107 protein-coding genes (2 of these 107 running past the window's edge) are annotated in these 111,206 nt (G+C 71.2%); 76 read left to right on the top strand and 31 right to left on the bottom strand.

The genetic code is table 11. From position 1 onward, the window contains the following. The 12 genes from B9O00_RS14360 to B9O00_RS14305 all read left to right on the top strand — a co-directional run. Positions 1 to 98: the end of a hydantoinase/oxoprolinase family protein gene (locus tag B9O00_RS14360; protein ID WP_235017129.1), read on the top strand. The gene continues 1,996 nt to the left of window position 1, outside the view; only the last 98 of its 2,094 coding nucleotides appear in the window; the start codon falls outside the window, past its left edge; its stop codon occupies positions 96 to 98. A 5-nt stretch (positions 99 to 103) separates the two neighbouring features. Then, entirely contained in the window at positions 104 to 2,092 is a 1,989-nt protein-coding gene (locus B9O00_RS14355) for a hydantoinase B/oxoprolinase family protein (protein WP_085123368.1), read from the top strand. Further along, positions 2,089 to 2,412, top strand: coding sequence for a (2Fe-2S)-binding protein (locus tag B9O00_RS14350; protein WP_085123367.1), 324 nt, complete (start codon positions 2,089 to 2,091; stop codon positions 2,410 to 2,412). Before B9O00_RS14355 ends, B9O00_RS14350 begins: the two co-directional genes overlap by 4 nt. Beyond that, positions 2,409 to 3,794, top strand: coding sequence for an FAD/NAD(P)-dependent oxidoreductase (locus B9O00_RS14345; RefSeq protein ID WP_085123366.1), 1,386 nt, complete (start codon positions 2,409 to 2,411; stop codon positions 3,792 to 3,794). Before B9O00_RS14350 ends, B9O00_RS14345 begins: the two co-directional genes overlap by 4 nt. A 35-nt stretch (positions 3,795 to 3,829) precedes the next feature. Further along, positions 3,830 to 5,215, top strand: a complete 1,386-nt coding sequence (locus tag B9O00_RS14340; RefSeq protein WP_085123365.1) for an MmgE/PrpD family protein — start codon at positions 3,830 to 3,832, stop codon at positions 5,213 to 5,215. 379 nt (positions 5,216 to 5,594) lie between these two features. Then, positions 5,595 to 7,205: an ABC transporter substrate-binding protein gene (locus tag B9O00_RS14335; RefSeq protein ID WP_200808510.1), complete on the top strand. Its 1,611-nt coding sequence runs from the start codon at positions 5,595 to 5,597 to the stop codon at positions 7,203 to 7,205. Between the two features lie 89 nt (positions 7,206 to 7,294). Continuing rightward, positions 7,295 to 8,272 carry an ABC transporter permease gene (locus tag B9O00_RS14330; protein ID WP_085123364.1) on the top strand — a complete coding sequence of 326 codons (978 nt, stop codon included), beginning with the start codon at positions 7,295 to 7,297 and terminating at the stop codon, positions 8,270 to 8,272. Continuing rightward, the gene (locus B9O00_RS14325; protein ID WP_085123363.1) at positions 8,269 to 9,171 is read left to right on the top strand and encodes an ABC transporter permease; all 903 of its coding nucleotides are present in this window, start codon (positions 8,269 to 8,271) and stop codon (positions 9,169 to 9,171) included. Before B9O00_RS14330 ends, B9O00_RS14325 begins: the two co-directional genes overlap by 4 nt. Continuing rightward, a complete protein-coding gene (locus B9O00_RS14320) occupies positions 9,168 to 10,151 on the top strand; it encodes an ABC transporter ATP-binding protein (protein ID WP_085123362.1) in 984 nt (327 codons plus the stop codon). The genes B9O00_RS14325 and B9O00_RS14320 overlap by 4 nt, the downstream gene beginning before the upstream one ends. Beyond that, positions 10,148 to 11,179 (top strand): ABC transporter ATP-binding protein, encoded by a 1,032-nt coding sequence (locus B9O00_RS14315; protein WP_085123361.1) that lies wholly within the window; start codon positions 10,148 to 10,150, stop codon positions 11,177 to 11,179. The genes B9O00_RS14320 and B9O00_RS14315 overlap by 4 nt, the downstream gene beginning before the upstream one ends. A gap of 74 nt (positions 11,180 to 11,253) precedes the next feature. After that, positions 11,254 to 13,290, top strand: coding sequence for a hydantoinase/oxoprolinase family protein (locus B9O00_RS14310; RefSeq protein ID WP_085123360.1), 2,037 nt, complete (start codon positions 11,254 to 11,256; stop codon positions 13,288 to 13,290). A 2-nt stretch (positions 13,291 to 13,292) separates the two neighbouring features. Then, positions 13,293 to 15,284: a hydantoinase B/oxoprolinase family protein gene (locus tag B9O00_RS14305; RefSeq protein WP_085123359.1), complete on the top strand. Its 1,992-nt coding sequence runs from the start codon at positions 13,293 to 13,295 to the stop codon at positions 15,282 to 15,284. Positions 15,285 to 15,299: 15 nt separating this feature from the next. Here B9O00_RS14305 and B9O00_RS14300 read toward each other — a convergent pair whose 3' ends face one another. From B9O00_RS14300 to B9O00_RS14285, 4 genes are all read right to left on the bottom strand, one after another. Further along, positions 15,300 to 16,268, bottom strand: a complete 969-nt coding sequence (locus B9O00_RS14300; RefSeq protein ID WP_322111226.1) for a LysR family transcriptional regulator — start codon at positions 16,266 to 16,268, stop codon at positions 15,300 to 15,302. A 193-nt stretch (positions 16,269 to 16,461) separates the two neighbouring features. Then, positions 16,462 to 16,674: a hypothetical protein gene (locus tag B9O00_RS14295; protein WP_085123357.1), complete on the bottom strand. Its 213-nt coding sequence runs from the start codon at positions 16,672 to 16,674 to the stop codon at positions 16,462 to 16,464. Positions 16,675 to 16,863: 189 nt separating this feature from the next. Next, a complete protein-coding gene (locus B9O00_RS14290; protein WP_085123356.1) occupies positions 16,864 to 18,141 on the bottom strand; it encodes an NAD(P)/FAD-dependent oxidoreductase in 1,278 nt (425 codons plus the stop codon). Positions 18,142 to 18,154: 13 nt separating this feature from the next. Beyond that, positions 18,155 to 18,820, bottom strand: coding sequence for a haloacid dehalogenase type II (locus B9O00_RS14285; protein WP_085123355.1), 666 nt, complete (start codon positions 18,818 to 18,820; stop codon positions 18,155 to 18,157). Positions 18,821 to 19,156: 336 nt separating this feature from the next. On the opposite strand from B9O00_RS14285, the gene B9O00_RS14280 reads away from it, so the two are divergent. The 7 genes from B9O00_RS14280 (at position 19,157) to B9O00_RS14250 (ending at position 27,107) form a co-directional block, all read left to right on the top strand. Continuing rightward, complete coding sequence (locus B9O00_RS14280) at positions 19,157 to 20,002, top strand: GNAT family N-acetyltransferase (RefSeq protein ID WP_085123354.1); 846 nt, start codon at positions 19,157 to 19,159, stop codon at positions 20,000 to 20,002. Positions 20,003 to 20,025: 23 nt separating this feature from the next. After that, positions 20,026 to 20,943 carry a 2-hydroxyacid dehydrogenase gene (locus B9O00_RS14275; RefSeq protein WP_085123353.1) on the top strand — a complete coding sequence of 306 codons (918 nt, stop codon included), beginning with the start codon at positions 20,026 to 20,028 and terminating at the stop codon, positions 20,941 to 20,943. A gap of 243 nt (positions 20,944 to 21,186) precedes the next feature. Continuing rightward, positions 21,187 to 21,993, top strand: coding sequence for an HAD-IA family hydrolase (locus B9O00_RS14270; RefSeq protein ID WP_322111227.1), 807 nt, complete (start codon positions 21,187 to 21,189; stop codon positions 21,991 to 21,993). Then, entirely contained in the window at positions 21,990 to 23,603 is a 1,614-nt protein-coding gene (locus B9O00_RS14265; protein ID WP_085123352.1) for an ABC transporter substrate-binding protein, read from the top strand. Before B9O00_RS14270 ends, B9O00_RS14265 begins: the two co-directional genes overlap by 4 nt. A gap of 73 nt (positions 23,604 to 23,676) precedes the next feature. Continuing rightward, positions 23,677 to 24,630, top strand: coding sequence for an ABC transporter permease (locus B9O00_RS14260; protein WP_085123351.1), 954 nt, complete (start codon positions 23,677 to 23,679; stop codon positions 24,628 to 24,630). Continuing rightward, positions 24,630 to 25,472, top strand: a complete 843-nt coding sequence (locus B9O00_RS14255; RefSeq protein WP_089229839.1) for an ABC transporter permease — start codon at positions 24,630 to 24,632, stop codon at positions 25,470 to 25,472. Before B9O00_RS14260 ends, B9O00_RS14255 begins: the two co-directional genes overlap by 1 nt. Beyond that, positions 25,473 to 27,107 carry an ABC transporter ATP-binding protein gene (locus tag B9O00_RS14250; protein WP_085123350.1) on the top strand — a complete coding sequence of 545 codons (1,635 nt, stop codon included), beginning with the start codon at positions 25,473 to 25,475 and terminating at the stop codon, positions 27,105 to 27,107. 7 nt (positions 27,108 to 27,114) lie between these two features. On the opposite strand, the gene B9O00_RS14245 is transcribed toward B9O00_RS14250, so the two are convergent. Then, complete coding sequence (locus B9O00_RS14245; protein WP_085123349.1) at positions 27,115 to 27,591, bottom strand: Lrp/AsnC family transcriptional regulator; 477 nt, start codon at positions 27,589 to 27,591, stop codon at positions 27,115 to 27,117. 209 nt (positions 27,592 to 27,800) lie between these two features. On the opposite strand from B9O00_RS14245, the gene B9O00_RS14240 reads away from it, so the two are divergent. After that, positions 27,801 to 29,120 carry an NAD(P)/FAD-dependent oxidoreductase gene (locus B9O00_RS14240; protein WP_085123348.1) on the top strand — a complete coding sequence of 440 codons (1,320 nt, stop codon included), beginning with the start codon at positions 27,801 to 27,803 and terminating at the stop codon, positions 29,118 to 29,120. Positions 29,121 to 29,138: 18 nt separating this feature from the next. Here the strand turns inward: B9O00_RS14240 and B9O00_RS14235 are convergent, their stop codons facing one another. Next, positions 29,139 to 30,002 (bottom strand): GNAT family N-acetyltransferase, encoded by an 864-nt coding sequence (locus B9O00_RS14235; RefSeq protein WP_089229840.1) that lies wholly within the window; start codon positions 30,000 to 30,002, stop codon positions 29,139 to 29,141. A 422-nt stretch (positions 30,003 to 30,424) separates the two neighbouring features. Here B9O00_RS14235 and B9O00_RS14230 point away from each other — a divergent pair, with 422 nt between their 5' ends. The 26 genes from B9O00_RS14230 to B9O00_RS14105 all read left to right on the top strand — a co-directional run bounded on the left by B9O00_RS14230 (position 30,425) and on the right by B9O00_RS14105 (position 51,335). Continuing rightward, a complete protein-coding gene (locus B9O00_RS14230) occupies positions 30,425 to 31,867 on the top strand; it encodes a sigma-54 dependent transcriptional regulator (RefSeq protein WP_085123347.1) in 1,443 nt (480 codons plus the stop codon). A 25-nt stretch (positions 31,868 to 31,892) separates the two neighbouring features. After that, the gene (locus B9O00_RS14225) at positions 31,893 to 32,114 is read left to right on the top strand and encodes a hypothetical protein (RefSeq protein WP_200808509.1); all 222 of its coding nucleotides are present in this window, start codon (positions 31,893 to 31,895) and stop codon (positions 32,112 to 32,114) included. Positions 32,115 to 32,365: 251 nt separating this feature from the next. After that, entirely contained in the window at positions 32,366 to 33,328 is a 963-nt protein-coding gene (locus B9O00_RS14220; protein WP_085123345.1) for an NADH-quinone oxidoreductase subunit B family protein, read from the top strand. A 26-nt stretch (positions 33,329 to 33,354) separates the two neighbouring features. Then, a complete protein-coding gene (locus B9O00_RS14215) occupies positions 33,355 to 34,953 on the top strand; it encodes a nickel-dependent hydrogenase large subunit (RefSeq protein WP_085123344.1) in 1,599 nt (532 codons plus the stop codon). Positions 34,954 to 35,027: 74 nt separating this feature from the next. Beyond that, entirely contained in the window at positions 35,028 to 35,414 is a 387-nt protein-coding gene (locus B9O00_RS14210) for a hypothetical protein (RefSeq protein ID WP_200808508.1), read from the top strand. A gap of 10 nt (positions 35,415 to 35,424) precedes the next feature. Next, entirely contained in the window at positions 35,425 to 35,766 is a 342-nt protein-coding gene (locus tag B9O00_RS14205) for a hypothetical protein (RefSeq protein WP_085123343.1), read from the top strand. After that, positions 35,763 to 36,248 carry a hydrogenase maturation protease gene (locus B9O00_RS14200; RefSeq protein WP_089229841.1) on the top strand — a complete coding sequence of 162 codons (486 nt, stop codon included), beginning with the start codon at positions 35,763 to 35,765 and terminating at the stop codon, positions 36,246 to 36,248. The genes B9O00_RS14205 and B9O00_RS14200 overlap by 4 nt, the downstream gene beginning before the upstream one ends. Beyond that, positions 36,245 to 36,562 (top strand): hypothetical protein, encoded by a 318-nt coding sequence (locus tag B9O00_RS14195; RefSeq protein ID WP_085123342.1) that lies wholly within the window; start codon positions 36,245 to 36,247, stop codon positions 36,560 to 36,562. The genes B9O00_RS14200 and B9O00_RS14195 overlap by 4 nt, the downstream gene beginning before the upstream one ends. Before the next feature lie 107 nt (positions 36,563 to 36,669). Continuing rightward, positions 36,670 to 37,668, top strand: coding sequence for a tetratricopeptide repeat protein (locus tag B9O00_RS14190; RefSeq protein ID WP_085123341.1), 999 nt, complete (start codon positions 36,670 to 36,672; stop codon positions 37,666 to 37,668). A 50-nt stretch (positions 37,669 to 37,718) separates the two neighbouring features. Continuing rightward, complete coding sequence (locus tag B9O00_RS14185) at positions 37,719 to 37,925, top strand: hypothetical protein (RefSeq protein WP_085123340.1); 207 nt, start codon at positions 37,719 to 37,721, stop codon at positions 37,923 to 37,925. Continuing rightward, a complete protein-coding gene (locus B9O00_RS14180; RefSeq protein ID WP_085123339.1) occupies positions 37,925 to 38,146 on the top strand; it encodes a hypothetical protein in 222 nt (73 codons plus the stop codon). Before B9O00_RS14185 ends, B9O00_RS14180 begins: the two co-directional genes overlap by 1 nt. Before the next feature lie 5 nt (positions 38,147 to 38,151). Further along, complete coding sequence (locus tag B9O00_RS14175; protein WP_085123381.1) at positions 38,152 to 39,033, top strand: NifU family protein; 882 nt, start codon at positions 38,152 to 38,154, stop codon at positions 39,031 to 39,033. 3 nt (positions 39,034 to 39,036) lie between these two features. Next, positions 39,037 to 40,224 (top strand): NHL repeat-containing protein, encoded by a 1,188-nt coding sequence (locus tag B9O00_RS14170; protein WP_085123338.1) that lies wholly within the window; start codon positions 39,037 to 39,039, stop codon positions 40,222 to 40,224. After that, positions 40,221 to 42,626, top strand: a complete 2,406-nt coding sequence (gene hypF, locus B9O00_RS14165) for a carbamoyltransferase HypF (RefSeq protein WP_085123337.1) — start codon at positions 40,221 to 40,223, stop codon at positions 42,624 to 42,626. The genes B9O00_RS14170 and hypF overlap by 4 nt, the downstream gene beginning before the upstream one ends. Then, positions 42,617 to 42,904 carry a HypC/HybG/HupF family hydrogenase formation chaperone gene (locus tag B9O00_RS14160; RefSeq protein ID WP_085123336.1) on the top strand — a complete coding sequence of 96 codons (288 nt, stop codon included), beginning with the start codon at positions 42,617 to 42,619 and terminating at the stop codon, positions 42,902 to 42,904. Before hypF ends, B9O00_RS14160 begins: the two co-directional genes overlap by 10 nt. Continuing rightward, positions 42,901 to 43,614, top strand: a complete 714-nt coding sequence (locus B9O00_RS14155) for a D-sedoheptulose-7-phosphate isomerase (protein WP_085123335.1) — start codon at positions 42,901 to 42,903, stop codon at positions 43,612 to 43,614. Before B9O00_RS14160 ends, B9O00_RS14155 begins: the two co-directional genes overlap by 4 nt. After that, entirely contained in the window at positions 43,611 to 44,792 is a 1,182-nt protein-coding gene (gene hypD / locus B9O00_RS14150) for a hydrogenase formation protein HypD (protein WP_085123334.1), read from the top strand. Before B9O00_RS14155 ends, hypD begins: the two co-directional genes overlap by 4 nt. Before the next feature lie 5 nt (positions 44,793 to 44,797). Continuing rightward, the gene (gene hypE / locus B9O00_RS14145) at positions 44,798 to 45,841 is read left to right on the top strand and encodes a hydrogenase expression/formation protein HypE (RefSeq protein WP_089229843.1); all 1,044 of its coding nucleotides are present in this window, start codon (positions 44,798 to 44,800) and stop codon (positions 45,839 to 45,841) included. A gap of 14 nt (positions 45,842 to 45,855) precedes the next feature. Then, positions 45,856 to 46,575: an urease accessory protein gene (locus B9O00_RS14140; protein WP_235017128.1), complete on the top strand. Its 720-nt coding sequence runs from the start codon at positions 45,856 to 45,858 to the stop codon at positions 46,573 to 46,575. Beyond that, entirely contained in the window at positions 46,575 to 46,817 is a 243-nt protein-coding gene (locus B9O00_RS14135; RefSeq protein WP_085123332.1) for a hydrogenase maturation nickel metallochaperone HypA, read from the top strand. The genes B9O00_RS14140 and B9O00_RS14135 overlap by 1 nt, the downstream gene beginning before the upstream one ends. Further along, positions 46,817 to 47,698: a hydrogenase nickel incorporation protein HypB gene (hypB, locus tag B9O00_RS14130; protein WP_085123331.1), complete on the top strand. Its 882-nt coding sequence runs from the start codon at positions 46,817 to 46,819 to the stop codon at positions 47,696 to 47,698. Before B9O00_RS14135 ends, hypB begins: the two co-directional genes overlap by 1 nt. Positions 47,699 to 48,104: 406 nt before the next feature. Beyond that, complete coding sequence (locus B9O00_RS14125; protein WP_085123330.1) at positions 48,105 to 48,497, top strand: GFA family protein; 393 nt, start codon at positions 48,105 to 48,107, stop codon at positions 48,495 to 48,497. 490 nt (positions 48,498 to 48,987) lie between these two features. Continuing rightward, entirely contained in the window at positions 48,988 to 49,620 is a 633-nt protein-coding gene (locus B9O00_RS14120) for a glutathione S-transferase (RefSeq protein WP_159460218.1), read from the top strand. 88 nt (positions 49,621 to 49,708) lie between these two features. After that, a complete protein-coding gene (locus B9O00_RS14115; protein WP_085123379.1) occupies positions 49,709 to 50,563 on the top strand; it encodes an IclR family transcriptional regulator in 855 nt (284 codons plus the stop codon). Next, on the top strand, positions 50,560 to 50,976 hold the full coding sequence (locus B9O00_RS14110; protein ID WP_085123328.1) for a hypothetical protein: 417 nt from the start codon (positions 50,560 to 50,562) through the stop codon (positions 50,974 to 50,976). Before B9O00_RS14115 ends, B9O00_RS14110 begins: the two co-directional genes overlap by 4 nt. Beyond that, on the top strand, positions 50,964 to 51,335 hold the full coding sequence (locus B9O00_RS14105) for a MaoC family dehydratase (RefSeq protein WP_085123327.1): 372 nt from the start codon (positions 50,964 to 50,966) through the stop codon (positions 51,333 to 51,335). The genes B9O00_RS14110 and B9O00_RS14105 overlap by 13 nt, the downstream gene beginning before the upstream one ends. A 15-nt stretch (positions 51,336 to 51,350) precedes the next feature. On the opposite strand, the gene B9O00_RS14100 is transcribed toward B9O00_RS14105, so the two are convergent. From B9O00_RS14100 to B9O00_RS14085, 4 genes are all read right to left on the bottom strand, one after another. Next, the gene (locus B9O00_RS14100; RefSeq protein WP_085123326.1) at positions 51,351 to 51,698 is read right to left on the bottom strand and encodes a Zn-ribbon domain-containing OB-fold protein; all 348 of its coding nucleotides are present in this window, start codon (positions 51,696 to 51,698) and stop codon (positions 51,351 to 51,353) included. Further along, entirely contained in the window at positions 51,695 to 52,840 is a 1,146-nt protein-coding gene (locus tag B9O00_RS14095) for a thiolase family protein (RefSeq protein ID WP_085123325.1), read from the bottom strand. The genes B9O00_RS14100 and B9O00_RS14095 overlap by 4 nt, the downstream gene beginning before the upstream one ends. Positions 52,841 to 52,912: 72 nt before the next feature. Continuing rightward, on the bottom strand, positions 52,913 to 54,037 hold the full coding sequence (locus tag B9O00_RS14090; protein WP_085123324.1) for a C4-dicarboxylate TRAP transporter substrate-binding protein: 1,125 nt from the start codon (positions 54,035 to 54,037) through the stop codon (positions 52,913 to 52,915). A 137-nt stretch (positions 54,038 to 54,174) separates the two neighbouring features. Continuing rightward, positions 54,175 to 54,654, bottom strand: coding sequence for a PaaI family thioesterase (locus tag B9O00_RS14085; RefSeq protein ID WP_085123323.1), 480 nt, complete (start codon positions 54,652 to 54,654; stop codon positions 54,175 to 54,177). 128 nt (positions 54,655 to 54,782) lie between these two features. Between B9O00_RS14085 and B9O00_RS14080 the strand changes: the two genes are divergently transcribed. Next, complete coding sequence (locus tag B9O00_RS14080; protein WP_085123322.1) at positions 54,783 to 55,934, top strand: acyl-CoA dehydrogenase family protein; 1,152 nt, start codon at positions 54,783 to 54,785, stop codon at positions 55,932 to 55,934. Between the two features lie 41 nt (positions 55,935 to 55,975). Here B9O00_RS14080 and B9O00_RS14075 read toward each other — a convergent pair whose 3' ends face one another. Continuing rightward, complete coding sequence (locus tag B9O00_RS14075) at positions 55,976 to 56,758, bottom strand: enoyl-CoA hydratase-related protein (protein ID WP_085123321.1); 783 nt, start codon at positions 56,756 to 56,758, stop codon at positions 55,976 to 55,978. Between the two features lie 146 nt (positions 56,759 to 56,904). On the opposite strand from B9O00_RS14075, the gene B9O00_RS14070 reads away from it, so the two are divergent. The 8 genes from B9O00_RS14070 to B9O00_RS14035 all read left to right on the top strand — a co-directional run bounded on the left by B9O00_RS14070 (position 56,905) and on the right by B9O00_RS14035 (position 67,360). Further along, a complete protein-coding gene (locus B9O00_RS14070; RefSeq protein WP_085123320.1) occupies positions 56,905 to 58,416 on the top strand; it encodes a 3-hydroxyacyl-CoA dehydrogenase in 1,512 nt (503 codons plus the stop codon). Positions 58,417 to 58,563: 147 nt separating this feature from the next. Next, positions 58,564 to 59,724, top strand: coding sequence for an ABC transporter substrate-binding protein (locus B9O00_RS14065; RefSeq protein ID WP_200808506.1), 1,161 nt, complete (start codon positions 58,564 to 58,566; stop codon positions 59,722 to 59,724). A gap of 87 nt (positions 59,725 to 59,811) precedes the next feature. After that, positions 59,812 to 60,678 carry a branched-chain amino acid ABC transporter permease gene (locus B9O00_RS14060; protein WP_085123319.1) on the top strand — a complete coding sequence of 289 codons (867 nt, stop codon included), beginning with the start codon at positions 59,812 to 59,814 and terminating at the stop codon, positions 60,676 to 60,678. A 17-nt stretch (positions 60,679 to 60,695) separates the two neighbouring features. Further along, positions 60,696 to 62,399: a branched-chain amino acid ABC transporter ATP-binding protein/permease gene (locus B9O00_RS14055; RefSeq protein WP_085123318.1), complete on the top strand. Its 1,704-nt coding sequence runs from the start codon at positions 60,696 to 60,698 to the stop codon at positions 62,397 to 62,399. Further along, the gene (locus tag B9O00_RS14050; protein ID WP_085123317.1) at positions 62,396 to 63,151 is read left to right on the top strand and encodes an ABC transporter ATP-binding protein; all 756 of its coding nucleotides are present in this window, start codon (positions 62,396 to 62,398) and stop codon (positions 63,149 to 63,151) included. Before B9O00_RS14055 ends, B9O00_RS14050 begins: the two co-directional genes overlap by 4 nt. Before the next feature lie 46 nt (positions 63,152 to 63,197). Then, positions 63,198 to 64,229 (top strand): cyclase family protein, encoded by a 1,032-nt coding sequence (locus tag B9O00_RS14045; protein ID WP_085123377.1) that lies wholly within the window; start codon positions 63,198 to 63,200, stop codon positions 64,227 to 64,229. A 12-nt stretch (positions 64,230 to 64,241) separates the two neighbouring features. Continuing rightward, positions 64,242 to 66,359, top strand: a complete 2,118-nt coding sequence (locus tag B9O00_RS14040; RefSeq protein WP_085123316.1) for an acetate--CoA ligase family protein — start codon at positions 64,242 to 64,244, stop codon at positions 66,357 to 66,359. 5 nt (positions 66,360 to 66,364) lie between these two features. Further along, a complete protein-coding gene (locus tag B9O00_RS14035; RefSeq protein ID WP_218822907.1) occupies positions 66,365 to 67,360 on the top strand; it encodes an NAD(P)H-dependent flavin oxidoreductase in 996 nt (331 codons plus the stop codon). Here the strand turns inward: B9O00_RS14035 and B9O00_RS14030 are convergent. The 6 genes from B9O00_RS14030 to B9O00_RS14005 all read right to left on the bottom strand — a co-directional run bounded on the left by B9O00_RS14030 (position 67,357) and on the right by B9O00_RS14005 (position 72,803). After that, positions 67,357 to 68,625: a CaiB/BaiF CoA transferase family protein gene (locus tag B9O00_RS14030; RefSeq protein ID WP_085123314.1), complete on the bottom strand. Its 1,269-nt coding sequence runs from the start codon at positions 68,623 to 68,625 to the stop codon at positions 67,357 to 67,359. The two genes, B9O00_RS14035 and B9O00_RS14030, sit on opposite strands and share 4 nt — an antisense overlap. 78 nt (positions 68,626 to 68,703) lie before the next feature. Beyond that, a complete protein-coding gene (locus B9O00_RS14025; RefSeq protein WP_085123313.1) occupies positions 68,704 to 69,447 on the bottom strand; it encodes a CoA-transferase in 744 nt (247 codons plus the stop codon). After that, positions 69,444 to 70,295, bottom strand: a complete 852-nt coding sequence (locus tag B9O00_RS14020) for a CoA transferase subunit A (RefSeq protein WP_322111212.1) — start codon at positions 70,293 to 70,295, stop codon at positions 69,444 to 69,446. The genes B9O00_RS14025 and B9O00_RS14020 overlap by 4 nt, the downstream gene beginning before the upstream one ends. A gap of 29 nt (positions 70,296 to 70,324) precedes the next feature. Further along, on the bottom strand, positions 70,325 to 71,197 hold the full coding sequence (locus tag B9O00_RS14015) for a MaoC family dehydratase (RefSeq protein WP_085123312.1): 873 nt from the start codon (positions 71,195 to 71,197) through the stop codon (positions 70,325 to 70,327). Positions 71,198 to 71,202: 5 nt separating this feature from the next. Next, the gene (locus tag B9O00_RS14010) at positions 71,203 to 72,354 is read right to left on the bottom strand and encodes a thiolase family protein (protein ID WP_085123311.1); all 1,152 of its coding nucleotides are present in this window, start codon (positions 72,352 to 72,354) and stop codon (positions 71,203 to 71,205) included. Positions 72,355 to 72,419: 65 nt separating this feature from the next. After that, positions 72,420 to 72,803: a Zn-ribbon domain-containing OB-fold protein gene (locus B9O00_RS14005; RefSeq protein WP_179243977.1), complete on the bottom strand. Its 384-nt coding sequence runs from the start codon at positions 72,801 to 72,803 to the stop codon at positions 72,420 to 72,422. A 190-nt stretch (positions 72,804 to 72,993) separates the two neighbouring features. Between B9O00_RS14005 and B9O00_RS14000 the strand changes: the two genes are divergently transcribed. The 5 genes from B9O00_RS14000 to B9O00_RS13980 are packed head-to-tail and all read left to right on the top strand — an operon-like array spanning position 72,994 to position 79,362. Next, positions 72,994 to 74,655 (top strand): AMP-binding protein, encoded by a 1,662-nt coding sequence (locus B9O00_RS14000; protein WP_143596235.1) that lies wholly within the window; start codon positions 72,994 to 72,996, stop codon positions 74,653 to 74,655. A 1-nt stretch (position 74,656) separates the two neighbouring features. Next, positions 74,657 to 75,202 (top strand): TRAP transporter small permease, encoded by a 546-nt coding sequence (locus B9O00_RS13995; RefSeq protein WP_085123308.1) that lies wholly within the window; start codon positions 74,657 to 74,659, stop codon positions 75,200 to 75,202. After that, positions 75,202 to 76,518: a TRAP transporter large permease gene (locus B9O00_RS13990; protein ID WP_085123307.1), complete on the top strand. Its 1,317-nt coding sequence runs from the start codon at positions 75,202 to 75,204 to the stop codon at positions 76,516 to 76,518. Before B9O00_RS13995 ends, B9O00_RS13990 begins: the two co-directional genes overlap by 1 nt. 34 nt (positions 76,519 to 76,552) lie before the next feature. Next, positions 76,553 to 77,329: an enoyl-CoA hydratase/isomerase family protein gene (locus B9O00_RS13985; RefSeq protein WP_085123306.1), complete on the top strand. Its 777-nt coding sequence runs from the start codon at positions 76,553 to 76,555 to the stop codon at positions 77,327 to 77,329. Beyond that, the gene (locus tag B9O00_RS13980) at positions 77,326 to 79,362 is read left to right on the top strand and encodes an oxidoreductase (RefSeq protein WP_200808505.1); all 2,037 of its coding nucleotides are present in this window, start codon (positions 77,326 to 77,328) and stop codon (positions 79,360 to 79,362) included. The genes B9O00_RS13985 and B9O00_RS13980 overlap by 4 nt, the downstream gene beginning before the upstream one ends. A 17-nt stretch (positions 79,363 to 79,379) precedes the next feature. Here B9O00_RS13980 and B9O00_RS13975 read toward each other — a convergent pair whose 3' ends face one another. Further along, positions 79,380 to 80,543, bottom strand: a complete 1,164-nt coding sequence (locus tag B9O00_RS13975; protein ID WP_085123305.1) for an acyl-CoA dehydrogenase family protein — start codon at positions 80,541 to 80,543, stop codon at positions 79,380 to 79,382. 229 nt (positions 80,544 to 80,772) lie between these two features. On the opposite strand from B9O00_RS13975, the gene B9O00_RS13970 reads away from it, so the two are divergent. From B9O00_RS13970 to B9O00_RS13950, 5 genes are all read left to right on the top strand, one after another. Continuing rightward, positions 80,773 to 81,975 carry an acyl-CoA dehydrogenase family protein gene (locus B9O00_RS13970; RefSeq protein ID WP_085123304.1) on the top strand — a complete coding sequence of 401 codons (1,203 nt, stop codon included), beginning with the start codon at positions 80,773 to 80,775 and terminating at the stop codon, positions 81,973 to 81,975. Between the two features lie 7 nt (positions 81,976 to 81,982). After that, positions 81,983 to 82,669: a TetR/AcrR family transcriptional regulator gene (locus B9O00_RS13965; protein WP_085123303.1), complete on the top strand. Its 687-nt coding sequence runs from the start codon at positions 81,983 to 81,985 to the stop codon at positions 82,667 to 82,669. Next, positions 82,659 to 84,008 carry a phenylacetate--CoA ligase family protein gene (locus B9O00_RS13960; protein ID WP_085123302.1) on the top strand — a complete coding sequence of 450 codons (1,350 nt, stop codon included), beginning with the start codon at positions 82,659 to 82,661 and terminating at the stop codon, positions 84,006 to 84,008. Before B9O00_RS13965 ends, B9O00_RS13960 begins: the two co-directional genes overlap by 11 nt. A 14-nt stretch (positions 84,009 to 84,022) precedes the next feature. Beyond that, positions 84,023 to 85,054, top strand: a complete 1,032-nt coding sequence (locus B9O00_RS13955; RefSeq protein ID WP_218822908.1) for an MBL fold metallo-hydrolase — start codon at positions 84,023 to 84,025, stop codon at positions 85,052 to 85,054. 89 nt (positions 85,055 to 85,143) lie between these two features. Next, positions 85,144 to 86,043 (top strand): nitrilase-related carbon-nitrogen hydrolase, encoded by a 900-nt coding sequence (locus B9O00_RS13950; protein WP_085123301.1) that lies wholly within the window; start codon positions 85,144 to 85,146, stop codon positions 86,041 to 86,043. 76 nt (positions 86,044 to 86,119) lie between these two features. On the opposite strand, the gene B9O00_RS34370 is transcribed toward B9O00_RS13950, so the two are convergent. The 4 genes from B9O00_RS34370 to B9O00_RS13930 form a co-directional block, all read right to left on the bottom strand. Next, the gene (locus B9O00_RS34370) at positions 86,120 to 86,239 is read right to left on the bottom strand and encodes a GIY-YIG nuclease family protein (RefSeq protein ID WP_496196058.1); all 120 of its coding nucleotides are present in this window, start codon (positions 86,237 to 86,239) and stop codon (positions 86,120 to 86,122) included. A gap of 72 nt (positions 86,240 to 86,311) precedes the next feature. Further along, entirely contained in the window at positions 86,312 to 86,524 is a 213-nt protein-coding gene (locus B9O00_RS13940) for a GIY-YIG nuclease family protein (RefSeq protein WP_085123300.1), read from the bottom strand. Between the two features lie 437 nt (positions 86,525 to 86,961). After that, positions 86,962 to 88,272, bottom strand: a complete 1,311-nt coding sequence (locus tag B9O00_RS13935; protein ID WP_085123299.1) for a methyl-accepting chemotaxis protein — start codon at positions 88,270 to 88,272, stop codon at positions 86,962 to 86,964. Further along, complete coding sequence (locus B9O00_RS13930) at positions 88,247 to 88,819, bottom strand: PAS domain-containing protein (protein ID WP_085123298.1); 573 nt, start codon at positions 88,817 to 88,819, stop codon at positions 88,247 to 88,249. The genes B9O00_RS13935 and B9O00_RS13930 overlap by 26 nt, the downstream gene beginning before the upstream one ends. A 368-nt stretch (positions 88,820 to 89,187) precedes the next feature. On the opposite strand from B9O00_RS13930, the gene B9O00_RS13925 reads away from it, so the two are divergent. Continuing rightward, positions 89,188 to 90,096, top strand: coding sequence for a universal stress protein (locus tag B9O00_RS13925; protein WP_085123297.1), 909 nt, complete (start codon positions 89,188 to 89,190; stop codon positions 90,094 to 90,096). A 258-nt stretch (positions 90,097 to 90,354) separates the two neighbouring features. Here B9O00_RS13925 and B9O00_RS13920 read toward each other — a convergent pair whose 3' ends face one another. Next, entirely contained in the window at positions 90,355 to 91,089 is a 735-nt protein-coding gene (locus B9O00_RS13920) for an oxygen-binding di-iron domain-containing protein (RefSeq protein ID WP_085123296.1), read from the bottom strand. 134 nt (positions 91,090 to 91,223) lie between these two features. Between B9O00_RS13920 and B9O00_RS13915 the strand changes: the two genes are divergently transcribed. The 3 genes from B9O00_RS13915 to B9O00_RS13905 all read left to right on the top strand — a co-directional run bounded on the left by B9O00_RS13915 (position 91,224) and on the right by B9O00_RS13905 (position 92,233). After that, on the top strand, positions 91,224 to 91,478 hold the full coding sequence (locus B9O00_RS13915) for a type II toxin-antitoxin system Phd/YefM family antitoxin (protein WP_085123295.1): 255 nt from the start codon (positions 91,224 to 91,226) through the stop codon (positions 91,476 to 91,478). Between the two features lie 172 nt (positions 91,479 to 91,650). After that, positions 91,651 to 91,935 (top strand): hypothetical protein, encoded by a 285-nt coding sequence (locus B9O00_RS13910; protein WP_085123294.1) that lies wholly within the window; start codon positions 91,651 to 91,653, stop codon positions 91,933 to 91,935. Positions 91,936 to 92,014: 79 nt separating this feature from the next. Then, positions 92,015 to 92,233 (top strand): universal stress protein, encoded by a 219-nt coding sequence (locus tag B9O00_RS13905; RefSeq protein ID WP_085123293.1) that lies wholly within the window; start codon positions 92,015 to 92,017, stop codon positions 92,231 to 92,233. Between the two features lie 552 nt (positions 92,234 to 92,785). Here the strand turns inward: B9O00_RS13905 and B9O00_RS32505 are convergent. From B9O00_RS32505 to B9O00_RS13885, 4 genes are all read right to left on the bottom strand, one after another. Next, positions 92,786 to 93,418, bottom strand: a complete 633-nt coding sequence (locus B9O00_RS32505; protein ID WP_143596234.1) for a hypothetical protein — start codon at positions 93,416 to 93,418, stop codon at positions 92,786 to 92,788. Beyond that, positions 93,411 to 94,373: a patatin-like phospholipase family protein gene (locus B9O00_RS13895; RefSeq protein ID WP_085123291.1), complete on the bottom strand. Its 963-nt coding sequence runs from the start codon at positions 94,371 to 94,373 to the stop codon at positions 93,411 to 93,413. The genes B9O00_RS32505 and B9O00_RS13895 overlap by 8 nt, the downstream gene beginning before the upstream one ends. Further along, positions 94,354 to 96,237, bottom strand: a complete 1,884-nt coding sequence (locus B9O00_RS13890) for a caspase family protein (protein WP_159460217.1) — start codon at positions 96,235 to 96,237, stop codon at positions 94,354 to 94,356. The genes B9O00_RS13895 and B9O00_RS13890 overlap by 20 nt, the downstream gene beginning before the upstream one ends. 448 nt (positions 96,238 to 96,685) lie before the next feature. Further along, positions 96,686 to 97,381 carry a TetR/AcrR family transcriptional regulator gene (locus B9O00_RS13885; RefSeq protein WP_085123289.1) on the bottom strand — a complete coding sequence of 232 codons (696 nt, stop codon included), beginning with the start codon at positions 97,379 to 97,381 and terminating at the stop codon, positions 96,686 to 96,688. Between the two features lie 180 nt (positions 97,382 to 97,561). Here B9O00_RS13885 and B9O00_RS13880 point away from each other — a divergent pair, with 180 nt between their 5' ends. The 7 genes from B9O00_RS13880 to B9O00_RS13850 all read left to right on the top strand — a co-directional run bounded on the left by B9O00_RS13880 (position 97,562) and on the right by B9O00_RS13850 (position 105,949). Then, on the top strand, positions 97,562 to 98,908 hold the full coding sequence (locus tag B9O00_RS13880; protein WP_085123288.1) for an NAD(P)-dependent oxidoreductase: 1,347 nt from the start codon (positions 97,562 to 97,564) through the stop codon (positions 98,906 to 98,908). Positions 98,909 to 99,274: 366 nt separating this feature from the next. Beyond that, a complete protein-coding gene (gene preA, locus B9O00_RS13875) occupies positions 99,275 to 100,561 on the top strand; it encodes an NAD-dependent dihydropyrimidine dehydrogenase subunit PreA (protein ID WP_085123287.1) in 1,287 nt (428 codons plus the stop codon). Between the two features lie 46 nt (positions 100,562 to 100,607). After that, positions 100,608 to 101,852, top strand: coding sequence for a Zn-dependent hydrolase (locus tag B9O00_RS13870; protein WP_085123286.1), 1,245 nt, complete (start codon positions 100,608 to 100,610; stop codon positions 101,850 to 101,852). A 138-nt stretch (positions 101,853 to 101,990) separates the two neighbouring features. Further along, positions 101,991 to 102,752, top strand: a complete 762-nt coding sequence (locus tag B9O00_RS13865; RefSeq protein WP_235017130.1) for an ABC transporter ATP-binding protein — start codon at positions 101,991 to 101,993, stop codon at positions 102,750 to 102,752. Beyond that, positions 102,745 to 103,683: an ABC transporter permease gene (locus tag B9O00_RS13860; protein WP_085123284.1), complete on the top strand. Its 939-nt coding sequence runs from the start codon at positions 102,745 to 102,747 to the stop codon at positions 103,681 to 103,683. Before B9O00_RS13865 ends, B9O00_RS13860 begins: the two co-directional genes overlap by 8 nt. Further along, positions 103,680 to 104,864: an ABC transporter permease gene (locus B9O00_RS13855; protein ID WP_085123283.1), complete on the top strand. Its 1,185-nt coding sequence runs from the start codon at positions 103,680 to 103,682 to the stop codon at positions 104,862 to 104,864. The genes B9O00_RS13860 and B9O00_RS13855 overlap by 4 nt, the downstream gene beginning before the upstream one ends. Before the next feature lie 77 nt (positions 104,865 to 104,941). Further along, positions 104,942 to 105,949, top strand: coding sequence for an ABC transporter substrate-binding protein (locus B9O00_RS13850; RefSeq protein ID WP_085123282.1), 1,008 nt, complete (start codon positions 104,942 to 104,944; stop codon positions 105,947 to 105,949). A 294-nt stretch (positions 105,950 to 106,243) separates the two neighbouring features. Here the strand turns inward: B9O00_RS13850 and hydA are convergent, their stop codons facing one another. The 4 genes from hydA to glgC form a co-directional block, all read right to left on the bottom strand. Next, the gene (gene hydA, locus B9O00_RS13845) at positions 106,244 to 107,698 is read right to left on the bottom strand and encodes a dihydropyrimidinase (RefSeq protein WP_085123281.1); all 1,455 of its coding nucleotides are present in this window, start codon (positions 107,696 to 107,698) and stop codon (positions 106,244 to 106,246) included. Positions 107,699 to 107,835: 137 nt separating this feature from the next. Next, positions 107,836 to 109,467 (bottom strand): alpha-D-glucose phosphate-specific phosphoglucomutase, encoded by a 1,632-nt coding sequence (locus B9O00_RS13840; RefSeq protein ID WP_085123280.1) that lies wholly within the window; start codon positions 109,465 to 109,467, stop codon positions 107,836 to 107,838. After that, entirely contained in the window at positions 109,464 to 110,936 is a 1,473-nt protein-coding gene (gene glgA, locus B9O00_RS13835) for a glycogen synthase GlgA (RefSeq protein ID WP_085123279.1), read from the bottom strand. The genes B9O00_RS13840 and glgA overlap by 4 nt, the downstream gene beginning before the upstream one ends. A 25-nt stretch (positions 110,937 to 110,961) precedes the next feature. Beyond that, on the bottom strand, positions 110,962 to 111,206 hold the end of the coding sequence (glgC, locus tag B9O00_RS13830) for a glucose-1-phosphate adenylyltransferase (protein WP_085123278.1). 1,018 nt of this gene lie beyond the right edge of the window; 245 of the gene's 1,263 nt are visible here — the last part of the coding sequence; the start codon falls outside the window, past its right edge; the stop codon is at positions 110,962 to 110,964.

The following is a 111,206-nucleotide window of genomic DNA, read 5'->3' as shown; positions in this document are numbered from 1 at the left end:
AGGAGGACACGACCTTCGCGATCCCGCCTGCGGCCGAGGCGCACGTCGACCGCCACCTGAACCTGCACCTGACCCTGCACCTGACCCTGGGCGAGTGAGACCGATGTTCGACCGGATGAATCTCCAGGTTCTCGCCAATCACGCCCGTGCGGCGGCCGAGAACATGGCCTACACGCTGCAGCGGACGGCCCACTCGGCCTTCGTGAAGGAGACCGAGGACTTCACGGTCATGCTGATCAACCGCAGGGGCGAGACCTTCGCGGTGCCGATGGACCTCGGGGCGACCTGGTACGCCGGGCTGACCTTCGGGCGCGGGATCGCGATGATCGATGGCTACAAGCCGGGCGACGTCGCCTTCACCAACGACACCTATTCCTGCTTCGTCGCCACCCACACGCCGGACACGGTCCTCTGGAGGCCGGTCTTCTACGAGGGCGAAATCATCGCCTTCACCGGCGGGCACATCCACAACACCGACATGGGCGGCGCGGTGCCGGCCTCGCTGTCGCGGGCGCTGACCGAGATCCATCAGGAAGGGATCCGCTTCCCGCCGATGAAGATCGTCAACGAGGGGGTCTTCGACGAGAAGATCCTGAAGATCATGGCGGCCAACGTGCGCAAGCCGGACCTCAACACCGGCGACATCAAGGCGCTGGTCGGCGCGCTGACCACCGGCGAGCGCAAGGTCCTCGGGATGGTCGAGAAGTTCGGCAAGGAGGCCTTCCTCGCCGGCGCCGAGGCGCTCCTCGACCACGCCGAGGCGCAGGCCCGCGACGTGCTGCGCTCGATCCCGGACGGCACCTGGGAGTTCGTCGACTACGCGGACGAGGACTCGGTCGAGGCCAACCCCTGCCGGCTGAAGCTGACGCTGACCATCCGGGGCGACGAGGCGATCCTCGACTTCACCGGCTCCGACCCGCAGCTCGGCTCGTCGCTGAACGTGCCGACCGGCGGCGACCCGCGCCACTCGGTCCTGCTGGTCGCGATCTACTACATCCTCTACACGCTGAATCCGAAGATCCTGCTCAACACCGGGGTCACGCGGCCGTTCACCTGCATCGCGCCGAAGGGCTCGGTGCTCAATCCGGTCGAGCCGGCCGCGGTCGGCATGCGGTCGCTGACCTGTGCCCGGCTCCGCTCCGTGGTGTTCGGCGGGTTCTGCCAGGCGGTGCCGGAGCGGCTGCCCGCGGCGCCAGCCGGCAACAACAGCATCGTCAACGTCATGACCGTCGACGAGCGGACCGGCCGCAGCGTGATCGCCGCGGTCAACCCGGTGGTGGGCGGCGGCGGCGGCATGCCGCATCGCGACGGCACGAACGGCTCGGGCGCCGATGCGGCCTACCTGAAGAACACGCCGATCGAGCTCACCGAGACCGAGACCCCGGTCGAGTTCGTCAAGTACGGCCTGGCGAAGGACAGCGGCGGTGCCGGGCGCTGGCGCGGCGGCCTCGCCACCGAGATGGCGTTCCGGGTCTTCGCGCCCGACAGCCGGATCACCGCCCGAAACCGGGACCGCGGCTTCTTCCGCCCCTGGGGCGTGCTCGGCGGACGGGCGGCGGGCCTGTCCGACATGGTGGTCAACCCCGGCACGCCGGAGATGCGGCGGCTCGGGAACATCGACACCGCGGTGCTGCAGCCGGGCGACGTGCTCGAGATCCGCTCGGCGGGTGGTGGTGGGCGGGGCGATCCCTTCGAGCGCGAGCCCTGGCGTGTCCTGCGCGACGTCGAACGCGGCTACGTCTCCTCCGAGGCGGCCGAGCGGGACTACGGCGTCGTGATCCGTGACGGAGCGGTCGACGAGGCCGCGACCGAGGCGCGGCGTGCCGCGCGCCCGGCGCCGGAGGGCCATTTCGACTACGGCCCCGAGCGCGCAGGCTACGAGGCCCAATGGACGCCGGCGGCCTACGACCTGCTCATCGAGATCCTCGACGGTCTGCCGATCCACTGGCGCTTCTTCACCAAGACGGAGATCTTCCGCCGGATGAAGGGACGCTCGGGTGCCGAGGGCGTGGCCCAGGCCTTCGCCCAGGTGCGCGCCCGCTTCCCGGAGATGCCCGCGCCTGCCGGGACTGGCCGCGAGGCGGCGGAATGATCGGCGCAGGGAAGGACGCGCCCGGCGCAGGCCGGGTGGTCCGCCTCGCGGAGCAGGGGCGGGCACCCGTGCGCTTCCGGCTCGACGGCGCGGACTGCGCGGCAATGGAGGGAGACACGGTACTGACCGCGGTCCTCGCCTCGGTGCCGGCGCTGCGCCGTTCGGAATTCGGCCCGGAGGGGCGTGCGGGCTTCTGCCTGATGGGCGCCTGTCAGGATTGCTGGGTCTGGCAGGAAGTCGGGCCGCGGCTGCGTGCCTGCTCCACGCCCATCGCCGAGGGGATGAAGCTCCTGACAGAGGCGCCGGGAGACTGGACTTGAGTGGGCGCGGGGCGCCGGTCGTCGTCGTCGGTGCCGGGCCGGCCGGGATCCGGGCCGCCGAGACGCTGGCGGCCGCGGGCGTGCGGCCCGTGGTGATCGACGAAGGCCGGCGCGCCGGAGGCCAGATCTATCGCCGTCCGCCCGAGGGTTTCTCCCGGACGCCGCAGACGCTCTACGGACCCGAGGCGTCGAAGGCGGTCGCGCTGCACGCGGTCTTCGACGCGGCTGCGGCGTCCGGCCGGGTCGATCATCGCCCCGAGAGTTCGGTCCTCGCCCTGGGCGACGGGGCGCTGCAGGTGCTCGGGCCGGAGGGGCGCAGCAGCATCGCCTACGACAGGCTGATCCTCGCGACCGGCGCCACCGACCGGCTGGCACCGGTACCGGGTTGGCAGAGTCCCGGGGTCTACGGTCTGGGGGGGACGCAGATCGCGCTGAAGGCTCAGGGCCTGACGTTCGGGCGCCGGATCGTGCTCGCCGGCTCGGGGCCGCTCCTCACCCTGGTGGCGGTGCAGCTCCTGAAGGCCGGGGCGGCGGTCGCGGCGGTCCTCGACACCGCGCCGCTCGGCCGGCAGATCGCGGCCTTGCCGGAGCTGCTGGCCCGCCCGGTCTTCGCCCTGCGGGGCGTCGCCATGCGGGCGGCGCTCGGCGGGCGGTACCACGCGGGCATATCCCTCGATCGCATCGAGGTCGACGGTCGCGGACCGGTCGCGGTCGCCTGGCACGACGCCGGCGGCCGGGTGCGGCGAACGGACTGCGACATGGTCGGCCTCGGCTGGCATCTGCAGGCCGAGACCCATCTCGCCGACCTCGCGGGCTGCGCTTTCGACTACGACGAGACCTGGGCGCAGTGGCTGCCCCGGACCGATCGGATGGGGCGGGCGGGCGATGGCGTCTACCTCGCCGGCGACGGGCTGCGCATCCTCGGTGCCGACGGGGCCGAGGTCGCGGGGCGGCTCGCCGCGGCGGCTTGCCTCGCCGACATGGGCCTGCCCGCGCCGGACGCCGCCGCCGATCTGCGCAAGCTCGACCGGCTCGACCGCTTCGCTCGTGGCATCGCCCACGCCTTTCCCTGGCCCGCCGAAATGATTCGGGCGCTGCCCGACGAGACCGTGGTCTGCCGCTGCGAAGGGGTTACCGCCGGCGAGCTGCGCAAGACCGTGGACTACGGTGGCGCCGAGGCCAACCGCGTGAAGTCTCTGGGGCGGGTCGGCATGGGGCGGTGCCAGGGGCGCTTCTGCCGGCTCGCCGGCGTCGAGCTGATCGCTGCCCGTGCGGGGACGGGTGCGGACTCGGTCGGGCGCCTGCGCGGTCAGGCGCCGGTGCGCCCGGCCCCGGTCGAGGCCTGGATGGATCGAGGTTGCGGGGCGGCGGGCTCCGGGTAGAGGGCTGTTCGCGTGATCGGGCTCTAGGAGGCGGAATGACGGACCGGCAGAGCCCGACGGGGATTCTGGGCGCCTGGATCGCCGATGCCCCGTCCGACTGGTCGGCGGCGAGCCGTTCGGTCGCCACCGCCGCCTTCGTCGACTGCTTCGCCTGCATGATCGCCGGCAGCCGGGAGGAGGTGACCCGTCGCACCCTCTCGGCGGTCCGCTCCTGGGGGCAGGGGGCGGCGGGCGTCGTCGGCCAGGGCCTCGGGCTGCCCGCGCCCTGGGCGGCCCTGGTCAACGGCACGGCTGCCCATGCGCTCGACTACGACGACATCCTCGACCCGTCCCTGTCCCATCCGAGCGCGGTGCTGGTCCCGGCGATCCTTGCGCTGGCGGAGGAGGAGGGCTCGGTCTCCGGAGAGCGCTGCGTCGACGCCTGGCTGGTCGGTCTCGAGGTGATGGCCAGGCTGGGCGAGGCCTTCAACGTCTCGCACTACGCCCTCGGCTGGCACACGACCCTGTCGCTGGGCGCGCCGTCGGCGGCGGCGGCCTGCGCCCGGCTGCTGGGTCTGGACGCCGTGGCTGCGGCTCATGCGATCGGTCTGTCGGCCAGCATGAGCGGCGGATCGAAGCGGCAGTTCGGCTCGATGGCGAAGCCGCTCCACGCGGGGCTCGCGGCCAAGAGCGGGGTCGTCGCGGCCTGCCTAGCCCGGACGGGCGTGGAAGCCTCCGCCGACGTCTTCGACGGGCGCTGGGGCTTGCTCGAGATGACCGCCGGGCCGGAAGCGGCCGGGTTCGCCGCGCTCGCCGCGCGCCTGGGTGGGCCGCCGGCCGCGGAGCAGTACGGGATCTGGCTGAAGGCCTGGCCGTCCTGCGGCGCCACGCACCGGCCGATCGAAGCGGCGCTCGCGCTTCGCCGCCAAGGGGGCTGGAAACCGGAGGACATCGTCTCGATCGAGGCCTTCGTCTCGCTCTCCGCGCAGGGCAACCTGCGCTTCATCCATCCGATGAATGGCGCAGAGGCCAGGTTCTGCCTGCCCTTCTGCGTCGGCTCGGCGCTGATCGACGGCAGGCTCGACCTCGCCAGCTTCCGGGCCGAGTCCATCGGGCGCGCCGATATCCGCAACCTGACCGCGCGGTTCCGCATGAGCCTCGATCCGGACCTCTGCGATCGCGGCTTCGGGTGTGCGCTGGCCGAGCGCGGCAGGGTCGAGATCGTCCTGCTCTCCGGGCAGCGCCTCGCTGCCGCCTGCGAGCACCCGCCCGGACATCCGGGCAATCCGATGAGCGAGGCTGCGCTTCGGGGCAAGTTCACCGACTGCGCCGGCGCACGAGGGCTCGGCGAAGCGGCGGCGGCCGAGCTGTGGAGCGCGGCCGCCGACCTGCCCGAACGCGCCGCGGGCAGGCCGCTCATGCCCTGGCGGCCGGCGATCTAGCCGGAGCCACCGCAAAGGATCGGCGCGCGCAGCCGGTCGCGCCGGGATCCCGTCGCCGCCCGGGCGGCGAAGGGTGCAGCTCGCCCTCGTCCCGGAGCAACTGCCCAGTACGACGGAGAGGCCCGTAAGACATTGAATACAGGGATAAAATGAAGGGGATGGCGAGGCCGATCCAGCCACAGGACATCGCAGGTCGAGTCTGCTCATAAGGCAGACTTAACGTCGGGTGATGAAATCAAATGGTCGTTTTCTTGACGGCCTGCTTCGCCCCCCGACACAGTTTCCTTCAAGACCAAAACAGATGAACAGGCGCTGTTGCGAGCGGATCACGCGGGCACGTTCCGCGGCATGCCGTTCGATCCGGCAGCGAAAAGAGAGGATGGACATGACATTTATCAAGGTGATCGGTGCCGTCGCATTGAGCCTGGTGCTCCTCGGTACGGCCGGCACGGTCGGGGCGCAGACGCTGACGGTCGGCGTCCGCGGGGGACCGGAGTCGATGGACCCGGACTACTCGGCCCTCGGCACCCATGCCGAGGTGGCCAAGCATATCTTCGACACGCTGGTCAGGGCCGACGAGAACCTGCAGATCAAGCCGGGTCTCGCCACCTCCTGGAAGCCGATCGACGCCGAAACCTGGGAATTCAAGCTGCGCAAGGGCGTGAAGTTCCACGACGGCTCGGACTTCACTGCCGAGGACGTGAAGTTCTCGATCGCCCGCGTGCCGATCGTCACGGGCCCGACCTCGACCGCGGTATACGTGCGCCGCGTGAAGAGCGTCGAGATCGTCGATCCCTACACCGTGCGCATCCACACCGACGGCCCGGCGCCGGCGCTGCCCTATGATTTCGTCCGCCTGTTCATCGTGAGCGCCAAGGCGGCCAAGGACTACTCGACGCCCGAGACCGCCGCGGAGGGCTTCAACAGCGGCAAGGCCACGATCGGCACCGGCCCGTTCAAGTTCGTGAGCTGGGAGCCGAAGGGCGACCTCGTGCTCGAGCGGTTCGACGGCTACTGGGGCGGAGCGGCGCCCTGGAAGAGGGTGATCCGCAAGGAGATTCCGAACGACGCCTCGCGGCTCGCGGCGCTGAAGGCCGGTCAGGTCGACCTGGTGAACGACGTCTCCTCGGCCGACTACCTGCAGCTCGCCAAGGATCCGCAGGTCGACACCTTCGTCGGCGACAGCATCTACATCATGAACCTGCTGCTCGACCAGCGGCCGGACGTGATGCCGGACGTGATGCCGGGCGTGCGCGCCAAGGACGGCTCGCCGCTTCCGAAGAATCCGCTGACCGATCGGCGCGTGCGCCAGGCCTTCAGCATGGCCATCGACCGGAAGACCATGGTCGACGTGGTTCTCGAGGGGCTCGGCAAGCCCGCGAAGGAAGGCATGCCCGCCGGCTTCTTCGGCTTCGACAGCGCCGTGCCCGATCCGGTCTACGACCCTGCCAAGGCCAAGGCGCTGCTGGCCAAGGCGGGCTATCCCGACGGCTTCCAGATCGACCTCTACTGCACCTCCGACCGGCTGCCGGGCGACGCGGCGATCTGCCAGGGCCTCGGCCAGATGCTGAGCGTCATCGGCATCGACGTGAATGTCCGCGCGACGTCGAAGACGGTGTATTTCCCGGCACAGTCCCGGGGGGAATACAGCGTCTCGATGAACGGCTGGGGCACCCTGACGGGCGAGGCGTCCTATACGCTCTCCTCGCAGATGCACACCAAGGACCCCGGCAAGGGTCTCGGCGCCTACAACCGCATCCACTACTCCAATCCCGACCTCGACGCGCTGATCGAGAGGGGGTCCGTCGAGCTCGACGAGAACAAGCGCCGGGCGATCTTCGAGAAAGCCATGGCCATGGCGACCGCCGACCGGGTGCTGATCCCGATCGTGCAGCTGCAGACCGTCTGGGCGGCGAGGAAGGGCATGCTCACCTTCACGCCGCGCACCGACCAGGACACGCTGGCCTACTACATCAAGCCCAAGGGATGACCGCGGACATCGCCTGACACCGCTCTCCCGCAGCGGCCGGCCGAACCCCGGCCGGCCGCTGTGCCCCCTACCCGGAGGCTCCCGGCAGGATGCTCGGCTTCGTCGTTCAACGCGCCTTCCAGGCGTTCGTGGTCATGGTTGTCATGTCCATGATCGTGTTCGTCGGCGTGTATGCGGTCGGCAACCCGGTCGACATCGTCATCCCGCCGGACGCCACACAGGCGATGCGCGCGGAGGCGATCCATCGGCTCGGATTGGACCTGCCGCTCTGGCAGCAGTACGGCGTCTTCGTCTGGCGTCTGCTGCACGGCGATTTCGGACGGTCCTTTGTCTACAACATGCCGGTCCTGGATCTGATCGGCGGCCGCCTGCCGGCGACGCTCGAGCTGGTGCTGATCTCCATTCTCTTCGCCACCGGCGTCGGCGTGTCGCTCGGTGTCTATGCCGGCGTCCGGCCGTCCGGCCTGGTCGCGAAGTCGATCATGGGGCTCTCGATCCTCGGCTTCTCGGTGCCGTCCTTCTGGGTCGGGCTGATCCTCATCCTGACCTTCGCCGTCTCCCTCGGTTGGCTGCCGGCCGGCGGTCGCGGCGAGACCGTGGAGGTGTTTGGCGTGCCCTGGAGCTTCCTGACGCTGGACGGGCTGGGCCACATCGTCCTGCCGGCGCTCAACCTCGCGCTGTTCAAGATGGCGATGATGATCCGCCTCGCCCGCGCCGGGACACGCGAGGCGATGCTGTCGGACACGGTCAAGTTCGCCCGGGCGGCTGGCATCTCCGAGGGCACGATCCTGCGGCGCCACGTGCTCAAGCTGATCTCGATTCCGATCATCACGGTCTTCGGCCTCGAGCTCGGGTCGACCGTCGCCTTCGCGGTGGTGACCGAGACCATCTTCTCCTGGCCCGGGATCGGCAAGCTGATCATCGACTCGATCGGTGTGCTCGATCGGCCGGTGATGGTGGCCTACCTGGTGCTCACGGCCCTCCTGTTCGTGATGATCAACTTCACCGTCGATCTCGTCTTCGCGGCGATCGACCCCAGAGTTCGCAGCGGGAAGACGCGCACATGACCGAGATCCTTTCCGCGGCCCCGGCGCCCGCGTCGCCGCTCCGGCTCTTCTGGCGGGAGTTCCGGCGGAACCGGCTGGCGACGGCCGCGCTCGCGGTGACGGTCGCCTTGGCGCTGCTCGCCGCCTTCGCGCCGCTCGTCGCACCGCAGAACCCCTACGATCTGGCACACCTGTCGCTGGCGGACGCGCGTCGGCCGCCCGGGTACCTCGGCACAGGCGGATACGTCTACCTCCTCGGCACCGACCCGCAGGGGCGGGATCTGCTGTCGGCGATCCTCTACGGCCTCCGCGTCTCGGTCGAGATCGGTCTCGCCGCGGGCTGCATCGCGCTCACCATCGGAGCGACGTTCGGCGTGCTCGCGGCCTATGCCGGCGGCTGGATCGAGACGCTGATCATGCGCGCGGTCGACCTGCAGCTCTCCTTCCCCGCCATCCTCCTGGCCCTGGTGCTCGCGGCCCTGCTGGGCCAGGGCAAGGCGCAGCTCGTGACTGCGCTGGTGGCGGCGCAGTACGCCTATTTCGCTCGCACGGCCTACGGCGCGGCCGCCGCCGAGCGGCGCAAGGACTACATCGAGGCGGCGATGGCGACGCCGCTCGGTGCCGGGCGGGTCGTCTTCCGCCACCTGCTGCCGAACTGTGCGCCCCCGCTGATCGTCGTCGCGACCGTGCAGATCGCCAGCTCGATCTCGCTGGAGGCCACGCTGTCCTTCCTCGGTCTCGGCCTGCCGGTGACCGAGCCCTCGCTCGGCATGCTGATCTCGAACGGCTTTCCCTACATGATGAGCGGCCGCTATTGGATCTCGGTCTATCCGGGGCTGATGCTGATCCTGCTCATCATGGCGATCAACATCGTCGGCGATCAGGTCCGCGACCAGCTCAACCCGAGGCTCCGGCGGTGAGCGCGGTCCTGGAGGTTCGTGGCCTGCGGACGGAGTTCCTCACCGCGGCCGGCATCCTGCGCGCGGTCGACGACATCTCCTTCAGCCTTTCGGCGGGCGAGATCATCGGGTTGGTCGGCGAGTCCGGCTCGGGCAAGAGCGTCACCGGCTTCTCGCTGCTCGGCCTGATCGACCCACCGGGCAGGATCGCCGGCGGCTCGGTGCGGCTGAACGGGGCCGAGCTGGTCGGCATGACGCCGGGCGAGCTGCGCCGCCGGCGGGGGCGCGAGATCGCGATGATCTTCCAGGACCCGATCGCGACGCTGAACCCGCTGCTGACCGTCGGCCAGCAGATGGCGATGGCGCTCGCCGCGCATGAGCGGGTATCGACGAAGGCCGCCGCGGATCGCTGTACGGAGGCCCTGGCGCGCGTCGGCATCCCGTCCCCCCGCGCGCGGCTCTCGGCCTATCCGCACGAGTTCTCGGGCGGGATGCGTCAGCGCGTGGCGATCGCCATCGCACTGCTCCATCGTCCGGCGGTGATCGTCGCCGACGAGCCCACCACGGCGCTCGACGTGTCGATCCAGGCGCAGATCGTGGCAGAGATGCGGTCGCTTGCCCGGGAGTTCGGCGTGGCGATGATCTGGATCAGCCACGACCTGGCGGTCGTCTCCGGTCTCGCCTCCCGGATTCTCGTGATGTACGCGGGGCGGATCGTGGAGGAGGGGCCTGCCGCCCGGGTGCTGCGGGACCCGAGACATCCCTACACCTGCGGGCTGTTGGACTCGCTGCCGGCGGCGACCGCACCCGGCGTGCCGCTCCGGCAGATCCCCGGCGCCATGCCGTCGCTGCTCGCGCTGCCGCCGGGGTGTGCCTTCCAGCCGCGCTGCGCGTGCGCGACACCGGACTGTGCCGTCGCGCCGGAGATGACGGTGGAGCGGGACAGGAGCTGGCGCTGCTTCCATCCCGCCGGAGTGGCTTCGGAGCGCGTCGCCTCATGAGCAGGCGCTACGAAGGTTACCTGACGGTCGACGGTGTCTCGAAGGTGTTCGGGGCTCGGCTCTCCGCGGGCGATCGTTTCGTTCGCTTTCTCCGCCGCGCCGGCCCCGCGCCGTCCTTGCGCGCGGTCTCGGACGTCAGCCTGTCCCTCCCGAAGGGGCAGACCCTCGGCCTCGTCGGCGAGTCCGGTTGCGGCAAGAGCACGCTCGGCCGGATCATCGCCGGCATCTATCCGCCGAGCAGCGGCACGGTGACCCTCGACGGCGAGGCGGTGATGGAGGAGGGGCGCAAGGTCACCACCGACGTGCAGACGGTGTTCCAGGATCCCTTCGCCTCCCTCGACCCGCGGATGAAAGTGGGCGATGCGGTCGCCGAAGGGCCGGTGGCCCACGGCGTGGTGTCGCGGGCCGGCGCGCGGGAGCACGTCTCCCGCTGGTTCGCGCGGGTCGGGCTCGATCCCTCGCTCGCCGGGCGATATCCGCACCAGTTCTCGGGCGGACAGCGGCAGCGGATCGCCATCGCCCGGGCCCTGGCGATGAACCCGAAGCTGCTGATCTGCGACGAGCCGGTGGCTTCGCTGGACGTCTCGATCCAGGCTCAGGTCCTCAACCTTTTCCTCGAGCTGCGGCGCGAGCTCGACCTGACCTGCGTGTTCATCAGTCACGACCTCTCGGTCGTGCGGCACGTGAGCGATCGCGTGGCGGTCATGTATCTTGGCCGGATCGTCGAGCTCGGCGAGACCGAGCGGCTGTTTCGCCGCCCAGCCCATCCCTACACGGCAGCGCTGCTCGACAGCGTGCCGAGGATCGTCGCGGACGGCGAGGCGCTGGTCGAGATGAAGCCGATCGAGGGGGAGATCCCCTCGCCGCTGGACCCGCCGCCGGGTTGCCATTTCGCGCCGCGCTGTCCGCGCGCGGTGGCGGAGTGCTCGGTGCGCGCACCGCTCCTGCGCGAGCCCGGGCCCGGCCGGAGCGCGTCCTGCCATTTCGCCGAAGCACAGCTCGCCCTGCCCGAGCGAGCGATCGTCTGACCCCTTCTCCGGCGGCGTCCGGCGCCGCCGCCACCCTGAGGCGGGGGCGCCCGCCGTAGCAACTCGGAGACGACATGGCCTATCGCGTCGGCGTCGACATCGGCGGCTCCTTCACCGATTTCGCCTTCCTCGACGAGGAGACGGGCGAACTGAAGAGCCTCAAGGTCTTCTCGCGCCCCGACGAGCCGGGTGCGGAGGTGACCCGCGGCGTGGCCCGGGCCGCCGAGCTCTACGGCATCACGCCGCAGGAGATCGGCTACTTCACCCACGGCACCACCGTCGGCATCAACACCGTGATCACCCGAAAGGGACTCCGCCTGGCGCTGATGACCACCGAGGGGTTTCGCGACGTGCTCGAGCTCGAGCGCCTGAAGATCCCCGACATGTACAATCTTCTGTCGAGGCGGCCGGAACCGCTGATCACGCGGGACATGGTCTGGGGCGTGCCCGGCCGGCTGAATGCCCGGGGCGAGGAAGTGAGCGCGGTCGACGTCGAGGCGGTCCGCGCCGCCGCGCGGGCCGCCTGGACGGCGGGGGCCGAAGGCATCGTCGTGGCGCTCCTGCATTCCTACCGCAATCCGGCACACGAGGAGCTGGTCGGGCGGATCGCCACGGAGGAGACCGGTCTGCCGATCTTCCTGTCCTCGGCGACCCGGCCGATCATCCGGGAGTACGAGCGCACGATCACCGCCGTGATCGGCGCCTATGTCCAGCCGCGGGTGGCGAACTACCTGACGCAGCTCCAGGTGGCGCTGAAGCGCGCCGGCGTGGCGCCGGAGCCACGCCTCACCAAGTCGAACGGCGGCCTCATGACCGCCGAGGAGGGCAAGTCCCGCTGCGTCGACATGATCCTCTCCGGTACGGCTTCGGGGGTGATCGGTGCCGCTTTCGTCGCCGGGATGACCGGGCTCGACAACTGCCTCAGCCTCGACATCGGCGGCACCAGCGCCGACGTGGCGGTCATCGCGAGCGGCAAGCCGGCCTTCGGCACCGGCGAGCAGATCGGCGACTTCCGAATCTACATCCCCTCCGTCTCGGTCTCCTCGATCGGCGAGGGCGGCGGCTCCATCGCCTGGGTCGACCGCCAGAACGCGCTGCGGGTCGGCCCCGAGAGCGCCGGCTCGATCCCTGGTCCGGCCTGCTACGGCAAGGGCGGGGACAGGCCGACGATCACGGATGCGTTCGTGACGCTCGGCCTCGTCGGGCATGCGGGGCTCGGCTACGACACGGTTTCGGTGGACGCAGGGCGCGCCCGCGCGGCCATCGTGCCGCTGGCGGAGCAGACCGGTCAGAGCGTGGAGGAGGTTGCCGAATCGATCATCGAGATAGCCGTCTCCGGCATGTTTGCCGGCGTCTCCGGGCTGATCTCCCGCTTCGGCGTGGACCCGCGCGAGTTCTCGCTGCTGGCCTTCGGCGGCGCCGGGCCGATGCTGGCCTGCTTCCTCGCCCGCGAGCTGCACATGCGCGAGGTCGTGGTGCCGACGACCCCCGGCGTGCTGAGCGCGCTGGGCGGCCTGATCGCCGACATGAAGAACGACTTCGTCCAGACGATCTACGCCGATCTGTCGGCGGAGCTGCTGCCCGATCTCGCGGCACGCTACGCCGAGATGCGGCAGGACGCGATCCGCTGGTTGCAGGTGGACCAGGGCCATCGCGGCGACCATGTCCTGGCCTTCTCGGCGGAGATGCGCTATCGCGGCCAGAGCTTCGAAATCGACACCCCCGTCGACCTCGCGATGCTGGAGGGCGACGGCAGCGCGCTCGCTGCGGCTTTCCATGCCGAGCACGAGCGGCTCTACGGCCACTGCGACCCCGGTGCCGCCATCCAGGTCATCACCCTGCGCCTGGTGATCGCCGGCTCGACGGGCAAGCCCAAGGTCCGCGTCGAGGAGGAGGTTCCGGCCCGGGCCGAGCCGCACCGTACCGCGGCGATCCGCATCGACGGCCAGACCCGCGAGGTCGGGCTCCACCGCCGCGCCGACCTCGCGCCCGGCCGGTATTTCGAAGGGCCGGCGGTGATCCTCCAGGACGACGCCACCACCGTGGTGCCGCCGGGCTTCAGCGTCCGCGTCGACCGCCTGTCCAATCTGCGCATCACCGAGGGGGAGTGAGCATGTCGCGACCGTCGAGCCCGAAGATCCAGGTCCTCGCCAACTTCTGCGCCGCTGCCGCCGAGAGCATGGGCTACACGCTGATGCGCGCCGCCCATTCGACCTTCGTGAAGGAGACCGAGGACTTCTCCTGCCAGGTGCTCTCGGCCGAGGGATTGACCGTCGCGTCGCCGACGACGCTCGGCGCCACCTGGTACACCGGGCTCGACTATTCCCGCGTCATCGGACGGTTCGACTACCGCGACGGCGACATCTGTGTCGTCTCGGACCCCTATTCCGGCTACGTCGCCACCCATGCGCCGGACCTGCACATGTGGCGGCCGGTGTTCCACGGGGGCGAGCTGGTCTGCTTCGTCGGCAACCACATCCACAACACCGACGTCGGCGGTGCGGTGCCCGCCTCCCTGTCGCGCACGCTGACCGAGGTCCATCAGGAGGGATTGCGCATTCCGCCGATGCGGCTGATGCGCGACGGCAGGCTCAACGAGGACCTGCTGGCGCTGATCGAGACGAACGTCCGGCTGCCCGAGCAGAATCACGGCGATCTGCTGGCGCAGATCGCCTGCACGGAAGTCGGCGTGCGCAAGGTCCAGGACATCGTCTCGCGGTTCGGCGTCGAAGGCTTCAGGGCGGGCCTGGGCGACCTGCTCGACTACGCCGAGCGGCAGGCACGGGCGATCATCGCCGAGCTGCCCGACGGCGAGTACTTCTTCGCCGACTACGCCGACGAGGACCAGACCGGCGGCTATCCGGTGCGCATCTGCGTGACCCTGCGGGTGAAGGGCGACGAGCTGGAGGTCGACTACACCGGATCGGATCCGCAGCTCGTCTCGTCGCTGAACATGCCGACGGGCGGCAATCCGCGCCATTCGCTGGCGATGGTCGGCGTGGTCTACGCGCTCTACTGCCTCGACCCCACGGTGATGCTGAACTTTGGGCTGGTGCGGCCGGTGCACGCGGTCCTGCCCGAGGGCAGTGTGGTCAACGCGGTGAAGCCGGCCGCGGTCGGCATGCGCAGCCTGCTCTCGAACCTCGCCCAGACGGCGGTGATCGGCGCCTTCGCCCAGATCGTGCCCGAGCGGATGCCGGCCTCGCCCGGCAATGGACTGACGATCCTCAACGTCCGCACCTCGACCCGGGACGGCCGCATGATCATGGCCTCGATCGGCCCGGTCGGCGGCGGTGCCGGCGGCGGCCCGGCGGCGGACGGTACGGAAGGCTGCGGCGCCAACATGTCCTTCCTCAAGAACACCCCGGTGGAGATCAACGAGGCGGAAGTGCCGGTCGACATCCTCCGCTACGGGCTCGTGCCGGACACGGGCGGGGCGGGGCGGTGGCGCGGCGGCTCCGCACTGGAGATGGAGTTCCGGCTCTCGGCACCGCAGTCCATGGTGACGGCGCGCAACCGCGACCGTTCCCGGTTCGGAGCGTGGGGGCTGGCGGGCGGCAAGGCGGGGGCCTGGTCCACCTTCACCCGCAATCCCGACGGGCCGGGGCCGGAGGAGCTGGGATCGATCGATATCGTCCCCTGTGAGCCGGGCGACGTGATCCGGCTGCGCGGCCCGGGCGGCGGCGGCTACGGCGATCCGCTGACCCGGCCCGTGCCGGAGGTGATCTCCGATCTCCGCCGCGGCTTCGTCACGCGGCCGCACGCCTACGAGCACTACGGCGTGGTGTTGGACGGAGCCGGCGAGCCGGATATCGCCGCGACCGAGGCACGCCGAGCGGAGATCGCGGCGGGCCGCACGGGCGAGGAGACGGGCCGCTGCACCTCGCGGCTGGCCTACGAGACGGTCTGGACGCGGGGGCGCTACGATGCCCTGACCCGCATCCTCGCCTCGATCCCGGTCAATTGGCGCTACTTCGTGAAGCACGCGATCTTCCGGGAGATCGGCGAGAGCCGGCCGCAGGATCCCGGCGACGTCTCGGCGGTCGTCGCGGCCTTCGAGGGGCTGCGCGCGCGGTTCCCGGAACTGCCCGAGGCCGCCCTCTGACGGTCGATCCGGGAGTCAGCTCCGCTCGCGCCGGCCCCGCTCGAGCGTCGCGCAGACCTCGCGGATACAGTCACGCATGATCTGGTGGCTGCCGGAGAGCTGCGTGTCCGACCGGGTCAGGATGGCGATGGGGACCGTCGTGTAAGGGCGCAGCGGCCGGCTGACGACCCCCGGGAACTGCTGCCAGGGCAGAAGTCCGTCGACGAGTGCCACCCCCAGGCCGTCGTGCACGAAGGGCATGGCCGTGATCGAGATGTCGATCTCGATCGCCGGGGCGTACTGGAAGTTCTCCGCCTCGGCGGCACCGGCCAGCAGACGGGCGGGCAGCGTGTCGGCCCGGTAGGAGATCATCGGCTCGTCGACCAGATCGGCGAAGCCGACGGACTTCAGTGCGGTCAGCCGATGACCTTCCGGCATGAGGCAAACCAGCTCGGCATGGCCGACGGTCTCGACGTCGATGTCGTGGTGCGGCAGGTTGTTCATCACCACGCCGAGGGAGACGTCGCCGTTCCTCAGCATGTCGATGATGTTCAGCATCGGCGCGATCAGCGAGCGCACGACGACGTCGGAATGTGCCTCCCGGAACGCGACCAGGGCCTTCGGGACGATCGTCATGCCCGGCGGTGCGGAGGCGGCGATGCGGACCAGGCCGGTGCGGCCGTGGCGCATGTCGACCGTGCGCCGTCGCAGCGCCCCGAGCTCGGAGAAGATGCGTTCCGCCTCCGGGTAGAGTTCTTCGGCCTCCTGCGTTGGGATCAAGCGGCCACGCACGCGGTTGAAGAGCTTGAAGCCGAGTTGGTCCTCGGCGTGCAGCAGGATCTGGCTCAGTGCCGGCTGCGAGATGTTGAGCATGGCCGCGGCGCTGGTCACCGTGCCGCACCGCATGAGCATGCAGAAGACTTCGAGTTGTCGAGCGCGCATCGGGGCTTCCGGTGGTGCGCGGCGTACGGGGTGGCGGTTCGTCACGGCCACGAGGTCTGCCACGATCCCGCCGGCATACCGCGCAGGACACAGCCGTGCAACGTCGAAGGACCACAAGGGGGTGGGAAGGACGAATCGCCGCCTCTCGGGCGGCGGCCGGTCCAGCCGTCATTCTCACCGCTCCCCAGCCGGCCGATCGCAGCGCCTCGGGTGGCGCCGCGACGGCTGTTCGCACGGCCGGGATGATCACGCAGGGTCAGTACACCTGTGCGGAGCGTCGGCACAGCTCGGCCTGGACGAGGCCCTTCAAGAGATCGATCTCGGTGCGCTTCACGCCGAGATAGCTCTCCAGAAGCTGTGGCGGAAACCAGCCGCAGACCGCCGCGTCAGCCTCCAGGGCCGCCAGCGCCTCGGCCAGGGAGCCGGGCAACCTCTCCAGGCCGAGGGCGGCGCGCTCGGCAACCGGCAAGGCTGGCCGGATCGGCCTCGACCAGCGGTGGGGCCGGCAGGCGGGCACGCAGGCCCTCGAGGCCGGCGCGGGCGAGGATGGTCTGTCCAAGACCGCGACAGGGGCAGGACCCGGGCCGCGAGGCCTGCCACGCCAACCGCCGTTCCAAGGGCGTGCCGATCGACCTGTGAGGCGATTGCGGCCGGCCGTTCAGCTCAGGCGATCCTTCATCCGGTACCAGGCGCCGACGAGCGGCAGGAACCAGGGCTTGCCGAAATGCCCGGGCACGACGGGCCAGGGCAGCCCCGCCCAGGGATTGCGGACGGCGCGCCGCGTCATCAGGTCCGCCATGACCTCGCCCATGTGGGTCGCGATCTGCGCGCCGTGACCGGAGTAGCCCATGGCGAAATGGAGCCCCTCGGCCTCGCCGGCGCGGGGCAGCCGGTCGCGGGTCATGTCGACGAGCCCGCCCCAGCAGTAGTCCACCTCGATCCCGGCCAGGGCGGGAAAGATCCGGGCCAGGCTGTCCTGCATGATCGCCCCGCTCCTGGCGTCCGAGCTCTGGTCGGAGCTCGCCGAGAAGCGTGCCCGCCCGCCGAAGATCAGGCGCCGGTCCGGCGACAGACGGAAGTAGTTGCCGACGTTGAGCGAGGTCACGCAGGTCCGGTCGCCCGGCAGCGTCGCGGCGACCTCGTCGTCGCCGAGCGGCCGGGTCGCCAGGACGAAGCTGCCCACCGGCACGATCCGGCGGCGGAAGTAGCCGAACTGCGGCGGCGTGTAGGCCCCGGTCGCCAGCAGCACCTGCTGCGCCAGCACGGGTCCTCTCGGCGTCCGCAGCTCCCAGCCGTCGCCGGCGGCGACGCGCGCGGTGACCGGCGTGCGCTCGTGGATTTCGGCACCGCGGCGCACCGCGGCCTCGGCGAGACCGGCGACGAAGCGGCCCATGTGCATCATGGCGCTCTTCGGCTGCAGCATGGCGCCGTGGAAGCGGTCGGAGCGGATCTCGCCCTGCAGCTCCGAGCGGGACAGCATCGCCGCCTCGGGGTCGACCGAGCGGCGGATGGCCTCGCAGTTGCGCGCGAGGCTCTCGTAGTGGCCGGGCTTGGAGGCGAGCTTGAGCTTGCCCGAGCGGCGGAAGTCGCAGGCGATGCCCTCCTCGGCGGCGATCCGCTCGATCGTCTCGATCCCGGCGTCGTAGGCGCGATAGATCTCGCAGGCCCTGTCCAGGCCGAAGGCCTCGACCGCGTGGAGGAAGCTGTGCGCCATGCCGTTGTTGAGATGGCCGCCGTTGCGGCCCGAGGCGCCGCAGCCGACGGTCACGGCCTCGAGCACGATGACGCGGCGGCCGGCCATCGCCAGCCGGCGCGCTGCGCCGAGCCCGGTGAAGCCCGCGCCGATCACCGCCGCGTCGTAGCGGCCCGACGGGGCCGTGCGGCTCGCCCCGGTGAAGCTCGGGGCGGTCTCGTGCCAGTAGGAGGCGAACTTCATCCCGGCGATTTCCCTAGAGGCCGAAGACGGCGGGAAGCCCCGAGATGTCCCTGATCTCCCTGTATTCGTAGAAGGGATTGGCGGGCTCGTGGCCGCGGTTCACCCAGACCTTGGACCTGATGCCCAGGTCATAGGCCGTCATCAGGTCGTAGCGGAAGGAGGAGGAGACGTGGGTGACCTCCTCCGGTCCGCAGCCGAGTGCGTCCAGCATGGCCTCGAAGCCCTTCATCCGCGGCTTGTAGCTGCCCACGTCCTCCGCCGTCAGCACCTTGAAGACGGGCGCGCCGAGCTTCGCCACGTTCGAGGCGATCTGGCTGTTCATGGCGTTGGAGAGGATGACCAGGGGGATCTCCTCCGCCACCCTGGCGAGGCCCGCCGGCACGTCAGGGTGCGGCCCCCAGCTCGGCACCTCCTCGTAGATCCGCCGGGCATCCTCGGGCCGGAACGCCACGCCGTTGTTCCTGCAGGCGCGCTCCAGCGCGTTGGCGACGACCTCGGCATAGGGCTTCCAGGCACCGAGCACCTCGTCGAGGCGGTAGGCGGCGAAGTGCCGGACGAGCTGCGCCATCCGGGCCTCGTCCAGGAGAGTGCCGTAGATGCGGCGGGTGGCGCCGGCCATGTCGAAGTCGGTCAGGGTGCCGTAGCAGTCGAAGGTCACGAACTTCGGGCGGAAGGTCATCGCGGGTCCCTGTCTGAGCGGGCGAGGTCTGTGCGGGCGGGGCGCCCGCGGCGGAAGGTCGTCGCCGCCATCCTAGTCCGCTCCGGCAGGTGGGCCCGGCCGGTTTGGTCGGCGGGCGAAGCACAAACGGCCGAATCTCGCGGGCTGAACGGCAGCATGTTCCGAGCGCCGCATCGCGGCCGCCGCGCCGGGGCGACGACGGCCGCGGCCCGCGGCAGATCCTGCTCCTGCCGGCCATGGGAACAGCGGAAGATACCGCCCGACGCCCGTGAAGCGCACAGCACCTGCGCCGCCGCTCCGTTACCCTGCCGGGACGACGGACAGGCGCAGGCGGCCATGCAGATCGACACCCTCACCTTCACCGACTTCGGCCCGCGGCACATCGAGGATGCCTTGCGCCTGTCGCGGGCGGCCGGCTGGCCGCACCGGGCGGAGGACTGGGCCCTGATCCTGCGCCTGTCGCACGGCGTGGTCGCGGTGCGGGACGGGCGGATCGTCGCCACCGCCATGGCGACGCCCTTCGGCCCGGTCGGCACCCTGAACATGATCATCGTCGACGAGGCGCTACGCGGCCGGGGCCTCGGACGGCGCATCATGGAAGAGGCGATGGCGCGCGCGGCGCCGGAAGAGTGGCGCCTGGTGGCGACCCGGGACGGGCTGCCGCTGTACGAGAAGATGGGCTTTGCCGCCTGTGGCGAGGTGCAGCAGCTTCAGGGCGTGCCCGCGCGGGCCGAGCCGCTGTCCGCCCCCGGCGCGTCCGGCCTCGACTGGGCCACGGCGTCGGACGCGGACGCTCTCGCCGAGCTCGACCGCGCGGCGACCGGCATGGACCGCGCCGCGCTGATCGCCGCCCTCCTGGAGGTCGGACGCGTGCTCGCCCTTCGCGAGAGCGGGCGGATCGTCGCCTTCGCCGCCCTCCGCCGGTTCGGCAGGGGCGAGGTCGCCGGCCCGGTGGTCGCCCGCGACGCGGCGGAAGCGAAAACGCTGCTGTCCCGTCTCGCCACCCGGTGTGACGGCGGCTTCCTGCGCGTCGACACGACGGCCGATACCGGGCTCGCCCCTTGGCTCGCCGGCCTCGGGCTGGCGCCGGCCGGCGGCGGCATCGCGATGCGCCGCGGCGGGCCCGTTCCGGCCTCGGCGTCTCATCGCCGCTTCGCCCTGGCCTCCCAGGCCCTCGGCTGAGCTCGACCCGGAAAGCCCACCCGATGGCCGTGCTCTACCTCTCATCGGATTCCCGGCGCGGCGAGATCTTCGCGGAATCCTTCGCCAGGGCCCTGCCGGACCTGCCCTTCCACATCGGCAGCGCGCCCGATCCGGCAGCGGTGGAATTTCTCGTCGCCTGGACCGCTCCGGCGGACCTGGGGCAGGCCTACCCGAACCTGCGGGTGATCTTCTCGGTCGGAGCCGGCGTCGACCAGCTCGACCTCGCGACCGTGCCGCCGCAGGTGCTCGTGGTGCGCATGCTGGAGCCGGGCATCCCGCAGCAGATGCGGGAGTTCGTCGCTCTCGCCACCCTGGCCCTGCACCGCGATCTGCCGCTCTACATCAGCCGGCAGCGCCAGGCCCTGTGGCAACCCGGCGAGAGCCGCCCGGCGGCCGAGCGGCGCGTGGGTGTCATGGGCCTCGGCCAGCTCGGACAGGCCGTGCTGGACGCGCTGGCCCCTTTCGGCTTCCAGCTCGGCGGCTGGAGCCGCAGTCTCCGCTCCCTGCCGGGCGTCGAGAGCTTCACCGAGCTTCCGGCCTTCCTGTCCCGGACGGACATCCTGATCTGCCTGCTGCCCCTGACCCCGGAGACCAGGGGCATCCTGGATGCCGGGCTCTTCGCCGGCCTGCCGCCGGGAGCGGGCCTGGTCCACGTCGGACGCGGCGGGCATCTCGATCAGCAGGCGCTCCTTGCGGCGCTGGACTCGGGACGGCTGTCGGCCGCCTGGCTGGACGTCACCGACCCGGAGCCGCTGCCGCGCGAGCACCCGCTCTGGGCCCACCCTCGCGTCGTGATCACGCCGCACGTCGCCACCCGGGTCGGCGCCGCGGAAGGCGCCGCCCACGTCATCGCCGGCATTCGCGCCTACCGGGCAGGCCGGTCGATCCCGGGCCTGGTCGATCGGGCACGCGGATACTGAGCCCCCCGCAACCCGATGCCGTCAGCCGAATCAAATCAGCACTTTCTGCTGCGCGGAGGACGTATTCGGCATCCAAGAACCGCGCGAGGGACGCACAGTAAATAGAGGGCGCCAGGATCAGGCTGCCAAGTTCTCGGGTCAAGGCGGCGCCAGACCGTCCCATGACGAAGGCAGAAAATGCCGCCCAAGGACCGGCCCTCGCCGGCCCGAATCGAAGGTGACGGACAGGGGGCTCATTGCACGATGGCAAAGCCACTCGCCTCGTTCCGCTACATGACTTTCGACGTCGTGGGCACGCTCATCGATTTCGAGGCCGGGCTGGTCGCGGCCCTCGAGGCGGTCGCCGGCGACCAGGACGTCCGCCTGGACGGCGAGGAGGCGCTCGCGCTCTACCGCGCGGCCCGCTACCACCCCGAGGCGCTGCGCTTCCCCGACGATCTCGAACGGGTCTACGGGGTCATCGCGCCGCAGCTGGGCCTGGCTGCCGATCCCCTGTCGGCTGCCCGGCTGCGCGCCTCCGTCTCCGACTGGAAGCCCTTTGCCGACAGCGTCGCGGCCCTGGCGGAGCTGAGACGGAGCCATCGCCTGATCGCGATGACGAACGCCCGGCGCTGGGCCTTCGAGCTGTTCGACGCCGCCCTCGGCCGCCCGTTCCACGCCGCCTTCACGGTCGACGACACCGGCACCGAGAAGCCCGATCCGGCCTTCTTCCGGACGGTCTTCGCTTTCGTCGAGAGCGAGGGCGGGCAGGCCGGCGACATCCTGCACGTGGCGCAGAGCCAGTACCACGACATCGGCGTCTCGCGCCGGCTGGGCATGACGAACTGCTGGATCGAACGCCGGCACGACCGCCCCGGCTACGGCGGCACCATCGAGCCCGCCGAGCGGACCCGGCCCGATTCCACTTCACCTCGCTGGCCGCGCTCGCCCGGGCCTGCGAGGACGCGGCCGCCTGACGTCGCCGCCCCGACGTCGCCGCAGGCCGCCGCACGACCCCGCGGGCGACAAGAACAACACGAACAAGAACCAACCAACGAGGACCGAACATGACGAACAGGGACATCACCAACTGGACCCTCGCCGACGACGCGATGGTCGCGAACGCGCTGCGCCGCGGCGCCACCCGACGTGACATCTTCCGCCTGCTGCTGGCCGGCGGCGTGGGCCTCGCCGCCGGCGGCACGATCCTCGCCCGGGCGACGAGCGCCCTGGCCGAGACGCCGGTCAGGGGCGGCCACATGAGGGCGGCGGGCTGGTCGTCCTCGACCTCCGACACGCTGGACCCGGCCAAGGCCTCGCTGTCGACCGACTACGTGCGCTGCTGCGCGCTGTACAACCGCCTGACCTTCCTCGACGAGGCCGGCAAGGTGCAGATGGAGCTGGCAGAGGCGATCGAGAGCGACGACGCCAAGGTCTGGACGGTCAAGCTGAAGTCCGGCGTCACCTTCCACGACGGCAAGACGCTGAGCGCGGACGACGTCGCCTTCTCGCTGCGGCGCCACCTCGACAAGGCCGTCGGCTCGAAGGTCAACTCCATCGCCAAGCAGATGGTCGGGATCAAGGCGACGGGCCCGCTGACGGTGCAGGTCACGCTGCAGGCGGCCAACGCCGACCTGCCGACCATCCTCGCGATGCACCACTTCATGATCGTCGCCGACGGCACCACCGACTTCAGCGCCGGCAACGGCACCGGCGCCTTCAAGCTCGAGAGCTTCGAGCCGGGCGTGAAGTCGAACATGCTGCGCTACGAGAACTACTTCAAACCCGGCGGCGCGCATCTCGACAGCTTCGAGTACTTCGCCATCCCCGACGAGACGGCGCGCGTGAACGCCCTGCTGTCCGGCGACATCCATCTCGCCGCCTCGATCAAGCCGCAGTCCATGCGCCTCGTCGAGAGCCAGTCGGGCGTCGACCTGGTGAAGTCGACCTCCGGCAACTACACCGACCTGAACATGCGCCTCGACATGTCCCCCGGCGACAAGGCCGGCTTCATCGAAGGCGTGAAGTGCCTGCTGAACCGGGAGCTGATCAAGAAGTCGATCATGCGCGGCCTGGCGGAGGTCGCCAACGACCAGCCGATCCCGCCGATGAACGCCTATCACAACGCGGAGCTGGCGCCGCGCGCCTACGATCCCGAGAAGGCCAGGTCCCTGTTCAAGAAGGCCGGGCTGCTGGGCCAGGCGATCCCGGTGGTGGCCTCGGAAGCGGCCAGCGCCTCGGTCGAGATGGCGACCGTGCTGCAGCAGGCCGGATCCGAGATCGGCATGAAGTTCGAGATCCAGCGCGAGCCCTCGGACGGCTACTGGTCGAACTACTGGCTCAAGGCGCCGGTCCATTTCGGCAACATCAACCCGCGGCCGACGCCGGACATTCTCTTCTCCCTGCTCTACGACTCGACCGCTCCCTGGAACGAGAGCCACTACAAGTCGAGCAAGTTCGACTCCATGCTGGCCGAGGCCCGCGGCGAGCTCGACTTCGCCAAGCGCAAGGCGATCTACGACGAGATGCAGGTCATGGTCTCCAACGAGGCCGGCACCGCCATCCCGGTCTTCCTGTCGAACGTCGACGCCAAGACGACCAGGCTGCACGGCCTGAAGCCGAATCCGCTGGGCGGCCAGATGGGCTATGCCATGGCTGAGTACGTCTGGCTGGACGCCTGACGTTGCGCGCACGCCGGGGCCGGAGGCAGCCGCTGTCGCCGGCCCCCGTTTCTCTTGCTGAGACTCGCCGGGGATGACGGGGCAGATCACACTGTTGGTTCTGGGCCGGCTGGGCGTGGCGCTGATCACGCTCGTGATCGTCTCCTTCGTGGTGTTCGGCGCGACCGAGATGCTGCCCGGCGACGTCGCGCAGATTCTGCTCGGGCAGGCGGCGACGCCGGAGGCCGTGGCCGGGCTGCGCGAGGCGATGCATCTCAACGAGCCGGCGCTGCTGCGCTACGCGCACTGGCTATTCGGCCTTGCCCAGGGGCACCTGGGCACCTCCTACGCGAACCACATGCCGATCGCCGGGCTGATCGGCGGGCGGCTGATGAACACCCTGCAGCTGGCCGCCGTGACCACGGTCATCGCCGTGCCCACCGCCCTGTTCCTCGGCATCACCGCGGCCATGTACCAGGGCACGCTCTACGACCGGGTGGTGACCACGACCATCGTCGCGGTCATCTCCGTGCCCGAGTTCATGATCGCCACCATGGCGGTCCTGGTCTTCGCGGTCTGGCTGAAGTGGCTGCCGGCGCTGTCCTTCGCCAACGACGTGGCCAGCTTCGGCGAGTTGCTGAGGATCTTCGCCATGCCGGTCATCACGCTCTGCTGCGTGATCTCGGCCCAGATGATCCGGATGACCCGCGCGGCCGTGATCGATGCGCTGAAGATGCCCTACGTCGAGATGGCGCTGCTGAAGGGCGCCTCCCGCTCCCGCATCGTGCTGCACCACGCGCTGCCCAACGCGATCGGCCCGATCGTCAACGCCATGGCGCTGTCGCTCTCCTATCTCCTCGGCGGCGTGATCATCGTCGAGACGATCTTCAACTATCCGGGCATCGCCAAGCTGATGGTCGACGCCGTCGCGACGCGCGACCTGCCGCTGATCCAGACCTGTGCCATGATCTTCTGCTTCGGCTATCTGACGCTGATCACGGCAGCGGACATCATCGCCATCCTGTCCAACCCGAGGCTTCGACGGTAGTGCTGTCGCACCCGCCCCTTCGCCGCCGCAGCGGCTTCCAGGTCAACGCCGTCGGCCTGGCGGCCGGGGCGATCGTGCTGTTCTGGGCCATCGTCGCCCTGGTCGGCCCGGACCTCGCCCCCCATCCGCCGGGCGAGATCGTCGACTTCGACTTCTACGGCCCGGTCTCCGCCCGTCTCTGGATGGGATCGGACTACCTGGGACGCGACATCTTCTCGCGCATCCTGATGGGCGCCCGCTACACCGTGGGCATCTCGCTGGCGGCCGTCTGCATCGCCTGCTTCTCCGGCATCGTGCTGGGCATGACCGCGGCGGTGATCGGCGGCTGGTTCGACACCCTGCTGAGCCGCTTTCTGGACGCGCTGAGCTCGATCCCCTCGAAGCTCTTCGGCCTGGTCGTCGTCGCCGCGGTCGGCTCGTCCATCCCGGTCCTCGTCCTGGTGCTCGCCGTGATCTACACCCCCGGCTCCTACCGCTTCGCCCGGGCCCTGGCGGTCAACAGCAACACCATGGACTACGTCGCGGTCGCCCGTGCCCGGGGCGAGGGCACCGGCTACCTGATCACCCAGGAGATCCTGCCCAACATCGCCGGCCCCGTGCTGGCCGACCTCGGCCTGCGCTTCGTCTTCATCGTCCTGCTGCTGTCCGGCCTGTCGTTCCTCGGCCTCGGCGTCCAGCCGCCCTACGCCGACTGGGGCTCCCTGGTCCGGGAGAACCTCGGCGGCCTGCCTTTCGCCGCCCCCGCCGTCATCTTTCCCTGCCTGGCCATCGCGAGCCTGACGATCAGCGTCAACCTGCTGATCGACAATCTGCCGGTCAGAATCCGCGACCGGAGCGACTAGATGCCCCTCGTCGACGTGCGCGATCTGAAGGTGGAGGCCAGGACCGACGCGGGGCGCCGCATCGAGATCATCAGGGGCGTGAGCTTCACCGTTGCCGAAGGCGAGATCACGGCGCTCATCGGCGAAAGCGGCTCGGGCAAGACCACCATCGCCCTGACCCTGATGGGCCATGCCCGCAGCGGCTGCACGATCACCGGCGGCACGGTCGAGCTCGCCGGGCGCGATCTCGTCGCCATGCCGGAAAGCGGCCGCCAGCAGCTGCGCGGCACCGAGGTGGCCTACATTCCCCAGAGCGCCGCCGCCGCCTTCAATCCGGCCCAGCGCCTGATCGACCAGGTCGTCGAGGTCGCGCGGATCCATCGCCTCATGCCGATGGCGGCCGCCCGCGCCAAGGCGGTGGAGCTGTTCCGCGCCCTGGCCCTGCCGGAGCCGGAGACGATCGGCAACCGCTACCCGCATCAGGTGTCCGGCGGGCAGCTGCAGCGCCTGGCGGCAGCCATGGCGCTGATCGGCGGGCCCCGGCTGGTGATCTTCGACGAGCCGACCACGGCGCTGGACGTCACGACCCAGATCGAGGTGCTGCGCGCCTTCAAGACCGTGATGAAGCAGGGCAGCATGGGCGGCGTCTACGTCTCCCACGACCTCGCCGTGGTCGCGCAGATCGCCGACCGGATCGTCGTGTTGAAGGGGGGAGAGGTTCAGGAGGAGGGGCCGACCGAGGCCATTCTCCATTGCGCCCGCCATCCCTACACCAGGGAGCTCCTGGCTGCCTTCGAGCCGCTTCGCTCAGACGCCCCGGCCGGCGCTGCGAACCGCCCGCCCCGCCCGGTGGTGGAGGTGAAGGACCTTGTCGCGGGCTACGGCCCGCTCGGCAAGGACGGCCTGCCGTTCAGCGTCGCACTCAGGAAGGTGAGCTGCCGGCTCGAGCGCGGCCGCAACCTCGGGGTCGTGGGAGAGAGCGGCTCCGGCAAGTCGACGCTGGCCCGGGTGATCGCCGGCCTGCTGCCGCCGGCCTCCGGCCGCGTGCAGCTGGACGGCCGCGAGCTGGCCGCCAGCGCGCGCGGCCGCAGCAAGGACGAGCTGCGCCGGATGCAGATCGTCTTCCAGCTCGCCGACACCGCGCTCAATCCGGCGCGCTCCGTCGCCGACATCGTCGGCCGGCCGCTGACCTTCTACCACGGCCGGAAGGGGCGCGCCCGCGAGGCGCGGGTCGACGAGCTGCTCGACATGGTGCGGCTGCCGCGCGCGCTGAGGCACCGGCTGCCGGGCGAGTTGTCCGGCGGGCAGAAGCAGCGCGTGAATCTGGCCCGCGCCCTGGCGGCGGAGCCCGCCGTCGTCCTCTGCGACGAGATCACCTCCGCCCTCGACAGCGTGGTCGCGGCGGCGGTGATCGAGCTGCTGAAGGAGCTGCAGCGCGAGCTCGACCTGTCCTACATCTTCATCAGCCACGACCTCTCGACCGTGCAGGCGATCTGCGACGAGGTCATGGTCATGTACAAGGGAGAGGTCGTCGAGAACCTGACGGCCGACCAGCTCCCGGACGGGGCGCGGCACGCCTATTCGAAGCTGCTCTTCGCCTCGGTGCCCAAGCTCGACACCGGCTGGCTCGACAGCGTGCCGGCGACCGTCGCCTGAGCCGCCGTCACATCGGGAAGAGCGTTCTCAGAGGCAGGTGCGCCTTGACGAAGGGCGACTTCATCACGACGAAGCTGAAGTACTTGTCGATGCCGATGTCCATGTCCGTCAGCCGTTCCAAGAGCGCCTGATAGTCGCCGATGCTGCCGGTGACGAACTTCAGGAGGTAGTCGTACCCACCCGAGATGAGGTGGCACTCGACGATCTCCTCCACCTTCTCGGCCGCGCGCTGGAAGTGCTCGAAGTCCATCTTGCGGTGGTTCTTCAGCGTGACTTCGGTGAAGACCGTGATGGAAGGGCCCAGCTTGGCGATGTCGATCTGCGCGGCATAGCCGGTGATGTATCCGGCCTTCTGCAGCTTCTTCACGCGCGCCAGGCAGGGGCTGGGCGACAGGTGCACGAGATCGGCGAGCTCCACGTTGGTGATCCGGCCGTTCTTCTGCAGCTCGTGCAGAATCCGAATGTCGATCCGGTCCAGCTTCATGACCCCCGCATCCTCTGCCGCACGAAAAACGTATAATATGCCGACGCTAGTATCTTCCATGATCTCCCGCAAAAATCATGCTTGTTGCGCGTCTTCGGCGCACGGTAAGCCGCGTGGGGCGCCGTCTGCAGCATTTCATGCTGCCTGAGGCGGGCCTCCGGCAGCTTTGCCGGCTGCCGTGCCGCTAGTCTCTCCAGGAAGGAGATCCCATGCCGGCGCCGCTGCTGACCATCGAAACCGCTCCCGCGCCGCCGACGGCTGCCGACGTCGTCGTGATCGGCGGCGGCATCGTCGGCGCCTGCGCCGCCTACTTTCTGGCATCGCGCGGCGTCGACGTCGTCCTGCTGGAGAAGGGCCGCATCGGCGCGGAGCAGTCGAGTCGCAACTGGGGCTGGTGCCGGCAGCAGAACCGCGATCGCCGCGAGCTGCCCATGGCGACGAGAAGCCTGGCCCTGTGGGACCGCCTGGCCGGGGAGCTCGGGCCCGAGATCGGCTTCCGCCGTTGCGGCCTGCTCTATCTCTCGAACGACGAGGCCGAGATCGAAGGCTGGGCCCGCTGGCGCGACTTCGCACGCGGCGAGGGCGTCGTCACCCACATGCTGTCTGCCGCCGAGGCGACCGGACGGGCCCAGGCGACCGGCAAGACCTGGAAGGGGGGCGTCTTCTCGCCCAGCGACGGCATCGCCGACCCGGCGGTGGCCGCGCCGATGATCGCCAAGGGGATCGAGGCGCGGGGCGGCCGCGTCGTCCAGGGCTGCGCGGCACGCGGGCTGGAGCTGGCTGGCGGCCGCGTCCGCGGCGTCGTGACCGAGCGGGGGGTGATTCGCACCCCGGTCGCAGTGATGGCCGGCGGGGCCTGGGCCTCGAGCTTCTGCCGTCAGCTCGGGCTGCGCTTTCCCCAGGCGTCGGTGCGCGCCTCGATCCTCGCCGTTTCGCACGCACCGGGGATTCCGGACGCGCTGCACACGGCCCGCGTCTCGGTCACGGCCCGGAGCGACGGCGCGCACACGCTGGCGATCTCAGGCAAGGCCCGGGTCGATCCGACGCTGCAGATGCTGCGCTTCGGCTCGACCTTCGTGCCGATGTTCCTGAAGCGTCGCGGATCGCTCGCCCCCGGCGGCCTGGAAGGCCTGCGCTCGGGCCACGAAACGCTCGGCCGCTGGGCGCTCGACCGGCCGACGCCGATGGAGCGCATGCGGATCCTCGACCCGCGCCCGGACGGCCGCCAGATCGAGGAGACCGTCGGCCGGGCCCGCGCGCTGCTGCCTGCCCTGCAGGACAGCCGGGTGACGGCGGCCTGGGCCGGCTACATCGACAGCACGCCCGACGGCGTGCCGGCGATCGGCGGCACGCGGCTGCCCGGCTTCATCCTCGCCGCCGGCTTCAGCGGCCACGGCTTCGGCATCGGCCCCGGCGCCGGAGAGATGATCGCCGACCTCGTCACCGGCGCCGCGCCGGCCCTCGACCCGGCGCCCTACAGCCCTGCACGCTTCGCCCGCTCCGCCTGGGGCAGGGTCGCGGACTTCTGACCGGTCCGACCGCGCCGCTCAGCCGAGCGCCTGGTTCACCAGACCGTAGGTCGTCACCGGCCCCGGCGGCGGCACCTCGCCGCGGGTCATGGTCGTGACGGTGTCGTAGAGGGGAATGCCCGACGCTTCGAGAAAGCGGCGCAGCGGCCCGTCCTCCGCGCGGGTGTCCATGCGCAGGAAGCGACCCTTGAAAGCCGCGACATGCGGCCGGATCACGGTGATGGCGTCCTCCTCGGTCTCCGCGACGACGGGGCCGACGACGTGCCCGCGCCCGAACTCGCGGCACAGCGCGAAGGCGCAGACGCGACCGGCGCGCTCGATCACCGTTCCCTCCGAGACCGGAAGGATCCGCTCGAACACGGGCGAGCGGCTCGCGCCGTAGGCCGCGGCATCGAGCGCGACGATCGTCCCGGCGTCCTCCTCGCGCAGCCGACGGGCGGCGGCGGGTCCGTCCGGCAGTGCGGTGACGACGCCGTTGTACTGATAGACCGTCTGGCGCGGCTCGAATCCCATGGACAGATACAGCCGATAGGCGGCCTTGGTCGCGTTCAGCACCTTGCCGCGCGCGCCGACCCGCTCGAGGATATGGTCCATCAGCCAGCGGCCGGCGCCCTGGTCCTGCAGGCGCGGCGAGGTGATCACCATGCCGATCGAGGCCAGCCGCTCGCCCATCGGAAACCACATGGCCGAGCCGAGGATGCGCCCGATCTCGTCGCGGGCGACGAAGCCTTCGCCCAGCTCGATGAGCAGCATCCAGTCCTTGGGCCGGTGCGGCCAGTTGACGCCGATCGAGAGCTCGTGCAGGCGCGGCACATCCCCGAGGGTCATCGGCGACAGGGTGATCTCGTAGCTGTCCAGCGTTATGGTCGGCGCGCTTTGCACGCTCCTGCTCCTCCCATGGGCGCTCCGGCAAGGCTAGCAGCTTGCGGCCGCATTTCCTGCCCTATTGCGGCCCGTTCCAAGCAGAAGCTGCCACGGATCGACCCATCGCCGTCACGGTCGAAATCGCCGGTGGCGAACGACCTGTCGTTCCTCGGCCTTGCCGATGGCCCGGAACGGATGGAGGCAGGGCGCGGACGCCACACCGAAGACCGACCACACGGGGGCAATCGGCGAGAAGTCTCCGGCCGTGCTCACGAAATCCGACGGCGGGCCGGTGGCGCCGATGCCATCCCGCCGATCCGCGAGCGGAGGTCCGGGGCGGACTCGGGGGGGCATCCGCGATCCGGACGGGATCGACTTGACCGAGTCGCATCAAAAGATAGACTGCATTTCAGGTTTTCAAATTGATAAGAATATTATCAATGCAGACGGAGCACACAGTCCTTCTGGTCTCGGCCGACGCAGAGCTCCTGGACGGCGCGGCGGCGGCCCTGGGCGGGGATCCGGACTACCGGCTGATTCTCTGCCGCAGCGAGCAGGAGGCGGCGACCCGGCTCGACGCGCTGCAGGCGCATCTGGTCGTCTGCGACGCCGACCTGATCGCCGACGAGGCCTCGAACGTGCTGGTCGGCGCGCGCATCTCGCATCCGCACGTCGCGCGCGTCCTGGTCGGCGCGCCGGACGCGGCCGAGAAGTGCGCCGCGATCGCCCGCCGGGCCGCGAGCTACCTCTACGTGATCAAGCCGGTGCCGACCGACTTGATCCGGCTGCTCGCCAAGCGCGCGCTCGAGCTCAGCGAGCTGTCGCGGCGCCACCGGGTGCTGTCGCGCGAGCTGAAGATCTCGATGGACGACGACATCTTCGCCGAGCACGAGGAGTTCTCGGTGAAGGGCGGCCGCTCGCAGTTCGAGAAGCTGGTCTACGTCAGCGCCAAGATGGCCGAGCTCTGCGTCGAGGCGAAGCAGGCGGCGGCGACCGAGCTGCCGGTGCTGATTCAGGGCGAGACCGGCACCGGCAAGGAGCTGCTGGCGCGCGCGATCCACTTCAACTCGAAGCGCATGAACTCGCCGATGCACGTGCAGAACTGCGGCGGCATGTCGGACGACACCCTGCATTCGGAGCTCTTCGGCCATCTGCGCGGCGCCTTCACCGGGGCGGTCGCCGACCGGCTCGGCCTGTTCCGCGCGGCCGACGGCGGCACCGTCTTCCTGGACGAGATCTCGGAGATCTCGCCGAGCTTCCAGGTCAGCCTGCTGCGCTTCCTGCAGGAGGGCGAGGTCAAGCCGCTCGGCTCGGACCGGCTCTACCACGCCGACGTCCGCGTCATCGCCGCCAGCAATCGGCCGCTCGACAAGCTGGTCGAGCGCGGGGAGTTCCGCCGCGACCTCTACTACCGCCTAAAGGGCTTCGAGCTGCACATCCCGGCGCTGCGCGAGCGTCCCGAGGACGTTCCGGCCCTGACCGAGTTCTTCATCGAGAAGTATGCCGGCGTGGTCGGGCGGCGGGTCGTCGGCGTCACCAAGGACGCGCTGGCCAAGCTGCAGGCCTACGACTATCCGGGCAACGTCCGCGAGCTGGAGACGGAGATCCGCCGCATGGTCGCGGTTGCCGAGCAGGGCGGCTACATCTCCGCGCGCCACCTCTCCCTGGCCTTCGAGCGCGTGCCGTTGCACAAGCCGGAGGCGATGCCCTTCGCGACGAGCGGCGCCAGCCTGAAGGAGATGGTCGAGAGTCTCGAGAAGCAGGCCGTCGCCGCGTCGCTGCAGCGCCACCATTGGAACCAGAGCCGGGCGGCCGACGAGCTGGGGCTTTCCCGCGTCGGCCTGGCGAACAAGATAAGGCGCTACGGTCTCAACGACGCCTGACCCTCTCGATTCCGGGAACCTGGCCGTGAGCGACGACCCGCCCCGCGTCATCCGCTTTCCCCAGTCCCGCGTGCCGGGCCGCAGCCGGAGCCGGCCGGTCAAGGAACTCGGCGTGACTCCCCTGGCCCGCCAGATCGATCCGACGGACCGCGGCCTGCGCGGTCACTGGTGCAGCCGCTGCTGGGGCGTCTGGTACGGCCGGGCCGGCGAGGTCGAATGCCCGGTCTGCGGCAACCGGCACGGCTGAGCCTGGTCGTCGGGCCGCGCGGCGGCCGCAAAGCAGCTTTGCAATCTTGCCCGTAAAGTTACTTTGCAGAAGGGGGCCTCGGAGCGCCTGCCGGCTCGGCATGCTTCTTATAATCATTTGAAAAATATGGCCTCTCTCGTGCCGGACCTTCCTGGCACGGCCTTTGCTCTTGGACGGCCGAGGCGAAGAGAGCCGATCGCTCGCTGTCCGGTGCCGTCTTCCCGGACGCGAGGCAGCAAGGGAGGAAGAGGATGGCCAATCTGTTGTGGCTCCAGGGGGGAGCCTGTTCCGGCAACACCATGTCGTTCCTGAACGCCGAGGAGCCGAGCGCCTGCGACCTCGTGACCGACTTCGGCATCAACGTGCTGTGGCAGCCCTCTCTCGGGCTCGAGCTCGGCGACAACGTCAAGGCGATTCTGGAGAAGTGCGTGTCGGGCGAGATTCCGCTCGACATCTTCGTCTTCGAGGGCACGGTGGTGAACGCGCCGAACGGCACCGGCGAGTGGAACCGCTTCTGCGGCCGGCCGATGAAGCTCTGGGCCCAGGAACTGGCCGCCGCCGCGCAGTTCGTCGTCGCCATCGGCGATTGCGCGACCTGGGGCGGCATTCCGGCGACCGCGCCGAACCCCTCCGAGAGCCAGGGCCTGCAGTTCCTGAAGCGCCAGCGCGGCGGCGCCCTCGGCGCCGGCTTCACCTCGAAGGCCGGCCTGCCGGTCATCAACATCCCCGGCTGCCCGGCCCATCCCGACTGGGTGACGCAGATCCTGGTCGCGGTCGCCACCGGCCGTGCCGGCGACCTGTCGCTCGACGAGCTGCAGCGGCCGAAGACCTTCTTCTCCAGCTTCACCCAGACCGGCTGCACGCGGAATATGCACTTCGCCTACAAGGTCTCGGCGACCGCCTTCGGCCAGCGCAAGGGCTGCCTGTTCTACGACCTCGGCTGCCGCGGCCCGATGACCCACAGCCCCTGCAACCGGATCCTCTGGAACCGCGTGTCCTCGAAGACGCGCGCCGGCATGCCCTGCATGGGCTGCACCGAGCCGGAGTTCCCCTTCTTCGACCTCGCACCGGGCACGGTCTTCAAGACCCAGACCGTCATGGGCGTGCCCAAGGATCTGCCCGAGGGCGTCGACAAGAAGGGCTACGTCAAGCTGACCGCCGCGGCGAAGGGGGCAGCCCCCGCCTGGGCCGAAGACGACATCTTCGTCGTCTGAACAACGAAATCGGGGAGGATTCACTCATGTCTGCAGCGGTTCAGACCCTGGACATCTCGCCCGTCGGCCGGGTCGAAGGCGACCTCGACGTGCGCGTCGACATCGAGAACGGCGTCGTCACGAACGCCTGGACCCACGCGGAGCTGTTCCGCGGCTTCGAGCTGATCCTGCGCGACAAGGACCCGCAGGCCGGGCTGGTCGTGACGCCGCGCGCCTGCGGCATCTGCGGCGCCTCGCACCTGACCTGCGCGGCCTGGGCGCTGGACACCGCCTGGGGCACGACCGTGCCGCGCAACGCGATCCTGGCCCGCAATCTCGGCCAGCTGGTCGAGTCGATCCAGTCGCTGCCGCGCCACCACTACGGCCTGTTCATGATCGACTTCACCAACAAGAACTACGGCCACAGCCAGTTCTTCGAGGAGGCGGCCAGGCGCTACGCGCCCTTCACCGGCAGCTCCTACGAGGCCGGCGTCACGATCTCCGGCCGCCCGGTCGAGATCTACGCGCTGCTCGGCGGGCAGTGGCCGCACTCCTCCTACATGGTGCCCGGCGGCGTGATGTGTTCGCCGACCCTGACCGACGTCACCCGCGCCTGGTCGATCCTCGAGCACTTCCGCCGCAACTGGATCGAGCCGCTGTGGCTGGGCTGCAGCATGGAGCGCTACGAGGAGATCCAGTCCTACGACGACTTCATGGCCTGGCTGGACGAGCGGCCGGAGCACGCCAACTCGGACCTCGGCCTCTACTGGCGCATGGGCAGCGAGATCGGCCTCGACCGCTACGGCCGCGGCCACGGCAAGTACGTCTCCTGGGGCTACCTGCCGCACGAGGACCGCTACCAGAAGCCGACGATCGAGGGCCGCAACGCGGCGGTGATCATGAAGTCCGGCGTCTACGACGGCGCCAGCGACAGCCACAAGGCGATGGACCAGGTCCAGACCCGCGAGGACATGATGCACGCCTGGTACGACGAGGCCGCCGAGGTCCACCCCTTCGACCGGACGACGACGCCGGTCGGCAGGAACGCCGTCGATCCGGAGGGCAAGTACTCCTGGTGCACCGCCGTGCGCCACGCCGAGAACGGCCGCCTGGAAGCCGGCCCGCTGGCCCGACAGCTGATCGCCGGCGGCTCGCACGGCGAGGCCTGGCAGCACAGCGACCCGCTGGTCCTCGACATGTACCGGAAGATGGGCGGTGCCTCGATCCTGCTGCGCCACTTCGCCCGGATGCACGAGCTCTGCAAGCTCTACCGCCAGGCCGAGCGGATCCTGCGCGAGCTCAGGCTCGGCGACGAGTGGTACATCAAGCCGACCGAGAAGGACGGCCGCGGCTGGGGCGCCACCGAGGCGATCCGCGGCGCGCTCTGCCACTGGATCGACGTGCAGGGCGGCAAGATCAAGAACTACCAGATCATCGCGCCGACGACCTGGAACGTCGGTCCGCGCGCCAGCGACGGCGAACGCGGGCCGATCGAGGAGGCGCTGATCGGCACGCCGATCAAGGACACGGCGGATCCGGTCGAGGTCGGCCACGTCTGCCGCTCCTACGACTCCTGCCTCGTCTGCACCGTTCATGCGCACGATGCCAGGACCGGGGAGGAGCTGGCACGTTTCCGTACCGCGTGATGAAATCGGCCGGCAGGGGGCGTCGGCCCCCTGCCTCGCCGCAAACAAGAAGAACGATGTCGGGGGAGGCCGCGATGCCCGGGGCTCTCAACAAGGATCCGGCGCTCGCCGAGCGGGAGGCCTACGTCGCGCGCTATGGCGTCGCGCCGTCCGAGGCCGATCACGCGACGCTGCTGCGCATGATCGAGGACCAGCTGAAGGAAGGGCTGAAGACCATGGTCGAGCCCTTCCCGGAGACCGACAGGGAGTTCGCCGCGATCATCGACACGCTGCGCCCGCTGGGCGCCGACCAGCTGCGCGAGAAGCTGGTGATCAGCGGCTGGCTGCTGAAGCCCTACGGCGAGGAGGAGATGCGCTGTCAGGAGTGCATGTACTTCCTGGTCCACAAGCGCTGGTGCGATCTGCCCGAGCTCAGCCTGCCGGCCGAGCCGGACTGGTGGTGCCGGCTGTGGCGGATCTGAGGAGGCTGCGATGGCCGAGACCGAGCCGGCCGCGGGCGGCGAAGGGGACGAGCGCCTGCGCGCCGAGATCGCGGCGAAGCTGAAGGGCGGCCTGGAGACCGAGGCCTGGCCGCGCGCCGGGAGCTCGGAGATGGTCAACGAGATCGTCGGGCGCCTGCGCAGCGAGGCGCAGGACGACCTCGTGGCCAAGCTGGTCGTCGCCGGCGTCACCGACCATCCGATCGAGGCCGACGATCTGGATCAGCCCTGCGAGACCTGCATGTACTACCTGGTGCACCGGCGCTTCTGCGAGCTGCCGGAGCTGATGATCCCGGTCGAGCCGACCTGGTCGTGCCGGCTCTGGCGGATATGAGCGCGCCGGCCCTGGCGATCATCGGCTGCGGCAATCCCAACCGTCGCGACGACGGCGCCGGCCCGCAGGTCGTCTCGCTGCTGAAGCGGCGGTCGCTGCCGGCCGGAGTCGCGCTGTTCGACGCCGGAACCGACGGCATGGCGGTGATCTACCGCGCGCGCGGCGCCGCGCGCCTGGTCATCGTCGACGCGCGCCGGCCGGAAGGCGCGCCGGGAACGGTCTACGAGGTGCCGGGCGAGGTTCTGGCGGCACCGCCGCCGCAGAGCTTCAACCTGCACGACTTCCGCTGGGACCACGCGCTCTATGCCGGGCGTAAGCTCTACGGCGAGGGCTTTCCGGCCCAGGTCCGGGTGTTCCTGATCGAGGCGGCCTCGCTCGACTTCGGGCTGGGGCTCAGCCCCGCCGTGGCCGCCGCCGCCGAGAGCGTGGCCGAGCGCATCGCCCGCCTGGCGGAAGCGGGCGGTGCGGGGGCGGTCGCGTGACCGCACGCGTCGAGGTGCGCGACGGCGCCGTCTACCTGCCGGCGGCGCTCGCCGAGACCTACTTCCGCGGCGTCGACGCCGTGGTCCTGCTGATCCGCGGCGGCGCCCTGCAGGTCCTGCCGGTGCGCCAAGCGGCGGCGGGCGGTTGCCTCCTGAAGATCCGCAACGCCGCTGGCGACCGCGTCGCCGCCGCGCCCGATCTGTTCCTTGCCGCGGGCCTGGGCGCCTGGGCGGCGCAGGGGCTCGAGGCGCGCTGGTCCAGCGAGGCCGGTGCGCTGGTCGTCGAGCTGCCGATCCAGAAATTGCAAACTTAGTTTTCAAATGCAAAAAGAGATAGACAGCTTTCTGCCACTCGGCTTTACTTTCTGACAACAATCTTACGCAGCGCCCCAGAAGGCGCCGCGAGGGGAGGACAGCGGAGATGGCCGCACGCAGCCGAACCGGGGATCAGGTCAGGGCCGCCCTGCGCGCCGTCGAGGAGGCCGAGGCGTCGGCGGCCGAGAAGGCCGAGATGCTGATGGAGATCGCCATGGGGCTGCAGCAGAAGCCGCGGGCGGTCGAGGATCTCGAAGCCGCCGTCGAGCTCTATGGCAAGGCCCTCGAGATCTGCCCGGACGACCTGCCGCTGCTGGCGGCCCGCATCCGCGCCCGCCTGGGTACGGCCCTGCTGGCGACGCCCGCCGAGGGCCCGGAGCCGATCGAGCAGGCCCGCGACGCCTTCCAGGCGGCGCTCGGTGTCCTGGCCGGCGAGGGGCTGGACGAGGAGATCGCCGAGGCGGAGATGAACCTCGGCCTCGCGCTGCAGAGCCTGGCCGGCCTCGGCCGGGCCCGGATGCAGGACGCCATCGGTGCCTATCAGCGGGCCCTGCGCACCTTCGACAGGAAGCGGCACCCGAAGGAGTTCGCGATCCTGCAGAACAACCTCGCAACCGCCTTCCTCTCGATCCCCTTCACCGACGAGCGCTCGAAGATGCGCGAGGCGCTGGCGGTGCAGGCCTTCGAGGAGGGGCTGAAGGTCGTCACCCTGGTCGACCATCCCTCCGAGTACGCGATGCTGCAGAACAATCTCGGCAACGCGCTGCAGTACGTCTCGTCGAGCCACCGGGTCGAGAACGGCCTGCGCGCGCTGGAGGCCTACGACGAGGCGCTGAAGGTCAGGACGCCGCGCGGCGCGCCCGGCGAATACGCCAATACCATCGCCAACAAGGCCAACTGCCTGGCCAACCTGCCCGACGACCCGGCCCGGCCGGAGGCCGGCAATCCGCTCAACGTCGCCGCGGCGCTCGCGCTCTATCGCGAGGCTTTGGCGATCTTCGAGCGGTTCGGCGAGCCGGACAAGGCGGCCGCCGTCGCGGCGGCGGTCGACGAGCTGACGGCCGAAGCGGTGCCGCCGGCACGGCAGGCCAACGGCGCGGCGTGATTCCCTATCCCCCGGGCCGGCGGTCGGCCGGCGCAAGCAAGAGGTAGGACATGGCAGTTGCGGTCTTCATCATCGGCCTGGTCGTCGGCATCGCGGCGGCGATCGCCGCGGGAGCGCTCTCCGGCCTGCGCATCGGCGCATCGGCCCTGGGCGGCGAGCTCGCGGCCTATATGGGCGGGCTCTACGGCTTCCTCAGCGGCACGGCCGGGGTCGCCGTCGGTCTCGTCGTCCTTCTGCTGCTGCGGGGGGCAGGCTGATGCTGAGCACGGCTCTCGATTCGGCGCGGCTGTTCTTCACCGGCAGGCTGTTCCGCGACAACGCCAAGGTCATGCGCCAGCTCGTCCTCGGCGCGGCGGCCGGCGCCCTGGTCGTGATCGTCGTTGGCCAGGTCGCGCCGTTCTGGGCCGCCGCCGCCGCGGGCGGCGCGGTCAGCGGCTTCCTGCAGCCGTTCCTGTTCAAAGACCTGAAGTACGCGTGACCGCGATGGCCCGGCCTGCCGAGAGCGTCGCGTCAGCGCAGACCGAGGAGCGGGGCCTCGACGCGCTGCTGCGCGACGTCGCGGCCCTGGAGGCGCTGGGCGACGACTGGCCGGAGGCGCAGCGCCGGGCCGCCGAGGCCCGCGTGCGAGCCGTCGACGCGCTCAACGCCGAGGCTTTCCGGCGGCTGATCCGGGCTCTCAAGGACCTGCCCGGCAGCGCCGCTGTGCTGCGCGAGGCGGCGGCCGACGAGGTCGTCTACGCCGTGCTGCGCCGCCACGGCATCCTGAAGCCCTCGGTCTTCGAGCGGGTCGAGGCGGCGCTGGACGGCATCCGGCCGACACTGGCGGGCCACGGCGGCGACGTCGAACTGGTCTCGGTCGAGCCGCCGCTGGCCGAGGTCCGCTTCCTCGGAGCCTGCGACGGCTGCCCGGCCTCAATGCTGACCTTCCATGCCGGGGTGACCAAGGCGATCCGGGAGGGCGTGCCGGAGATCGTCGAGGTCCGGCAGGTCAAGAGCCTGGGCGGCGGCACCTCGGACAGTGTCCATTTCACCTCGCCCTTCGCGGCCGGCCTCAGCGACGGCTGGCGCCTCGCCGTCCGCCTCGCCGAGCTGCCCGACGGCGCGACCCGCGCGGTCGAGCTCGAGGGCCGCTCGCTCCTGCTGTCGCGCTTCGGCGAGCGGGTCACCTGCTTCGAGAACGCCTGCGCCCACCTGGGCCTGCCGCTCGACGACGGCGAGATCGAGGCCGGCCTGATCACCTGCGCCCATCACGGCTTCCGCTACTCGCTGGAAAGCGGCGAGTGCCTGACGGCACCGGAGGTGCAGCTGCAGCCGCATGCCGTGCGCGTCGTCGGCGACCGCATCGACGTCCGGTTGACGGAGTGAGAGATGCGCGTCGCGCTCGCCCCTTCCTTCCAGCCGCTGAAGGCGCCGGGGACCGCGACCGGGGGAGCGCCCCTGGCCGACCCGGCCGGGCCGCGCGTCGTGCTCGGCTGGAGCGAGGACGCCTTGGCCGCGCCGCTCGCCCCGTCGCGCCGCTCGCTGTTCGGGCCGCGCGGCCTCTGCCTGCACCCCGAGGGCTCCCTCTGGGTCGCCGACAGCGGCCATCACCGCCTGCTCGGCTGGCGCCGCCTGCCGATGAAGGACGACGCGCCGGCCGACCTGCTGGTCGGCCAGCCCGACTTCGGGCGCGAGGGGCGCAACGCCAAGGGCCCGGTGGGCCTCGCGACCCTCAACGTGCCGACCGGTGTCTGTGCCTGGGGCCAGGGGCTGGCGGTCGCCGACGCCTGGAACCACCGGGTGCTGCTGTGGCATCGGACGCCGGCCGAGCCGAACCGGCCGGCGGACCTGGTCCTGGGCCAGGACGACGCCGGCGCGATGCTGGCCAACCGCGGCGCCGACCGGCCGACGGCGGCGAGCCTGCACTGGCCCTACGGCGTCGCCGAGATCGACGGCAAGCTGGTGGTCGCCGACAGCGGCAACCGCCGCGTCCTGGTCTGGGACCGGCCGGCGCGCAACGGCCAGCCCGCCGACCTGGTGCTCGGCCAGACCGGCTTCGAGACGCGGGACGAGAACGCCGGCGGCCCGGTCGGGCCCGTCGGCATGCGCTGGCCGCACGGTCTCGCCTGGTGGCGGGGGCGGCTCGCGGTCTCGGATGCCGGCAACAACCGGATCATGCTGTGGGACGGGCTGCCGACGCGGGACGGCGCGCCCTGCGACCTGGTGCTGGGGCAGGCCGACGCGACCGGCTGCGACCACAATCGGGGCGCCTACTACCCCTGTGCCGCAGCGCTCAACATGCCCTATGCTGTGGCCGTCTCGGAGGGACGACTGATCGTCGCCGACACCGCCAACTCGCGTCTCCTCGGCTGGAGCGAGGCTGCCCCGGACGCTCCGGACGCTCCGGCCGACCGGCTGAGCGGCCAGGTCGACTTCGCCTCGAAGGGCGACAACGCCTGGCGGCCGGCCGGCCGCGACACGCTCTGCTGGCCCTACGGCCTGTCGGCGCGGGATGGCCTGCTCGCCGTCGCCGACAGCGGCAACAACCGCGTCCTGCTCTGGGACCTGGCGCCATGAGGGGAGAGAGCATCACGGTGCGCGGCCAGGTCCAGGGCGTCGGCTTCCGCCCCACGGTCTGGCGCATCGCCACCGAGCTGGGCCTCAGCGGCGAGGTGCGCAACAGCGGCGAGGGCGTCGAGATCCGGCTCTGGGGCACGGCCCTGGAGCGCTTTACGGAGCGGCTGCGCGCGGAAGCGCCGGCGCTGGCGCGCATCGAGCGGATCGAGACGGCGCCGCTCGACGGGCCGGCGCCCGAGGGCTTCCGAATCGCCCTGTCGGGCGGCGGCGCCATGCACGCCTCGGTGACGCCGGACGCGGCGACCTGCCCCGACTGCCTGGCCGAGGTGCGCGACCCCTTCGTCCGGCGCTACCGCTACCCCTTCGCCAACTGCACCAACTGCGGGCCGCGCTTCTCGATCGTCGAGGCGGCACCCTACGACCGCGAGCGCACGACGATGCGCGCCTTCGCGCTCTGCCCGGACTGCCGGGCCGAGTACGAGGACCCGGCCGACCGGCGCTTCCACGCCCAGCCGATCGCCTGCCACGCCTGCGGGCCGCGCGCCTGGATCGAGCACCTGGGCGGCGGCGCGGTCAGCCACGAGGCCTTCTCCCTGCTCGACGCGGTCGATGCGGCCGGCGGCATGCTGACCAAGGGCCATATCGTCGCGATCAAGGGCATCGGCGGCTTCCACCTGGCCTGCGACGCGGCCGACGCGGCGGCGGTCGAGCGTCTGCGCGCGCGCAAGGGCCGGCGGGCCAAGCCCTTTGCGCTGATGGCCCGCGACCTGGAGACGATCCGGCGCTATTGCGCGCTCTCGGAGGCGGAGGCGGCGGCGCTGCAGAGCCCTGCGGCGCCGATCGTCCTGCTGCAGGCGGAGGGCGAGGCCCTGCCGGACGCGGTTGCGCCCGGCCTCGGCCAGCTCGGCTTCATGCTGCCCTACACGCCGCTGCACCACCTGCTGCTGCGCCGCATGGCGCGGCCGGTCGTCATGACCAGCGGCAACGTCTCGGGCCGGCCGCAGTGCACCCGCAACGAGGCGGCGCGCGCGGAGCTGGCCGGGGTCGCCGACTTTGCCCTGATGCACGACCGCGAGATCGCCAACCGCATCGACGATTCCGTGCTCCGCGTCGATCTCGGCCGGCCGCGGCTGCTGCGCCGCGCGCGCGGCTACGCGCCGGCGCCGATCGCGCTGCCGGCTGGCTTCGACGGCGGCCTGCGGGTGCTGGCCCTCGGCGGCGAGCTGAAGAACGCCTTCTGCCTGGTCAAGGACGGCCAGGCGATCCTGAGCCAGCACATGGGCGACCTCGAGGACGCCGCCACCGCCGAGGAGGCGGCCCGCAACCTGGCGCTCTACCAAGGGCTCTACGAGCACGAGCCCGAGCTGGTCGCGGTCGACCGCCACCCCGACTACCTTTCGAGCAAGCGCGGCCGGGAGATGGCGCTCGGCGCCGGCCTGCCGCTGGTCGAGGTCCAGCACCACCATGCCCACATCGCCGCCTGCCTGGCCGAGAACGGCCTGCCGCTCGATAGCGGGCCGGTGCTCGGCATCGCTCTCGACGGGCTCGGATTCGGCGAGGACGGCACGATCTGGGGCGGTGAGTTCCTGGCCTGCGACTACCGGAGCTCCCGGCGCCTCGGCTGCCTGAAGCCGGTCGCCCTGCCGGGCGGGTCCGCGGCGGTCCGCGCGCCCTGGCGCAACGCCTATGCCCAGCTGATGGCGGAACTGGGCTGGGCCGAGCTGGCCATGAACTTCGGCCATCTGGCGCTGTTCGAGCGGCTCGAAGCGCTGCCGCGCGCGACCCTCGACGCGATGATCGCCAAGGGACTGAATTCGCCGCTCTCCTCGTCCTGCGGCCGGCTGTTCGACGCTGCTGCGGCGCTCTGCGGCCTGGCCTGGGACGAGCAGGCCTACGAGGGCGAGGCGGCGATGCGCCTGGAGGCGGCGGTCGATCCGGCGGCGCTCGGAGAGCCGGACGAGCTGGCCTATCCCTTCTCGATCCCGCTGCTCGGCGGCCGAGGCCTGCCCTACCTGGAGCCGCTCGCCGCCTGGCGCGCGCTGCTCGGCGACCTGCACCTGGAGACTCCGGTCGGGGTGATCGCGGCCCGCTTCCACCGCGGCCTGGCGAAGGGCATCGTGGCGATGGCCGAGCGCCTCTCGGGCGCCGAGCGGTCCTATCCGACGGTTGCACTGAGCGGCGGCTGCTTCCAGAACCGCACGCTCCTGGCCCTGGTCCACGAGGGGCTGGAAGCGCGGGGCTTCTCCGTGCTGAGTCACGAGAGGGTGCCGGCCAACGACGGCGGCCTGGCGCTCGGCCAGGCTGTCGTCGCGCTGGCGACGCGGCAGGCCCAGTCGCGGCAGGCCCAGTCGCGGCAGGCCCAGTCGCGGCAGACGCAGCCAGGGAGGGAGCCATGTGCCTAGGCATTCCGGGCCGGATCGTCGAGATCAGCGACGCCGCCAAGAAGCTCGGCATCGTCGAGATCGGCGGCGTCCGGCGCCAGGTCAACCTGGCCTGCATCGTCGACGAGGACCATGCGGTCGCCGACTGCGTCGGCGACTGGGTGCTGGTCCACGTCGGCTTCGCCATGAGCCGCATCGACGAGGCGCAGGCGGCCCGCACCCTGGAGATCCTGGCCGAGCTCGGCGAGGTCCAGCAGGAGCTGGAGGCGATGCGCGCCTCGGGAAGGGCCTGGCGATGACGAGCATCGCCGAGGACACCCTGGGCAGCCTCTATCCCTTCCTCTATGGCGAGCGCCGGGACGAGCGGGACCTCGCGGCGGGCCTCGTCGAATCCCTGCGCCGCAAGGCCGGGGACTCGGTCGAGGTCAAGCGCCGCTTCTTCGAGGAGAACGCCGAAGCCGTCGTGGCGGTCGCCCGGGCCATTGCCGGAGTCTATCGTGGCGGCGGACGGCTCTTCACCATGGGCAACGGTGGCTCCTTCTGCGACGCCGCGCACATCGCCGTCGAGTTCCAGCATCCGGTGACCGCCGGACGGCCGGCGCTGCCGGCGACCTGCCTGACGGCCGACGTCGCGGTCATGACGGCGGTCGGCAACGATGTCGGCTTCGAGCACGTCTACCTGCGCCAGATCGTGGCGCACGGCCGCGCCGGCGACGGGCTGATCGGGGTCTCGACCAGCGGCAACTCCGCCAACCTGATGGCCGCCTTCGACAAGGCCAAGGCGCTGGGCCTGACGACCGTCGGCCTCGCCGGCATGGCGGGTGGCGCGATGGCGCGGAGCGCCAGCCTGGACCACTGCCTGGTGGTGCCGAGCGACAGCATCCATCGCATCCAGGAATGCCACGTCGCGATCTATCACATCCTCTGGGACCTGGTGCACAGCCTGCTCGCCGACACGCGCGGCGGGCTCGCTGCCGGTTCCGGGCCGGCGGAAGGCGCGGCGCCATGAAGTACGTCGACGAGTTTCGCGACCCGGTGAAGGCCAGGACACTGCTCCGCGAGATCGAGGTGCTGGCCGGGCGCATCGAGACCCCCGAGGGGCGGCCCCTGCAGATCATGGAGGTCTGCGGCGGCCACACCCACTCGATCTTCCGCTACGGCCTGGAAGCCCTGCTGCCCGGGAAGATCGAGCTCGTGCACGGGCCGGGCTGCCCGGTCTGCGTGCTGCCGATGGGGCGCGTCGACGACTGCGTCGCCCTGGCGGAGCGGCCCGAGGTCATCTTCACCACCTTCGGCGACGCCATGCGCGTGCCCGGCTCGAAGAAGAGTCTGCTGCAAGCCAGGGCCGACGGCGCCGACGTGCGCATGGTCTATTCCCCGCTCGACGCCCTCGCGCTCGCCCGCGACAACCCCGAGCGCGAGGTCGTGTTCTTCGCGCTCGGCTTCGAGACGACGATGCCGTCGACGGCGCTGACCGTGCTGCAGGCGGAGGCCGAGGGCATCGGCAACTTCTCGCTCTTCTGCAACCACATCACGATCATCCCGACGATCAAGGCGATCCTCGATTCGCCGGACCTGCGCATCGACGGCTTCCTGGGGCCCGGCCACGTCTCCATGGTCATCGGCAACCGGCCCTATGCCTTCATCGCCGAGCACTACCGGCGCCCCGTGGTGATTGCCGGCTTCGAGCCGCTCGACATCCTGCAGTCGATCTGGATGCTGCTGAAGCAGCTCGACGAGGGACGCTGCGAGATCGAGAACCAGTATGACCGGGTCGTCCTCGACGCGGGCAACCGCCAGGCGCTGGAGGCGGTCGGGCGGGTCTTCGAGCTCAGGCCCTTCTTCGAGTGGCGTGGCCTCGGCTCGATCGACCACTCCGGCCTGCGCCTCAGCGCGGCCTATGCGGGCTTCGACGCCGAGCGCCGCTTCCCGTTGCCGCAGCTCCGGATCGCCGATCCCAAGTCCTGCCAGTGCGGCGAGGTGCTGAAGGGCGTGATCAAGCCGCGGCAGTGCAAGGTCTTCGGCACGGCCTGCACGCCGGAGACCCCGATGGGCGCCCTGATGGTCTCCAGCGAGGGCGCCTGCGCCGCCTACTACCAGTATGGCGGCGGGCAGCACGGGGGTGGGCAGCACGGGGGCGGGCAGCACGGGGATGGGCAGCACGGCGGCGCGGAGGCGGCGGAGTGAACGTCATGGCGCCGCCCCGACGGCTTTCGGCCGAGCGCGTCACCCTGGCCCACGGCGGCGGCGGCAAGGCGATGCGCGACCTGGTCGCCGACGTCTTCGTCGCGGCCTTCCGGAACCCCGAGATGGGCGAGCTGGAGGACCAGGCGCGCCTGAGCTCGGCGGCGCTCGCCGAGCCGGGCGCGCAGCTCGCCTTCACGACCGACAGCTTCGTCGTCGATCCCGTCGAGTTCCCGGGCGGCGACATCGGCACGATCGCCGTCTGCGGCACGGTCAACGACCTCGCGGTCGGTGGCGCGCGGCCGCTCTGGCTGTCGGCCGCCTTCATCATCGAGGAGGGCGTCGAGGTCGCGCTGCTGCGCCGGGTCGCGGCCTCGATGCGCGCCTCGGCCGAGGCCGCGGGCGTGGTGATCGTGACCGGCGACACCAAGGTCGTCGGCCGCGGCTCGGCGGACAAGCTCTTCGTCACCACCTCCGGCGTCGGCGTCATCCCGGCCGGGCGGCGGCTCGCGGCCAGCCGGGTCCGGGCCGGCGACGTTGCGCTGGTCAACGGCGTGCTCGGCGATCACGGCGCGGCGATCCTGGCGGCGCGCGGCGATCTGGCGCTGACCAGCGACATCGTCTCCGATTGCCGGCCGCTCGACGGCCTGATGGAGGCGGTGCTGGCCGCGGCGCCCGGGGTGCGGGCGGCCCGTGACTGCACCCGCGGCGGTCTCGCCTCGGCGCTCAACGAGATCGCCGAGGCGGCCGGTGTCGGCATCGAGCTCGACGAGGCCGCGCTGCCGCTGCGCGACGAGGCCAAGGGGATCTGCGAGATCCTCGGCCTCGACCCGCTCTATCTGGCGAACGAGGGCACGCTGGTGCTCTTCGCGCCGGCCGGCGAGGCCGAGGCGGCCCTGGCCGCGATGCGCGGCCATCCGGCCGGCCGCGGCGCCGTCGCCATCGGACGGGCTGTCGAGGCCCACCCGGCGGTGGTGGTCATGCGGACCCTGCTCGGTGGCCGGCGCATCGTCGACATGCTGGTCGGCGAGCAGCTGCCGCGGATCTGTTGAGGAGAGGAAGGGACGTGGAAGGGTTCCTGGCGCTCGGGTTTCTGTTCGGCATGCAGCACGCGCTGGAGGCCGACCATCTGGCGGCGGTCGGCGCGATGGCGATCGGGGCGCGCGGCTCGAAGCGGGGCCTGGCGCTGCGCGGGGCGCTGTGGGGCCTCGGCCACACCATCACGCTCTTCGCGATCTGCGCGGCGGTGATCCTGCTCGGCCTGACCCTGACCGACCGGCTGGCGGCCGCGCTCGAGTTCGGCGTCGGGGTCATGCTGGTGCTGCTCGGCCTCGACGTGCTGCGGCGCCTGCGCCGGCAGCGGATCCACTTCCACGCCCACCGCCACGGCGAGGGCAGGGCCCACCTCCATGCCCACGGCCATGCCGGCGCGACGCGGCCGCACGACGCGGACCCGCATCGGCACCAACATCCCTCCAGCCCGCCGCTGCGGGCGCTCTTCGTCGGCCTGATGCACGGCGCCGCCGGCTCGGCCGGCCTGCTCGCGCTGGCCGTGGCGGCGACGCGCGACGCCTGGCTGGCGGTCGGCTACGTGCTGGTCTTCGGGCTCGGCTCGATGCTCGGCATGGCGACCCTGTCGTTCGTCGCGGCCTGGCCGCTGGGCGCGGCCGAGCGCCACGCCAGCTGGCTCTACAAGGGCCTGTCGTTCGCTGCCGCGGCGCTCGCCCTCGGGCTCGGCGCCGACGTGATGATCGAGACCGGCCGCGCGGCCTGGGGCGGCTTCTGATGCACGAGCTGGGCCTGACGCGGAACATCGTGTCGATCGTGGCGGAGCACGCCGGCCGCCGCCGGGTCCGGCGCGTGCGTCTCGCGATCGGCCCCTTCGCCTGCGTCGAGCCCCGGGCGCTCAGCTTCTGCTTCGGCCTCGCCGCGGAGGGCACGGTGCTCGCCGGCGCCAGCCTCGAGTTCCTCGAGGCCGAGGGCGACGCCTTCCTGATCAAGGACTATGAGCTGGAGGAGGTGGCCTGATGTGCGGTACCTGCGGATGCTCGGACCCCGCCGATCCGGTGACCCTGACCGACCCGGAGAAGGGCGAGCGCTCGGTCCTGCGCCGGGGCCCGCTCGCCGGCCCCGGCCATGACGAAGGGCACCATCACCACCATGCCCATGGCCAGGGGCACGATCACGACCATGAGCATGGGCATGATCATGGTCACGACCAACCGCACGTCCACGGGCCGAACGGCGAGGTCGTCTCGCTGGAGCAGGCGGTGCTCGCCGAGAACGACCGGATCGCCCTGCGCAACCGCGGCTGGTTCGAGGGCCGGGGCGTGCTGGCGCTCAACCTGGTCAGCTCGCCCGGCGCCGGCAAGACGACCCTGCTGGAGCGCACCATCGAGGCGCTGGCCGGGGGCGTCGAGATCGCGGTGATCGAGGGCGACCAGATGACCGCCAACGACGCCGAGCGGATCCGCGCGGCCGGTGCCCGGGCGATCCAGATCAACACCGGCGCCGGCTGCCACCTGGAGGCCGACATGGTCGCCGAAGCGACCCGCAAGCTCGACCCGCCGCCGGGCTCGATCCTGATGATCGAGAACGTCGGCAACCTGGTCTGCCCGGCGCTCTTCGACCTCGGCGAGCGCATGAAGGTGGCGATAATCTCGACGCCGGAGGGCGAGGACAAGCCGCTCAAGTATCCGCACATGTTCCGGGCGGCCGGCGCGGTGATCGTGAACAAGATCGACCTGGCGCCTCACGTCGACTTCGACCAGGCGCGCTGCTTCGAGAACATCCGGCAGGTCAATCCGGACGCCGAGCTCATCGTGCTGTCGGCCCGCACCGGCGAAGGCATGGCGGATTGGCTCGCATTTCTGCGGCGTCAGCGGAGGGAAGAGCCGATCGGGGCGTGAGCGCGCGAGATCCCGGACTCGCGGGCAGGCCCCCGTCATCGCCTCCCCGTCCAGCGGGCGGGACACGAACCGCAGGCGCTCGTCCACCACCGGACACTCCTTCCGGGGTGTCTCGGCCTCCTGGCAGCCATGCCAGCCGGGAGGTGTTGCCCGTGTCTCCGGTACGGTCCGGCAGCTTTGTCGCGGACCGCCGAACCCCGCCAGCGCTGCCGCGCGGCCGGGTTCCTGCATTCGCGGGGACACAGACCCCGCACGCGACCGCTGCCAGGCGGCCCGGGCCGGGTCGACCCGGAACGCGGGCAGGACGCCGACGTCCGCGACCTATCGAGGCCCGCGGCCGGCAATTGAAACAACGGTGCCGTTCGTTGTAACCAATCCGACCGCTTGCCCTTGGAGGAGACGCGGCATGGACCGCTTCACCGGCGGTTGCCTGTGCGGCAACGTCCGAATCGTGGCGTCGGGACGCCCCTACCGGGTCGGCCTCTGTCACTGCCTCGACTGCCGCAAGCATCACGGGGCGCTGTTTCACGCTTCCGCGGTGTTCCCCGAGGACGCAGTGACGGTCGAAGGCGAGACCGGCGACTACGCCGGGCGCTTCTTCTGTCCCCGCTGCGGCTCCTCCGTCTTCGCGCGCAGCGGAGACGAAATCGAGGTGAACCTGGGATCCCTGGACGCTCCCGACCAGCTGAAGCCGACCTACGAGAGCTGGATCGTCCGTCGGGAGTCCTGGCTGCCGCCGTTTCCCCTCGCGAGACGATACGACGGCGATCGCGACGCCACGAGCCGCTTCGAGGAGTAGCGCGCCCGAGCGGCGCGACGGCGCCGCGTCGGGGCGACCGGAGGGGGCCTCCTAGCGGCAGGTCGGCACCCGCCCGCGGCCCGCTCCGCCAGGTCGTTCCAGACCTTCCGCTCGGCCAGCTTGCCGTTCTCGCGCTCGACGCGCTCGACGAAGCGGCCGGTACGCCGATCGCCACCTCGCGCGACGTCCGGAACGCTGCGGGGCTCTCGCCGCGCATCGAGGCTCGGACCTCGGGGGTCGAGACGCCGACCACGACAGCCGTCTTCTATCGAACAGCCGCGGCTTGCCGGCGCTCGGCCTCTCCGAGGCAAAATATCCCGTTGTCAGAATGATATTCGGAATAGAGAATGGCCGGACAAGAAGAGCCATGCCGGACGCGAGCGGCCGTCCGGCGGGACCCTGGGGAGGGCGAGGTGACGGACAGCGCAGGGCAGGCGGCCTCGGTCCGCCGGCGGTGGGGAGTTGTCGCGGGCCCGGGCGGGACCGGCCGATGACCGGCGGCTACACCCTGATCGGGCGGAACGCCTCGCCCTACACCCGGCGCGTCGCCGTGACGCTGCGCCTGCTGGACCAGCCCTTCGAGCAGATCAAGCTGGCGCCGTCGCGCGATGCCGAGGCGGTCCGGGCCTACAATCCGGCCGGCCGCGTCCCGGTGCTGCTGCTGCCGGACGGCGAGCGGCTGACCGACAGCGGCTTCATCATCGACTACCTGCTGGAGACGCACGACCTCTGGGGCCGGCTGCTGGCGCCGCGCGGCCCGCGGCGCCGGCGAGCGCTCCAGCGCCTCGCCCTGGTCCTGACTGCCCAGGAGAAGGCCGCCTATGCCGTCCGTGCCTCCAGGCAGCGGCCGCCGGGGTCGGAGGCCTCGCCGTTCGAGACGGCCTTGCGCAGCCAGGCGCGCACGGCCTTCGGCCTGCTCGACGAGAGCCTCGCGGATCTGCCGGCACCCGAGGGTGAGGCGGAGCTGAGCCAGGATGCGATCGCCGCGGCGATCGCCACGAGCTTCGCCCGCGCGGCCGACCCGCTGCTGCTCGAGGGCCTTTCGCTGCCGCGGCTGGAGGCGCTGACGGCACGGCTGGAGGCGATGCCCGCCTTCCTGGCGCAGCCCCTGGAAGCGCCTTGACGGGCGGGACGCCGGCCCCGGCGGTTTCGGGAGCCGGGCGACGGAAAGGCGTCGCGCGCGCCGGCCGGCCTCTGAAATGATGGAGAGGATGACGAGGCACGATCCTTCGACGGACGAGCCGGCCGCCGCGCCCGCCGCGCAGGCGCGCGCCCTGTCGGGCGCCCAGGGGCCGTCCGGCGGCGAGCCGAGCGGAGAGCTCGGCGGCAAGCCGGTCGGCGCGGTGCTCCATGCCGTGCGCCTGCTGCAGGTGCTGGCCGACTCGCCCGGGCCGCTCGGCGTCACGGCGGCGGCGCGCCAGGCGCGGGTCAATCCCTCGACGGCCTTCCAGATCCTGCGCACGCTGGTGCGCGGGGGGCTCGTCGCCTTCGATCCGGCGCTCAAGGCCTACAGCCCCGGCCTCGGCCTGCTCGCGCTCAGCCGCAGCCTGCTCGGACGCGACTACACCGACCTGCTGCGCCCCGAGCTGGTCCGTCTCGCGACCAACCACGAGTGCCTCTTCGCGCTCTGGCGTCTCGCCGACGAGCGCGCCGTCCTGATCGACCGGGCGCTGGCCGACACGCCGGTGCGCCTCGACATCCAGGTGACCCAGCGGATCCCGAGCCTGATCGGCGCGGTCGGCCGCGTCGTCGCCGCTCGCCTCGCCCTGCCCGAGGACGAGCTGCGCCGGCGCTTCAGCCATCTGCGCTGGCAGACCCCGCTGTCGTTCGAGGACTATCTGAGGGAGGTCGAGGAGGCGCGGGGCTGCGGCTACGGCCTCGATCTCGGCAATCTCTACACCGGCATCCACTCCGCCGCGGCGGTGGTCTGCGACGACCGCGCCCGCCCCTTCCTCGGGATCTCGGCCATCACGCTGGCTCAGTCCTCGCCGCCGGACAGGCTCCGCGCCATGGGCGAGGAACTGGCGGCGCTCTGCCGGACCGCCAGCGGCATTCCCGGCCGATGACCGGCGGCGGTCGGGGACCGGTGCTGCTCTACGACCAGCTGACGCCCGGCCAGGCCTTCGAGCCGCGCGTTTACCGGCTCGACGAGGCCCTCGCCGCCTGGCGGCGGGCCATGCCGGCCCCGGCGGCAAACGGGGCCCATGACGAAGCGGCGGTGCCGCGCGGCTGCCTGGTGGCGGTCATGATGCGGGGCTACATCGAGGCGGTGACCCCGCGTCCGCCGGGCAACATCCACGCCGGCCTCCTGCTGCGCTGGCATCGCACCGCCCGGCCGGGCGAGGACGCGACGGTCGCGCTGCGCTGCCTCGACAAGTGGCAGCGCAAGGGACGGCTCTGGCTGCGCTTCGGTGCCGGCCTCTCGACCGGTGCCGGCCCGGTGCTGGACAGCGAGATGGAGTTCGTATGGGCGGCGTGACCGCGACGACCAGCGGCCCCTGGCGGGCCTTCGGCGCCGAGGCTCTGCAGGCCTATGCGGAGCTGACCGCCGACTTCAACCCGCTGCACCTCGATGCCGACTTCGCGGCGAAGACGCCGCTCGGCCGGCCGATCGTCTACGGCACCCTGACCCTCGCCCTGGTCTGGGACCTGCTGGCGCTGCCGCCGGAGGGCCTCGGGACGGACCGGGTCGAGCTGCGCTTCCGTGCGCCGGTCTTCGTCGGCGAGGAGGTGCGCGCCGAGCTGCTGCCGGAGGGCGACGCGCCGGGTCGTGCCTTCCGGGTCGTCAAGCGCTCCGGCGAGAGCGCGATCGAGGGGCGCTGGCTGGCCGGCGCCTGAGGATTCTTCGGTCGGTCAGCCGGCCAGGGGCTCGGCGAGGTAGGGCGCCCCCGCGGCCGGGCCGAGTCGGCGCACCGCGACGGCCGTGCCGATCGGCAGCGGCGCGCGGGCCAGGGCCATGACCCGGTCGGCGCAGTGCTCCTCCAGCTCGACCAGGACCAGCGTGAAGGGCGCGGGCCCGAGCGGCGAGGGGCCGGCGGCGCGGTGCACCGTCGTGACCGACCGGACCCGGCCCCGGCCGCTGCTCTCGCAGGGCTCCGGGCCTTCGCGGCCGCAGGCCGGGCAGTAGAGCCGGCGCGCCAGCATGCGGTGGCCGCAGGCCGGGCAGCGCTGGAGGACCAGAGGCAGGGTCGCGCTGCTCATGCCGTGCCGCGCTCCAGCACCAGGCTGACGTGGGACGAGAGCACGCCGCCGTCGGCATGGACGAAGGCGCAGGCGGGATCGGCGACGGCCCGGGTCGGCGAGCGCCCGGCCATCTGGCGCGCCGCCTCGACGGCGTGGGCCATGCCGCCGGCGACGCCGCTGTGGCCGTAGGCCAGCAGGCCGCCGTGCGGGTTGAGCGGCTGCGGGCCGTCGAGCCCGAAGCGGCCGGCACGCACGGCCTCGGCGCTGCCGCCCGGCGCGGCGAAGCCGCAGGCCTCGAGCAGGATCGCCAGGGTCACCGAGAAGCTGTCGTAGATGCCGATCAGCCGGACGTCGGCGGGGCCGCGGCCGGCCTGGGCGAAGGCGGCGGCGGCGGCGCGCCGGGCGCCGGCGCCGATGTCGTCGGGCGCGTGCATCAGGCTGAGATGGGTGTGGGCCTGGCCGGTGCCGGCGATGCGCACCGGCACCGGGCCGGGCTCGGCCGAGACGACCAGGGCCGCGGCGCCGTCGGAGATCGGGCAGCAGTCGAGCCGCTTCAGGGGCGTCGCGATCGGCCGCGAGGCCAGCACCTCCTCGACCGTGACCGGTTCGGGGTAGTGGGCGCCGGGATAGGCGGCGGCGTGGCGGCGCATCAGCACGACCAGCTCGGCGAGGTCGGCCTCGCTGCAGCCGGTCTCGTGCAGGTAGCGCTCGGCGACCAGGGCATAGTAGGCCGGCACGGTGCCGCCGTTCGGCACCTCGTGCGCGGCGTCGCCGACCTGGGCCAGGGTCGAGATCGTCTGGTCGCTGCTCTGGCCGCTGCGGCGGTTCTCGCCGGCGACCACCAGGATGCGCCGCGCGGCGCCGGCGACGACCAGGTGGCGGGCCGCGGCCAGCATCGCCAGCCCGGTCGCGCCGCCGAGCTGGAGGCCGTGGGCATAGCCGGGCGCCAGGCCGAAATGCTCGGCGAAGGCGGTCGAGAGCATGAGGTGGGGGAAGGTCGTCGAATAGCCGACCAGCAGGCCGTCGATCGCGCCGCGCTCCAGGCCGGCGTCGTCGAGCGCCGCCTGCGCGGCCCGGCTCATGAGATCGAGGGTCGTCGCCGGCGAGAGGTCGCCGAAGGGCGTCAGGCCGGTGCCGACGATGTAGGCGCTGGAGGACATGCTCGCTCGGGCAGGAAGGCCGCCCCGCGCCGGTCGGCGCGGGGCGGCCCCGGGGTCCGTCTCAGGCGCCGCTCAGACGCCGTAGTCGTCGGGCAGCTTGTCGTAGACCTCGCTGCGGAAGCGCGCGATCAGCTTGTCGCGGTCGCCGCCGGTCTCCTCGACGATGCCCTGCCACTTGGCCAGCAGCTCGCGCAGCGTCTTGACCTCCTGGGCGGGGTCCTCGATGCCGCGCTTCTCCTTGGAGTCCTTGACGATGGTCTCGACATCGCCCTCGACGAAGTCGGCCTTCTGCTTGACCAGGTCGTCCGGCGCCTTGATGACCTCGACGCCGTGCTCCTTGCTCTTCGCCAGCACCTCCTCGTCGGTCTTGAGGTACTGCAGCGTCGCGTCGACGCCGGCGCGCGCGGCGTCGTTCAGCAGGAAGCGCCGCTGCTCGTTGCTCATCGCGGCCCAGGTGTCGTGGTTGTAGGACATCAGCGACAGCGAGTGGTAGGTGCCGAGGTTGACGCGCGTCACGTACTTGGCGGTGTCCCACAGGCTGTAGGAGCGCAGCGCGCCGATCGCCTGGATCGCGATGTCGAGCGCGCCCTTGTCCAGGCCCTCGTACATCTCGCTCGAGGGCACGTTGACCTCGACGCCGCCGACGTCGGCGGCCCAGCGCGACCAGAGCGAGCCGGGCACGCGCATCTTCTTGCCCTGGAGGTCGGCGGCCGAGCGGATCGGGACCTTCGAGATGATCGTATAGGGCGCCGTCGAGTAGGTCCCGGTGTAGACGATGTTCTGGGCCTGGTACTCCTGCAGGCAGGCCGGGCAGTGCAGCAGGTTGAACTCGCTGACCGCCATCATGGCCGCCAGGCTGGAGGGCGTCGACAGGCCCATGTCGGCGACCAGCTGGGCGTGCGGGAACTCCGCCGGGAAGTAGGTCATCGCCATCATGCCGACGTCGGCGATGCCGTCGCGCAGGCCGGACAGCGTCGGCTTGGCGCCGAGCAGCGCGCCGCCCTGGAAGTACTTCACGTCGAAGTCGTCGCGCTTCTTCAGCTCGGCGACGTAGGGGTCGTAGGCGCCGACCGCGACCGGATGCTTGGGGCCGACCCAGAGCGAGGCCGTGATGCTGGTGGCGGCGACCGACAGCCCGGCCGCGAAGAGGGTGCCGGCCGCGAATCCGCTCGCGACGAGCCACTTCAGCTTGAACATGGATCCTGTCCTCCCGTCTCTCTCGTGCTTCTTGTTCTGCGTGGCGCCGACCGCCCCAGGACAAGCCTGCTTCCGTCGCCGCGGCCGACATACTGACGCGTAGGATGGCGGCTTGTCCAGGCAGGGAACGCCGCGGCTCAGGCCGGCGGCGGGCCTTCGCCGGGGCGCGCCGGAAGCGGCTCGCGATAGCGGAAGGTGCCGGAGGCGGTGCAGAGCAGCAGGCCGCCGCCGTCGCGGATCTCGATGTCGGAGAAGAAGATGCTGCGACCGCCGCCGCGGACCTGCGCCTCCGCGGCCAGCAGCCCGTCGCCGGGCTGGCTCAGGAAGTTCGTGGTCAGCGACAGGGTCACGCAGCGCCGCCGCAGGCCCGGCGTATCGGGATAGCAGCCCGAGAAGCCGCCGGCGGCATCGGCGAGCGTCGCATAGATGCCGCCGTGCACGCCGGAGAAGCGGTTCAGGTGCCGCTCGTCGAGCGGCAGCACCATGCGGCAGAAGCCGTCGCTCCACGCGCCGACGCGATAGCCCAGCAGCCGCTGCAGGCCGACGACGATCTCGCCTGATCGCGGATCGTAGTCCGGGCTGTCCGACTGGACGGCGGGTTCGCTCGAGTCGCTCATGGCGTTCCTTTCCGGAAGTCTGCATGGATGCCCTGCCGCGCGCGACGGCGAAGGGGACTGGCGTTCGGCTCCGGCAAAAGGCAACCTACCCGGGCGTATGTCGAGTCCGACGATGACAGGAGATGGGGATGGGCAGCGAGGACGCCGAACTGGAGCAGCTGATCGACACGGTCGATCGTTTCGTCGAGCAGAAGCTCAAGCCGCGCGAGGAGGAGGTCGAGCGCACCGACCGTGTGCCCGACGACGTGGTCGCGGACATGAAGGCCCTCGGCCTGTTCGGCCTGACCATCCCGCCTGAGTACGGCGGCCTCGGCCTCGGCTGCTACGAGGAGGCGCGGATCGGCATGGTCCTGGGCCACACCTCGCCGGCCTTCCGCTCGGTCTTCGGCACCAACGTCGGCATCGGCGCCCAGGGCCTGGTGATCGACGGCACCGAGGAGCAGAAGCAGAAGTACCTGCCGGGCATGGCGAGCGGCGAGATCGTCGGCTCGTTCTGCCTGACCGAGCCCGAGACCGGCTCCGACGCCGGCTCGCTCAGGACCGCCGCCGTGCGCGACGGCAACGGCTACCGGCTCAACGGCACCAAGCGCTTCATCACCAACGCGCCGCGCGCCAACGTGCTGACCGTGATGGCCCGTACGGACCCGAACGAGCCGGGCGCCCGCGGCATCTCCGCCTTCATCGTCGACGCCGACACGCCGGGCATCCGCCTCGGCAAGCCCGAGAAGAAGATGGGCCAGCGCGGCGCTCATGTCTGCGACGTGGTCTTCGAGGACGCCTTCGTGCCGGCCGATGCGATCATCGGCGGCGTCGAGGGGCAGGGCTTCAAGACCGCCATGAAGGTGCTCGACCGCGGCCGCATCCACATCTCCGCGGTCTGCATCGGCGTCGCCGAGCGGATCATCGCCGACGCCGTCGGCTACGCGAAGGAGCGGCGGCAGTTCGGCAAGGCGATCGCCGAGTTCCAGCTGATCCAGGCGATGCTGGCCGACAGCGACACGGAATGCGCCGCCGCCCGGGCGCTGGTGCTCGACGCCGCCCGCCGGCGCGACGCCGGCGAGCGGATCACCAAGCTGGCGGCCATGTGCAAGTACTACGCGAGCGAGATGGTCGGCCGGGTCGCCGACCGCGCCGTGCAGATCCACGGCGGCTCCGGCTACATCGCCGACTACGCCATCGAGCGGCAGTACCGCGATGTCCGCCTGTTCCGGCTCTACGAGGGGACCTCGCAGATCCAGCAGCTGATCATCGCCCGCGAGCTGCTCAAGGAGCACGACTGAAGACTGCCCGCCGCCCCGCGGCATCGCCGCCGCCCGCCCCGCTACTCGCCGGTGAAGCTCGGCCGGCGCTTCTCGAAGAAGGCGGTCATGCCCTCGTTCTTGTCGCGGCTCGCGAAGAGCACCTGCAGCGCGCGCCGCTCCATCGCGAGGCCGGCCTCGAGGGAGGTGTTCTCCGAATGCAGGATCGCCTCCTTCGTCGCCTGCAGCGCGAGCGGCGGCAGCCTGGCCAGGGAGCGCGCCATGTCGAGCGCCGTGGCCAGCACCTCGGCGTCCGGGACCAGCTGGCTGACCAGGCCGATCCGGTAGGCCTCGGCGGCGTCGATCGGCTTGCCGGTCAGGCAGAGCCGCATGGCGTTGTACTTGCCGACCGCCCGGGTCAGGCGCTGGGTCCCGCCGGCGCCCGGCATGATCCCGACCCGTACCTCCGGCTGGCCGAAGGTGGCGCCTTCGCCGGCGACGATGATGTCGGCCATCATCGCCAGCTCCATGCCGCCGCCGAGCGCGAAGCCGTTGACCGCGGCGATGATCGGCTGCGGCGTCGCCATGATCGTCTTCCAGTACTTCTCCGAGCGCCCGCGCGCGATGTCGACCGCGCCGGCCGCCATGAACTCCTTGAGATCGGCGCCGGCGGCGAAGGCCTCCTCGTTGCCGGTCAGCACGATGGCGCGCACGCTCTCGTCGTCGTGGCAGGCCGCGAAGGCCTCGGCGAGCGCCTTGCGCGTCGCGGTGTTGAGGGCGTTGCGCACCTCGCCGCGGTTGATGCGCACGAGGACCACGGCCTCGTCGATCCGTTCGCTGAGCACGGGCTGGGAAGCATCGGTCATCTTGCGGTCTCCCTGTGGGGCCTCGGGGGGCGGATTTCCGGGCCGCGGCGGCGCGCCGCGCCGCTCCCTGCGGAGCGCCGCGCAACACCGTCTGGCCAAGGCGTTGGAATGCTTCTATCATATCATAACCTACTGGGGAGGATGTTATGCAGGGTGAAGTCGCTCCGGATCATTGCGTCGGCATCGTCGGCCTGGGCGCGATGGGCCAGGGCATCGCGCAGGTCTCGACGATGGGGGGCATGCGCACCCTGCTGTTCGACGCGAAGGAGGGCGCCGCCGAGGCCGGCCGCCAGCAGATCGTCAAGCGCCTGGAGCGGCTGGTCGAGAAGGGCCAGCTCGCAGTCGCGGACTGCGCCGCCATGGCCGGGCGCCTGGAGGTGGTCGGGGCGATCGCCGGCTTGGCGCCCTGCGACAGCGTGATCGAGGCGGTGATCGAGAACATCGAGGTCAAGATCAAGGTCTTCACCGAGCTCGAGGCCGTGGTGCGCGACGACGCCCTGCTGGCGACCAACACCTCCTCGATCCCGATCGGCGCGATCGCGCGGCACTGCCGGCAGCCGGGCCGCATCGCCGGCATGCACTTCTTCAATCCCGTGCCGCTGATGAAGCTGGTCGAGATCATCAAGGGGCCGGACACGGATCAGGCGGTCTGCGACCGGCTGGCGGCGCTCGGCCGGCGCATGACCCGCACGCCGGTCCAGGTCAAGGACGCGCCGGGCTTCCTGGTCAACTTCGGCGGCCGCGCCTTCACCACCGAGGCCCTGCGCATGCAGCACGAGGGCGTCGCCAGCCCCTCGCAGATCGACGCGATCCTGCGCGACTGCTGCGGCTTCCGCATGGGCCCCTTCGAGCTGATGGACCTGACCGGCATCGACGTGAACTTCCCGGTCTCGATCATCGTCTACGAGGGCTACATGGACGATCCGCGGATCGCGACCTCGCCGCAGCACAAGCTGCTCTACGAGGCCGGCCGTTTCGGCCGCAAGACCCGCCGCGGGCACTACGTCTACGACGAGGCGGGCAAGCGCTGCGACCCGGACGACGCCGACTACGCGCCCGCGGGCGCGGCGGCGACCTCGGTCGTGCTGGCCGAGGCCTCGCCCGAGCTGTCCGCCCTGGCCGAGACGCTGGGCCTGCGGGTCCTGGCCGCCGACGACGGCAAGAGCCCGCTGCTCGGCTACCCGGTCGGCGAGGATGCCACGAGCTTCGCGGTGCGCTGCGGCTGTGATGCTCGCCGGCTCGTCGCGCTCGACCTCTCGGCCGGCACCGACAAGCGCCTGACCCTGATGACCGCGCCGGGCGCCGACCCGGCGGTGGGCGACGCGGTGGCAGCGGCGGTGGTCGCCAGCGGCCGCAGGGCGACGGTGATCCACGATTCGCCGGGCTTCGTCGCCCAGCGCATGCGCGCCTTCATCGCCAACCTGGGCTGCTACATGGCGCAGATCGGGCTGGCCGTGCCGGCGGAGATCGACCTCGCGCTCAAGCTCGGCCTCAACTACCCGCTCGGCCCGCTCGAGATGGCCGGCGACCTGGGGCTGGCGACGACGCTGCGGATCATGGAGCAGCTGCAGGCGATCACCGGCGAGGACCGCTATCGCCCGAGCCTCTGGCTGCGCCGGCGCGCCCTGCTGGGCCTTGCCGCCGACACGCCGAGCTAGCGGCGCGACGTTTCGAGCCGAAGAGACGATCAGACGGAGTCGAGAGACAGGTAGCGAACAGTCATCACCCGGAAGGTCCGGCGTCCCCGAGAGACCGGCAAACGGCGAGGGGCGGGCGGACGACAGTCAGCATAGGGAGGACAGCTGATGAAGACGTTGCTGAGGCCGCTCGCGGCGGCCGTGATGTCCGTGGCGCTGGTCGGCGGCCTGGCCGCCGGCGCGTCCGCACAGGACAACCCCAAGAGCTACAAGATCGGCGCCATCCTGGCGATGAGCGGGAAGGCCAACTGGTACGGCAAGGTCATGTCGCAGGCCATCGAGCAGGCCGTCGACGAGATCAACGCCGCCGGCGGCATCGACGGCGTGCCCCTGGAGGCGGTCATCGAGGACCACAAGAGCGGCGTCGCCAAGGAAGGTGTCGCGGCGATGAACCGCCTGATCGACCTGCACGACGTCCAGGCGGTGCTGACCTCCTTCTCGCCGCCGACCCTGGCGATCGCCCCGATCGCCGACGAGAAGGGCATCTTCCTGCTCAACGGCGGCGGCGTCTCCTCGGCGCTGATCGGCGCCTCGAAGTATCTCTTCCACAACCGCTCGCTGGCCTCCGACCTCGGCCGGGCGGCGGCGACCCGGGCCCACGAGCTGGGCGCCAAGCGGATGGCCCAGCTGGCCTGGAAGTCGGACGCCGGCGAGAGCGTGATCAAGGCCGTCGAGCCCTACTGGACGGGCACGCTGGGCGGCGAGATCGTGGCCACCGAATCGATGGAGGTCGGGGCCACCAACATCGACACCCAGATGGCCAAGATCCGGGCCTCGAAGCCGGACGTCCTGGGCCTCTGGCTGTTCAGCCCCGACCCCGGCCTGGCGATCAAGCGGGCCCGCGAGTTCGGCATGAAGATGCCGATCATCGGCATCGAGTACAACGACCAGATCGCCAAGCTGGCCGGCAAGTACGCGGCCGGCTACGAGTACACCTCGGACTACTTCACGCCGGCCGAGGGCGGCTGGGCCAAGAAGTTCGCCGACGGCTACGAGAAGCGCTACGGCGAGCAGCCGGAGTTCTATGCGGCGAACTACTACGAGGGCACCTACGTCATCGCCGAGCTGATGCGCCGCGCCAAGGCCAAGGGCATCCCGATCAAGGGCGACAAGCTGGCCGAGCTGCTGCGCGAGAACCCGGTGTTCGACAGCGTCTACGGCGGCAAGATGACCTTCCAGGACAACGGCGTCGCCAAGAAGCGGGTCGCCCTGTTCAAGGTCGACGACGCCGGCAAGGGCGTCTTCCAGCACTACATCGAGGTCAAGTGACCCGGTGAGTCCCGCGGCGGCCGCCGGCTCCCCGGCGGCCGCCGTCCTTCGCACGCGACAGCCATCCCAGGGAACGGCGGCAGCGGCATGGACCTCTTCCTCCAGCTGTTCTTCAACGGCCTGACCAACGGCAGCTACTACGCGCTGCTCGGGGTCGGCTTCGGCCTGATCTTCGCGACCACGAAGATCGTGCACTTCGCCTACGGGCCGATCTTCGCCTGCGCCGCCTACGCGGCCTGGTGGGCGGCCTCGCTCGGCGTGCCGCTGCCGCTCGCCGGGGTCTTCGCGGTCGCGGTCGCGGCCGTCCTGGGGGTCGCGAGCTTCCTGGTGATCTACCGGCCGATCCAGGTGCGCGGCGCGCCCGGCCTGGTCGCGCTGATCGCCTCGCTCGGCCTCTTCATCCTGCTGGAGAACCTGCTCGGCATCGTCTTCGGCGCCGGCAACAAGGTGATCGAGAACGTCAACTACGACGTCTTCTTCCTGGGGCCGGTCTTCTTCACCTCGATCCATCTCTGGCAGATCGCCAGCCTGGCGATCCTCGGCGGCGCGCTGTTCCTGTTCCTGCGCTACACGCGCTTCGGCAAGGCGATCGTGGCGATGACCGACAACCGCGAGATGGCCGAGATCATCGGCATCGACACGACCCGCATGGCGATCGCCGTCTTCGCCATCGGCTCGGCGCTCTCGGCGGTCCCGGCCGTGCTGATCCTGCTCAAGGACGGCGCGACCACGCACATGGGCTTCCAGGCGGTCTTCATGGCCTTCGTCACGGTGGTGGTCGGCGGCATCGGCTCGATCCGCGGCGCCGTGGTCGGCGGATTCGCCCTCGGCCTGGTGCAGAGCCTGGGGCTCTGGAAGATCCCGACCGAGTGGCAGAGCTCGATCGCCTTCGTGGTGCTGTTCCTGATTCTCGTCGCGCGGCCCCAGGGGCTGTTCGGCGCGAGCCGGCTCTAGGGCGGAGGCGCAAGGCGGTGGAGTACCTCCTGCACATCGCTGTGATGGTCTGCCTCTATTCCATCCTCGCGACCTCCTTCAACCTGCTGATCGGCTTCGCCGGGCTGTTCGCCCTGTCCCAGGCCGCCTTCTACGGCCTCGGCGCCTACACCACGGCGATCCTGCTGGTCGACGTCGGCCTGCCGTTCCCGCTGCCGCTGATCGCCAGCGCCGTCGTCGGCGCCGGGGTCGGCACGCTGCTCGCGCTGCCGGCGCTCAGGATCGTCGGCGACTACCTCGTCGTCGTGACCCTGGCCTTCCAGATCATCCTGGTCGAGGTCGCGATGAACTGGACCGGGCTGACCGGCGGCACCGACGGCATCAGCGGCGTGCCGAACTACCAGGTCTTCGGGCTGTCGCTGGACTCGCCGACGAGCTTCCTGCCGGTCGCCCTGCTGGTCGCGGCCCTGTGCTTCTGGATCGCCTGGCGCCTGGCGACCTCGCCTTTCGGGCGCTCGCTCAGGGCGATGCGCGAGAACGAGAGCGCCGCCGTCTCGGTCGGCAAGAACGTCGTCGCCATGAAGCTGGTGGTCTTCGCCTTCTCGGCCGGGCTCGCCGCCGTCGCCGGCTCGCTCTTCGCGCGCTACTTCAACTACGTCGGCGCCGACAGCTTCCTGATCGAGGAGACGATCTACATCCTGGCGATGGTCATCCTCGGCGGCGCCGGCAACCTGGTCGGCTCGGTGCTCGGCGCGGCGATCCTGGTGATCCTGCCGGAGCTGCTGAAGTTCATCGCGCTGCCGGTCGACATCGCCGACAAGTCGCGCCTGGTGCTCTACGGCCTGGTCATGGTGGCGATCCTGATCTACCGGCCGCAGGGCCTGCTCGGCGAGCGCAAGACCCAGGCGCGCACCCGCGCGTCCAGCGGCCCCGGCGGCGGCGAGGCGGCGGCGGTCCCGCTCCGCGCCTCGGCCGGCGCGGCGGCGCGCGGCCGGACCATCGAGGGCCGCGGCCTCGCCAAGCAGTTCGGCGGCATCGTCGCGATCAGCAGCCTCGACATCCGCCTGGAGCCCGGCACGATCACCGGCCTGATCGGGCCGAACGGCGCCGGCAAGACCACCGCCTTCAACCTGTTGACCGGCTTCCTCAAGCCGACCGGCGGCGAGGTGCTGCTCGACGGCAGCTCGACCGGCGCGCTCAAGCCCTACGAGCTGGCGCGCGCCGGCGTCGCCCGCTCGTTCCAGGACCTGCGGCTCTTCACCAAGATGACCGTGCTGGAGAACGTGCTGGTGGCGCTGCCCGGGCAGGTCGGCGACAGCGTCTTCTCGGTCTACTTCCGGCCGGCGGCGGTGCGCCGCGACGAGGCCGCCAACGTCCGGCGCGCCCGCGAGGTGCTCGCCTTCGTCGGCCTCGAGGAGCAGCTGCACGAGACCGCCGAGAACCTGTCCTACGCCGAGGAGAAGCTGCTGGTCGTGGCGCGCCTGCTCGCGACCGGGGCCGACGTCCTGCTGTTCGACGAGCCGCTGTCCGGCCTCGACGGCGCGACGCTCCAGGAGATCTTCCCGGTGATGCGCCGGCTGGCCGAGAGCGGCAAGACCGTCTGCATCATCGAGCACAACCTGGACGTCATCAAGGAGCTGTGCAGCGTCGTCTACTACCTCGACGAGGGCCATGCCATGGCGGTCGGCCGGCCCGAGGAGCTGATGGCCGACCCCGAGCTCGCGGAGCGCTACTTCAGATGAGCAGGACCGACAGCGCGGCCGCAGCGGCCGAGACGGCCTCCGGGACCGAGGTGGTCCTCGCCGTGCGGGGGCTGGGCGCCGGCTACGGCCGCAAGCGCGTCGTGCACGACGTCAGCCTGGCGCTCGGCGAGCGCGAGGTGCTGCTGATGCTTGGCCACAACGGCGCCGGCAAGACGACGCTGCTGCGGGCGATCTTCGGGCTCGGCAAGCCGATGGGGGGCTCGGTCAGCTACCACGGCCGCGACATCACCGGCCGCAAGGCGGCCGAGAACGTTACCGACGGCCTCGCCTACGTGCCGCAGGGCCACGGCGTGTTCCGCACGCTCTCGGTCGCCGACAACCTGGAGCTCGGCGGCTTCGTCGAGCCGCGCTCGGCCCTGCTCGCCGAGCGCCGCGAGCGGGTCTTCGAGCTCTTCCCGATCCTCGCCGAGCGGCGCAGCCAGACCGCCGGCACCCTGTCGGGCGGCCAGCAGCAGATGCTGGCGATCGGCATGGCGCTGATGCACGAGCCGAGGGTGATCCTGCTCGACGAGCCCTCGATCGGCCTGGCGCCCAACCTGGTCGAGCGGGTCATGCAGGCGGTCGTCACGATCAACCGGACCATGGGGGTCGCGATCCTGATGGTCGAGCAGAACGTCCAGCTCTCGCTGCCGATCGCCCAGCGCGCCCTGGTGCTCAAGACCGGCGCGGTAGTGTACGACGGACCTCCGGATCCGTTGCGCGACCATGTCGAGCTGATGAAGCTGTTCTAGCAGGCCCCCTGCCGCCCCACCCGATAGCGAGTTCGAGGAGATGCCGATGACGTCGCCGCGCTGGGCCAGGCGCCCCGAGGGATCCAACTGGGGGGAGTTCGGGCCGGACGACCAGGCCGGTCGGCTCAACCTGATCGGTCCGGAGCAGGTGCTGAAGGGCATCGCGGAGGTCAGGGAGGGACGGACCTTCTGCCTGTCGCTGCCGCTCGACCTGCCCGGCGGCAACAAGCTGAACCCGCGCCGCCATCCGCCGCGGCTCTTCGCGACCGAGCGCCTGGGCGAGGCGAACTACAACTTCCCGCTGGCCCGCGAGGCGGCGCAGTTCACCGACGTGATCTCCGACGACGCGGTGCTGCTGCACACCCAGTACTCGACCCAGTGGGACGCGCTGTCCCATGTCGGCGGGCGCTTCGATGCCGACGGCGACGGCGAGGCCGAGGCGGTCTACTACAACGGCTGGCGCGCCGGGCAGGATGTCGTTCCGCCGCCCGACCCGACGGCGGCGCCCTTCGAGGGCCCCTGCGCCAGGCGCCTCGGCATCCAGGTCATGGCCGAGCGCGGCGTCCAGGGCCGCGCCGTCCTGGTCGACCTGCACGCGCACTTCGGCGACGCCCGCACCCTGGTCGGCTACGACGAGCTGATGCGCGTCATGGCGGCCGACAAGGTGACGGTCGAGCCGGGCGACATGGTCTGCCTGCACACCGGCTTCACGCGCATCGTCCGCGAGATGGGCGGCCAGCCCGATGCCGAGCGCCTGCACGGCGCGGCGGCGGCGCTGAACGGCCGCGATCCCAGGCTGCAGGACTGGATCCGCGACTCGGGCCTGGCGGTGCTGATCGCCGACAACTACGCGGTCGAGGCCTACCCGGCCGCCGAGGGCCACGGCGACTGCGCGGCCCTGCCGCTGCACGAGCTCTGCCTGTTCAAGCTCGGCATCCACCTGGGCGAGCTCTGGTGGCTGCACGACCTCGCCGGGCACCTGCGCGCACAGGGCCGCTCGCGCTTCCTGCTGACCGCGCCGCCGCTCAACCTGCCCGGCGCCGTCGGCTCGCCGGCGACCCCGATCGCTACGGTCTGAGGCGCGCGAGCCATGGCGATCAGCGAGCGCTCCCGCGCCTTCCTCGACAGCGTCCTCAATCCCGGCTCGGTCGCGGTGCTCGGCGCCTCCGACAATCCGAGCCGGATCGGCGGCCGGCCGCTCAGCTACATCCTGGAGGCCGGCTTCCAGGGCCCGGTCTATCCGGTCAACCCGAACCGCCCGACGGTCCAGGGGCTGACCGCCTATCCCTCGATCGATGCCGTGCCCGGACCGGTCGACTTCGTCATCGTGGCGCTGCCGGCCGCCCAGGTGATCGAGGCCGTCGAGGCCTGCGCCGCCAAGGGCGTGAAGGCCTGCGTCATCTTCTCCTCGGGCTTCGCCGAGATGGGCGAGGCGGGGGCCGCGGCCCAGGGGCAGCTCGGCGAGATCGCCCGGCGCACCGGCATGCGCCTGCTCGGCCCCAACTGCCTCGGCGTGTTCAACGCCGCCAACGGCCTCTTCGCGACCTTCACCACGACCCTCGACCGCGGCATTCCGAAGCCCGGCCACATCGGCATGGTCAGCCAGTCGGGCGCCTACGGCAGCCACCTCTACTACCTCTGCAGGCTCAAGGGCCTGGGCGTGCGCTCCTGGATCACCACCGGCAACGAGTGCGACGTCAGCGTCGCCGAGGGCCTGCTCGCGCTCGCCGAGGACGACCATACCGAGACGATCATCGCCTATGCCGAGGGCGTGACCGACGGGCCGCTGCTGATGCAGGCCTTCGAGACGGCGCGGCGCAACGGCAAGCCGGTCGCCTTCATGAAGGTCGGCCGCTCCGCGGTCGGCGCCGAGGCGGCCAGCTCCCACACCGCCGCGCTGGCCGGCGCCGACCGGGTCTACGACACGGTGTTCCGGCAGTTCGGCGTGCACCGGGCGAGGACGACCGAGGAGCTGATCGACATCGCCTACGCGACCACCAAGAAGGTCTATCCGGCCGGCCATTCGCTCGGCCTGGTGACCATCTCCGGCGGCGCCGGCGTGCTGATGGCCGACGCCGCCAGCGACCAGGGCTTCGAGGTGCCGCCGCTGCCGGAGCCGGCCCAGGCGAAGCTCAAGGCGCTGCTGCCCTACGCCTCGCCGCGCAACCCGGTCGACATCACGGCGCAGGCCTTCAACCAGATGGACCTGGTCTCCCGCAACATGGAGATCATGCTCGGCGAGGGCGGCTACGACGCGGTGCTGGCCTTCTTCACCTCGGTCGCCGGCTCGACCCTGGCCGAGCCGCTGCGCGCGGCGATGCGCGAAGGCATCCGCGGCTTCGAGGACCGGCTGATCGCGCTCTCGATCATCGCCCCCGAGGCGGTCGTGAAGGCCTACGAGTCCGACGGCATGCTGGTCTTCGAGGACCCGACCCGCGCCCTGGTCGCGCTGCGCGCGCTCTGCCGCTTCGGCGAGAGCTTCGCCCGGCGCGACGAGCGGCCGGCGGTCGAGCCGGCGGCCGGGCGCCTGCCGGCGGAGGCCCTGGACGAGCGCCGCTCCAAGGCGATCCTCGAGGCGGCGGGCCTGCCGGTGCTGGCGGACCGCCTCGCGGCCGACGCCGAGGCCGCCGTCGCGGCCGCCGGGGCGCTCGGCTATCCGGTCGTGCTGAAGATCGTCTCGCCCGACATCCTGCACAAGACCGAGGTCGGCGGCATCCGCGTCGGCCTGGGCGACGCCGAGGCGGTGCGGCGCGGCTTCGCGGAGATCCTGGAGTCGGTGCGGGCGAAGCGCCCGGAGGCGCGGATCGAGGGCGTCATGGTGGTGCCGATGGCCGGCGGCGGCGTCGAGACGATCCTGGGCGTGCAGCGCGACCCCGTCTTCGGGCCGGTCGTGCTGTTCGGCCTGGGCGGCATCTTCACCGAGGTGCTGGAGGACGTGTCGCTGCGCGTCGCGCCCTTCGGCCGGGAGGAGGCGCTGCGCATGATCCACGAGATCCGGGGCGTGAAGCTGCTGCAGGGCGCGCGCGGCGCGCCGCCGGCCGACATCGGGGCCCTGGCCGACGCGCTGGTCGCGCTCGGCCGCTTCGCCGCGGCCCATGCCGGGGACCTGGAGACCTGCGAGCTCAACCCGCTGCTGGTGCGGCCCGAGGGCCAGGGCTGCGTCGCCCTCGACGCCCTGCTGGTCGGCCGCTCGCCCGCGGCGGAGTGACGGCCGTGGCCTTCCGCACCCGCATCACCGAGCTGCTCGGCATCGAGCTGCCGATTCTCTGCGGCGGGCTGATGTGGCTGGCCGACGCGCGCTACGTCGCGGCGGTGGTCCGGGCCGGGGCCATGGGCTTCATCACGGCGCGCACCTTCCCCGATCCCGGCGCCTTCCGCGCGGAGCTGCAGCTGGCCCGCGAGCTGACCGGCGGTCGGCCCTTCGGCGTCAACCTGCACCTCTCGGCGCGGCCCGAGGAGAACACCCTGATCGAGGGCCACATCGCCATCCTGCTCGAGGCGGGCGTGCGCATCGTCGAGACCTCGGGCGTTCCGCCGAAGGCGATCCTGCCGCCGCTCAAGGAGGCCGGCGCCACGGTGGTGCACAAGGTCTCGGCGGTGCGCCACGCGGTCTCGGCCGAGCGCCTGGGGGTCGACGCGGTCGCCGTGGTCGGCGCCGAGTGCGGCGGCCATCCCGGCCTTCACCTGATCGGCACGATCGTCCAGGCGCCGCGGGCCGCGCAGGCGGTCGGCCTGCCGCTGGCCATCGGCGGCGGCATCGGCCACGGCAGCCAGCTCGCCGCGCTGCTCGCCATGGGCGCCGACGCCGCGGTCATCGGCACGCGCCTGCTGGTCGCCGAGGAGATCTGGGGGCACCCGGACTACAAGGCCCGGGTCGCCGCCGCCGACGAGACCATGACCCGCCTGGTCATGCAGTCCTTCCGCAACACCTACCGAGCCATGGACACCGAGGCCGCGCGCCAGGTCGAGGCGCTGGAGAAGGCCGGCGAGGTCGACTTCGAGGCCTACCGGCCGCTGGTCGCCGGAACCAACCAGAAGCGCGCCTACCAGACCGGCGACGTCGAGGGCGCGATCCTGTCGCTCGGCCAGGCCGCCTGCTTCGCCGAGCGGATCGAGCCCGCGGCGGCGATCCTGCACCAGCTGATGGCGGAAGCCGAGGCCGCGCGCCGCCGCCTCGACGGCCTGGCGGTCGAGACCGCGGACGTCTAGTCCGCCGCCGCCTCGGCCTTGTCGCGCGGTACCACGCCGGCCTCGATCAGGGCGTCGATCTCGGCGGCCGAGTAGCCGGCCTCGCCCAGCACCGCGCGGGTGTCCTGGGAGAAGTGCGGCGGCTTGCGTTCGAAGCGGGCCGGCGTGCGCTGCAGCTTCACCGGATTGCCGACGCCGCGGTAGTCGTCGATCTCGACGATCATGTTGCGATGGCGGGTGTGCGGGTGTGCGACCACGGCCGGCAGCTCGTTGACCGGCCCGGCCGGCACGCCGCGCTCCATCAGCATCCGGCAGACCGGCTCGGCGTCGTGCTCGGCCAAGAGGGCCTCCAGCCTCTCGCGCAGCGCCTCGCGGTTGGCCAGGCGGTCGCTGTTGCTGCGGAAGCGCGGGTCGGCGGCCATCTCGGGGTCGGCCAGCGCGGCGCAGAGCTTGGCGAACTGCCCGTCGTTGCCGACGCCGAGGAACAGCTCGCCGTCGCGGGCCGAGAACTTGTCGTAGGGGCAGACGTTGGGGTGCGGGTTGCCCCAGCGCCGGGGCGGCTTGCCGGACAGGAGGTAGTTGGCGCCGTGCGGATAGACCAGGCTGATCGCCGTGTCGTAGAGGCTGACTTCCAGGAACTGCCCCTCGCCCGAGCGCGCGCGCTCGTAGAGCGCGGCCATGATGCCGAAGGCCGCCGACATGCCGGTCGCGATGTCGACCATCGGCACGCCGAGACGCAGCGGCCCGGTCGTCTGGTCGCCGTTGACGCTCATCAGGCCGCTGTAGGCCTGGACCACCGCGTCGTAGCCGGGAAAGCCGCCGAGCGGGCCGTCGGCGCCGAAGCCGGAGATGCGGCAGTGCACCAGGCGCGGGAAGCGGGCCTTCAGGAACTGCTCGTAGCCGATGCCCCATTTCTCCAGCGTGCCGGTCCGGAAGTTCTCGATCAGCACGTCGGCCTGCTCGAGCAGGCGCAGCAGCACCGCGCGCCCCTCCGGCCTGGAGAGGTCGAGGCTGATGCCGCGCTTCGAGCGGTTGACGCCGATGAAGTAGGAGGCGGCGTCGTCCTTGAAGGGCGGCCCCCAGGCCCGGGTCTCGTCGCCCTGGGGCGGCTCGACCTTGACGACCTCGGCGCCGTGGTCGCCCAGCCACTGGGTGCAGAAGGGCCCGCCGAGCACGCGGGTCAGGTCGACGACCTTGAGTCCGGTCAGGGCGCCGGGCCCGGTCTGGCGGTGGGTCTGGTCGGCGGGCTCGTCCGCGGTCTCGTCGGGGCGCGTCGCGTCGGTCATGCAGCAGGGCCTTGTCGGTTTCGGTGGGACGTCCCAGGGGACGTTCGGGGGGGCGGGACGTTTGGGGGGAAGGCGGCCTCAGGCGGCCGGCTCGGTGACGCCGAACACGCGCTCGGCGAAGACGGGATAGAACTCGGCGACCTTGGGCGCGATGGTCCGGCGCAGCCGCTCCAGCCGGGCCGGCTCCGGTGCCGCCGTCGTGGGCACCTCGGCGGGCCGGTCGAAGGCGAAGCCGGTGCGCTCGGCGACCGTTTCGGCCGTGACCCCGGGGTGCAGGCTCTCCAGGGCGAAGCGCCGCCGGGCGCCGTCGAACGCGAAGACCGCGAGGGAGGTGACCAGCAGGGTCGGCCCGCCGCGGCGCCAGGTGCCCTCGGGCGAGCAGCCGGGGGCCGAGACGAAGTCGACCTTCTCGACCAGGGTGCGCGGCGAATGCTCCTCGCGGAACAGGATCACCTTGGGCACGGCGAAGTACATGAAGGCCGAGCCGAAGGAGCCGGGAAAGCGCTTGGTCAGCGTCGGGTAGTCGCCGGTGCCGACCAGGTTGATGTTGGCCTGGCCGTCGATCTGCACGCCGCCCAGGAAGAAGGTGTCGATGCGGCCCTGGCCGGCGCAGTCGAACAGCTCCCGCCCGCCGTCGGTGAAGTGGTTGTAGCGCCGGCTGTGCAGCACGGTGACGTGCATGCGGCGAGGCGCCTCCTCCTGGGCCAGCAGGGCGGCGGCGCCGGGAATCGGCGAGGCGGCGCCGACGGCGACGTGGCGGTCGCCGGCCAGCGCATCGGCCAGCCGGCAGATCAGCAGCTCCTCGGGGCGCCAGTCGGTCACGCCGGTTCGACCTCCAGGACACAGGGGGCGATGCGGCCGTCGAGCAGCCGCTTCAGATAGTCGCGGAAGCCGGCCTCGTCGCGCGCCGCCTTCGCGTAGTCGCCGATCGCCGCGGGATCGGCGTCGTAGAGGCCCGGGCAGGCACAGGGCCAGGCACCGCGCGGCGCCACGGCGACGGCCTCGACGTAGAGCGCCGGCAGGGCGTTCGCCGCGCTCCCCTCCGATTCGAAGAAGCTGCCCTCGACGACCTCCTCGACCGTGACCAGCGTGCGCTTCGCCGCGTGGGCCAGGGTCGCCAGCTCCCGCCGGCGGCCGATCCAGACGTTGCCCTCGGCATCGGCCCTGGGGGCGTGGAACAGCGCGACGTCGGGCACGACGGCCGGCAGCAGGACGATCGGGTCGCCGGCCTCGAAGGGATTGTCGATCACCTTCCAGTCGGGCCGGTTGGCCAGGATGTCGCTGCCGAGCAGGCCGCGCAGCGGCATGAAGGGTACGCCCTTCTCGGCGGCCTGCAGCGCGGCGTGCAGCGCCGGGCAGGTCGAGTCGCGCATGGTCAGGCGCCCGCCCTCGACGGCGGCCGAGAAGCGCGGCGCCAGGCCCTGCTCGCCGAGGGTGATCGCCGCCGCCTCGACCTCGGCGACCGCGCCGGTGCCGATCAGCAGGTCGGCCTGCAGGGTGGAGTAGGGCAGGCAGTAGAGGCGCAAGCCCCCGGTGCCGCGCCGCAGCAGCGCCACGGTGGCGGCCATCGCGACGCCGCCGTAGTCCGGCGGCACGGCGAGCAGGGCGCCGTCGGGGATCGCTTCGGCGAGCGCCTCCAGGCTGATCGGCGCGAAAGCTGTCATCGCCATGCTGCTTCCTCCCTCGTCAGTCTCCGGCCTCAGCCGGGCGCGACCTCGGCGCGGCCGTTGTCGATGATCACAGCGCCCCGCTCGGCGGCGCGCAAGCGGAAGCCGTGAATGCCTGCCCCCTGGTCCCAGATCTCGGTCACGGTCGCCTCGCCCGGATAGGCGGGCGCCGAGAAGCGGGCGTCGAGAGCGACCAGGCGGCCGGGGTCGGGGCAGACGGTCTTCAGCAGGGCGTGGCAGGCGATGCCGTAGCTGCAGAGGCCGGCCAGGATCGGCCCGTCGAAGCCGAGCGAGCGGGCGAAGGCCGGATCGACGTGCACCGGGTGGCGGTCGCCGAGCAGGCGGTAGATCAGGTGGAGCTGCGGCGGCGTCGCCTGCGCGACGCGCCGGTCGGGCGCGCGCTCCGGCAGGGCGTGGGGCGTCGGCGTCGGCCGGGGCGTCGAGCCCCGGGGGCCGCCGCAGCCGCCGTCGCCGCGCGCGAAGGTCGTGATCGTCGCGGTCGCGAGATGCCGGCCCGCCTCGTCGTGGATCTCGCGCGCCTGGTAGATCAGCAGGCCCTTGTCCGCACCGCGGTCGACAATGTCGGTGACCCGGCTGGTGCCGATCAGGCTGCCGCTCGTCGGCAGGGAGCCATGGATCCGCACGCCCTGCTCGCCGTGCAGCAGCCGGCGCCAGTCGATGCCGAGCCGCTCGTCGGCCATCCAGAGGCCGGGGTGGGCGAGGACGCTGGCCATGCTCGGCAGCATCGCCAGGCCCTCCTCCCAGGTGTAGCGCAGTTCCTGCGGATCGAGCGGGTCCTGGCCGAGGCCGACGCCGAGCGCATAGAGGATCAGGTCGCGGTCCTCGAGCGTCTCGCGGACCTCGGGGATCTCCCAGTTCAGCAGCGTCTCGAGGTCGACCTTCATGGCGCTCAGACGGTCGCGGCCGTGCCGAACAGGGCGGTGACCTGGCTGGACAGCACGCCGCCGTTGCCGTGGGAGAGGCCGACCTCGGCGCCCTCGACCTGGCGCTCGCCGCACTCGCCGCGCAGCTGGCGCACCGCCTCGACGACGGTGAAGAGGCCGTACATGCCGGGATGCACGCAGGACAGCCCGCCGCCGTTGGTGTTGACCGGCAGCCGGCCGCCGGGCGCGATGGCGCCGTCCTCGACGAAGCGGCCGCCCTCGCCCTTGGGGCAGAAGCCGAGGTCCTCGAGGAACAGGATCGTGTTGATCGTGAAGGCGTCGTAGAGCTCCAGCACGTCGACGTCCCCGGGTGCCAGCCCGGCCATCTCGAAGGCGCGCGGACCCGAGGCGCTGGCCGCGGTCACGGTCAGGTCGGGCATCTGGGTGATCTGCCGATGGAAGTGCGCCATGCCGGCGCCGAGGAAGTAGACCGGCGGCTTGCGCAGGTCCTTCGCCCGCTCGGCGCGGGTCATCACCACGGCCGCGCCGCCGTCGGTGACCAGGCAGCAGTCGAGCTTGCTGAGCGGATCGGAGACCATGCGCGAGGCCAGCACCTCGTCGATCGTCAGGGGGCCGCGCTCGAAGGCCTCCGGGTTCTTCTGCGCCCAGCCGCGCGCCGCGACCGCGACCTCGGCGAGCTGCCGGCGCGTCGTGCCGTACTGGTGCATGTGGCGCGCCGCGGCCAGGGCATAGGAGCTGATCGGGTAGCGCGGCGCGTAGATCGCCTCGTGCGGCTGCGGCTCGGACATCGAGACCAGCCGGCCGCCGGCGGTGCGCTGGTTGCTGCCGTAGCAGATCAGCGCGACGTCGCAGAGCCCGGCATTGAGCGCCAGCGTCGCGTTGAGGGTGTGGGCGACGAAGCTGGAGCCGCCGATCATGCTGCCGTCCGAGAAGCGCGGCTGGATGCCCAGGTACTCGGCGACCGAGAGGCTCGGCATGGCGTGGCTGGAGGAGGCGGTGAACAGCCCGTCGACGTCGGCCAGGGTCAGGCCGGCGTCGGCCAGGGCGGCGCCGGCGGCCTCGGCCAGGATCTCCAGGGGCGTGCGGCCCGGCGCCTCGCCCAGGCCGCCGTGGCCGGCGCCGACGACCGCCGTGGTCCCGCGCAGAGGATGCTTCATGAGGTCTCCCGAAAGCTCGAAGGCAGAACGGGGCGGGAGCGTGCCCGCCGCGGAACGGTGGCCGGTCAGGCCGGGCGGAACAGGATCGCGGTCTTGCCGTCGATCGCGCCGATCTCGGCCTCGACCGCCATGCCGATGCGCACCTGGTCGGGCGCGAGGCCGGTGACCCGGCTCATCATGCGCGGGCCCTCCTCCAGATCGATCAGCGCGACGTTGTAGTCGCCGCCCTTGTCGGGGCGCTGGCGGACCACCGTCGTCGAATAGACCGTGCCGCGCCCGGAGGCTTCGACCCACTCCAGGTCGTCGGCGCCGCTGCCCGGTGCGAGGCGCCGGGGATAGAAGACGAAGGTGCCGCTGGAGCGGCTGCGCTGCAGCATGAAGCGGCCCTCGGCGAGGTAGGCCTGGAAGGTCGCTTCCGGCCCGCCGCTGGTCTCGGGGGTCTCCGTCACGGCTGTCTCCGTGAAGCGGGCATCTGCGGTATCCTCCCGTTTCGGCTTGCTTTTGCAGGGTGGCCGAGAGGGGCGAACGGCGCGGCGTTTCGGCCCCTCGGCGCGGTTGACCGGCATCATACTACTCGGTAGCGTGGTGACAAGGCGTCCAGGACGAGACGCCCGATCGGGAGGTAGGGAATGCAGCGCCGTGGCTGAGGTGCGGGACACCTCGGACAGCCTGTCGGTCCTCGCGGCGGCGGCCGCCGGGCGCGGTCCGTCGGTGCCGGAGCTGCTGGCCGAGCGGCGGACGGCCGGGGCTGCGCTGATCTACGAGGGGCGACGGATCTCCTTCGCCGAGCTGGACGAGCGCGCGCGCCGCGTGGCGGCCGGGCTGGCGGCACTGGGCGTCGGCGAAGGCGACCGGGTCGCGGTCTGGCTGCCGAACGTGCCGGCCTATCTCGAGGTCTTCGTCGCCTGCTGTCATCTGGGCGCGATCTGCGTCGCGGTGAACACCCGCTTCCGCTCGGTCGAGGTCGGCGACATCGTCGGGCGCACCGGCGCCAGCGCCCTGGTCTTCTGGCCCGGCTTCAAGGGCATCGACTTCCCCGGCATCCTGCGCGGCGTCGACGCGGCCGCCCTGGGCGCGCTCAGGCACATCGTCACCCTGGGCGATCCGGCCGGCGCCGAGCACATCGCCCAGGCCGAGACCCGCAGCTACGACTGGCTCGCCGGCCACGCCCCGCTCGCCGAAAGCCGCGGCCGGCCGGAGTCGCCCTGCAAGATCTTCACGACCTCCGGCACGACCAGCGGCCCGAAGTTCGTGCTGCACAACCAGGCGACCGCGACGCGCCACGGCGGCGACGTCGCCCGTGCCTTCGGCTTCGACGCCGACGACGCGGTGCTGCTGCAGGTCGTGCCGCTCTGCGGCGTCTTCGGCTTCGCGCAGATCATGGGCGGCCTGGCCTCCGGCCGGCCGTCGGTGCTGCTGCCGGCCTTCGACGCGGCGGAGGCGGCCCGGCTGATCCGCGAGCACCGCATCACCCACACCAACGGCGCCGACGACATGCTCGACCGGCTCGTGCGCGAAGGCGAGGGCGGCGAGGCGGGCGCCCGGCCCTTCCCCAGCCTGCGCCTGTTCGGCTACGCCAAGTTCAACCCGGCGCTCGCCGACGTGGTCGAGCGCGCCGAGGCCGCCGGCATCACCGCGGTCGGCGTCTACGGCATGAGCGAGTGCATGGCGCTCTTCTCCTTCCAGCCGCCCGGAGCCGACAGCGCGCGCCGCAAGCTGGGCGGCGGCATCCCGGTCTCGCCGGAGGCCGAGGTGCGGGTGCGCGACCGTGACAGCGGCCGGCTGCTGCCGCCGGGCGAGAACGGCGAGATCGAGATCCGGGCGCCCAGCGTCATGATCGGCTACTTCGGCAACGAGGCGGCGACCCGGGCGACCTTCACCGAGGACTGGTTCCTCAAGACCGGCGACCTGGGGTCGCTGACCGACGACGGCGGCTTCATCTATCTGGCCCGCATGGGCGACTCGCTGCGCCTCGGCGGCTTCCTGGTCAATCCGCAGGAGATCGAGACGCACCTGCTGACCCACCCGGCGGTCGACGGCTGCCAGGTCGTCGGCGTCGTCCATGGCGACAGGACGCGGGCCGTCGCCTTCGTCACGCTGCAGCCGGGCGCCGAGGCCACGGAAGCCGAGCTGATCGGCCACTGCGAGGGCCGGCTGGCGCGCTTCAAGGTGCCGCTCCGGGTGCTGCCGGTCGCCGACTTCCCGGTCACCCAGGGCGCCAACGGCGTCAAGGTGCAGCGCGGCCGGCTGCGCGAGATGGCCCAGGCCGAGGTCGATCGCATGCCGCAGGGCGTCGGCTGAGATGCGGACCCTCGAGCGGATCGCGGCGCTGCTCGCCGACGCGGTCATGGTGGTCGGCGGCGTCGCGCTGGTCCTGATGATGACCCAGGTCACCCTCGACGTGGCCGGCAAGTACTTCCTGAACGCGCCGCTGCCGGTGACGCTCGAGGTGGTCTCCAACTACTACATGGTCGCGGTCGTGTTCCTGCCGCTGGCCGCGGTCGAGCGGCGCAACGGCCACATCCACGTCGAGCTGCTCTACAGCCTGCTGCCGCGAGTCGCGCGCGGCCTGCTCGACCTGCTGGCCTGCGGCCTGGGCATCTTCTTCTTCGGCCTGATGACCCGGGCGGCCTGGACGGTGGCGCTGCGCAAGTTCCACGTCGGAGAGTTCATCATGGGCAGCCACCACGTGGTCATCTGGCCGAGCCGCTTCCTCGTGCCGCTCGGCGCGGGGCTGATCACCGTGATCCTGGTGCTGAAGTTCCTGCGCGGCGCCGTCGCCCTCGTGCGGCCGGACCTCGCGCCGGACGAGGCGAGCTCGGGCAGCCACCTGGACGTGACCGGCTGATGGCCCTCAGCCCCGAGACCATCGGCCTGATCGGCATCGCCGGCCTGCTCGCCCTGATCTTCCTGCGCGTGCCGATCGGCATCGCGCTCTCGATGGTCTCGGTCGTCGGCATCTACAGCATCGTCGGCCCGCGGGCCGCCGTCGGCATGGTCGCCCAGCTGCCCTACGACTTCTCGGCGCACTGGACGCTCAGCTCGGTGCCGATGTTCCTGCTGATGGGCTACTTCTGCTACCACGCCGGCCTGACCGAGGGACTGTTCCGCCTGGCCCGGCTCTGGCTGTCGTGGCTGCCCGGCGGCCTGTCGGTCGCCAGCATCGTCGGCTCGGCCCTGTTCGCCGCGGTGACCGGCTCCAGCCTGGCCTGCACCGCCGCGATGGGCCGGATCGCCGTGCCGGAGATGCTGAAGGCCGGCTACGACAAGGGCCTGGCGACCGGCACCGTGGCCGCCGCCGGCACGATCGGCTCGATGATCCCGCCGAGCATCCTGCTGATCATCTACGGCATCTTCGTCGAGGAGCCGATCAGCGAGCTGTTCCTGGCCGCCTTCGTGCCCGGCGTCCTGACCGCCGTCATGTACTCGATCATGGTGCCGGTGCGCGCCCGGCTGAGCCCGGAGCTGGCGCCGACGGTCGCCGAGACGGTGACGCTCCGCGAGCGGCTCTGGGCGGTGCGCGAGACCTGGCCGGTGATGCTGCTGATCGTCGGCGTGTTCGGCGGCCTGTTCAGCGGTGCCTTCACGCCGACCGAGGCCGGCGCCGTCGGTGCCGCCCTGTCGGTGATGATCGCGGCGATCAAGCGGGCCCTGACCTGGCAGGTCTTCAAGGCGGCGGTCTCCGAGACCCTGCGCTCGACGGCGGCGATCTTCGTGATCGCGATCGGCGCGCAGCTGCTGACCCGCTTCTTCGCGCTGTCGGGGGTGACCCAGCTGATGGCCGACTTCGTCGGCGGCAGCGGGCAGTCGCAGCTCCAGGTGATCCTGATGATCTCCCTCGTGCTGGTCATCCTGGGCATGCTGCTCGACCCGATCGGCATCATGCTGCTGACCATCCCGATCCTCCTGCCGATCCTCGAGGCCCAGCAGATCGACCTGATCTGGTTCGGCGTCCTGATGGCGAAGTTCCTGGAGATCGGCTTCATCACGCCGCCGGTCGGCCTCAACGTCTTCGTGGTCAAGGGCATCGTCGGGGACCTGGTGCCGACGCACCTGATCTTCCGCGGCATCGCCTGGTTCGTGGCGATGGACTTCGTGACCATCGGCCTGCTGATCGCCTTCCCGGCGATCATCCTCTGGCTGCCCGGACTCTTTGCGCATTGATCTTCACGCAGCGACGGAAGGGGCGGAGCGCGCGATGACGGAACAACTGGTGACGGTCGAGCGGCAGGCGGCGATCGCCGTCGTCACGATGACCAACCCGGCGCAGCGCAACGCCCTGTCGCCGGCGATGCGCGAGGCGCTGCTCGGCGCCCTCGACCCGCTGATGGCCGACCCGGAGACGCGCGCCCTCGTGCTGACCGGCGCCGGCGGCACCTTCTGCGCCGGCGGCGACCTCAAGTCGATGCGCCCCGGCGAGCCGCTCTATGCCCGGCACCGGCTGATGGAGGGGCATCGCCTGGTGCGCCTGCTGGCCGAGGGGCCGAAGCCGGTGATCGCCGCCGTCGAGGGCGCGGCCTTCGGCGGCGGGCTGTCGCTGGCGGCGATCGCCGACTGCTGCGTCGCGGCGCGCGACGCCCGCTTCGGCGCGGCCTTCGGCAAGGTCGGCCTGATGCCGGACCTGGGCATGCTCTGGGCCGTGCCGGCGCGCATCGGCCTCGGCCGCGCCAAGCGACTGGCGATGCTGTCGGAGGTGCTGAGCGGTGAGGAGGCGGTGGCGATCGGCCTCGCCGACGTCGCCGCCGAACCGGGGCAGGCCCTCGGGACGGCGCTGGAGCAGGCGGCCGCCTTCGCCGCCGCGGCACCGCTCGCGGTCGCCGCGACCAAGGCCGCCTTCGCGCGCCTGCCCGGCCCGCTCGACCTGGTGCTCGCCGAGGAGGTCGGCCAGCAGAGCGCGCTGATGCAGAGTGCCGACCATGCCGAGGCGCGCGAGGCCTTCCTGGCCAAGCGCACGCCGGAGTTCCGGGGCAAGTGAGCGCCGCCCCGGCCCGCGAGACTCCAACCCGCGCGGCGACGGGGCCGGCGGCCTTTCCCAGGCTGTTCAGTCCGGTCTCGCTGGGCCCGCTCGGGCTCGACAGCCGCCTGGTCATGGCGGCCATGGAGACCAACCTGGCCGCGGCCGACGGCGGCGTCACCCCCGAGCTGCTGGCCTACTACCGCGAGCGCGCCCGCGGCGGCGCGGCGATGGTGACGGTCGAGTTCACCTGCGTCGAGCGCCGCGAGGGCCTCGGCTCGACGCCGCAGCTCTCGCTCGACTCGCCGCATCTGATCCCGGGCCACGCCCGCCTTGCCGAGGCGATCCGCGCGACCGGCGCCAGGGCCTGCCTGCAGCTCCATCACGCTGGGCGCCAGACCAGCCCGCGCCTGCTCGGCGGCCGCCAGCCGGTCGCGCCCAGCGTCGTCGAGTCCTGGATGTTCCGCACGCCGCCGCGCGCACTCGCCGCCGCGGAGATCGAGCGGCTGGTCGAGGCCTTCGCGCGCTCCGCCGGCTGGGCCGTCGCCGCCGGCTACGAGGCGATCGAGCTGCACGGCGCCCACGGCTACCTGCTGGGCCAGTTCCTCTCGCCCTTCACCAACCGGCGCGACGACGCCTGGGGCGGCGACGAGGCGCGGCGCCTGGCCTTCCCGACCGCGGTGATCCGGGCGGTGAAGGCGCGGGTCGGCCAGGCGGTGCCGGTGATCTACCGCCTGTCGGCCGAGGAGTTCGTCGAGGGCGGCCTGACCATCGCCGAGACCGAGCGGCTGGCGCCGGCCCTGGTCGCGGCCGGCGCCGACGCGCTGCACGTCTCGACCGGCGTCGCCGAGCGGCTCGACACCAACGTCGACCCGATCTCGGCGCCGGAGGGCTGGCGCCTGCCGCTGGCCCGGCGTATCCGCGCCGCGGTCCCGGTGCCGGTGATCGGCGTCGGCGTGATCCGCAAGCCGGAGCTGGCCGAGGCGGCGCTGGCCGCCGGCGACTGCGATCTCGTCGCCCTGGGCCGGGCGCTGCTCGCCGACCCGGACTGGCCGGCCAAGGCGCGGGCCGGGCAGGCGGCGGCGATCCGGCCCTGCACCTCCTGCAACTGGTGCATCGACCGCCTGGCCCGCAAGCTGCCGGTCGGCTGCGCCGAGAATCCGCGGGTCGGCCGCGAGCAGGACCCGCCGCTGCCGCGCGTCGGTGCCGGCCGGCGTGCCCTGGTCGTCGGCGGCGGGCCCGGCGGCCTGGCGGCGGCGCTGCTGCTCGAGGGCTGCGGCTTCGAGACGACCCTGGCCGAGGCGCGGCCGCGGCTCGGCGGCGGCCTGGTCGCCTCGGCGACGCCGCCCGGCAAGGACAAGCTGTTCTGGTACCTCGACTACCTGGAGCGCCGCCTCGCCGCCTCGACGGTCCGGGTGATGAGCGGCACGCGGGCCGACCGCGCCCTGCTCGGCACCCTCGATCCGGCCTTCCTGGTGCTGGCGACCGGCGCGCGCACGCGGGCCTTCCCGGTCGAGGGCGCCGAGCGGTCCCAGGTCGCCCAGGCCTACGACCTGCTGATGGACCCGGCGGCGCTCGAGGCCCTGCCGGCGGCCGGGCCGGTCGTGGTCTACGGCGGCGGCGAGACCGGCTGCGAGACCGCTGAGCTGCTCGCCGGCCGCGGCCTCGACGTCACCCTGGTCACGCGCTCGCCGGCCAGGCGGATGGCCCGGGCCGCCGAGTTCGTCTACCGCCGCCGCCTCGTCGAGGCGATCCGCGGCAACCCGCGCATCGCGGTGCGCGACGAGTGCCATCTGGTCTCGATCGGCCAGGGGCAGGTCGTGCTGCGCGACGGCGCGGGGCGCGAGGAGAGCCTGCCGGCGCTGCGGGTGTTCCTGGCCCAGGGCCGCGACGCCGGCAGCGAGCTGGAGGCGGCCGCCCGCGAGCTCGGCCTGCGCCACGTGGTGATCGGCGACGCGGCGAGCATCCGCCGGATCGGCGAGGCCGTGAACGAGGCCTACCTCGCGGTGCGCGAGCTGGCCGCGGGCGAGGCGCCGCCGGCCCTGGCCTGCTGAGGAGGCCTCCCGGCCGGCTACCGGGCGCGCTGGTTGAAGCGGCGCTCGACCATGGCCGCGGCGATGTTGGTCTTCTGCACGTCGATGGTGCCGCCCGCGATGCCCCAGCCCCAGGCGTCGCGCAGCCGGTTCTCCATGCCGTAGTCGGTGTGATAGCCGTAGCCGCCCATCAGCTGCAGGCCGTTGCCGACCACCTCGCGGACCATCTCGTTGGCGAAGCACTTGGCGAGCGAGGCGTCCATCACCGAGGGGAAGCCGCTGCCGGCGCTGGCCGCGGCCCGGTGGATCAGCAGGCGCGAAGCCTCGACCTTCAGCTTCATCTCGGCGAGCCGGAGCTGCACCGCCTGGAAGTCGACGATCGGCTTGCCGAAGGCCTGGCGCTCCTGGACGTAGGCCGTGACCTGCTCCAGCGCGCCGGCGGCCAGGCCCAGCGACATGGTGGCGTTGCCGCAGCGCTCCAGGTTGAAGGCGCCCATCAGCTTGGCGAAGTCGCCGGCCTCGACCAGCAGGTTCTCCGCCGGCACCCTGACCTCCTCGAAGATCATGTCGGCGCTCGGGATGCCGCGGAAGCCCATCAGGGTCTCGGCCGGCCCGAAGGAGAAGCCGGGCGTGCCCTTCTCGACGAAGACCGCGCCAATGCCCCGGGGGCCGGGCGCGTCCGACAGGCGGCAGAACACGACGTAGCCCTGGGAGTGGCCGGCGCCCGAGCACCAGCGCTTGGTGCCGTTCAGCACGATCGCGTCGCCGTCGCGCCGCGCCGTGGTCTTGAGGTCGGTCAGCGCCGTGCCGGCATCGGGCTCCGACATCGAGATCGCGACCAGCAGCTTGCCGGCGGCCGCCTGGGGCACCACCCGCTCGCGCAGCGCCGGGCTGCCGTAGCGCTCGACGATGCGCACCGGGCCGACGCAGCACTCGAAGACCGGGAAGGCGACGGCGCTCGAGACCTTGGCGAACTCCTCCAGGACGATCAGCGCGTCGAGGTGGGAGAGGCCGAGGCCGCCGTACTCGACCGGCGTGTTGACGCCGAGGAAGCCCATCTCGGCATAGCGCGCCAGCATGTCGGTGGGCACCGGGGCGTTGCCGGCCTCGCAGCGGCGCGCCAGCTCGGGCAGCTCGCTGCGGGCGAAGCGGCGTGCGGTCTCCTGCAGCGCCCGCTGGTCGTCGGTGAGATCGAAATCCATGTCGGCTGTTCCTGTGTCGGCTGTCTCTGGGGCGGCCGTCCGGGAGGGCCGCTGTTCCGATGGCCTGCCGCGAATTTCGGCAGTGCTCAGTTGACGTTAGAGCGTACTACGGCGTAGGTTTTCCAAGCCAGAAGGAATTTCCCCCGGCTCGCCGAGGGGCCCGGAGAGGGCGGTGCGCCCGCCCGGGCAAGGGCCTTTCGCCGGGCCGCGACCAGGGACGGAGGGTTGCATGGCGGTGATCTGGGAGCCTCGACTGGACGCGGACTCGCGGCGCTGGCGGGACAGTGCGGCGGCGCTCGCCGAGACGCATTTCCGGCCGCTGGCCGCCGAGCTGGACGCGCAGCAGCGCTATCCCTGGGAGAGCGTCGAGCGGCTGGTCGAGAGCGGGCTCGCCGGGCTGTTCCTGCCGCGCGAGCAGGGCGGGCAGGGCGCCTCCCTGACCACGGCCGTCGCGGTGACCGAGGCGATCGGCCGGGCCTGCGCCTCGACGGCGGCGATTCTCTGCGCCTACCAGCTCGGCGCCTTCCCGATCCTGCTCGCCGGGCGGCCCGACCAGAAGCAGCGCTACCTGACCGCGATGGCCAAGGGCGAGGCGACCAGCTTCGCCCTGTCGGAGCGGACCACCGGCTCCGACGCCGCGGCGATCACCGCGACCGCGGTGCGCGAGGGCGACGGCTGGCGGATCCGGGGCGAGAAGTACTGGATCGGCAACGGCGGCGCCGCGCGCTACTACATCGTCTTCGCCAAGACCGACCCGGCCGCCGGCGGCCGCGGCATCTCGGCCTTCGTCGTCGACAAGGAGGACGAGGGCGCCGAGGTCACCGAGCTCAACGACAAGATGGGCATCCGCGGCACCATGACCTCGAACCTGGTGCTCGACATCCGGGTCCCGGCCGAGGCCATGGTCGGCGAGGAGAACCGGGCCCTGCGCCTCGCGCTCAAGACCCTCAACGTCGGCCGCATCATGGTCTCGGCCCAGTCGACCGGCCTGGCGCTGGCCGCCTACCGCGAGGCGGCGAGCCGCGCCGTCGCGCGCGAGACCTTCGGCCGGAGCATCATCGACAACCAGGGCATCGGCTTCCGGCTCGCCGACATGGCGACCGAGATCTCGGCGGCGCGCATGATGCTCTACGAGGCGGCGGCCGCCTACGACCGGGGCGAGGACGCGGCCGACCTGGGCGCCATGGCCAAGCTCTTCACCTCGGAGGTCGCGCACCGGGCCGCCGACGCGGCCGTTCAGGTTTGGGGCGGTTTCGGTTATGTGAAGCCCTGCACGGCCGAGCGCCTGTACCGGGACCAGCGGATCCTGGAGATCTACGAGGGCACCTCGGAGATCCAGCGCCTGGTTCTGGCGCGGGCCGTGAAGAAGGAGGCGGAGGGCTGGCTGGAGACGGCGGCCCCCGCTCCCGAGGGGCTGGCTGGAACGGGGTGACAGCAGGATGACTTCGCAGGACTTCACGGACACGAGCGGCCGGCCCGGCACCGGCTCCGAGGGCCGCGCCGAGATCCTCGACGCCGCCGCCCAGTCGTTCATGGAGTACGGCTTCAACGGCGCCACGATCGACGACGTGGCCGACCGCATCCGGGCGACCAAGGGGCGCGTCTACCACTACTACCGCTCGAAGATCGACCTGTTCCTCGACGTCCACCTGCGCGCCATGGGCATCATGATCGAGGCGGTGCGGCCGGTCGCCGAGGGCCCGGGCACGCCGGCCGAGCGTCTGCACGCCATGGCGCTGCGCCACGCCCACGCGATCATGGAGAACTTCGCCTACCAGAAGGTCTCGATCCAGGGCCTGGAGAAGCCGCTGATCTCCAGCCGCGGCGCCCGGCCGAACGCCATGATCGAGAAGGTCGTCGCCCTGCGCGACGAGTACGAGTCGCTCTTCGCCGGGGTGCTGGAGCAGGGCAGCGCCGAGGGCGCCTTCGTCGAGGCGCCGCCGCGCCAGCTCAGCAAGCCGGTGCTGGGCGCGCTCAACTGGCTGACCCTCTGGTACCGCCCGGAGCTGAGCCCGACGCCCGAGACGCGCGAGGCGATCGCCCGCAACCTCGCCGACTTCGTGCTGCGCGGCGCGCTCAGGCGGCCAGACGGCAAGGCGGACGGAAAGGCGGGCCATGCCGGCTGACGCTGCCTTCGGCCAGGGCAGGCCGTTCCGCGAGGGCATCTGGGACGAGCGCGAGACCTGGTCGCGCGACCGCCTCGCCGCCCATCAGCGAGAGGCCCTGACGGCCCAGCTCGCCTATCTCGCCGCGGCCAGTCCCTTCTACGCCGAGCGCTTCCGGGACTGCGGCTTCGCGCCCGGCGACTTCCGCGAGCCGGCCGATCTGGGGGGCCTGCCCTTCACCACCAAGGACGACTACCGCGCCGCGCTCGACGCCGAGCTGCCGACCCGGTCGCGGCTGCTGGCCTGCGATCCGGCCGCGGTCGTTCGGGTGCACTTCTCCTCCGGCACGACCGGGCAGCCGACGCCGACCTACTGGACCCGCGCGGACCTCGCGCGCTGGACCGACCTCTACGCCCGCTATCTCTATGCCCAGGGCCTGCGCCCCGGCGACCGCTTCCAGTGCATGTTCGGCTATTCCTGGTTCGTCGGCGGCCTGGGGGCGACCTACGCCGCGGAGCGGATCGGCGCGCTGGTCATCCCGGCCGGCAACGTCGACACCAAGCGCCAGATCGAGACGATCTTCCGCTACCAGGTCGACGCGGTGATCGGCACGCCCTCCTTCATGGCCCATGTCGCCGAGGCGGCGCTGGAAGGCGGCCGCGACCTGCGCCAATCGCGGGTACGCCTGGTCGGCCTGGGCGGCGAGCCGGGAGCCAGCGTGCCGGCGACGCGCCGGCGGCTCGCCGAGGCCTGGGGCGCCGAGGTCTCGGACTGCTACGGCTCGCTGGAGTTCCAGCCGATCGCCTGGGACGTTGGCGACGGGCTCGGCCCGGCGCTGACCGAGGACTTCTTCCTGGCCGAGGTGATCGACCCCGAGACAAAGCGGCCGGTCGCCGACGGCACGCCCGGCGTGCTGGTGCTGACGCACCTCGACAAGCAGGCCTGCCCGCTGCTGCGCTGGTGGACCGGCGACATGGTCGTGCGGCGCCGCGTCGAGAGCCCGGACGGGCGCACCCACGCCCGCCTGGAGGGCGGCGTGCGCGGCCGCGCCGACGACATGCTGATCGTGCGCGGCGTCAACGTCTTCCCGACCGCGGTCGAGGAGGTGGTGCGCGCCGCCGAGGGCGGCACCGGCGAGTACCGGATCGTCGTCGACCCGGCCCTGGCCGACCCGGTCAGCGGCTCGCTCAACCGCCTGAAGCTGATCGTCGAGGCCGGCCCGGACGCGCCGCAGGACTTCGTCGAGCGCCTGCAGGCGCGGGTCAAGGAGCAGCTTTCGGTGCGCGCCGAGGTCGAGCTGGTCGAGGCCGGCGCCCTGCCGCGCAGCGTCCACAAGGCGCAGCGGATCGTCCGGCTCTGAGCCCCCCGGGAGCGATGATGCAGAAGAGCGTGCTGGACTATCCCTTCGAGACGAAGCCCGCGGCCGCCGAGCTCAAGGAGGTCGCGCCGGGCGTGCACTGGCTGCGCATGCCGCTGCCCTTCGCCCTCGACCACATCAACCTCTGGCTGCTCGAGGACGGCGACAGCTGGACCCTGGTCGACTGCGGCCTCGCCACCGACGAGACGCGCGCGCTGTGGCGCCGGATCTTCGAGGAGCGCCTGGGCGGCCGCCCGATCGGCCGGGTCCTGGTCACCCACTACCATCCCGACCACGTCGGCCTCGCCGGCTGGCTGACCGAACACTGGGGCGTCGAGCTGTGGATGCCGCGCACCGAATGGCTGACCGCGCGTGCCCTCTCGCGCTCCCGCGACGACGAGGTCGAGCCCTGGCTGAGCTACTACCGGCGCGCCGGCTGCGAGCCGGCCTTCCTGGACGAGGTCGGCCTGCGCGGCGCGGTCTACGCCCGGCGGGTCTCGCCGGTCCCGGACCGCTACCGCCGCCTCGCCGACGGCCAGGAGCTCGCGATCGGCGGCCGCAGCTGGCGGGTGGTGATCGGCCGCGGCCACGCCCCGGAGCACGCCCTGCTGCTGTGCCAGGAGCTCGGCCTGCTGATCTCCGGCGACCAGGTGCTGCCAAAGATCTCGCCGAACGTCTCGGTCTGGCCCTACGAGCCGGAGGAGAACCCGCTGGCCGACTTCCTGGCGACCCTGGAGCGGCTGCGCGAGCTCGACCCCGGCCTGCTGGTCCTGCCCTCGCACAACGTGCCGTTCCGCGGCCTGCACGAGCGCCTGGCCGAGCTGGCCCAGCACCACGACGAGCGCCTGGACCTGCTGGAGGCGGCCTGCGCCGAGCCACAGACCGCGCTGCAGCTGGCCCGCGTGCTGTTCCGCCGGCCGCTCGACTCCCACCAGATGGGCTTCGCGATCGGCGAGACCATCGCCCACCTGCGCTTCCTCGAGCGGCGCGGCCTGCTGGTGCGCGACCAGGACACCGACGGCGTCGAGCGCTACCGCCGGCCGGCCTGAGATTCCCGGCCCGGTTGGCGCTCCGCGGCGCCGGTGCTAGCCTTGCCGAGGCTGACCGGATGGTCAGGAAAGGCAGGGAGGGCAGCGGCATGGCCACGGTCAAATCGGGGGTGAAGGCGGGGCTGATCCAGATGAGCCTGAAGGGCGACACCGCGATGTCGCCCGAGCAGATCCGCGACAGGATGCTCGAGGCACACCTGCCGCTGGTCGAGGAGGCGGGGCGCCAGGGCGTGCAGGTGCTCTGCTTCCAGGAGGTCTTCACCCAGCCCTACTTCTGCCCGAGCCAGGACAGCAAGTGGTACGCCGCGACCGAGAAGATCCCCGACGGCCCGACCACCCGGCTGATGCAGGAATACGCCAAGAAGCACGCGATGGTCATCGTCGTGCCGCTCTACGAGGAGGAGATCACCGGCCTCTACTACAACACGGCCGCGGTGATCGACGCCGACGGGCGCTACCTCGGCAAGTACCGCAAGACCCACATCCCGCAGGTCGCCGGCTTCTGGGAGAAGTTCTTCTTCCGCCCGGGCAACAGCGGCTGGCCGGTGTTCGAGACGGCCTACGTCAGGCTCGGCGTCTACATCTGCTACGACCGGCACTTCCCGGAGGGCTGGCGCGCCCTGGCGCTCGCCGGCGCCGAGTACATCGTCAACCCCTCGGCGACGGTCGCCGGGCTGTCGCAGTACCTCTGGGAGCTGGAGCAGCCGGCCTCGGCGGCGGCCAACGGCGTCTACATCGGCGCGGTCAACCGGGTCGGCGACGAGGCGCCCTGGAACATCGGCACCTTCTACGGCTCCAGCTACATCGTGAACCCGCGCGGCAAGATCGAGGCCCAGGCCAGCGCCGACAGGGACGAGCTGCTGGTCCACGAGATGGACATGGACAAGGTCCGCGAGACCCGCGAGCTCTGGCAGTTCTTCCGCGACCGCCGCCCCGAGACCTACCAGTCCCTCGCCGCCGACGGCGCGATCCGGCGGGCGGCGGAATAGGGCGGCGGCGGGGCGTTCCTCTTCCCGCCGTCCCGGGCGCCTTGCGACCCGGGATCCAGCGGGACCGGCCATGGCATCACCCCTTCAGGTTCTCGTAGAGGTCGCGCCACTCGGGATTTGCGCGCTCGATCAGCTCGATCTTCCAGGCACGGCGCCAGCGCTTGACCCGCTGCTCGCGATGGATCGCTTCGGTCATGGTGGCGTGGAACTCGACGTAGAGCCTGATCCGATCGCATCGCGGCGATGCGATCGGTGAATCAGTCTGTAATCACATGATTCTAGAGGGCGATTCACCGATCAGGTCAATTCGATCTGATCGGATCGCGCTCTGGACCAGCCGGTGCACCCGGTACTGCCTGGTGAAGCCTTCGACCGCGCCACTCCGGTGCTGCCAGACGCGTGTCGCGATGTCGCTCGTCGCGCCGACGTAGAGCGTGCCATTGCGCTTGCTGGCGGGGATGTAGAGGCACGGCTGACGCATCCGGGGATGATGCCACCGTCCGTGCCGCTGGATCCCGGGTCGCAAGGCTCGCAAACCGAAAGCCTTTACGAGGCTTTTGGGCTCGCTTGGCGCCCGGGAAGGCGCCCCTGGTCGGATCCGTGCATGCCCTGGCGCCTTCGCGGGGATGACGAGGAAAGTCGAGACCGGGCTCGGTGCATCTCACGCTTCGTGGTTCGACAGGCTCGCCATGAAGCGTGACCGGAAGCTCGCGCGAACCCCGCCGTCGCTTCATGGTGAGCCTGTCGAACCATGCAAGCGCAAGGGCGCCGCCCACCCCCACGCCCCGCTGCGACATCCGGCCCCTGGCCCCGGCGGGCGCGGGGCGACAGGCTTGCGGCAGCCCTGCCCCCGATGCGTCCGCCGTTCCGCCCGGCCACCCGCGCGGCAGGCGCCGCGCACGACGGCGACCGCACCGGTCAGACCACCTTTCGGATCTGCTCCAGGAAGCCGTCGACCTCGCTGCGCAGTCGCTCCGACTGAGTCGAGAGCTGGTGCGAGGCTTGCCGGACCTCGTCCGAGGCGAGGTTGGTCTCGGCCGCCGCCGTCGACACCTTCTCGGTGCTGCCGGTGACCTGCTGCATGCCGGCGGAGGCCTGGGCCACGCTGCTGGCGATCTCCTGCGTGGCGGCGGTCTGCTGCTCGACCGCGGCGGCGATCGCGGCGCTCGTCTGACTGACCGCCTGTATCGTCCCGGCGATGCTGTTGAAGCTCTCGACCGCGGCACGGGTCGCCCCTTGGATCGTGACGACCTGGCTCGAGATCTCCTCCGTCGCCTTGCTGGTCTGGGTCGCGAGTTGCTTCACCTCGTGGGCGACCACGGCGAAGCCCTTGCCGGCCTCGCCGGCGCGTGCCGCCTCGATGGTGGCGTTGAGGGCGAGCAGGTTGGTCTGTTCGGCGATCTCGGAGATGAGGCCGACGACCTCGCCGACCCGATCCGCCGCCTTCTGCAGGTGATCGATCCGCTCCCTGGTCTCCGCCATCTCGCCGACCGCGCCGCGGGTGACCTCCGACGAGCGGCTGGCCTGCCCGCCGATCTCGGCGATCGAGGACGACAGCTCCTCGGCGGCGCCGGCCACGGCCTCGACGTTGGTCGCCGCCACCTCCGCGGCCGCCGCCAGCGTCGTCGCCTGGCCCTGGGTGCCCTTGGCCGTCGTCGCCATGCTGCCGGCCGTCGAGTCGAGCTCCGTGGCGGCGCTGGCCACGCTGTCGACGACGCCGGATATGGTCGACTCGAACTCCCTGGCGACGCCCTTGAAGCCGGCCACCCTGGTCGCGATCGCGTCGGTCGCCGCGTTGATCGTCTTCGAGCCGGCCAGGAAGGCACCGATCATGCCGGTCTCGACGATCCGCCGGAAGTAGAGGTTGCGGCTGACGTAGTTCATCGAGGCCGAGGTCTCGCGAACGTAGGCATCGGCACGGTCGATCAGGTCGTTGATGGTCGCGACCAGCTCGCCCAGCTCGCCGCGCTCGCGAACGCCGATGATGCGCGCCTCGAAATCGCCTTGCGCGACCGCGCTGCAGACCGTGAGAACCCTGGTGATCGACCTGCCGGCCAAGCTCAGGAAGCCGAGAGCGACGAGGGTGCCGAGCAGGCCGAGCCCCGCCAGCAGGGCGACGGCGGTGTCGGCGGTTCCGCTCAGCAGGGTGTCGCCCAGCAGCCCCAGGATGCAGAAGCAGGACAGGGCGCAGGCGAGCCGAGCCCTAGAGAGAGAAGATGAACTCGTCATAGCCGACCCCTCTTTCCTCGAGCAGCCCCAGGAGCATGCGATAGGACCTGTCCAGGCCCGCCTTGCGGTCGCTCTGCCCGTTCTCCTCGGCCAGGAGCGCGGCATAGAGCGGCACGATCGTGTCGTTGAGCACCTGACGATCGGGCACGCGCCGGTTCGAGTGGTAGCCGAGCACCTTGCCGTTCACGTCGATGCTGGGCGTGACGTGGGCGAAGACCCAGTAGTTGTCGCCGTTCTTCGCCAGGTTGTTGATGTAGGCGAAGACCTCCCTGCCTTCCGCCAGGCTGTCCCACAGCAGCTTGAAGGCCGAGCGCGGCATCTCCGGATGCCGGATGATGCTGTGCGGCGCGCCGATCAGCTCGTCCTCGTCGAAGCCCGAGATCTTCAGGAAGACCCGGTTCACGTAGGTTATGCGGCCCTTGAGATCGGTCTTGCTGACGATGACCTCGTCGTCGCGGAACAGTCGCTCACGGCCGGTCGGGGTCACTGTCCGACTGAGCTTGCGCGAGGCCACCTGCCGCTCGCCGCGAGCCAGTGCCTGTAACATCTTCGAATACCTCGTCGCGAAAGAAAATCTTCGAGAAGTTAAAGAGATCTGCCTTACCAGAATATTAATTAGACCCGGAGTCCGGTGCTTTTGATCTGGATCAATTCAACCAGATATTGGCGCAACTGAAAGTTATTATTGATGCGCTGCTTGGGAAACCGACCCGCTTGTCATGCGGCGGCGGGGCGTCTCTCCCGAAGCGGCCGCCGGTCGGGCGCCGGGCGTCGGGCGCCGGGGCCTGGGCGGCCGCCGTTGCGTGCCGCCCCCACGCCCCGACCAACGCCCCGCTGCGACATCCGGCCCCTGGCCTCGGCGGGCGCGGCGCGACAGGCTTGCGGCAGGCGCGATCCGATCAGGGGAGAAGGGCCATGGCCATCAGGGACATCGTCGTGCAGCAGGGCGCCGACGCCCGCTCGACCGCGCGCCTGGAGGCGGCGGCGGCGCTCGCGAAACGCCACGGCGCGCGGCTCACCGGCATCTATCCGCTGCCCGAGATCCGGCTGCCGGGCTCGCTGCGCGCGGCGGTCGGCCGGGACGCCCTGGCCGGGCAGGAGGCCCGGCTGGCCGGCGCCGCCGAGGCGGCCCAGGCGGCCTTCGAGCGCCGCCTCGCGGCGGCCGGCCTCGCCGGCGCGTGGCGCCGGCCGCGCGGCCGGGCTGCCGACTGCCTGCTGCGGGCGGCCCGCGGGGCCGACCTGACGCTGGTCGGCCAGGCCGACCCCGAGGATCCCGCCGGCGAGCCCGGCCTCGCCGAGGAGGTCGTGCTCGGCGCCGGCGGGCCGGTGCTGGTGCTGCCCTATGCCGGCGACTTCCCGGCGATCGGCAGGCGCGTCCTGGTCGCCTGGAACGGCTCGCGGGAGAGCGCGCGCGCCCTGCACGACGCCCTCCCGCTGCTGGCCGGCGCCGAGCGGGTCGTGCTCTACGCCGTCAACCGGCCGGGCGGGCGGCATCCCTCGGCCGAGGAGCTGGCCGCGCACCTGAAGCGGCACGGCGTGCCGGTCGCGAGCGAGGCGACGGTGACCCGCGACGAGGTCCGCTCGACCGACGCCTCGCTCAGCCCGATCGGCCGCTACGGCGCCGCCGGCCAGGGCGAGATGCGCCACACGCCGGCCCAGGCGATCTCCGAGGGCGACGCCCTGCTCGCCGCGCTCTCCGACGAGGCGATCGACCTCCTGGTCATGGGCGCCTACGGCCACTCCCGCCTGCGCGAGCTGGTGCTCGGCGGCGTGACGCGCGAGCTTTTGGGGCACATGACCGCGCCGGTGCTGATGTCGCATTGAGAGGCGGGGCGGGCGCTCGCCTTCCCTTTCCTCGTCATCCCGGGCGCTAGGCGAGCCCGGAAGCCATCGGGCTTCCGGCGCGCGAGCCTTGCGACCTGGGACCCCGGGGCCGTGGGCTCAGACGTTCGGGTATGCGGCCCCTGGATCCCGGACAGCTCGCTTTGCCAGCGACAGCAAAGCTGCCGGACAAAGCGGCTTCCGGGATGACGGATAGGTGTAGATGCCCTGGCCGATGAACCGCCGTCCGCCGCTCCTCGCTCAGGCGCCCGCGACCGCGGCTGCGTGCCGCCGCTCGTAGAAGTCGGCGAGCTCGAGCAGAGCCGCCTCGCCGTCGCCCGCGTAGCAGGAGCCGTGCATGACGGCGAGCCGCGCCGGCTGCAGCGCCGCCAGTCGGCGCAGCGTCGGCGCGATGTCCGGCGTCAGGGCGCTGGCCTGGAAGGCTTCCTCGGCGGCGATCGCGGCGGCGACGATGCTGTCGCTCGTCAGCGCCGGGCCCCTGCCGAGGTGGGTGAAGAGGTCGCCGGTGAAGAGGGTGCCGGTGACCTCCTCCCAGATCAGGCCCGACTCCCAGGCGTGGGGCACGTGCGGCGTGTCGAGCCAGCGCACCCGCCGCCCGCCGAGATCCAGCAGCTCGCCGTCGGCGAGCGCCCGCGGCGGCCGGTCGGCCAGGTCGTTGAGCGAGACCATGCACGCGGTCCGGCCGTGGACGACCCGGGCCTCGGGCGCGTCGGCCAGCCAGAGGTTCATCGCGCCGCACTCGTCGGCCTCGACGTGGCCGAAGGAGATCCAGCGCAGCTGCTCCACCGGCAGGACCGTGGCCAGCGCCCGCGACACCGAGGCGAACAGGCCGCGCGGCCCGCAGTGGAACAGCAGCGGCTCGTCGGCCTCGATCAGGAACTGGTTGAAGGTGAAGCCGGCGGGGGCCGCGACCTCCGGCACGAAGGTCGAGAGCCGCCAGATCCCCTCGCCGATCCCGGCGACCTCCGTTTCCATCGCTGATCTCCTGGAGCGGATTGGGCAATGGGGGGAGGGTAGCCGATCGGGGGGCGGCGAAGAAGCGGAAGGCCGGGCCCTACTTGCGCCATCTGCGGAAATTGCGCATATACGTCTCAGCGAAGGAGGGCAGGATGGCCGACACGCTCACCGTTTCCGCGAGCACCTTCGCGCGCAACTTCGGCGTCTACCAGGACGAGGCCATCGCCGGCCGGATCGTCAAGGTGACGAGCCACGGGCGCATCGTCGGGGCCTTCCTCTCGGCCGCCGAGCTCGCGCATTTCGAGGAGCTGAAGCGGCGGGAGCGCGAGATCCTGACCGTCGGCGCGCTGCCGGACGACGTCGTCGCGGATCTCGAGAGCGCCGAGCACGGCGCCGGGCCCCGATGACATCCCGGGTGAGGCTCCGGTGAGGCCCGGGTGATCGTTCCCCGGCCCGTCGTCGGGCTGGTGATCCGCTATTCCTTCCTCTGGGGGGCCGGAGGCCGATCGCGGACTCCAGGAGGCGGCGAAGGCGCGCCCTGCCGCGATCATCCTGTCGACGAAGACGGCCGACGGCGAGGTGCGTGTCGTCGTCGCCCCGATCACGCACAGCGATCCGCAGCGCGAGCCGGCGCTGCGCCTGCCCGACGCGGTGGCGAGGAACCTCGGGCTCGACAGCGATCCGCATTGGGTGGTGCTAAGCCAGCTGAACCGCTTCGCCTGGCCCGGATACGACCTCGCGGAGATCCCCGGACGCGGCGGCGAGGTCGCCTACGGCATGCTGAGCGCGGGCTTCTACGAGCAGATCCGCCGGGAAATTCTTCACCTGAACGCCGAAAGGAAGATCCGGCAGATCCCGCGGTAGCCGGAGGTCCTTTCCCGTCGCGAGCGAGGCGACGGCGACCCGCGACGAGGTCCGCTCGACCGACGCCTCGCTCAGCCCGATCGGCCGCTACGGCGCCGCCGGCCAGGGCGAGATGCGCCACACGCCGGCCCAGGCGATCTCCGAGGGCGACGCCCTGCTCGCCGCGCTCTCCGACGAGGCGATCGACCTCCTGGTCATGGGCGCCTACGGCCACTCCCGCCTGCGCGAGCTGGTGCTCGGCGGCGTGACGCGCGAGCTTTTGGGGCACATGACCGCGCCGGTGCTGATGTCGCATTGAGAGGCGGGGCGGGCGCTTCAGCAGCGGCAAGATGAATGAGCGGTTGGGGCGGCGCTGAGGTCCGGGACGGCGACCTTTCCCCCCGATGCGGCCCAGGCAGATAGGTCGCGCAGGCAATGCACCCCGCACGCGCACGCGATAGTCAAGTTGACGTCAGGAGCGGCGGCCGAAATGGCTGGGGGACCCAGTCGATTTCGACACAAGGCGGTCATTGCGGTGGTCTATGCGAACGACCAATATGTGCGGATTCTGTTGAAAAAGTCCGACGGCGCATTCGACGCGACATTATCAATTGCAGATCGGCATCGAGACGAAAGATCGCCACAACCTCGCGGGCCTTCTTGAAGAAATCTATTGCCTGAGCCTCCAATCCGGCAAGTGCACCGACTTTTTCAACAGAATCTGCGCGAAATTGCCATTCGTCGGAAAAGTAGCAAGCTGAGGGCCTTGACCCGCTGTTATCATTCTTATGGATTGAGCGACTCCCATATGGTGGACGTAGTGGCCAGTCGTTCGAGGCGGGTGAGGCCTGCATCGTATCCCTACTCGATATTAGCCGCTCACCGCTCCCGTGTTGAGAGTCAGGCTATTGATGTGCGCAGCATATTCTTCGAGCGAGTTAATCATGTCTTCGATGTCATCTTTAGCTATCGGGAATTCTTCATGGCGCATGACCCTCTTCTCAGCCTTGAAGAGTTCCTTCGCCATCTGGTCAAGTTTTCCGTACTCCTCAGCAGACGCTATGTATCTGCCATTCGGCGCCTGGGCAAAGTAGTCGGAGAGTATAACAACCAACCCGCCAACAGTTGCGAATGCTGCCGATACAACCTTCACCCAGTCCTCTCCGACACCGGATGCCTCTGAAATGGCGATCACGAGGCCGGACAGCGTAGCGACGACCGCACCAAACATCTTCGTCCTTTTGACCGTGTTCATCTTCTGAACGACCACGCCAATGATCGTATCGAGTTCCGTTCGCAGAGGTCGTATGCCCTCCAGTAGCAAATCGACTTTTGCGTCGACGATCGGTCGCCCTGCGTCCTCGGCATCCGGTAAGCCGCCTTGCACCTTTCTTGTGCGCGGAATACCCAACAATTCCGATGCGGCGGGATGTTTTTCGCGTAACCTAACGAGCAGCTGCGGGTCGGAAGCAGAGATCAGCGCTACGAGCGGTGAGTCAGACATCTTGGCTTCCTTCATTTGTCCCCATCAGAAAGTCGTTCATCCGGTCTTGACCGTGCTGTGCTGCGCCTCGCAAGACTTCCTCGTTTGTCTCGATCCTGGAAATTTCTCGGAAGTTGCCAGCAGGGGAAACAGCGCGGCATCGAACGCCTCCGATTTCATATCCGTCGTAATCGGTCAATATTTGATATATCCGGCTGTAGTTATTCGCCTCGTGTCTGGTCAGGGTTCGTAGATTTCGATGATACAGCGCTGCAAATAGATTGCTCTTCAGGTAATTCCTGATAGCAGATGGCTGTGTTACACTCCGCGAATTCGGCGATCTCGTCAGGATGACCAGAACGTGCGTGGCGCCCAGACGTTGGGCGTAGGCGATGGGGATGCGGTCGGCTGCGCTGCCGTCGATGTAGCGTCGGCCATCGATTTCGACCGGCCCCGCCGCGAGCAACGGCATCCGGGTCGTCGCGCGCAGGACCTCGTAGGCGCGCTCGCGGTTCTCGAAGCCCTCCAGGGCGACGCCCTCGCCTCGGTCGACGTCGGTGGCGACCGCGAGCAGCCTGGGCCCGGGGCTGGCCAGGCGACGGTGATCGAGGGGCTTGACCTCCCTGAACACGCGATCGACCAGGAAGTCGATGTCAACGATCGCCCGCCCGCGCAGTGGGCGGCGCGTGTCTATGAACGAGCGGTTGTTGATGTCCTCGAAGTAGATCGAGGTGCCCAGCCGGGCCTGGCCGGCCCGCAGATAGGCCAGCGCGCAGGCACCGGCCGAGGTGCCGACCATCAGATCGAAACAGTCGGCGAAGCCGGCTTCCTCAAGTGCGGTGACCATGCCCCCGGCGATCACGCCGCGCATCGCTCCGCCTTCGGCGACCAGGGCAACTAAGTGAGGATCGTCGAAGGGCGGGCCGCCGCCGGCGGCGCGCCGCGCCCGCAGGATCTCAAGAAGCCTGCGGCTCATTGCCCGCGCTCTCGCTGCGCTCGGAGAAGAGCCGTGTTGCGGCGACTAGCACGCCGAAGCTGAGCCCGAAGACGATTCCATAGGGGAGCCCGGCGACCAGCAGGAACGCGTATTGCTCGATCCGGGTCTTCGTGGGGTCGTAAAAGCCGGCGTTGGCCCAGGCGAGGGTGTTCTCGATGAAGCCGGTCCAGTAGAGGATGCCGACCAGTCCGGAAAGCACCGCCAGGGCGCAGACCGTGCCGATGGCGGCGCCGAGCAGGCTGCGCAGCAGCCGGGCTCGTGTGAAGGTCTCGAGCTTGTAGTTGACGATGGAGAACGCCATCAGCGCGACGGCCAGGATGGACCAGACGAGGATGGACCGCGGCTCGAGGAACGGCCGGTCCTGTGCGCCGAAATAGGCGGTGATGACGGGGCCGACGACGACCCCGGCCAGGACGCCGCCCAGCATCGCGCCGGCAACCATCTGGACACTCTTGCGGGCCCTGACGAGGCCCGCGGGCCGGCCCCGGACCAGCCATTCGCTGAAATGCATGGAGAGGAAGCCCAGCAGCACCAGGATGTAGATGCCGGCGACGGAGCCTTCCGCGATGAGCTGGCCGAGATGGGGACAGACGTCGGGCAGCGTCGGGTCGGCCCAGGGGCGCGCGCTGCAGGACGCCTGAGCGGCCCGCCACTCGATCCAATAGGGGAACGTCACCAGCGCCGAGCCCAGGATGCCGCCCAGCACGCCCCCGATCGCGCCATTGGTTCCGGCCGAGGACCGTCGGAACAGCCGGAACTCGCCTTCCGTCTGCCATTCCGACTGTGCGCCGCGCACGCGCGAATAGGCGCGTCCGACGCCGTAGAGGAAGACGGCGATCGTCAGTGCGAGAACCGCCGCCGAGATATAGCTCCACTCCCAACGGTCGAGGTTCCCGAAATAGAGGTTCCCGAGATAGGCGGCGACGGCGCCCTCGTAGAGAACGATCCCCAGGCTGACGAGCGCGACGAGGAACGCGATCAGCGCCAGCATGTTGCCGAACAGGAACAGCAGCGAGCTGGGCTTGAAGAAGAAGGACGACTCGAGGGACGAGCTGTCCCATGTCCTTTGTGCCTCCCGGGTGTCGTGCCAGACGCTGTTGCGCACGCGGGCCATCATGACGGAGAGAGGCAGGTCGACCTCGTCGATGAATCGCGACAGTGCGGTGGCGTAGGGGCTGTTCGGGGAGCCTTCGGCACCGTCGCTGGCCGGCTTACCCGGGGCCGCCGAGAAGGAGATGAAGGTTTCGTCGTCCACGGCGAAATCCGCCAGGCCCCTTCTGAGGGCAGGGCGTTGCTCCGCCGGCAGTCCGCGGGCGCGCACCAGCGCATCCTCGACACGCTCGGCATTGAAGGACGAGCGGCAGGCGTCGAAGAAGACGAGCCGGCGCTTCGACAGGCCCGAGAGCTCCGCCATCATGTCCTGCAGGGGGATTGGCTCGAAGGGGTCGCCTTCGATGATGATCGGCAGCAGGTAGTTCTTGTCACCGTCCTGGTAGCCGTGGCCGGCGAAGTAGAAGATGACGGTGTCGGCATTTCCGACGTGCCTCAGCCGTTGAACGAAGGCCTGGAAGAGACGGTTTATGTCATTGCTTCGGAGGTTCTTGCAAAGATGGGCTTCGAAACCAACCGCTCTCAGGCGGTTGGCAATCAACTCCGCATCGCGCGCGGCGTTCGGCAGCTCGCCCAGCTGTCCATAGTCAGAATTGCCGATAACCAGGGCAAATCGAGACGGCGAACGCTTTCGGCCGGATGTGCCGTTTCCAGCCAGTTGAGAGAGTGATGTCTCCTGCGCCCCGAAGTCTGCCAGCAAACCGGGATCGCGACCGGTTCGATCTTTCGACATCCTCCGCTCCTCGACCCAATCCCTCGAAGGCAAGGCGTCGCTGTCTGGCCAACGACTCTCTGCGCTGAAAGCCGCTTGTGCCCTGATCCGCCTGACAATCAGGCAAGTCATCCAAGCCGGCGCGCTCAGGATTGCCGTGCTCTGTGCGAGGGTATTCGCCCGCAGGCCTTTCAGAACCTCTGATCCAGATTCCTCGGTCGCTCTCCCAATTACGATATTCTACTATGGCGCGCAGAAACCTCAACTCCGAATTGGGGTGGCGGTAGATGTGCAGTGCCTAGGTTGTGCCGCACATTCTCGAAGGCGCCGGTGTCCGCACCACCAACGCCATGCGGCACGTCCTCGATCGTGGCTGAGAGGCGCGCCAAGTCTTCAGACCTATCGACGGGCACGGCGACGGCGGATTCTTGGAGTGAAAGTCCGCTCAGGGTCACGCCTGCCTCCACCCCTACCCCGCCCCCTTCACCCCGATCCCCTTCAGCACCATCGCCGTGATGAACCTTTTCGCCGCCTCGAAATCCCCGTCGTCGAGCGCCTCCTTCCCCTGGATCGCCGCGATCTGGACGGCGAAGTCGGCGTAGGTCTGGGTCATGGCCCAGATGGTCACGAAGAGGTGGACCGGCTCGACGGGGCCGATCTTGCCGTCGGCGATCCAGCGGCGCACGACGCGGCTCTTCTCCTCGACGACCTGGCGCAGCTCGTGGCTCAGGTAGTCCAGGATCTGCGGCGCGCCGGCGATCAGCTCGCTGGCGAAGATCCGCGAGGCCTGCGGCCGGGTCCGGGTGTACTCGATCTTGAGAGCGATGTAGTCGGCCAGGGCCTGGGCCGGGTCGCTCTCGTCGGTGAAGTTGCGCACCGGCGCCAGCCAGAGCGCCAGGATGTTCTCCAGGACGGCTTTGTAGAGCGCCTCCTTGGTGCCGAAGTAGTAGTGCAGGTTGGCCTTCGGCAGGCCGGCGCGCTCGGCGATCATGGCCGTGGTCGCGCCGTGGAAGCCGTACTCGGCGAAGACCGCCTCGGCCGCCGCCAGGATCGCCGTCTCGTTGGCCTCGCGCACCTCTGCGCGGCGCCCGGCCGGCGGCCGGCGGCGCGCGCCGTTGGCTGCCCGGGCCGCGCCCTGGCCCGGGCGCAAGGACGATCCCTCCATCGGCCGGTCTCCGCCTTTCGTTCTCTCGGGCCCGCTTGTGGCGCGGGTTTCACGGGTCACTCTGACAAAACTTGACCAGTTGGTCAAGGTTCGCTCAAGATCGGTGCAGCATACCGCACGCAGAGGCGGATGCTGCCACGGGTTCCGACAGGGACCCTTCGCAAGGAGGCGGGAAAGGGGATGAGCGACCGCGACGGCGTCCGGCCGGGACGCCTGGAGTCCGAGACCCTGGCGGCGAACTTCGCCGACAAGCATCCGCCGCTCGACCGGCAGGCGGCCCTGGTCGAGAGCAACCGCTGCTACTTCTGCTTCGACGCGCCCTGCGTCCAGGCCTGCCCGACCGGCATCGACATCCCGGGCTTCATCCGCAAGATCCAGACCGGCAACCTCAAGGGCTCGGCGGTCGACATCCTGTCGGCCAACATCATGGGCGGCATGTGCGCCCGGGTCTGCCCGGTCGAGGAGCTCTGCGAGGAAGCCTGCGTGCGCAACTACGGCGAGGCCAAGCCGGTCGCGATCGGCGCCCTGCAGCGCTACGCGACCGACCATCTCTTCGCCGAAGGCGTCCAGCCCTTCTCCCGCGCCGCGGCCAGCGGCAGGACGGTCGCGGTGGTCGGCGCCGGGCCGGCGGGCCTGTCCTGCGCGCACCGCCTGGCGCGGCTCGGTCACGAGGTCGTGGTCTTCGAGGCGAAGGACAAGGCGGGCGGGCTCAACGAGTACGGCATCGCGGCCTACAAGGCGACCGACGGCTTCGCCCAGCAGGAGGTCGCTTTCATCCTCTCGCTCGGCGGCATCCGGATCGAGACCGGCAGGGCGCTGGGCCGCGACGTCACGCTGGACGGGCTGCGCCGCGACTACGACGCGGTCTTCCTCGGCGTCGGCCTGGCGACGACCGCCGGCCTCGGCCTCGAGGGCGAGGATCTGCCCGGCGTCGAGGACGCGGTCGCCTTCATCGAGCGGCTGCGCCAGGCCGGGGACCGGCGCGATCTTCCGGTCGGCCGGCGCGTCGTGGTGGTCGGCGGCGGCAACACGGCGATCGACGCGGCGGTGCAGTCGCGGCTGCTCGGCGCCGAGACGGTGACCCTGCTCTACCGCCGCGGCCCCGAGCAGATGAGCGCCACCCGGGTCGAGCAGGACTGGGCCCGGACCCACGGCGTCACGATCCGGCACTGGGCGGTGCCGACCCGGCTGGTCGCGCGCGACGGCCGGCTGGCCGCGGTCGCGTGCGAGGCGACGCGGCTCGACGGGGCAGGGCAGCTCGCCGGCACCGGCGAGCGCTTCGAGCTGGAGGCCGACCAGCTGCTCAAGGCGATCGGCCAGAAGCTGCTGGCCGACCCGCTGGCCGACGGCTCAGCGGAGAGCGCGGAGATCGAGCGCGGCAAGCTGAAGGTCGACGCCGAGCGCGCGACCTCGCTCAAGGGCGTCTGGGCCGGCGGCGACTGCATCGCCGGCCAGGACCTGACGGTCAGCGCGGTCGAGGACGGCAAGGTCGCCGCCCTGGCGATCGACCGCTATCTGAGGGGCTAGGGAGCATGCGCACCACCTTCGCAGCGCCGCTCCCACTTTCCCTCGATCCATCGGTTTCGCGCTCTTTCCCCGGCATCCCGGCGAAAGCGCCAAGGCCCGCACACAAGTTTGTCATCCCGGAAGCCGCTTTGCCCGAAAGCTCTGCTTTCGTTGGCAAAGCGAGCTGTCCGGGACCCAGGGGCCGCAAGCCCGGTCGCCTGAGAGCGTGGCCCCGGGATGACGGAGTGGGAATGGCCTGTGCAAGCCCCGGCGCTTTGCCTGGGATGACGGATTACGAATGACGATCGACGAGACGCGGGCAGGGACGCGGCCGCGTGCCTGCCCGGTGAGAGGCTGAAAGGGCGCCCCTGCGCCCGGGAGAGAGCGATGGCCGACATCCGCTGCGAGATCGGGGGCATCAGGTCGCCCAACCCCTTCTGGCTTGCCTCGGCGCCGCCGACCGACAAGCAGTACAACGTCGAGCGCGCCTTCGCCGCCGGCTGGGGCGGCGTGGTCTGGAAGACGCTCGGCGAGGACCCGCCGGTGGTCAACGTCAGCTCGCGCTACGGCGCGCTGCACCTGGGCGGCGACCGGATGATCGGCTTCAACAACATCGAGCTGATCACCGACCGGCCGCTCGAGGTGAACCTGCGCGAGATCAAGCAGGTCAAGCGCAACTGGCCGGACCGCGCCCTGGTCGTCTCGCTGATGGTGCCCTGCGAGGAGGAGTCCTGGCGCTCGATCCTGAAGCAGGTCGAGGAGACCGGGGCCGACGGCGTCGAGCTCAACTTCGGCTGCCCGCACGGCATGAGCGAGCGCGGCATGGGCTCGGCGGTCGGCCAGGTGCCGGACTACGTCGAGATGGTCGCGCGCTGGTGCAAGGCGCACAGCCGCCTGCCGGTGCTGGTCAAGCTGACCCCGAACGTCACCAACATCCTGGGGCCGGCGCGCGCCGCCGTCGCCGGCAGCGCCGACGGCGTCTCGCTGATCAACACGATCAACTCGATCACCGCGGTCGACCTCGACGCCATGGCGCCCGAGCCGACGGTCGACGGCAAGGGCACCCACGGCGGCTACTGCGGGCCGGCGGTCAAGCCGATCGCGCTGCACATGGTCGCCGAGATCGCCCGCGATGCCGACTGCCGGGGCGTGCCGATCTCCGGCATCGGCGGCATCTCGACCTGGCGCGACGCCGCCGAGTTCCTGGCGCTCGGTGCCAGCGGCGTGCAGGTCTGCACCGCGGCGATGCACTACGGCTTCAAGATCGTCGGCGACATGATCGACGGCCTGTCCAACTGGATGGACGCCAAGGGCTATGCCCGGCTGGAGGACTTCCGCGGCAAGGCGGTCGCGAACCTGACCGACTGGCAGCACCTCAACCTCAACTACGCGATCAAGGCGCGCATCGACCAGGCCCTCTGCATCCGCTGCGGCCTCTGCCACATCGCCTGCGAGGACACCTCGCACCAGGCGATCACCTACGAGCACGCTGGTGTCGGCCCTGGCGGAGCCCGGCGCTTCGAGGTCGTCGACGCCGACTGCGTCGGCTGCAACCTCTGTCTGCACGCCTGCCCGGTGCCGGACTGCATTACCATGGAGCGGGTCGACGACGGCACGCACCGGGACTGGACGACCCATCCGAACAACCCGCTGCGCAAGCAGGCGGCGGAATAGCGAGCCCGCGGGCTGGACGAAGCGGAACGGACGACGAGGAGAGCAGATGAGCCAGGTCGGCAACCTGAGGATCGACGGCGAGCGCCTGTGGGGCAGCCTGATGGAGATGGCGAAGATCGGCGCGACGCCGAAGGGCGGCAACTGCCGCCTGGCGCTGACCGACCTCGACCGCGAGGGCCGCGACCTTTTCGTGCGCTGGTGCCGGGAGGCCGGCTGCTCGATCACGGTCGACAGGATGGGCAACATCTTCGCCCGCCGCCCGGGCCGCGACGACAGCCTGCCGCCGGTGATGATCGGCAGCCACCTGGACACCCAGCCGACCGGCGGCCGCTTCGACGGCGTCTATGGCGTGCTCGCCGGGCTGGAGGTCGTGCGCAGCCTGAACGACACCGGCTACGAGGTCGAGGCGCCGATCGAGGTCGCGGTCTGGACCAACGAGGAGGGCTCGCGCTTCGCCCCGGCGATGGTCGCCTCCGGCGTCTTCGCCGGCGTCTTCGACCTGGACTACGGGCTCAGCCGCAAGGACGTCGACGGCAAGACCATGGGCGAGGAGCTGCAGCGCATCGGCTACGCCGGCGAGGCCGAGGTCGGCGGCCGGCCGATCCGCGCCTTCTTCGAGGCGCACATCGAGCAGGGCCCGATCCTGGAGGCCGAGGACAAGGTCATCGGCGTGGTCACCCACGCCCAGGGCCAGCGCTGGTACGAGATCACCCTGACCGGCCAGGAGGCCCACGCCGGCCCGACGCCGATGCCGCGGCGCAAGGACGCCCTGGTCGGCGCGGCGCGCGTCGTCGAGGCGGTCAACCGCATCGGCCTCGCGCACGCGCCCTTCGCCTGCGCGACGGTCGGCATGCTCCAGGTCCATCCGAACTCGCGCAACGTGATTCCCGGCCGGGTCTTCCTGACCGTCGACTTCCGGCACCCGGACGACGACGTGCTGAGCGCGATGGACGCCGAGCTGCGCGCCGCGGCGGCGGAGGCCGCCGAGCGGGGCGGGCTGGAGCTCGCGCTGGAGCAGATCTGGTACTCGCCGCCGATCGCCTTCGACGCCGACTGCGTCGCCGCCGTGCGCCGGGCCGCCGGCGCCAACGGCTACAGCCACCGCGACATCGTCAGTGGCGCCGGCCACGACGCCTGCTACATCTCGCGCGTCGCGCCGACCGGCATGGTCTTCGTGCCCTGCGAGAACGGCATCAGCCACAACGAGATCGAGAACGCCAAGCCGGAGGACCTGGCCGCCGGCTGCCAGGTGCTGCTGGAGGCGGTGCTGGAGCGGGCAAACGCGCGTTGACGGCACCCGCCAATAGGGAAATCCTGCTGCACTGACCAAGGGGGTGGAATGACGGAAGGCGCGGTGGCCGAGGGCTTGCGGGCCGACCAGCCCTCCCGCAGGGACGCGACGGGGCAGGCGGCCGAGACGATCATCACGATGCGCGAGCTGTCGCTGTCCTTCCGGACGGCGGAGCAGCCGGTGCACGCGCTGTCCGAGGTCAGCCTCGACATCGCCCGCGGCGACTTCGTCTCGCTGATCGGCCCCTCCGGCTGCGGCAAGACCACGCTGCTGCGGGTCATCGCCGATCTCGAGCGGGCGAGCGCCGGCCGGATCACCGTCAACGGCCTCAGCCCCGAGGCGAACCGCCTGGCGCGCGGCTACGGCTACGTCTTCCAGGCGCCGGCGCTCTATCCCTGGCGCAACGTCGAGCGCAACCTGCAGCTGCCGCTCGAGATCATCGGCCTGCCGAAGGAGGAGCGGGCCGCGCGCGCGCGCCGCTACCTGGAGATGGTCGGCCTGTCGGGCTTCGAGAAGAAGTACCCCTGGCAGCTGTCCGGCGGCATGCAGCAGCGCGTCTCGATCGCCCGCGCGCTCTCCTTCGAGCCCAAGCTGCTGCTGATGGACGAGCCCTTCGGGGCGCTCGACGAGATCACCCGCGACAAGCTCAACGTCGAGCTGCTGGAACTCTGGGCGCGGACCGGCAAGACCGTGGTCTTCGTCACCCACTCGATCCCCGAGGCGGTCTTCCTCTCGACCCGCATCGTCGTGATGTCGCCGCGCCCGGGCCGGGTCACCCGGATCATCGACTGCGCCCGGCTGCCGCGCGAGCGCAACCTCGACCTGCGCGAGACGCCGGAGTTCCTGGAGATCGCGCACGAGGTGCGCGAGGGCCTGCGCGCCGGGCACAGCTATGACTGACGTGCTGGCGCAGGCGCGGCCGGCCGGCCTCGCCGGCCTCGGCCGGCTCGGCGGCGGCCGGGCGCTGCCGCTGGCGACGGTGCTGCTGGCGATCCTCGCGCTCTGGTACGCCGGCGCGGTCTATCTCAACGCGCCGCAGGTCATCGAGCGCTTCGAGCGCGCCCATCAGGACTGGAGCAGCCTCGATCTGGTCGCGGCGGCCTGGTCGATGGAGCGGCCGGTCCTGCCGGCGCCCGACCAGGTCGCGATGGAGCTGAAGAAGACGGTCTTCGACACCCGCATCACCTCCAAGCGCAGCCTCGTCTACCACGCCTGGGTGACGCTCTCGGCGACGCTGGTCGGCTTCGTCCTGGGCTCGCTGCTCGGCATCCTGCTGGCGGTCGGCGTCGTCCACCTGCGCACCCTCGACCGCAGCCTGCTGCCCTGGATCATCGCCTCCCAGACCGTGCCGATCCTGGCGATCGCGCCGATGATCGTCGTCGTGCTCGGCAACCTGGGCCTGACCGGCCTGCTGCCGAAGGCGATCATCTCGATGTACCTCTGCTTCTTCCCGGTGGCGATCGGCATGGTCAAGGGGCTGCGCTCGCCGGAGACGCTCCAGCTCGACCTGATGCGCACCTACTCGGCCGGCGCCGCGCAGGTCTTCTGGAAGCTGCGTTGGCCGGCCTCGCTGCCCTTCCTCTTCGCCAGCCTCAAGGTCGCGGTCGCGATCAGCCTGGTCGGCGCCATCGTGGGCGAGCTGCCGACCGGCGCCGTCGCCGGGCTCGGCGCGCGCCTGCTGACCGGCAGCTACTACGGCCAGACCGTGCAGATCTGGGCGGCCCTGGTCATGGCCTCGCTGCTCGGCATGGCCCTGGTCTTCGCCGTCGGCCTCGCCGAGCGCCTGACCCTGCGCGCGACCGGTGGCGCCGTGGCGGGAGCGGACAGATGAGCGACCGGCTCGCCGCGCGCTCCGCCAGCCGCCTGGCCGGTGGCCCGGGCAGCCGTCTCGGCGACGGCGCCGCGGCCGTGGCGCTGCTCGTCGCCTTCGCGCTGCCGGTCGGTCGCCTCGACGGTGCCGCCGTCGGCTGGCTCGAGCGGCCCCTGCTGCTGGCCAGCGGCCTGGTCGCGCTGGCCGCCGCCCTGGTCCTGGGCCTGCGGCGGCCGCACGGCGGCCCGGCGGCGCTGCTGGCCGCGCTCGCCGTGATCCTCGGCGCCCTCGGGCCGCTGACCGCGGTCGGCGGCACGCTGGAGACCGGCAGCGTCTCGCCGGGCCTCTGGGTCTATCTGGCGGGGCTCGGCTGGCTGGCCTGGCGGGCGCTCGAGCTGCTGTCGGAGCAGCGGCCGGCGAGCCGGCTGCTGGCGCGCGCCCAGGGCCTCGTCGTGCCGCTGCTGTTCGGCCTCTGGCTGCTCTACCTCTGGCAGCTGCTGACCATCGGCTTCGCGGTGCCGAAGGTGCTGCTGCCGGCGCCGAGCGACATCTGGAGCGTCGCGGCGGCCAGCACCGGGACGCTGTGGGCCGACTTCCGGCAGACCTTCCTCAAGGCGGTGCTGGCCGGCTTCGCGCTCGGCTCGGCCTCGGGCTTCGCCGTCGCCCTGCTGATCGACCGGGTGCCCTTCCTGCAGCGCGGCCTGCTGCCGCTCGGCAGCCTGGCCGGCGCGATCCCGATCGTCGGCATCGCGCCGATCATGGTCATGTGGTTCGGCTTCGACTGGCCGTCGAAGGCGGCGGTGATCGTCGTGATGACCTTCTTCCCGATGCTGATCAACACCATGGCCGGGCTCGCGGCGAGCGACCGGATCGTCGGCGACCTGATGCGCTCCTACGGTGCCAGCTACCGGCAGACCCTGGTCAAGCTGCGCCTGCCGGCGGCCCTGCCCTTCGTCTTCAACGCGCTGAAGATCAACTCGACCCTGGCGCTGATCGGCGCCATCGTCGCCGAGTTCTTCGGCACCCCGATCGTCGGCATGGGCTTCCGCATCTCGACCGAGGTCGGGCGGCTCAACGTCGAGATGGTCTGGGCGACGATCGCCGTGGCGGCCGTCTCCGGCTCGCTGTTCTACGGCGCTCTGGCCCTGGTCGAGCGGATGCTGACCTTCTGGCATCCGTCCTATCGCAAGGGGGGGACGTGACGGCAGCGCGCCGGCAGCAAGAACCGGACGCGGCCGCTGGACTTTCTCGGGAACCAAACGGGAGGCTTTGAGAAGAGATGAACAGGTTCGCAACCGGCATCCTGGCCGCCGCCGCGGTCGTCGGGATGACGCTCTCGGCCCAGGCGGCCGACAAGCTGACGCTGCAGCTGAAGTGGGTGACACAGGCCCAGTTCGGCGGCTACTTCGTCGCCCAGGACAAGGGCTTCTACAAGGACGAGGGGCTCGACGTCACGATCAAGCCGGGCGGCCCGGACATCAGCCCGGTCCAGGTCCTGGCCGGCGGCGGCGCCGACGTGATCGTCAACTGGATGCCCGACGCCCTGGCCGCGCGCGAGAAGGGCGTGCCGATCGTCAACATCGCCCAGGTCTTCAACCGCTCGGGCATGGAGCTGACCTGCCGCAAGGACAGCGGCGTCAAGACGCCGGCCGACTTCAAGGGCAAGACCCTGGGCGTCTGGTTCTACGGCAACGAGTATCCCTTCCTGGCCTGGATGGCCAAGCTCGGCTACTCGACCAAGGGCGGCGCCGACGGGGTGACGGTGCTGAAGCAGGGCTTCAACGTCGATCCGCTGCTGCAGAAGCAGGCGGCCTGCATCTCGACCATGACCTACAACGAGTACTGGCAGGTCATCGACGCCGGCATCCCGGCCGACGAGCTGATCGTCTTCAAGTACGAGGACCAGGGCGTCGCGACCCTGGAGGACGGCCTCTACACGACCGACGCCAACGTCAAGGACCCGGCGATGGCCGACAAGCTGGCGCGCTTCGTCAAGGCCTCGATCAAGGGCTGGGAGTACGCCCGCGAGCATCCCGACGAGGCGGCGATGATCACCCTGGATAACGACACCACCGGCGCCCAGACCGAGCATCACCAGAAGCAGATGGCCGGCGAGATCGCCAAGCTGATCACGCCGGGCGACAAGGGCATCGGCTGGCTCGACCCCAAGGCCTACGAGCGGACGGTCGACGTGCTGCTCGGCGGCCAGTCGGACCAGGTGATCACCAAGAAGCCGGAGGGCGCCTGGACCCACGCGATCTGGGAGAAGGCGACCGGCAAGATGTAGTTGCCGCGCGCGGGGCCGCGACAAGGAGAGGGGGCGCCGTCGGCGCCCCTTTTCGCATCCGTCTCCCATCCGTCATCCCGGGCGTTAGGCGAGCCCGAAAGCCGTGAGGCTTTCGGATGGCGAGCCTTGCGACCCGGGATCCAGGGCCAAGCGCTCGGACGACGGAGCTCATGGCCCTGGATCCCGGACAGCTCGCTTTGCCGCCGACAGCAGAGCTGTCGGGCAAGGCGGCTTCCGGGATGACGGTCTGCGGGGACGGGATGAGTTCGCGCCGCCTCCCCTGAGCTCGCCCCGCTACTCCGCCGCCTTGGCGCGGACGACCGGCTGCGGCGTCAGGACCTCGGCGCGGGTCTTCAGGGCGTCGTAGTAGCTGGCGAAGACCGGGCGGTCGACGTGGCGGCCGGCGCCCTTCTCGGCCCTGAGCTCGCCGTCGGCCCAGACCAGCCGGCCCCGGCTGACGGTGTGGCTGCAGACGCCGCGCACGGTCATGCCCTCGAAGATGTTGTAGTCGATGTTCTGGTGGTGGGTCCTGGCCGAGATCGTGCGGCTGGCCTCGGGGTCCCAGACCGCGATGTCGGCGTCGGATCCGACCTGGACCACGCCCTTGCGCGGGTAGATGTTGAAGATCTGCGCGGCGTTGGTCGAGGTGACGCGGACGAACTCGCTGGGCGTCAGGCGGCCGCTGTTGACGCCGTGGTGCCAGAGCACGGCCATGCGGTCCTCGACCCCCGCGGTGCCGTTCGGGATCTTGCGGAAGTCGTCGATGCCGGCGCGCTTCTGCGGGTCGCAGAAGCAGCAGTGGTCGGTCGCCGTGGTCTGCAGCATGCCGGCCTGCAGGCCCTGCCACAGCGCCTCCTGGTGCTCCTTGGAGCGGAACGGCGGGCTCATGACGTGGGCCGCCGCGACGCGCCAGTCCGGGTGGCGGTAGACCGAGTCGTCGATCAGCAGGTGGCCGGCCAGGACCTCGCCGAAGACCCGCTGGCCCTCCAGCCTGGCCCGCGTGATCGCCTCCAGCGACTGCTTGCAGGAGTTGTGGACGACGTAGAGCGGCACGCCCAGCACCTCGGCGATGCGGATCGCGCGGTTGGCGGCCTCGCCCTCGCATTCCGGCGGCCGCGACAGCGGATGGCCCTCGGGGCCGGTGATGCCGCGCTCGAAGATCTCCTTCTGCAGGCGGTAGACCAGCTCGCCGTTCTCGGCGTGCACCGTGCAGATCGCGCCGAGCTCGCGGGCCCGGCTGAAGGAGTTCACCAGCACCTCGTCGTCGCACATGATGGCGTTCTTGTAGGCCATGAAGTGCTTGAAGGAGTTGACCCCGTGCTCGCGGGTCAGGGTCTCCATGTCGCGATGGACGCTGTCGTCCCACCAGGTGACGGCGACGTGGAAGGAGTAGTCGGCGGCGGCCTTCTCGGCCCAGCCGCGCCACTTGTGGTAGGCGTCGAGCAGCGGCTCCTGCGGGTCGGGGATGACGAAGTCGATGATCATCGTGGTGCCGCCGGCGAGACCCGCCGCGGTGCCGCTATAGAAGTCCTCGCTCGCCACCGTGCCCATGAAGGGCAGCTGCATGTGGGTGTGGGGGTCGATGCCGCCCGGCAGCACGTACTGGCCGCCGGCGTCGACCAGCTCGGCCCCGGCCGGCGCCTCCAGCCCCTCGCCGAGCCCGACGATCTTCCCGTCCTCGCAGAGCACGTCGGCGCGGAAGCTCCGATCCGCGTTGACGACCGTGCCGCCCTTGATCAGCAAGGCCATGACAGCCTCCCTCTCGTTGCTGGCCATTCTCTGTCGGTCGCATGGCGCCGTTGGTCCGGCGATTCTTGACCATCTGGTCAGGAGTGTAGCGGAAGGCGGCGGGGCGAGGGAAGATGCGGCCGGCCGCGGCCAACGCGTCACGTCCGGACGTCCGGCGCCTCCCGGCCGAGGCGGGCGCGGATGCCGGCCAGCGCCTCGGCGGCGCGGGCGACGGGCGCGAGGGCGGTCTCGGGGGCCTCGGCCTGGCGAGCGGGATCCGGCTCGAAGCGCTCGAGGTAGACGCGCAGGGTTGCGCCGGCGGTGCCGGTGCCGGACAGGCGGAAGACCAGGCGCGCGGCCTCGCCGAAGACGATGCGGATGCCCTGGTGCTCGGCCCGCGAGCCGTCGACCGGGTCGGTGTAGGCGAAGTCGTCGGCGGCGGTCACGGTCAGCCCCTCGATCGCGCGGCCCGGCAGGCCACCCAGCAGGTCGCGCAGGGCCGCCATCAGGCCCTCGGCGGCGGCCTTGTCGACGGCCTCGTAGTCGTGGCGCGAGTAGTAGTCCCGGCCGTAGGCCGCCCAGTGCTCGGCCAGGATCCCGGCGACCGGCTGGCGCCGTACGGCCAGGATGTCGAGCCACAGCAGCACGGCCCAGAGGCCGTCCTTCTCGCGCAGGTGGTCGGAGCCGGTGCCGGCGCTCTCCTCGCCGCAGATCGTCGCCTTGCCGGCGTCGAGCAGCGTGCCGAAGAACTTCCAGCCGGTCGGCGTCTCGAAGCAGGGAATGCCCAGCTTCGCGGCGACGCGGTCGGCGGCGCGCGAGGTCGGCATCGAGCGGGCGATGCCGGCGAGGCCGCGGGCGTAGCCGGGCGCGAGGTGGGCGTTGGCCGCCAGGATCGCCAGGCTGTCGGAGGGCGTCACGTAGGCGCCGCGGCCGACGATCATGTTGCGGTCGCCGTCGCCGTCCGAGGCCGCGCCGAAGTCGGGCGCCTCGGGCCCGAGCAGCTCGTCGACCAGCGCCTTGGCGTAGACCGGGTTGGGGTCGGGGTGGCCGCCGCCGAAGTCGGGCAGCGGCACGCCGTTGACGACCGTGCCGGCCGGCGCCCCGAGCTCGCCTTCGAGCAGCGCCCTGGCATAGGGCCCGGTCACCGCGTGCATCGCGTCGAAGCGCATCCGGAAGCCGGAGGCGAAGAGCGCGCGGATCGCCTCGAAGTCGAACAGCCGGCGCATCAGGCCGGCGTAGATCGCCACGGGATCGACGACCTCGACCGCGAGGCCGCCGAGCATCCGCTCGCCCTCGGTCGTGAGGTCGAGGTCCGGCGCCTCGAGGATCCGGTACTGGTCGATCGTGCGGGTCCGGGCGTAGATCGCCTCGGTGACGCTTTCGGGCGCCGGGCCGCCGGCCGGGATGTTGTACTTGATGCCGAAGTCGCCGTCCGCGCCGCCGGGGTTGTGGCTGGCCGAGAGGATGATGCCGCCGTCGGTGCGGCGCTCGCGGATCACCGCCGAGGCGGCCGGCGTCGAGAGCAGGCCGTCGCGGCCGACCAGCACCCGCGCCGCGCCGTTGGCGGCCGCCATCTTCAGGATCGTCTGGATCGCCCGCTCGTTGAAGAAGCGGCCGTCGCCGCCGAGGGTCAGGGTCCGTCCGCCGATCCCGCCGACCGCATCGAAGATCGACTGGACGAAGGTCTCGAGGTAGCCGGGCTGCATGAAGGTGCGGGTCGTGGCGCGCAGCCCCGAGGTGCCGGGCTTCTGGCCCTCGAAGGGCGCCGTGCGGACGGTCCTGATCGTCATGCCGGCCTCCCGGGTCGGTCTGGAGCGACACGCTCGTAGAGCGCCCGGTAGGCTGCCGCCGAGCGCTGCCAGCCGACCGGGTGGCGCATCGCCCGGCGCATCATGGCCTGCCAGGCCGGCCGGTCGGCGTAGAGGCTGCAGGCCCGGTCGATCGCCCCGGCGAGCGCCTCGGCCGTGACCGGCGCGAACTGGAAACCGGTCGCGACATCGGCCGCGATCGCCGCCTCGTTGGCGTCGATCACCGTGTCGGCGAGGCCGCCGGTGCGCGCGACCAGCGGCAGGCAGCCGTAGCGCAGCCCGTAGAGCTGGGTCAGGCCGCAGGGCTCGAAGCGCGAGGGGATCAGGATGCAGTCGGCGCCGCCCTGCAGCAGGTGGGAGAGCGGCTCGTCGTAGCCGATCTCGACCCCGACCCGGCCGGGGTGGGCGGCCGCCGCGGCGCGCCAGCCGGCCTCGAGGTCGGCGTCGCCCGAGCCGAGCAGGGCGAGCCGGCCGCCGCGCCCGAGCAGGCGCGGCAGGGCCTCCAGCAGCAGGTCCAGACCCTTCTGGCGGGTCAGCCGGCTGACCACGCAGAACAGCGGCGCGTCCTCGGCCGGCTCCAGGCCGAAGCGCCGCTCCAGGGCGGCGCGGTTCCGCAGGCGCCGGGCCAGGCTGCGCTCCGAGTAGGTCGCGACCAGGGCCGGATCGCCGGCCGGGTCCCAGGCGTCGAGCTCGATGCCGTTCAGGATGCCGGAGAAATCGTCGCGCCGGGACGCCAGGATGCCCTCGAAGCCCAGGCCGAACTCCGGGGTCATCAGCTCGCGCGCATAGCCCGGGCTGACCGTCGTGATGCGGTCGGCCCAGACCAGCCCGGCCTTCAGGAAGCTGAGCCGGCCGTGATACTCGAAGCCCTCGATCCGGAACTCGGACGGCGGCAGGCCGAGTTCGGGGATCGTCGTCGCCGGGAACAGGCCCTGGAACGCGATGTTGTGGATCGTCGTCACGGTCCCGGCGGTCGCCTTCCGCTTCGCCGCCGGCCGGCCGAGGCGCAGCAGCGCGGGCGCCAGCCCGGCCTGCCAGTCGTGGGCGTGCAGCACCTCGGGCCGCCAGCCGTCGAGGCCGTGCCGGGCGACCCAGGCGCCGGCCGCACCGAGCGCACCGAAGCGCAGGTGGTTGTCCGGCCAGTCCCGGCCCGTTGCGTCGACGTAGGGATTGCCGGGCCGCTCATAGAGCGCCGGGGCGTCGAGCAGCAGCAGGTCGAGGCCCTGGTCCCGGACCGCGACCAGCCGCGTCCGGCCGCCCGGCAGCCGCTTCGGCTGCGCGACCTCCTCGCCCGCCGCCACCTGGCCGGCCAGCGCCGGATAGGCCGGCAGCAGGACCTTGACCGAGACCCCTTCGGCGGCCAGCGCCTTCGGCAGCGCCGCGACGACGTCCGCGAGGCCGCCGGTCTTGACGAAGGGCGCGCACTCGGACGCCACGAACAGGACCTGCATTCCCTACTCCCCCAAGACGGCCGGCCTACTGGCCCAAGGCGTCGATCATCGGCTGGGTGATCAGGCAGACGCCACCCTCGGTGCGGCGGAAGCGCCGGGCGTCGAGCGCCGGATCCTCGCCCACGGTCAGGCCCTCGGGAATGTGCACGCCGCGGTCGATCACGACGTCCTTGAGGCGCGCGTGCCGGCCGATCTCGACCCAGGGCAGGGCGACGACCCGCGACAGGCTGCCGTAGGAGTGGCAGCGGACATGGGTGAACAGCAGGCTCT

The organism is Tistlia consotensis USBA 355 (genome assembly GCF_900177295.1).
GTDB classification, from domain to species: Bacteria; Pseudomonadota; Alphaproteobacteria; order Kiloniellales; family DSM-21159; genus Tistlia; species Tistlia consotensis.
This window is presented reverse-complemented; position numbering and strand designations above follow the sequence as displayed.

Excerpts from the sequence above, each read along its gene's own strand:
- B9O00_RS14355 (WP_085123368.1), top strand. The coding sequence starts at position 104 with ATGTTCGACCGGATGAATCTCCAGGTTCTCGCCAATCACGCCCGTGCG.
- B9O00_RS14350 (WP_085123367.1), top strand. The coding sequence starts at position 2,089 with ATGATCGGCGCAGGGAAGGACGCGCCCGGCGCAGGCCGGGTGGTCCGC.
- B9O00_RS14340 (WP_085123365.1), top strand. The coding sequence starts at position 3,830 with ATGACGGACCGGCAGAGCCCGACGGGGATTCTGGGCGCCTGGATCGCC.
- B9O00_RS14335 (WP_200808510.1), top strand. The coding sequence starts at position 5,595 with ATGGACATGACATTTATCAAGGTGATCGGTGCCGTCGCATTGAGCCTG.
- B9O00_RS14330 (WP_085123364.1), top strand. The coding sequence starts at position 7,295 with ATGCTCGGCTTCGTCGTTCAACGCGCCTTCCAGGCGTTCGTGGTCATG.
- B9O00_RS14325 (WP_085123363.1), top strand. The coding sequence starts at position 8,269 with ATGACCGAGATCCTTTCCGCGGCCCCGGCGCCCGCGTCGCCGCTCCGG.
- B9O00_RS14315 (WP_085123361.1), top strand. The coding sequence starts at position 10,148 with ATGAGCAGGCGCTACGAAGGTTACCTGACGGTCGACGGTGTCTCGAAG.
- B9O00_RS14310 (WP_085123360.1), top strand. The coding sequence starts at position 11,254 with ATGGCCTATCGCGTCGGCGTCGACATCGGCGGCTCCTTCACCGATTTC.
- B9O00_RS14305 (WP_085123359.1), top strand. The coding sequence starts at position 13,293 with ATGTCGCGACCGTCGAGCCCGAAGATCCAGGTCCTCGCCAACTTCTGC.
- B9O00_RS14290 (WP_085123356.1), bottom strand. The coding sequence starts at position 18,141 with ATGAAGTTCGCCTCCTACTGGCACGAGACCGCCCCGAGCTTCACCGGG.
- B9O00_RS14285 (WP_085123355.1), bottom strand. The coding sequence starts at position 18,820 with ATGACCTTCCGCCCGAAGTTCGTGACCTTCGACTGCTACGGCACCCTG.
- B9O00_RS14280 (WP_085123354.1), top strand. The coding sequence starts at position 19,157 with ATGCAGATCGACACCCTCACCTTCACCGACTTCGGCCCGCGGCACATC.
- B9O00_RS14275 (WP_085123353.1), top strand. The coding sequence starts at position 20,026 with ATGGCCGTGCTCTACCTCTCATCGGATTCCCGGCGCGGCGAGATCTTC.
- B9O00_RS14270 (WP_322111227.1), top strand. The coding sequence starts at position 21,187 with ATGGCAAAGCCACTCGCCTCGTTCCGCTACATGACTTTCGACGTCGTG.
- B9O00_RS14265 (WP_085123352.1), top strand. The coding sequence starts at position 21,990 with ATGACGAACAGGGACATCACCAACTGGACCCTCGCCGACGACGCGATG.
- B9O00_RS14260 (WP_085123351.1), top strand. The coding sequence starts at position 23,677 with ATGACGGGGCAGATCACACTGTTGGTTCTGGGCCGGCTGGGCGTGGCG.
- B9O00_RS14250 (WP_085123350.1), top strand. The coding sequence starts at position 25,473 with ATGCCCCTCGTCGACGTGCGCGATCTGAAGGTGGAGGCCAGGACCGAC.
- B9O00_RS14245 (WP_085123349.1), bottom strand. The coding sequence starts at position 27,591 with ATGAAGCTGGACCGGATCGACATTCGGATTCTGCACGAGCTGCAGAAG.
- B9O00_RS14240 (WP_085123348.1), top strand. The coding sequence starts at position 27,801 with ATGCCGGCGCCGCTGCTGACCATCGAAACCGCTCCCGCGCCGCCGACG.
- B9O00_RS14230 (WP_085123347.1), top strand. The coding sequence starts at position 30,425 with ATGCAGACGGAGCACACAGTCCTTCTGGTCTCGGCCGACGCAGAGCTC.
- B9O00_RS14220 (WP_085123345.1), top strand. The coding sequence starts at position 32,366 with ATGGCCAATCTGTTGTGGCTCCAGGGGGGAGCCTGTTCCGGCAACACC.
- B9O00_RS14215 (WP_085123344.1), top strand. The coding sequence starts at position 33,355 with ATGTCTGCAGCGGTTCAGACCCTGGACATCTCGCCCGTCGGCCGGGTC.
- B9O00_RS14210 (WP_200808508.1), top strand. The coding sequence starts at position 35,028 with ATGCCCGGGGCTCTCAACAAGGATCCGGCGCTCGCCGAGCGGGAGGCC.
- B9O00_RS14205 (WP_085123343.1), top strand. The coding sequence starts at position 35,425 with ATGGCCGAGACCGAGCCGGCCGCGGGCGGCGAAGGGGACGAGCGCCTG.
- B9O00_RS14200 (WP_089229841.1), top strand. The coding sequence starts at position 35,763 with ATGAGCGCGCCGGCCCTGGCGATCATCGGCTGCGGCAATCCCAACCGT.
- B9O00_RS14190 (WP_085123341.1), top strand. The coding sequence starts at position 36,670 with ATGGCCGCACGCAGCCGAACCGGGGATCAGGTCAGGGCCGCCCTGCGC.
- B9O00_RS14185 (WP_085123340.1), top strand. The coding sequence starts at position 37,719 with ATGGCAGTTGCGGTCTTCATCATCGGCCTGGTCGTCGGCATCGCGGCG.
- B9O00_RS14180 (WP_085123339.1), top strand. The coding sequence starts at position 37,925 with ATGCTGAGCACGGCTCTCGATTCGGCGCGGCTGTTCTTCACCGGCAGG.
- B9O00_RS14175 (WP_085123381.1), top strand. The coding sequence starts at position 38,152 with ATGGCCCGGCCTGCCGAGAGCGTCGCGTCAGCGCAGACCGAGGAGCGG.
- B9O00_RS14170 (WP_085123338.1), top strand. The coding sequence starts at position 39,037 with ATGCGCGTCGCGCTCGCCCCTTCCTTCCAGCCGCTGAAGGCGCCGGGG.
- hypF (WP_085123337.1), top strand. The coding sequence starts at position 40,221 with ATGAGGGGAGAGAGCATCACGGTGCGCGGCCAGGTCCAGGGCGTCGGC.
- B9O00_RS14160 (WP_085123336.1), top strand. The coding sequence starts at position 42,617 with ATGTGCCTAGGCATTCCGGGCCGGATCGTCGAGATCAGCGACGCCGCC.
- B9O00_RS14155 (WP_085123335.1), top strand. The coding sequence starts at position 42,901 with ATGACGAGCATCGCCGAGGACACCCTGGGCAGCCTCTATCCCTTCCTC.
- hypD (WP_085123334.1), top strand. The coding sequence starts at position 43,611 with ATGAAGTACGTCGACGAGTTTCGCGACCCGGTGAAGGCCAGGACACTG.
- hypE (WP_089229843.1), top strand. The coding sequence starts at position 44,798 with ATGGCGCCGCCCCGACGGCTTTCGGCCGAGCGCGTCACCCTGGCCCAC.
- B9O00_RS14135 (WP_085123332.1), top strand. The coding sequence starts at position 46,575 with ATGCACGAGCTGGGCCTGACGCGGAACATCGTGTCGATCGTGGCGGAG.
- hypB (WP_085123331.1), top strand. The coding sequence starts at position 46,817 with ATGTGCGGTACCTGCGGATGCTCGGACCCCGCCGATCCGGTGACCCTG.
- B9O00_RS14125 (WP_085123330.1), top strand. The coding sequence starts at position 48,105 with ATGGACCGCTTCACCGGCGGTTGCCTGTGCGGCAACGTCCGAATCGTG.
- B9O00_RS14120 (WP_159460218.1), top strand. The coding sequence starts at position 48,988 with ATGACCGGCGGCTACACCCTGATCGGGCGGAACGCCTCGCCCTACACC.
- B9O00_RS14115 (WP_085123379.1), top strand. The coding sequence starts at position 49,709 with ATGACGAGGCACGATCCTTCGACGGACGAGCCGGCCGCCGCGCCCGCC.
- B9O00_RS14110 (WP_085123328.1), top strand. The coding sequence starts at position 50,560 with ATGACCGGCGGCGGTCGGGGACCGGTGCTGCTCTACGACCAGCTGACG.
- B9O00_RS14105 (WP_085123327.1), top strand. The coding sequence starts at position 50,964 with ATGGGCGGCGTGACCGCGACGACCAGCGGCCCCTGGCGGGCCTTCGGC.
- B9O00_RS14100 (WP_085123326.1), bottom strand. The coding sequence starts at position 51,698 with ATGAGCAGCGCGACCCTGCCTCTGGTCCTCCAGCGCTGCCCGGCCTGC.
- B9O00_RS14095 (WP_085123325.1), bottom strand. The coding sequence starts at position 52,840 with ATGTCCTCCAGCGCCTACATCGTCGGCACCGGCCTGACGCCCTTCGGC.
- B9O00_RS14090 (WP_085123324.1), bottom strand. The coding sequence starts at position 54,037 with ATGTTCAAGCTGAAGTGGCTCGTCGCGAGCGGATTCGCGGCCGGCACC.
- B9O00_RS14085 (WP_085123323.1), bottom strand. The coding sequence starts at position 54,654 with ATGAGCGACTCGAGCGAACCCGCCGTCCAGTCGGACAGCCCGGACTAC.
- B9O00_RS14080 (WP_085123322.1), top strand. The coding sequence starts at position 54,783 with ATGGGCAGCGAGGACGCCGAACTGGAGCAGCTGATCGACACGGTCGAT.
- B9O00_RS14075 (WP_085123321.1), bottom strand. The coding sequence starts at position 56,758 with ATGACCGATGCTTCCCAGCCCGTGCTCAGCGAACGGATCGACGAGGCC.
- B9O00_RS14070 (WP_085123320.1), top strand. The coding sequence starts at position 56,905 with ATGCAGGGTGAAGTCGCTCCGGATCATTGCGTCGGCATCGTCGGCCTG.
- B9O00_RS14065 (WP_200808506.1), top strand. The coding sequence starts at position 58,564 with ATGAAGACGTTGCTGAGGCCGCTCGCGGCGGCCGTGATGTCCGTGGCG.
- B9O00_RS14060 (WP_085123319.1), top strand. The coding sequence starts at position 59,812 with ATGGACCTCTTCCTCCAGCTGTTCTTCAACGGCCTGACCAACGGCAGC.
- B9O00_RS14050 (WP_085123317.1), top strand. The coding sequence starts at position 62,396 with ATGAGCAGGACCGACAGCGCGGCCGCAGCGGCCGAGACGGCCTCCGGG.
- B9O00_RS14045 (WP_085123377.1), top strand. The coding sequence starts at position 63,198 with ATGACGTCGCCGCGCTGGGCCAGGCGCCCCGAGGGATCCAACTGGGGG.
- B9O00_RS14040 (WP_085123316.1), top strand. The coding sequence starts at position 64,242 with ATGGCGATCAGCGAGCGCTCCCGCGCCTTCCTCGACAGCGTCCTCAAT.
- B9O00_RS14030 (WP_085123314.1), bottom strand. The coding sequence starts at position 68,625 with ATGACCGACGCGACGCGCCCCGACGAGACCGCGGACGAGCCCGCCGAC.
- B9O00_RS14020 (WP_322111212.1), bottom strand. The coding sequence starts at position 70,295 with ATGGCGATGACAGCTTTCGCGCCGATCAGCCTGGAGGCGCTCGCCGAA.
- B9O00_RS14015 (WP_085123312.1), bottom strand. The coding sequence starts at position 71,197 with ATGAAGGTCGACCTCGAGACGCTGCTGAACTGGGAGATCCCCGAGGTC.
- B9O00_RS14010 (WP_085123311.1), bottom strand. The coding sequence starts at position 72,354 with ATGAAGCATCCTCTGCGCGGGACCACGGCGGTCGTCGGCGCCGGCCAC.
- B9O00_RS13995 (WP_085123308.1), top strand. The coding sequence starts at position 74,657 with ATGCGGACCCTCGAGCGGATCGCGGCGCTGCTCGCCGACGCGGTCATG.
- B9O00_RS13990 (WP_085123307.1), top strand. The coding sequence starts at position 75,202 with ATGGCCCTCAGCCCCGAGACCATCGGCCTGATCGGCATCGCCGGCCTG.
- B9O00_RS13985 (WP_085123306.1), top strand. The coding sequence starts at position 76,553 with ATGACGGAACAACTGGTGACGGTCGAGCGGCAGGCGGCGATCGCCGTC.
- B9O00_RS13975 (WP_085123305.1), bottom strand. The coding sequence starts at position 80,543 with ATGGATTTCGATCTCACCGACGACCAGCGGGCGCTGCAGGAGACCGCA.
- B9O00_RS13970 (WP_085123304.1), top strand. The coding sequence starts at position 80,773 with ATGGCGGTGATCTGGGAGCCTCGACTGGACGCGGACTCGCGGCGCTGG.
- B9O00_RS13965 (WP_085123303.1), top strand. The coding sequence starts at position 81,983 with ATGACTTCGCAGGACTTCACGGACACGAGCGGCCGGCCCGGCACCGGC.
- B9O00_RS13960 (WP_085123302.1), top strand. The coding sequence starts at position 82,659 with ATGCCGGCTGACGCTGCCTTCGGCCAGGGCAGGCCGTTCCGCGAGGGC.
- B9O00_RS13955 (WP_218822908.1), top strand. The coding sequence starts at position 84,023 with ATGATGCAGAAGAGCGTGCTGGACTATCCCTTCGAGACGAAGCCCGCG.
- B9O00_RS13950 (WP_085123301.1), top strand. The coding sequence starts at position 85,144 with ATGGCCACGGTCAAATCGGGGGTGAAGGCGGGGCTGATCCAGATGAGC.
- B9O00_RS34370 (WP_496196058.1), bottom strand. The coding sequence starts at position 86,239 with ATGACCGAAGCGATCCATCGCGAGCAGCGGGTCAAGCGCTGGCGCCGT.
- B9O00_RS13940 (WP_085123300.1), bottom strand. The coding sequence starts at position 86,524 with ATGCGTCAGCCGTGCCTCTACATCCCCGCCAGCAAGCGCAATGGCACG.
- B9O00_RS13935 (WP_085123299.1), bottom strand. The coding sequence starts at position 88,272 with ATGACGAGTTCATCTTCTCTCTCTAGGGCTCGGCTCGCCTGCGCCCTG.
- B9O00_RS13930 (WP_085123298.1), bottom strand. The coding sequence starts at position 88,819 with ATGTTACAGGCACTGGCTCGCGGCGAGCGGCAGGTGGCCTCGCGCAAG.
- B9O00_RS13925 (WP_085123297.1), top strand. The coding sequence starts at position 89,188 with ATGGCCATCAGGGACATCGTCGTGCAGCAGGGCGCCGACGCCCGCTCG.
- B9O00_RS13920 (WP_085123296.1), bottom strand. The coding sequence starts at position 91,089 with ATGGAAACGGAGGTCGCCGGGATCGGCGAGGGGATCTGGCGGCTCTCG.
- B9O00_RS13915 (WP_085123295.1), top strand. The coding sequence starts at position 91,224 with ATGGCCGACACGCTCACCGTTTCCGCGAGCACCTTCGCGCGCAACTTC.
- B9O00_RS32505 (WP_143596234.1), bottom strand. The coding sequence starts at position 93,418 with ATGTCTGACTCACCGCTCGTAGCGCTGATCTCTGCTTCCGACCCGCAG.
- B9O00_RS13895 (WP_085123291.1), bottom strand. The coding sequence starts at position 94,373 with ATGAGCCGCAGGCTTCTTGAGATCCTGCGGGCGCGGCGCGCCGCCGGC.
- B9O00_RS13890 (WP_159460217.1), bottom strand. The coding sequence starts at position 96,237 with ATGTCGAAAGATCGAACCGGTCGCGATCCCGGTTTGCTGGCAGACTTC.
- B9O00_RS13885 (WP_085123289.1), bottom strand. The coding sequence starts at position 97,381 with ATGGAGGGATCGTCCTTGCGCCCGGGCCAGGGCGCGGCCCGGGCAGCC.
- B9O00_RS13880 (WP_085123288.1), top strand. The coding sequence starts at position 97,562 with ATGAGCGACCGCGACGGCGTCCGGCCGGGACGCCTGGAGTCCGAGACC.
- preA (WP_085123287.1), top strand. The coding sequence starts at position 99,275 with ATGGCCGACATCCGCTGCGAGATCGGGGGCATCAGGTCGCCCAACCCC.
- B9O00_RS13870 (WP_085123286.1), top strand. The coding sequence starts at position 100,608 with ATGAGCCAGGTCGGCAACCTGAGGATCGACGGCGAGCGCCTGTGGGGC.
- B9O00_RS13865 (WP_235017130.1), top strand. The coding sequence starts at position 101,991 with ATGCGCGAGCTGTCGCTGTCCTTCCGGACGGCGGAGCAGCCGGTGCAC.
- B9O00_RS13860 (WP_085123284.1), top strand. The coding sequence starts at position 102,745 with ATGACTGACGTGCTGGCGCAGGCGCGGCCGGCCGGCCTCGCCGGCCTC.
- B9O00_RS13855 (WP_085123283.1), top strand. The coding sequence starts at position 103,680 with ATGAGCGACCGGCTCGCCGCGCGCTCCGCCAGCCGCCTGGCCGGTGGC.
- B9O00_RS13850 (WP_085123282.1), top strand. The coding sequence starts at position 104,942 with ATGAACAGGTTCGCAACCGGCATCCTGGCCGCCGCCGCGGTCGTCGGG.
- hydA (WP_085123281.1), bottom strand. The coding sequence starts at position 107,698 with ATGGCCTTGCTGATCAAGGGCGGCACGGTCGTCAACGCGGATCGGAGC.
- B9O00_RS13840 (WP_085123280.1), bottom strand. The coding sequence starts at position 109,467 with ATGACGATCAGGACCGTCCGCACGGCGCCCTTCGAGGGCCAGAAGCCC.
- glgA (WP_085123279.1), bottom strand. The coding sequence starts at position 110,936 with ATGCAGGTCCTGTTCGTGGCGTCCGAGTGCGCGCCCTTCGTCAAGACC.